Source organism: Saccharomonospora sp. CUA-673 (genome assembly GCF_001942305.1).
Classification (GTDB): domain Bacteria; phylum Actinomycetota; class Actinomycetes; order Mycobacteriales; family Pseudonocardiaceae; genus Prauserella.
Map to the genome: position 1 here is coordinate 1 of NZ_MKKE01000010.1, position 99,824 is coordinate 99,824.

At 70.4% G+C, this 99,824-nt stretch carries 86 protein-coding genes, 1 rRNA gene and 10 pseudogenes; 65 read left to right on the forward strand and 32 right to left on the reverse strand.

The window, feature by feature from the left end; all coding sequences use genetic code 11:
• From rrf to BJF85_RS05655, 9 genes and pseudogenes are all read left to right on the forward strand, one after another.
• A 5S ribosomal RNA gene (gene rrf / locus BJF85_RS05615) occupies window positions 1–92 on the forward strand; the annotation flags it as partial.
• A 106-nt stretch (window positions 93–198) separates the two neighbouring features.
• Window positions 199–1,866 (forward strand): hypothetical protein, encoded by a 1,668-nt coding sequence (locus BJF85_RS29670; protein ID WP_187346868.1) that lies wholly within the window; start codon window positions 199–201, stop codon window positions 1,864–1,866.
• A 4-nt stretch (window positions 1,867–1,870) separates the two neighbouring features.
• On the forward strand, window positions 1,871–2,884 hold the full coding sequence (locus tag BJF85_RS05625) for an HAD-IIA family hydrolase (RefSeq protein WP_075846056.1): 1,014 nt from the start codon (window positions 1,871–1,873) through the stop codon (window positions 2,882–2,884).
• 51 nt (window positions 2,885–2,935) lie between these two features.
• Window positions 2,936–3,139, forward strand: coding sequence for a hypothetical protein (locus BJF85_RS05630; RefSeq protein WP_075846057.1), 204 nt, complete (start codon window positions 2,936–2,938; stop codon window positions 3,137–3,139).
• A gap of 3 nt (window positions 3,140–3,142) precedes the next feature.
• A complete protein-coding gene (locus tag BJF85_RS05635) occupies window positions 3,143–3,964 on the forward strand; it encodes a TlyA family RNA methyltransferase (protein ID WP_075846058.1) in 822 nt (273 codons plus the stop codon).
• Window positions 3,961–4,899: an NAD kinase gene (locus tag BJF85_RS05640; RefSeq protein ID WP_075846059.1), complete on the forward strand. Its 939-nt coding sequence runs from the start codon at window positions 3,961–3,963 to the stop codon at window positions 4,897–4,899. Before BJF85_RS05635 ends, BJF85_RS05640 begins: the two co-directional genes overlap by 4 nt.
• Before the next feature lie 114 nt (window positions 4,900–5,013).
• Window positions 5,014–6,800, forward strand: a pseudogene (gene recN / locus BJF85_RS05645) (DNA repair protein RecN); the annotation flags it as partial.
• 218 nt (window positions 6,801–7,018) lie between these two features.
• Window positions 7,019–8,200 (forward strand): putative cytokinetic ring protein SteA, encoded by a 1,182-nt coding sequence (steA, locus tag BJF85_RS05650; protein ID WP_075846060.1) that lies wholly within the window; start codon window positions 7,019–7,021, stop codon window positions 8,198–8,200.
• Window positions 8,201–9,150 (forward strand): annotated as a pseudogene (locus BJF85_RS05655) (copper transporter).
• On the opposite strand, the gene aroA reads toward BJF85_RS05655, so the two are convergent.
• Window positions 9,128–10,417, reverse strand: coding sequence for a 3-phosphoshikimate 1-carboxyvinyltransferase (gene aroA / locus BJF85_RS05660; RefSeq protein ID WP_075846104.1), 1,290 nt, complete (start codon window positions 10,415–10,417; stop codon window positions 9,128–9,130). The pseudogene BJF85_RS05655 and the gene aroA sit on opposite strands and share 23 nt — an antisense overlap.
• A gap of 96 nt (window positions 10,418–10,513) precedes the next feature.
• Here aroA and BJF85_RS05665 point away from each other — a divergent pair.
• Together BJF85_RS05665 and BJF85_RS05670 are read left to right on the forward strand one after the other, a co-directional pair.
• Window positions 10,514–12,210 (forward strand): annotated as a pseudogene (locus BJF85_RS05665) (CTP synthase).
• Window positions 12,207–12,866, forward strand: a complete 660-nt coding sequence (locus BJF85_RS05670) for an NUDIX hydrolase (protein ID WP_075846061.1) — start codon at window positions 12,207–12,209, stop codon at window positions 12,864–12,866. Before BJF85_RS05665 ends, BJF85_RS05670 begins: the two are co-directional and overlap by 4 nt.
• A gap of 38 nt (window positions 12,867–12,904) precedes the next feature.
• On the opposite strand, the gene BJF85_RS05675 is transcribed toward BJF85_RS05670, so the two are convergent.
• Window positions 12,905–13,399 (reverse strand): DUF1707 domain-containing protein, encoded by a 495-nt coding sequence (locus BJF85_RS05675; protein WP_083665996.1) that lies wholly within the window; start codon window positions 13,397–13,399, stop codon window positions 12,905–12,907.
• A 107-nt stretch (window positions 13,400–13,506) separates the two neighbouring features.
• Here BJF85_RS05675 and xerD point away from each other — a divergent pair, with 107 nt between their 5' ends.
• The 6 genes from xerD to BJF85_RS05705 all read left to right on the forward strand — a co-directional run bounded on the left by xerD (window position 13,507) and on the right by BJF85_RS05705 (window position 18,418).
• Entirely contained in the window at window positions 13,507–14,439 is a 933-nt protein-coding gene (gene xerD / locus BJF85_RS05680; protein WP_075846106.1) for a site-specific tyrosine recombinase XerD, read from the forward strand.
• 126 nt (window positions 14,440–14,565) lie between these two features.
• Complete coding sequence (locus tag BJF85_RS05685; RefSeq protein WP_255375410.1) at window positions 14,566–15,474, forward strand: ParA family protein; 909 nt, start codon at window positions 14,566–14,568, stop codon at window positions 15,472–15,474.
• Entirely contained in the window at window positions 15,471–16,004 is a 534-nt protein-coding gene (locus BJF85_RS05690; RefSeq protein WP_075846062.1) for a hypothetical protein, read from the forward strand. Before BJF85_RS05685 ends, BJF85_RS05690 begins: the two co-directional genes overlap by 4 nt.
• A complete protein-coding gene (locus tag BJF85_RS05695; RefSeq protein ID WP_075846063.1) occupies window positions 16,004–16,912 on the forward strand; it encodes a ScpA family protein in 909 nt (302 codons plus the stop codon). Before BJF85_RS05690 ends, BJF85_RS05695 begins: the two co-directional genes overlap by 1 nt.
• Before the next feature lie 53 nt (window positions 16,913–16,965).
• Complete coding sequence (gene scpB, locus BJF85_RS05700) at window positions 16,966–17,688, forward strand: SMC-Scp complex subunit ScpB (RefSeq protein WP_075846107.1); 723 nt, start codon at window positions 16,966–16,968, stop codon at window positions 17,686–17,688.
• Window positions 17,678–18,418 (forward strand): pseudouridine synthase, encoded by a 741-nt coding sequence (locus BJF85_RS05705; protein WP_075846064.1) that lies wholly within the window; start codon window positions 17,678–17,680, stop codon window positions 18,416–18,418. The genes scpB and BJF85_RS05705 overlap by 11 nt, the downstream gene beginning before the upstream one ends.
• A gap of 39 nt (window positions 18,419–18,457) precedes the next feature.
• Here the strand turns inward: BJF85_RS05705 and BJF85_RS05710 are convergent, their stop codons facing one another.
• Both BJF85_RS05710 and BJF85_RS05715 read right to left on the reverse strand, forming a co-directional pair.
• Window positions 18,458–19,639: a cation:proton antiporter gene (locus BJF85_RS05710; protein WP_075846065.1), complete on the reverse strand. Its 1,182-nt coding sequence runs from the start codon at window positions 19,637–19,639 to the stop codon at window positions 18,458–18,460.
• 3 nt (window positions 19,640–19,642) lie between these two features.
• Complete coding sequence (locus BJF85_RS05715) at window positions 19,643–20,125, reverse strand: cation:proton antiporter regulatory subunit (RefSeq protein ID WP_075846108.1); 483 nt, start codon at window positions 20,123–20,125, stop codon at window positions 19,643–19,645.
• Between the two features lie 148 nt (window positions 20,126–20,273).
• On the opposite strand from BJF85_RS05715, the gene mbhE reads away from it, so the two are divergent.
• The 11 genes and pseudogenes from mbhE (at window position 20,274) to BJF85_RS05770 (ending at window position 30,456) form a co-directional block, all read left to right on the forward strand.
• Entirely contained in the window at window positions 20,274–22,673 is a 2,400-nt protein-coding gene (mbhE, locus tag BJF85_RS05720; RefSeq protein ID WP_075846066.1) for a hydrogen gas-evolving membrane-bound hydrogenase subunit E, read from the forward strand.
• Window positions 22,670–23,242, forward strand: coding sequence for an MnhB domain-containing protein (locus BJF85_RS05725; RefSeq protein ID WP_075846067.1), 573 nt, complete (start codon window positions 22,670–22,672; stop codon window positions 23,240–23,242). Before mbhE ends, BJF85_RS05725 begins: the two co-directional genes overlap by 4 nt.
• Window positions 23,243–23,249: 7 nt before the next feature.
• Window positions 23,250–23,722, forward strand: a pseudogene (locus BJF85_RS05730) (Na(+)/H(+) antiporter subunit C).
• Window positions 23,719–25,251, forward strand: coding sequence for a Na+/H+ antiporter subunit D (locus tag BJF85_RS05735; protein ID WP_075846068.1), 1,533 nt, complete (start codon window positions 23,719–23,721; stop codon window positions 25,249–25,251). The pseudogene BJF85_RS05730 and the gene BJF85_RS05735 overlap by 4 nt, the downstream one beginning before the upstream one ends.
• Window positions 25,251–26,012 carry a Na+/H+ antiporter subunit E gene (locus BJF85_RS05740; RefSeq protein ID WP_075846069.1) on the forward strand — a complete coding sequence of 254 codons (762 nt, stop codon included), beginning with the start codon at window positions 25,251–25,253 and terminating at the stop codon, window positions 26,010–26,012. Before BJF85_RS05735 ends, BJF85_RS05740 begins: the two co-directional genes overlap by 1 nt.
• 5 nt (window positions 26,013–26,017) lie before the next feature.
• Window positions 26,018–26,284 (forward strand): monovalent cation/H+ antiporter complex subunit F, encoded by a 267-nt coding sequence (locus BJF85_RS05745; RefSeq protein ID WP_075846070.1) that lies wholly within the window; start codon window positions 26,018–26,020, stop codon window positions 26,282–26,284.
• Window positions 26,281–26,622 (forward strand): monovalent cation/H(+) antiporter subunit G, encoded by a 342-nt coding sequence (mnhG, locus tag BJF85_RS05750; protein ID WP_075846071.1) that lies wholly within the window; start codon window positions 26,281–26,283, stop codon window positions 26,620–26,622. The genes BJF85_RS05745 and mnhG overlap by 4 nt, the downstream gene beginning before the upstream one ends.
• Before the next feature lie 91 nt (window positions 26,623–26,713).
• Window positions 26,714–27,414 (forward strand): annotated as a pseudogene (gene cmk / locus BJF85_RS05755) ((d)CMP kinase).
• Window positions 27,411–28,091, forward strand: coding sequence for a 1-acyl-sn-glycerol-3-phosphate acyltransferase (locus tag BJF85_RS05760; protein WP_075846072.1), 681 nt, complete (start codon window positions 27,411–27,413; stop codon window positions 28,089–28,091). The pseudogene cmk and the gene BJF85_RS05760 overlap by 4 nt, the downstream one beginning before the upstream one ends.
• A gap of 3 nt (window positions 28,092–28,094) precedes the next feature.
• Window positions 28,095–29,516 carry a ribosome biogenesis GTPase Der gene (gene der, locus BJF85_RS05765; protein ID WP_075846073.1) on the forward strand — a complete coding sequence of 474 codons (1,422 nt, stop codon included), beginning with the start codon at window positions 28,095–28,097 and terminating at the stop codon, window positions 29,514–29,516.
• Between the two features lie 37 nt (window positions 29,517–29,553).
• A complete protein-coding gene (locus BJF85_RS05770) occupies window positions 29,554–30,456 on the forward strand; it encodes a proteasome assembly chaperone family protein (RefSeq protein WP_075846074.1) in 903 nt (300 codons plus the stop codon).
• Between the two features lie 9 nt (window positions 30,457–30,465).
• Here BJF85_RS05770 and BJF85_RS05775 read toward each other — a convergent pair whose 3' ends face one another.
• A complete protein-coding gene (locus BJF85_RS05775) occupies window positions 30,466–31,797 on the reverse strand; it encodes a benzoate/H(+) symporter BenE family transporter (RefSeq protein WP_255375412.1) in 1,332 nt (443 codons plus the stop codon).
• Between the two features lie 649 nt (window positions 31,798–32,446).
• On the opposite strand from BJF85_RS05775, the gene BJF85_RS05780 reads away from it, so the two are divergent.
• Window positions 32,447–33,676 (forward strand): HNH endonuclease signature motif containing protein, encoded by a 1,230-nt coding sequence (locus tag BJF85_RS05780; RefSeq protein ID WP_075846110.1) that lies wholly within the window; start codon window positions 32,447–32,449, stop codon window positions 33,674–33,676.
• Here BJF85_RS05780 and aztA read toward each other — a convergent pair.
• The gene (gene aztA, locus BJF85_RS05785; RefSeq protein WP_369822093.1) at window positions 33,558–34,421 is read right to left on the reverse strand and encodes a zinc ABC transporter ATP-binding protein AztA; all 864 of its coding nucleotides are present in this window, start codon (window positions 34,419–34,421) and stop codon (window positions 33,558–33,560) included. The two genes, BJF85_RS05780 and aztA, sit on opposite strands and share 119 nt — an antisense overlap.
• Before the next feature lie 36 nt (window positions 34,422–34,457).
• Here aztA and aztB point away from each other — a divergent pair, with 36 nt between their 5' ends.
• The 13 genes from aztB to BJF85_RS05855 all read left to right on the forward strand — a co-directional run bounded on the left by aztB (window position 34,458) and on the right by BJF85_RS05855 (window position 47,018).
• Window positions 34,458–35,315: a zinc ABC transporter permease AztB gene (gene aztB / locus BJF85_RS05790; RefSeq protein ID WP_075846111.1), complete on the forward strand. Its 858-nt coding sequence runs from the start codon at window positions 34,458–34,460 to the stop codon at window positions 35,313–35,315.
• A gap of 802 nt (window positions 35,316–36,117) precedes the next feature.
• Window positions 36,118–36,501 (forward strand): hypothetical protein, encoded by a 384-nt coding sequence (locus BJF85_RS29675; protein WP_255375413.1) that lies wholly within the window; start codon window positions 36,118–36,120, stop codon window positions 36,499–36,501.
• Between the two features lie 80 nt (window positions 36,502–36,581).
• Window positions 36,582–37,484 carry a zinc ABC transporter substrate-binding protein AztC gene (aztC, locus tag BJF85_RS05800; protein WP_075846112.1) on the forward strand — a complete coding sequence of 301 codons (903 nt, stop codon included), beginning with the start codon at window positions 36,582–36,584 and terminating at the stop codon, window positions 37,482–37,484.
• A gap of 37 nt (window positions 37,485–37,521) precedes the next feature.
• Entirely contained in the window at window positions 37,522–38,706 is a 1,185-nt protein-coding gene (gene aztD / locus BJF85_RS05805; RefSeq protein WP_075846075.1) for a zinc metallochaperone AztD, read from the forward strand.
• 118 nt (window positions 38,707–38,824) lie between these two features.
• Window positions 38,825–40,771: a molecular chaperone HtpG gene (gene htpG / locus BJF85_RS05810; RefSeq protein WP_075846076.1), complete on the forward strand. Its 1,947-nt coding sequence runs from the start codon at window positions 38,825–38,827 to the stop codon at window positions 40,769–40,771.
• A gap of 226 nt (window positions 40,772–40,997) precedes the next feature.
• Window positions 40,998–41,345 carry a hypothetical protein gene (locus tag BJF85_RS05815; RefSeq protein ID WP_255375415.1) on the forward strand — a complete coding sequence of 116 codons (348 nt, stop codon included), beginning with the start codon at window positions 40,998–41,000 and terminating at the stop codon, window positions 41,343–41,345.
• Window positions 41,345–41,860 carry a putative T7SS-secreted protein gene (locus tag BJF85_RS31155; RefSeq protein ID WP_369822094.1) on the forward strand — a complete coding sequence of 172 codons (516 nt, stop codon included), beginning with the start codon at window positions 41,345–41,347 and terminating at the stop codon, window positions 41,858–41,860. Before BJF85_RS05815 ends, BJF85_RS31155 begins: the two co-directional genes overlap by 1 nt.
• Window positions 41,861–42,425: 565 nt before the next feature.
• Complete coding sequence (locus tag BJF85_RS05830; protein WP_075846079.1) at window positions 42,426–42,914, forward strand: hypothetical protein; 489 nt, start codon at window positions 42,426–42,428, stop codon at window positions 42,912–42,914.
• 60 nt (window positions 42,915–42,974) lie between these two features.
• Window positions 42,975–43,475, forward strand: a complete 501-nt coding sequence (locus BJF85_RS05835) for a hypothetical protein (RefSeq protein WP_075846114.1) — start codon at window positions 42,975–42,977, stop codon at window positions 43,473–43,475.
• Window positions 43,472–43,981 (forward strand): YbaB/EbfC family nucleoid-associated protein, encoded by a 510-nt coding sequence (locus BJF85_RS05840; RefSeq protein WP_075846080.1) that lies wholly within the window; start codon window positions 43,472–43,474, stop codon window positions 43,979–43,981. Before BJF85_RS05835 ends, BJF85_RS05840 begins: the two co-directional genes overlap by 4 nt.
• Before the next feature lie 12 nt (window positions 43,982–43,993).
• Complete coding sequence (locus BJF85_RS05845) at window positions 43,994–44,704, forward strand: hypothetical protein (protein ID WP_075846081.1); 711 nt, start codon at window positions 43,994–43,996, stop codon at window positions 44,702–44,704.
• Window positions 44,705–44,888: 184 nt separating this feature from the next.
• Complete coding sequence (locus tag BJF85_RS05850) at window positions 44,889–45,941, forward strand: permease (protein WP_222844444.1); 1,053 nt, start codon at window positions 44,889–44,891, stop codon at window positions 45,939–45,941.
• Between the two features lie 120 nt (window positions 45,942–46,061).
• Complete coding sequence (locus tag BJF85_RS05855; RefSeq protein WP_075846082.1) at window positions 46,062–47,018, forward strand: YncE family protein; 957 nt, start codon at window positions 46,062–46,064, stop codon at window positions 47,016–47,018.
• A 31-nt stretch (window positions 47,019–47,049) separates the two neighbouring features.
• Here the strand turns inward: BJF85_RS05855 and BJF85_RS05860 are convergent, their stop codons facing one another.
• The 10 genes from BJF85_RS05860 to amiA form a co-directional block, all read right to left on the reverse strand.
• Window positions 47,050–47,370, reverse strand: a complete 321-nt coding sequence (locus BJF85_RS05860) for a metal-sensitive transcriptional regulator (protein WP_075846083.1) — start codon at window positions 47,368–47,370, stop codon at window positions 47,050–47,052.
• A 33-nt stretch (window positions 47,371–47,403) separates the two neighbouring features.
• Entirely contained in the window at window positions 47,404–48,339 is a 936-nt protein-coding gene (locus tag BJF85_RS05865; RefSeq protein WP_255375427.1) for an ABC transporter ATP-binding protein, read from the reverse strand.
• Between the two features lie 53 nt (window positions 48,340–48,392).
• A complete protein-coding gene (locus BJF85_RS29680; protein ID WP_255375416.1) occupies window positions 48,393–49,130 on the reverse strand; it encodes a hypothetical protein in 738 nt (245 codons plus the stop codon).
• Entirely contained in the window at window positions 49,127–50,266 is a 1,140-nt protein-coding gene (locus BJF85_RS05870) for an ATP-binding cassette domain-containing protein (protein ID WP_369822096.1), read from the reverse strand. Before BJF85_RS05870 ends, BJF85_RS29680 begins: the two co-directional genes overlap by 4 nt.
• Window positions 50,263–50,796, reverse strand: a complete 534-nt coding sequence (locus BJF85_RS29685) for a hypothetical protein (protein ID WP_255375417.1) — start codon at window positions 50,794–50,796, stop codon at window positions 50,263–50,265. Before BJF85_RS29685 ends, BJF85_RS05870 begins: the two co-directional genes overlap by 4 nt.
• A complete protein-coding gene (locus BJF85_RS05875; protein ID WP_075846084.1) occupies window positions 50,793–51,878 on the reverse strand; it encodes a hypothetical protein in 1,086 nt (361 codons plus the stop codon). The genes BJF85_RS29685 and BJF85_RS05875 overlap by 4 nt, the downstream gene beginning before the upstream one ends.
• A gap of 6 nt (window positions 51,879–51,884) precedes the next feature.
• On the reverse strand, window positions 51,885–53,345 hold the full coding sequence (locus BJF85_RS05880) for a YcaO-like family protein (protein WP_075846085.1): 1,461 nt from the start codon (window positions 53,343–53,345) through the stop codon (window positions 51,885–51,887).
• Entirely contained in the window at window positions 53,342–54,283 is a 942-nt protein-coding gene (locus BJF85_RS05885; RefSeq protein ID WP_075846086.1) for a CocE/NonD family hydrolase, read from the reverse strand. Before BJF85_RS05885 ends, BJF85_RS05880 begins: the two co-directional genes overlap by 4 nt.
• 50 nt (window positions 54,284–54,333) lie before the next feature.
• Window positions 54,334–55,263 carry a hypothetical protein gene (locus tag BJF85_RS05890; RefSeq protein WP_222844447.1) on the reverse strand — a complete coding sequence of 310 codons (930 nt, stop codon included), beginning with the start codon at window positions 55,261–55,263 and terminating at the stop codon, window positions 54,334–54,336.
• 76 nt (window positions 55,264–55,339) lie between these two features.
• Complete coding sequence (amiA, locus tag BJF85_RS29690; protein ID WP_255375418.1) at window positions 55,340–55,456, reverse strand: streptamidine family RiPP; 117 nt, start codon at window positions 55,454–55,456, stop codon at window positions 55,340–55,342.
• A gap of 115 nt (window positions 55,457–55,571) precedes the next feature.
• Between amiA and BJF85_RS05895 the strand changes: the two genes are divergently transcribed.
• From BJF85_RS05895 to BJF85_RS05915, 6 genes and pseudogenes are all read left to right on the forward strand, one after another.
• Window positions 55,572–56,807: a hypothetical protein gene (locus BJF85_RS05895; protein WP_222844448.1), complete on the forward strand. Its 1,236-nt coding sequence runs from the start codon at window positions 55,572–55,574 to the stop codon at window positions 56,805–56,807.
• Between the two features lie 905 nt (window positions 56,808–57,712).
• Window positions 57,713–58,354: pseudogene (locus BJF85_RS31160) on the forward strand (prolyl oligopeptidase family serine peptidase); the annotation flags it as partial.
• A gap of 119 nt (window positions 58,355–58,473) precedes the next feature.
• Complete coding sequence (locus BJF85_RS28700; protein ID WP_222844449.1) at window positions 58,474–58,611, forward strand: hypothetical protein; 138 nt, start codon at window positions 58,474–58,476, stop codon at window positions 58,609–58,611.
• Between the two features lie 137 nt (window positions 58,612–58,748).
• The gene (locus tag BJF85_RS05905) at window positions 58,749–59,825 is read left to right on the forward strand and encodes an iron ABC transporter permease (protein WP_255375420.1); all 1,077 of its coding nucleotides are present in this window, start codon (window positions 58,749–58,751) and stop codon (window positions 59,823–59,825) included.
• Window positions 59,822–60,693, forward strand: a pseudogene (locus BJF85_RS05910) (ABC transporter ATP-binding protein). Before BJF85_RS05905 ends, BJF85_RS05910 begins: the two are co-directional and overlap by 4 nt.
• Window positions 60,690–61,724, forward strand: a complete 1,035-nt coding sequence (locus BJF85_RS05915; protein ID WP_083665978.1) for an ABC transporter substrate-binding protein — start codon at window positions 60,690–60,692, stop codon at window positions 61,722–61,724. The pseudogene BJF85_RS05910 and the gene BJF85_RS05915 overlap by 4 nt, the downstream one beginning before the upstream one ends.
• 69 nt (window positions 61,725–61,793) lie before the next feature.
• Here the strand turns inward: BJF85_RS05915 and BJF85_RS05920 are convergent.
• From BJF85_RS05920 to BJF85_RS05930, 3 genes and pseudogenes are all read right to left on the reverse strand, one after another.
• Window positions 61,794–64,180: pseudogene (locus tag BJF85_RS05920) on the reverse strand (heavy metal translocating P-type ATPase).
• 44 nt (window positions 64,181–64,224) lie between these two features.
• Window positions 64,225–65,175, reverse strand: a complete 951-nt coding sequence (locus tag BJF85_RS05925) for a hypothetical protein (protein ID WP_075846088.1) — start codon at window positions 65,173–65,175, stop codon at window positions 64,225–64,227.
• A gap of 242 nt (window positions 65,176–65,417) precedes the next feature.
• The gene (locus BJF85_RS05930; protein ID WP_075846089.1) at window positions 65,418–66,290 is read right to left on the reverse strand and encodes a MurR/RpiR family transcriptional regulator; all 873 of its coding nucleotides are present in this window, start codon (window positions 66,288–66,290) and stop codon (window positions 65,418–65,420) included.
• 492 nt (window positions 66,291–66,782) lie between these two features.
• Here BJF85_RS05930 and BJF85_RS05935 point away from each other — a divergent pair, with 492 nt between their 5' ends.
• Genes BJF85_RS05935 through BJF85_RS05945 form a run of 3 tightly spaced genes read left to right on the forward strand, consistent with a single transcriptional unit; the run spans window position 66,783 to window position 71,551 of the window.
• Entirely contained in the window at window positions 66,783–67,592 is an 810-nt protein-coding gene (locus BJF85_RS05935) for an epoxyalkane--coenzyme M transferase (protein ID WP_222844451.1), read from the forward strand.
• Window positions 67,589–68,416, forward strand: a complete 828-nt coding sequence (locus BJF85_RS05940) for a YmdB family metallophosphoesterase (RefSeq protein WP_083665982.1) — start codon at window positions 67,589–67,591, stop codon at window positions 68,414–68,416. Before BJF85_RS05935 ends, BJF85_RS05940 begins: the two co-directional genes overlap by 4 nt.
• A 24-nt stretch (window positions 68,417–68,440) precedes the next feature.
• Window positions 68,441–71,551: a BTAD domain-containing putative transcriptional regulator gene (locus tag BJF85_RS05945; protein ID WP_075846091.1), complete on the forward strand. Its 3,111-nt coding sequence runs from the start codon at window positions 68,441–68,443 to the stop codon at window positions 71,549–71,551.
• Here the strand turns inward: BJF85_RS05945 and BJF85_RS05950 are convergent.
• The 6 genes from BJF85_RS05950 to wecB all read right to left on the reverse strand — a co-directional run bounded on the left by BJF85_RS05950 (window position 71,548) and on the right by wecB (window position 78,458).
• A complete protein-coding gene (locus tag BJF85_RS05950; RefSeq protein WP_083665984.1) occupies window positions 71,548–72,627 on the reverse strand; it encodes an HNH endonuclease signature motif containing protein in 1,080 nt (359 codons plus the stop codon). The genes BJF85_RS05945 and BJF85_RS05950 overlap by 4 nt on opposite strands.
• Before the next feature lie 653 nt (window positions 72,628–73,280).
• Window positions 73,281–74,798, reverse strand: a complete 1,518-nt coding sequence (locus BJF85_RS05955; RefSeq protein ID WP_075846092.1) for an MFS transporter — start codon at window positions 74,796–74,798, stop codon at window positions 73,281–73,283.
• Entirely contained in the window at window positions 74,795–75,409 is a 615-nt protein-coding gene (locus BJF85_RS05960; protein WP_075846093.1) for an NADPH-dependent FMN reductase, read from the reverse strand. Before BJF85_RS05960 ends, BJF85_RS05955 begins: the two co-directional genes overlap by 4 nt.
• A 136-nt stretch (window positions 75,410–75,545) precedes the next feature.
• Window positions 75,546–76,868 carry a DUF2334 domain-containing protein gene (locus BJF85_RS05965; protein WP_255375421.1) on the reverse strand — a complete coding sequence of 441 codons (1,323 nt, stop codon included), beginning with the start codon at window positions 76,866–76,868 and terminating at the stop codon, window positions 75,546–75,548.
• Window positions 76,865–77,254 carry a hypothetical protein gene (locus BJF85_RS29705; protein WP_255375422.1) on the reverse strand — a complete coding sequence of 130 codons (390 nt, stop codon included), beginning with the start codon at window positions 77,252–77,254 and terminating at the stop codon, window positions 76,865–76,867. The genes BJF85_RS05965 and BJF85_RS29705 overlap by 4 nt, the downstream gene beginning before the upstream one ends.
• A 43-nt stretch (window positions 77,255–77,297) precedes the next feature.
• Window positions 77,298–78,458, reverse strand: coding sequence for a non-hydrolyzing UDP-N-acetylglucosamine 2-epimerase (wecB, locus tag BJF85_RS05970; RefSeq protein ID WP_255375423.1), 1,161 nt, complete (start codon window positions 78,456–78,458; stop codon window positions 77,298–77,300).
• 287 nt (window positions 78,459–78,745) lie between these two features.
• Between wecB and BJF85_RS05975 the strand changes: the two genes are divergently transcribed.
• The 6 genes and pseudogenes from BJF85_RS05975 to BJF85_RS06000 all read left to right on the forward strand — a co-directional run bounded on the left by BJF85_RS05975 (window position 78,746) and on the right by BJF85_RS06000 (window position 84,500).
• Window positions 78,746–78,961, forward strand: coding sequence for a hypothetical protein (locus BJF85_RS05975; protein WP_075846094.1), 216 nt, complete (start codon window positions 78,746–78,748; stop codon window positions 78,959–78,961).
• A gap of 137 nt (window positions 78,962–79,098) precedes the next feature.
• Window positions 79,099–80,267 (forward strand): annotated as a pseudogene (locus tag BJF85_RS05980) (glycosyltransferase).
• Window positions 80,268–80,598: 331 nt separating this feature from the next.
• Window positions 80,599–81,528 (forward strand): ABC transporter substrate-binding protein, encoded by a 930-nt coding sequence (locus tag BJF85_RS05985; protein ID WP_158056791.1) that lies wholly within the window; start codon window positions 80,599–80,601, stop codon window positions 81,526–81,528.
• 76 nt (window positions 81,529–81,604) lie between these two features.
• Window positions 81,605–82,567 carry a FecCD family ABC transporter permease gene (locus BJF85_RS05990; protein WP_369822097.1) on the forward strand — a complete coding sequence of 321 codons (963 nt, stop codon included), beginning with the start codon at window positions 81,605–81,607 and terminating at the stop codon, window positions 82,565–82,567.
• 1 nt (window position 82,568) lies between these two features.
• Window positions 82,569–83,636, forward strand: a complete 1,068-nt coding sequence (locus BJF85_RS05995; RefSeq protein WP_083665986.1) for an iron chelate uptake ABC transporter family permease subunit — start codon at window positions 82,569–82,571, stop codon at window positions 83,634–83,636.
• Window positions 83,637–83,679: 43 nt separating this feature from the next.
• Window positions 83,680–84,500, forward strand: a pseudogene (locus tag BJF85_RS06000) (ABC transporter ATP-binding protein).
• 48 nt (window positions 84,501–84,548) lie between these two features.
• Here BJF85_RS06000 and BJF85_RS06005 read toward each other — a convergent pair.
• Window positions 84,549–84,992, reverse strand: coding sequence for a hypothetical protein (locus tag BJF85_RS06005; RefSeq protein ID WP_222844453.1), 444 nt, complete (start codon window positions 84,990–84,992; stop codon window positions 84,549–84,551).
• A 637-nt stretch (window positions 84,993–85,629) separates the two neighbouring features.
• Here BJF85_RS06005 and BJF85_RS29710 point away from each other — a divergent pair.
• Window positions 85,630–85,863 carry a hypothetical protein gene (locus BJF85_RS29710; RefSeq protein WP_255375431.1) on the forward strand — a complete coding sequence of 78 codons (234 nt, stop codon included), beginning with the start codon at window positions 85,630–85,632 and terminating at the stop codon, window positions 85,861–85,863.
• Window positions 85,809–86,462 carry a 1-aminocyclopropane-1-carboxylate deaminase/D-cysteine desulfhydrase gene (locus BJF85_RS06010; RefSeq protein WP_255375430.1) on the forward strand — a complete coding sequence of 218 codons (654 nt, stop codon included), beginning with the start codon at window positions 85,809–85,811 and terminating at the stop codon, window positions 86,460–86,462. Before BJF85_RS29710 ends, BJF85_RS06010 begins: the two co-directional genes overlap by 55 nt.
• A 14-nt stretch (window positions 86,463–86,476) precedes the next feature.
• Here BJF85_RS06010 and BJF85_RS28380 read toward each other — a convergent pair whose 3' ends face one another.
• Both BJF85_RS28380 and BJF85_RS27130 read right to left on the reverse strand, forming a co-directional pair.
• Complete coding sequence (locus tag BJF85_RS28380) at window positions 86,477–87,508, reverse strand: helix-turn-helix transcriptional regulator (protein ID WP_083665988.1); 1,032 nt, start codon at window positions 87,506–87,508, stop codon at window positions 86,477–86,479.
• Between the two features lie 474 nt (window positions 87,509–87,982).
• The gene (locus tag BJF85_RS27130) at window positions 87,983–88,312 is read right to left on the reverse strand and encodes a hypothetical protein (RefSeq protein WP_139320482.1); all 330 of its coding nucleotides are present in this window, start codon (window positions 88,310–88,312) and stop codon (window positions 87,983–87,985) included.
• 181 nt (window positions 88,313–88,493) lie between these two features.
• Here BJF85_RS27130 and BJF85_RS06025 point away from each other — a divergent pair, with 181 nt between their 5' ends.
• The 6 genes from BJF85_RS06025 to mftM all read left to right on the forward strand — a co-directional run bounded on the left by BJF85_RS06025 (window position 88,494) and on the right by mftM (window position 95,189).
• Window positions 88,494–89,108: a class I SAM-dependent methyltransferase gene (locus tag BJF85_RS06025; protein ID WP_158056793.1), complete on the forward strand. Its 615-nt coding sequence runs from the start codon at window positions 88,494–88,496 to the stop codon at window positions 89,106–89,108.
• A gap of 1,100 nt (window positions 89,109–90,208) precedes the next feature.
• Entirely contained in the window at window positions 90,209–91,501 is a 1,293-nt protein-coding gene (mdo, locus tag BJF85_RS06030) for an NDMA-dependent methanol dehydrogenase (RefSeq protein WP_075846099.1), read from the forward strand.
• Between the two features lie 128 nt (window positions 91,502–91,629).
• On the forward strand, window positions 91,630–92,478 hold the full coding sequence (locus BJF85_RS06035) for a MoxR family ATPase (RefSeq protein ID WP_255375424.1): 849 nt from the start codon (window positions 91,630–91,632) through the stop codon (window positions 92,476–92,478).
• The gene (locus tag BJF85_RS29715) at window positions 92,414–92,779 is read left to right on the forward strand and encodes a hypothetical protein (RefSeq protein WP_255375425.1); all 366 of its coding nucleotides are present in this window, start codon (window positions 92,414–92,416) and stop codon (window positions 92,777–92,779) included. Before BJF85_RS06035 ends, BJF85_RS29715 begins: the two co-directional genes overlap by 65 nt.
• Window positions 92,780–92,787: 8 nt before the next feature.
• Entirely contained in the window at window positions 92,788–94,284 is a 1,497-nt protein-coding gene (locus BJF85_RS06040) for a VWA domain-containing protein (RefSeq protein ID WP_075846100.1), read from the forward strand.
• Entirely contained in the window at window positions 94,281–95,189 is a 909-nt protein-coding gene (gene mftM / locus BJF85_RS06045) for a mycofactocin oligosaccharide methyltransferase MftM (protein WP_075846101.1), read from the forward strand. Before BJF85_RS06040 ends, mftM begins: the two co-directional genes overlap by 4 nt.
• Before the next feature lie 7 nt (window positions 95,190–95,196).
• Here mftM and BJF85_RS06050 read toward each other — a convergent pair whose 3' ends face one another.
• From BJF85_RS06050 to BJF85_RS06065, 4 genes are all read right to left on the reverse strand, one after another.
• Entirely contained in the window at window positions 95,197–95,841 is a 645-nt protein-coding gene (locus BJF85_RS06050; protein ID WP_187346870.1) for a response regulator transcription factor, read from the reverse strand.
• Between the two features lie 62 nt (window positions 95,842–95,903).
• Complete coding sequence (locus tag BJF85_RS06055; protein WP_075846102.1) at window positions 95,904–97,259, reverse strand: sensor histidine kinase; 1,356 nt, start codon at window positions 97,257–97,259, stop codon at window positions 95,904–95,906.
• 75 nt (window positions 97,260–97,334) lie between these two features.
• Window positions 97,335–98,300, reverse strand: coding sequence for an iron-containing alcohol dehydrogenase (locus BJF85_RS06060; RefSeq protein WP_369822095.1), 966 nt, complete (start codon window positions 98,298–98,300; stop codon window positions 97,335–97,337).
• An 841-nt stretch (window positions 98,301–99,141) separates the two neighbouring features.
• Window positions 99,142–99,504 (reverse strand): hypothetical protein, encoded by a 363-nt coding sequence (locus tag BJF85_RS06065; protein WP_075846103.1) that lies wholly within the window; start codon window positions 99,502–99,504, stop codon window positions 99,142–99,144.
• Window positions 99,505–99,824 lie beyond the last annotated feature (320 nt).

Sequence of the window (99,824 nt, forward strand, 5' to 3'; positions counted from 1 at the left end):
CGCCCGGTCCCATTCCGAACCCGGAAGCTAAGCCTGCCAGCGCCGATGGTACTGCACTCGTAGGGGTGTGGGAGAGTAGGACACCGCCGAACTCAACATGATGTGTAGGGCCCGTCGGAGGCGACTATCTCGAGCGAGATGGGCGCCCGGCGGGCCCTACACGTATGCTCAGGAAGAACTTCAACAGTGGGAGGACTCGTGTCCGACACGAGCGGGCGCGACCGTTCGAACCGTGACGATCGCGGACGTGGTGACCGACAAGGTCACGGCAGGCCAGGACGCCCCGGCAGCGGGAAGAGCGGCGATCGCACACCTGGACAGCGTGGTGGTGGATACCGCGGCCAACAGTCGGGCGGCGGCGGTGGCGCGCGCGGTTCCGGCGGGTACGGCCGCAAGCGCGACGACCGCGACGACCGCGACGGGCGGGACGATCGCCGCGGCGGATCGGGCAACTCGGGTGGCTACGGCCGGCGCGACGACTCCCGCGGTGGACGCCCCGGGGGGCGCGACGACTTCCGAGGCGGACGGCCAGGCTCCCGCGACGACCGTGGCCGAGACAGTCGCGACAACCGGGGCGGTGACAACCGCGACAACCGCGACCGGCGCGACAACAACCCACGTGGCGGCTCCCGGGGCGGCGAATCCCGTGGTGGTTACCGCGGAGGCGACACACGCGGCGGTTACCGCGGCGGTGACGACCGGCGACGCGACGGTGGACCGCGCGGAGACCGCAACCGCGACGGTGGGAAGCGCGACGACCGCAGGTTCGACAACCGCGACTCGCGCGGTGACCACGACCGCCGGGACAACCGTGACAACCGTGACAGCCGGGACAATCGCGACCGGCGCGACGCTCGCGACGGTGGACGCAACCGCGACGGCTGGAAGCGCGACGACCGCACGGCCGACAACCGCGGCTCCCGCGACGACCGCGACCGCCGGGACAACCGCGACAACCGCGACAACCGGGGCCGGGACCGGCGGGACGATCGCGGCCCGGCCCGCAGCGGTGGCGGCGGCTACCGCGGCGGTTCCGGCGGCAAGTACGGCGACAAGCCGACCGGCAAACAGGGCTACGGTTCCAGATCGGGCTCCAGCCATGGCTCGAAGCCCGGCTTCAAGTCGGGCCCCAAACCCGGTGGCAGGTACGGCAACCCGAGGGACGAGAGCGACGACCGGTCCATGGGCCGGGCACTGCTCGACGCGCCGGAGCTGCCGGACGAGGCCGAGTACTCGATGCTCGACAGCGAGGCCAGGCGCGACCTGCGCTCGCTGCCGAAGGACTTCGCCGAGACGATCGGCCGGCACCTCGTCGCCGCCGGCATGCTGCTCGATACCGACCCCGATGCGGCTCTCGCCCACGCGCGGTACGCCAAGAAGCGCGCCTCGCGCATCCCCGTGGTGCGGGAAGCGGCCGGTCTCGCGGCCTACCACACCGGTAACTGGTCGGAGGCGCTGACGGAACTGCGTGCGGTGCGGCGGATGACCCACTCCGACGCCCACATTGCCGTGATCGCCGACTCCGAACGCGCGATGGGCAGGCCCGAGCGGGCCCTCGACATCGCCAAGGAGACCAACACGTCCGCGCTGCCGAAGGACGTCGCGATCGAGCTGAAGATCGTCGAGGCCGGCGCGCGCCGCGACCTGGACCAGCTCGACGCCGCCGTCGTGACCCTGCAGGGCGACGACCTGGACCCCGACCGGATCCAGCCGTGGAGCGTGCGCCTGTTCTACGCCTATGCCGACAACCTCGCCGCCGCCGGCCGCACCGACGAGGCCGTCCGGTGGTTCCTGCACGCGGCCGAGGCCGACGGCGACATGGAAACCGACGCCGCCGACCGGGCGGCCGAACTCGCCGGGGAGTGACGTCGTGGGCGACACGCTGCTCGACCGCCACGACGCACTGCTGCTCGACCTCGACGGGACCGTCTACCGCGGCGCCCACCCCGTGCCGGGCGCGGCCGAGGCGATCACCCGCGCCCGTGAGCACGGCGTGGCCGTGCGGTTCGTGACGAACAACGCCTCGAAGGCGCCGGCGTCGGTGGTCACCCACCTCGAGGACGTCGGGGTGCCGGCGACCGGCGACGAGGTCAGCACCAGCGCCCAGGCCGGCGTGCAGCTGCTCGCCGAGCGCCTCCGGGCGGGGCAGAAGGCCCTCGTCGTCGGTACCGATGCGCTCGCCGCGCAGGTCGCCGACGCCGGGCTCGAACCGGTACGCACCGCGGATCCGGACGTCGCCGGCGTCATCCAGGGCCACTCGCCGGACACGGCATGGCCCGTCCTCGCCGAGGCCTGCCTCGCCGTCCGCGCCGAGGCGGTGTGGGTCGCCTGCAACGAGGACGCCACCCTGCCCACCGAACGCGGCCAGCTGCCCGGCAACGGGGCGATGGTCGCGGCGCTGCGTGCCGCCACCGGCCGGGCACCCGTCGTCGCGGGCAAACCGCAGACACCGCTGCTGCGGCTCGCGGCCGATTCGGCGGCGGCCTCGCGCCCACTCGTCGTCGGCGACCGGCTCGACACCGACATCGAAGGCGCCGTCGCCGCCGACATGGCCTCGCTGGCCGTGCTGACCGGCGTCGTCACCCCCGCGGCGCTGCTGCAGGCGCCGCCGCACCAGCGTCCCGGATACATCGCCGCCGACATGGCCGCCCTCGACGCGCCTGCGGACGACTCCGTCGTCGGACCGGACGAGTCCTGGCACGTCACCGTCGACGGCCCGGCCCTCGTCGCCACGCACACGCGCACCGACACGGCCACGGACGGTTCGGCGATCGGCCTGCTCCGCGCCCTGTGCGGCGTCGCGTGGCGCTCCGGTGTCACCGACGTCCGCGCGGGCGACGAGCGCGCCGAGGCGGCACTGGCCGAGCTCGACCCCACGCCCTGACACGGCCCGACTCGTCGCCGCTGTCGCGGGGAGATCGGATAACGTTGAGCCGTGCAGGAACACACCGACCAGCCGGCCGACCCGGCAGGCGAGCCCCACCCGGAACCGCAGGACACCGACCCGCGCGGCGGCATCGACGACGCGGTGGCCGCGCTGGACGAGCTCGACCGGCTGCCCGTGGCCGAGCACGTCGAACGTTTCGACGCCGTGCACACGGAGTTGACGGTCGCGCTGTCCAGCATCGACAAGGTGTGAGACATGGCGCGTAGGGCGCGTCTCGACGCGGAACTGGTACGCCGTGGCCTGGCGCGATCCCGGGAACACGCCAGCACCCTCATCGGCGAGGGCCGGGTGACCGTCCGCGGGATGGTCGCAGGCAAGGCCGCCACCGGCGTCGAGGCCGACGCCGCCATCGTCGTCCGCACCGACGACGACCCCGGCTGGGCCTCCCGCGGGGCACACAAACTGCTCGGCGCCCTCGAGGCGTTCACCCCGGACGGACTGACCGTCGCCGGCAAACGCTGCCTCGACGCGGGCGCGTCGACCGGCGGATTCACCGACGTCCTGCTCCGCGAGGGCGCGCGCGAGGTGGTCGCCGCCGACGTCGGCCGAGGACTGCTCGACTGGCGCCTGCGCACCGACGAACGCGTCGTCGTGCTCGACAAGACCAACGTCCGCAACCTCACGCCCGACGACATCGGCGGTCGGGTGGACCTGGTCGTGGCGGACCTGTCGTTCATCTCCCTCGGCCTCGTGCTGCCCGCGCTCGCGGCGTGTGCCGCCGACGGGGCCGACCTGCTACCGATGGTCAAACCGCAGTTCGAGGTCGGCAAGGAGCGACTCGGCAGCGGCGGTGTCGTGCGCGACCCGGCCCTGCGCACCGAGGCCGTGCTCGGCGTGCTGCACGTGGCCGCCGAGCACGGGCTGACCACGAAGGCCGTCACCGCGAGCCCGCTGCCGGGCCCGTCAGGCAACGTCGAGTTCTTCGCATGGCTGCGCAAGGCACAGGGCGAGGCCGGCGAGCCCGACACCGACCCGGCCGAGCTGGTGCGGACCGCCGTCGCGGAGGGCCCGCAGTGACGCCGCCGGAGAAGGGGCGGCCGGGCCGCGAGGTGCTGCTCGTCGCGCACCCCGACCGCGAGTCGACCCGGGATGCCGCCCGCGCCGTGGCTGCGCGACTGGCCGGGGCCGGGATCGGCCTGCGGGTCGTCGACGAGGAGGTGCGGCTGCTCATCGGGCCGCCGGACGCCGCGCCGTGCGTGGTGGCCGACCTCAGCGGCGATCCGGCCGCCGGTGCCGAACTGGTGCTCGTACTCGGCGGCGACGGCACGCTGCTGCGCGCGGCCGAACTGGCCCGTTCCGCGGGCGTGCCCGTGCTGGGCGTCAACCTCGGCCGTGTCGGCTTCCTCACCGAGGCCGATTCGGACGCGCTGGCCGACACCGTGGAACGCGTCGTCGACGAGCGCTACCGCATCGAGGAGCGCATGACGATCGACGTCACCGTGACCCAGGGCGACGAGGTCGTGGCCAGGACGTGGGCGCTCAACGAGGCCAGTGTCGAGAAGTCCACGCGCGAACGCATCCTCGACGCGCTGATCGAGGTCGATGGCAGGCCGGTGTCGGCGTTCGGCTGCGACGGTGTGCTCTGCTCGACCCCGACCGGGTCGACCGCCTACGCGTTCTCCGCGGGCGGACCCGTCGTGTGGCCCGACGTCGAGGCGCTGCTGGTGGTGCCCAGCAACGCGCACGCCATGTTCTCGCGACCGCTCGTCGTCTCGCGCGAGTCGGTGATCACCGTCCGCGTCGACCCCGACGGCTCGCCCGCGGTCCTGACCTGTGACGGCCTGCGGCACGTCGACCTCGAGCCGGGCATGCGGGTGCGCGTCACCGCGGGCCGGGTGCCCGTCCGGTTGGCGCACCTGTGGGACGGGCCGTTCACCGACCGGCTGGTGCACAAGTTCTCCCTGCCGGTCAAGAGCTGGCGCGAGCGGCACGACCGCGACCTGCCCGGGTGAGCCTGCCCACCCCGCTCGTCGAGCGGGCCCCGCCCACCCGGCCGAACCGCGGCGCGGGCGAACGGGCCCGCCGTCGGCGGTGGAATTGTCGGCGACTGCCGATACGGTGGGACCGTGCTGGCCGAGATGCGAATCCAGGGCCTCGGAGTGATCGAGGACGCCCTGCTCGAACTGCACCCGGGATTCACCGTCGTCACCGGTGAGACCGGGGCGGGCAAAACCATGGTGGTCACCGGGCTGCACCTGCTCTCCGGTGGTCGGTCCGAGGCGTCGAAGGTGCGCGCGGGCGCCACGAAGGCGTCCGTCGAGGGGCGTTTCGAGGGGGTGGCCACCGCGGGCGAGCGTGCCGCGGGGATCGTCGCCGACTCCGGCGCCGACGTCGACGAGGACGGCAGCGTCATCGCGATGCGGTCGGTCAGCGCCGACGGCAGGTCCCGGGCACACCTCGGCGGTCGGTCGGTGCCCGTCGGCGTGCTCGGCGACCTCGCCGAGCAGCTCATCGCCGTGCACGGCCAGAACGACCAGCTGAACCTGCTGCGCGCGGCCCAGCAGCGCGAGGTGCTCGACCGGTTCGCCGGCGACGCGGTGGCCGCGCCGCTGGCCGAGTACCAGCGGGTGCGAGGGGAGTGGCTCGAGGTCATCACCGAGCTCGAGGAACGCACGTCGCGCTCCCGTGAACTCGCCCAGCAGGCCGATCTGCTGCGACACGGGCTGGCCGAGATCGAGGCCGTCGCACCCGAATCGGGCGAGGACGTCGAGCTGACCGAACAGGTCAAACGACTCGCCGCGGTCGACGAACTCCGCGAGGCCGCCTCCGGCGCCTCGATCGCCGTGTCCGGGGCGGCCGACGGCGATCCGGACGTGCCCGGGGCGCTGGGCCTGCTCGCCGACGCGCGCCGCAGGCTGTCGGGCGTCGGCGACGAGGCGTTGCGCGAGCTCGAACCGCGGATCGCCGAGGCGGCGACGCTGCTGTCGGACATCGGGGCCGAGCTCACGACCTACCTCGACGGGCTCGAGGCCGACCCCGAACGACTCGAACAGATCCTCGCCAGGCAGTCCGAGCTCAAGAAGCTCACGCGCAAGTACGCCGCGGACGTCGACGGCGTACTGACCTGGGCCGACGACGCCCGCACGCGGCTCGAGAGCCTGGACACCTCCGACGAGGCGCTCACCGCGTTGGCCGCCCGCCGCGACGAGCTGGCGGCCGAGCTCGCCGGGCACGCCGCGGCCGTCAGCAAGGCGCGCGGCGCCGCGGCCGCGACCTGGCCGGCCGGGTCACCGACGAACTCGCCGGCCTCGCCATGGGGCAGGCCGAGATCGAACTCCCGGTGCGGCAGAAGGAGGCCGACGCCGGCGACGCCCACGCGTTGACCGTCGACGGCCGGCGGCTGCACGCCGGCCCCGAGGGCGTCGACGAGGTCGAACTCGTGCTCAAGGCGCACTCGGGTGCGCAGCCGCTGCCGGTGCACAAGGCCGCCTCCGGTGGTGAGCTCTCGCGCGTCATGCTGGCCATCGAGGTCGTGCTCGCCCACGCCGACCCGGTGCAGACACTCGTGTTCGACGAGGTCGACGCCGGGGTGGGCGGCCGGGCCGCCGTGGAGATCGGCAAGCGGCTCGCCGCGCTGGCCCGCACACACCAGGTGCTCGTCGTGACGCACCTGCCGCAGGTCGCCGCGTTCGCGGATCAGCACCTCGTGGTCGACAAGGGCACCTCCGGTGGGGTCACCCGCAGTGGGGTGACCGTGCTCGACCCCGCGCACCGCGTCGACGAACTCGCCCGCATGCTCGCCGGACTCGACGGCAGCGACGCGGGCCGGGCGCACGCGGAGGAACTCATCGGCGCCGCCGAGATGTACAAGGCCTACAAGGAGAAATCGGCGGGCTCGACCCGGAAGTCGGGAGGCTCGGCAGCGAAGTCCGCATCGTCCAAGGCGTCCACACCGGCCAAGTCGTCCAACTCGCCGAAGTCGCAGAAGTCCTCGACGGAGGCGAAAACGACGAAGAAGGCCGATACCGGCACGTAATCACGGTGCCGATCCTGCGACCCCACCGGTGATCCTGTGGGGTTCCCCGGCGCGTCGCGACGCTTTTCCGGCAAGACTTTTGTCAGTATCGAGCCATGAAACTCTCCGGCATGCTCACCCGGGCCAAGGAACCGTTGCCCGGTATCAGCGGAGTGGCACGCGTCGACCGGCGTACCCGGGAGTTGTTGCGGCGGGTGGGTTCCGGGGACATCGTCGTGCTCGACGAGGTCGACATCGACCGGGCGACCGCCGACACGCTCGTCCAGGCCGAGGTTGCGGCCGTGGTGAACGCCGCACCGTCCATTTCGGGCAGGTTCCCCAACCTGGGCCCGGAGATCCTCGTCGAGGCGGGTATCCCGCTGGTCGACAACGTCGGCGCCGACGTCGTGCACCGCGTCAAGGACGGGGCCAAGGTCCGCCTGGACGGCGGCACCCTGTACTCGGGTGACAAGCAGCTCGCGTCCGGGACGGTGCAGACGGCCGAGAGCATCGCCGACTCGATGATCGAGGCCAAGGCGGGCATGTCCACGCAGCTGGAAGCCTTCTCGGCCAACACGATCGAGTTCCTGCGCCGCGAGCGGGCCCTGATCCTCGACGGCGTCGGCGTGCCCGACCTGCGGATCTCGCTGAAGGACCGCAACGTGCTGGTGGTCGCGCCCGGCAACGAGCACGCCGAGGACCTCAAGACGCTCAAGAAGTTCATCAACGAGCACCGGCCCGCCCTGATCGGTGTCGACTCGGCCGCCGACACGCTGCGGTCGATGGGCTACACGCCCGACATCGTCGTGGGCGACCCGAACAGCATCGAGGCGCAGACGCTCAAGGAATGCCACGAGGTGGTCGTGCCCGCCCAGCCCGACGGGTACGCGCCGGGCGTCGAGCGGATCCAGGACCTGGGCATCGGCGCGGTGACGTTCCCGGCCTCGGGCAACGCCGAGGACCTGGCGTTGCTGCTGGCCGACACGCATGAGGCGAGCCTCGTGGTGACCGTCGGATTCCAGGCGACGCTGCGGGAGTTCCTCGACCACGGACGGTCCGGGTCGAACCCGTCGACCTTCCTCACGCGACTCAAGCTCGGCACGAAGCTCGTCGACGGCAAGGCCGTCGCGACGCTGCACCGCAACCGGGTGTCGATGGCCGCGGTGGTGCTGCTCGTGCTGGCGGCCCTCGTGGTCGTCGCGGCCGCGCTGCTTGTCTCGGACGTCGGAACCGTCTACGTCGACTGGCTGCGCGACACCTGGAATTCGTTCGTCACATGGCTGAGGGGACTGTTCTAGGTGATCACCCTGCGCTACCACATCATCTCGATCACCGCGGTGTTCCTGGCGCTGGCGATCGGGGTCGTGCTCGGTTCGACGGCGCTCAACGGGACGTTGCTGTCGGGCCTGTCCGACGAGCGCGGTGATCTCGCGCGCAGGTCAGCAACCTGGAGAGCGAACGCAACGCGCTGCAGGGGCAGCTGGCCGACTCCGACGCGTTCGCCGGTTCGGTCGGCGGCAACGTCGTCGACGGCCTCCTCGACGAGCGGTCCGTCGTGTTCGTGACGACGCCGGATGCCAGCTCGGCCGACCGGGACGCGCTCACCGAACGCGTCGAGCAGTCCGGTGCCGAGGTGACGGGCGAACTGCAGCTCACCGAGGCGTTCACCGACCCCGGCCAGTCCGACCAGTTGCGTGAGGTCGTCACCCGCCTGCAGCCGTCCGGGGCCGAGTTCCCGACCGCGGGCGACCCGGGCACCCTGGCCGGCGCGCTCGTCGGCTCGACGTTGCTGCTCGACGGGGAGAACGCGCGTCCGCAGGCCTCCCGCGCGGAGCGTGCGGCGGCGCTGTCCGGACTCGCCGACAGCGGATTCGTGAACCAGAGCGAGAACGTGCAGCCTGCGCAGCTGGCGATCGTGTTGACCGGCGGCAAGGAGGCCGGCGACGGCGCGGGCAACAAGGCCGCGACGATCAGCCGGTTCGCCGCGCAGCTCGACCGCACCGGTGCGGGCACCGTCCTCGCCGGACAGTCGTCGTCGGCCGAGGGCAGCGGAGCCGTCGGGGTGGCGCGGGCCGACACGGCGACCTCGTCGATTCTGTCCACCGTGGACAACGTCGACACCCACTCCGGCCGGGTCGCCGCCGTGCTGGCGTTGCGCGAGCAGCTCGAGGGCGACGCGGGGCGCTACGGCACGGCGGGCAACGCCGAGGGGCCCGCGCCGGGCGTCAATCCGGAGGAAGGCCGCTGAGCATCCCCGTCCACGCGTCGACGAACCCGGGGAAGGTCTTGCCGACCGTCTCCGGGTTCTCCACGGCGATGCCGGGGACCCGCAGGCCGAGCACCGCGCCCGCCATGACCAGCCGGTGGTCGTCGTAGGTGTGAAAGGTGCCGGCGTGCAGCGCGGCCGGGCGGATCGTCAGTCCGTCCGCGGTCTCGGACACGTCGCCGCCCAGTGCCGTCAACTCCGTCGCCAACGCCGCCAGCCGGTCGGTCTCGTGGCCGCGCAGATGCGCGACGCCGGAGATCGTCGACGGGCCGTCCGCGAAGCACAGGAGCGCGGCGACGACCGGGGTCAGCTCGCCCACCTCGTGCAGGTCGAGGTCCATGCCGGGTAGACCGCCGCCGCCCGTCACGGTCAGTCCGTCGCCGGTGAACACGGCCTTGCCGCCGAGTTCGGCGATCAGGCTTCGCAGCCAGTCGCCCGGCTGGGTGGTCTGCCGCGGCCAGTCCGGAATGTGCACCGAACCGCCGGTGAGCAACGGGGCGACGACGAACGGCGCCGCCGTCGACAGGTCCGGTTCCACCGTGTACTCCGGCAGCTCCAACCGTCCGGCCGGGACGTGGAACTCGCTGCCGGCGCGCTGGGGCGCCGCGCCGAACCGGCGCAGCATGTCGATCGTCATCGCGATGTGCGGTTCGCTCGGCACCTCGCCGACCAGACGCACCGTGACGCCGTGCTCGAACGCCGGTGCCGCGAGCAGCAGGGCGGACAGGAACTGGCTGCTCGCCGAGGAGTCCAGTTCGACCTCGCCACCGGCCAGGCCGCCGCGCCCGCGCACCGTCAGCGGGGGAGCGCCCGGCGTGCCGCCCTCGTCCACGATGTCGGCCCCGAGGTCGCGCAGCGCGCCGATCAGCGGCGACAGCGGCCGCCTGCGGATCGCCGCGTCCCCGTCGAACCGCACCGCACGGGTGCCCAGCGCGGCCAACGGCGGGGTGAACCGCGCCACCGTGCCCGCATTACCTAGGTCGACCCGGGCCGCATCGGAGGCGCGGGAGAGCGGCCCGACGCGGACACCGTCGTCGACGTGCTCGATGCGGCAGCCCATTGCCGTCAACGCGCCCTCCATGAGGCGCGCGTCGCGGGAGTCGAGCGGACGGCGCACCCAGGTGCGGCCGCTCGAGAGCGCGGCGAGCACATAAGCCCGGTTGGTGATCGACTTCGAGCCCGGAACGCGGACCGTGGCATCGACCTCGGCCTCGGCGAGTGGGGCTGTCCAGGAGGGTTCCGTCGGCACGTCGACACTGTACTCCCGGGCCCCGACCGGGCCCGCCACGCGAGGGGGACCGGCCTTGCGGTGCGATCTCGCGGGCGTGAGTTAAGGTGGAAGCCCGTGGGACTTCAGCCGCGGACAACCAAGTACGTCTTCGTCACCGGAGGCGTCGCCTCCTCACTGGGCAAGGGGCTCACCGCCTCCAGCCTGGGCCAGCTCCTCACCGCTCGTGGGCTCCGCGTCACGATGCAGAAGCTGGACCCGTATCTCAACGTCGACCCGGGCACCATGAACCCGTTCCAGCACGGTGAGGTGTTCGTCACCGAGGACGGCGCCGAGACCGATCTGGACATCGGGCACTACGAGCGGTTCCTCGACCGCGATCTGTCCGGTTCGGCCAACGTCACCACCGGGCAGGTCTACTCGACCGTCATCGCCAAGGAACGGCGCGGCGAGTACCTCGGCGACACCGTGCAGGTCATCCCGCACATCACCGACGAGATCAAGGACCGCATCATGGCCGTCGCCGACGGCGACGGCAGCGGCCAGCGTCCCGACGTGGTGATCACCGAGGTCGGCGGCACGGTCGGCGACATCGAGTCGCTGCCGTTCCTCGAGGCGTGCCGCCAGGTGCGGCACGACGTGGGCCGGGACAACTGCTTCTTCCTGCACGTCTCGCTCGTGCCCTACCTCGCCCCGTCCGGCGAGCTCAAGACGAAGCCGACCCAGCACTCGGTCGCCGCGCTGCGCAACATCGGTATCCAGCCCGACGCGCTCGTGTGCCGCGCCGACCGGCCGCTGCCGCACGACGTGAAGAACAAGATCGGCCTGATGTCCGATGTGGACAGCGAGGCCGTGATCGCGTGCCCGGACGCGCCGTCGATCTACGACATCCCGAAGGTGCTGCACTCCGAGGCGCTCGACGCCTACGTCGTGCGCAGGCTCGGCCTGCCGTTCCGGGACGTCGACTGGACCGTGTGGGGCGACCTGCTCGAGCGGGTCCACAATCCGAACGAGACCGTGCGGATCGCGCTCGTCGGCAAGTACATCGACCTGCCGACGCGTATCTGTCGGTCACCGAGGCGCTCCGCGCGGGCGGCTTCGCCCACCGTGCCAAGGTGAAGGTCGTCTGGGTGCCTTCCGACGACCTGCTCACCGAGTCCGGGGCGGCCGCTGCATTGTCCGATGTGGACGGCATTCTCATTCCGGGCGGGTTCGGCATCCGCGGCATCGAGGGCAAGATCGGCGCGATCACGTTCGCCCGCGAACGCAAGATCCCGCTGCTCGGACTGTGCCTGGGCCTGCAGTGCGTGGTCGTCGAGGCCGCGCGGAACCTGGCGGGCATCACCGGGGCCGACTCCGCCGAGTTCGACCCGGACACCGCCCACCCCGTGATCTCCACCATGGCCGACCAGAAGCAGGTGGTCGCCGGCCAGAAGGACATGGGCGGCACGATGCGCCTCGGCGCCTATCCGGCGCAGCTGCAGCCGGGTTCGCAGGTCGCCAAGGCCTACGGCGAGACCGAGATCTCCGAACGGCACCGGCACCGCTACGAGGTCAACAACTCCTACCGGGCGCAGCTGTCCGAGGCCGGCCTGGTGTTCTCCGGAACCTCGCCCGACGACCGGCTCGTCGAGTTCGTCGAACTGCCCTCGGACCAGCACCCGTTCTTCGTGGCCACCCAGGCGCACCCGGAGCTCAAGAGCCGGCCGACCCGACCGCATCCGCTGTTCGGGGCGTTCATCCGGGCGGCGGTGGATTACCACACCGCCGAGCGGCTGCCCGTCGAGTTGCCCGAGTCCGCGGGCCCTCGATGAGCGAGCCGGGAACCCACGAGTTCGACGTCCGGTCCAGCAAGGACGTCCACATCGGACGCGTCGTCGGCCTGCGGGTCGACGAGGTGGCCATGCCGGGCGGGAGCACCGCCCGGCGGGAGGTCGTCGAGCATCTCGGTGCCGTCGCCGTGTGCGCCGTGGACGACGACGGCGCGGTGACCCTCATCCACCAGTACCGACATCCGGTGCGGGACCGGCTGTGGGAACTGCCCGCAGGGCTGCTCGACGTCCACGGCGAGGAGCCCGTCGACACCGCGGCCAGGGAGCTCGCCGAGGAGGCGGGCCTGGCCGCGGGGCGCTGGGACACCCTCGTCGAGGTCGCGGCCTCACCGGGCTTCACCGACGAGGTGGTGCGCGTGTTCCTCGCACGCGACCTGCGTCCGGTGGAGCGCGAACTGCACGGCGACGAGGAAGCCGACCTGACCATCACGACCGTGCCCCTGACCGAGGCCGTGCGCATGGTGCTGGCCGGCGAGATCGTCAACGGCGCCAGCGTCGGCGGGATCCTCGCGGCGCACACCGTGCTCGCCGGGGGAGGGCTCGCCGGGGGAGGGGAGCCGGCCGGTCTCCCGCGCGCGGCGGGCGCACCGTGGCGGCACCGGCCGACCACGTTCGCCGAGCGCATTCTCGAACCCTGAGCAGATCCGGCGGCCGGGCCGGCGTCACTCGGCTCCGGTCACTCGCGGAGTCGGCGGCCCTTGCCGTCGACCCCGCCGCTGGCGAGCAGGATGATGCCGTCGATGAACGACCACACCGCACCCATGCCCAGCGTGACGATCGTGACGAACAGCTGGGCGACCGCGACCCCGGTGTGGCCGGTGTAGAACCGGCCGACCCCGAACGGCAGCAACAGCTGCAGCAGGCCCGCGACCAGCTTGGACTTCTCCGAGTAGGTCACCATTTCCGCGCCGGGGCGCGGATCGCGTTCGGGATGCCGCGACATCGGCGGCATCGTCGGCAGTGGTGGTGCCAGGAACGCCGGATGCGGTGCGGGCAGATCCTCGAACTGCGTGCGCACCTCCGCCCGCGTCTGGGCGGCGACCAGGGCGCCGACCCGTTCGTCGTACTCCGCGATGGTCAATCTGCCCGCGCTGAAGTGCTCGGAGAGGACCTGCGTGGCCTCCTCCCGCTCGGCGGTGCCGATTCGCAGCTGTTCCGGATCCTGCGCCATGCCCCGACGGTACCGGGCCCGGCGTCCGGCGGTGGGCATCGGCGACATGTCGGCGCACCGCGGCGAAACCACGCCCGCCGGCGAGCGTTGCCTCTACAGTGTCCGGCGTGACGCGCACGCGAGGATCCGTCCATCAGGTCGTGGCGACCTACCTGGACCACCTCGCGGTCGAACGCGGCACCTCACGCAACACGCTCGACAGCTACGCCCGGGACCTGCGGCGCTACGGGGCGTTCCTCGCCGGCGCCGGTGTCGAGGAGCTCGCCGAGGTCCGCCCGGCGCACGTCACCGAGTTCGGCGCCGCACTGCGCGAGGGCAGCGAGGACCACCCGCCGCTCGCGGCGTCCTCGGCGGCCCGAGCCCTCGTCGCGGTGCGCGGCCTGCACCGGTTCGCCTGCGCCGACGGGATCACCGAGCACGACCCCGCCCGCGACGTCCACCCGCCGGCCCCGCCCCGCCGGCTGCCGAAGGCGCTGCCCGTGGACGACGTGCTGCGCCTGCTCGCGACCCCCGGCGAGGAGGGCGAACGTCCGCTGCGGGACCGGGCCCTGCTCGAACTGCTGTACTCCACCGGCGCGCGGATCTCCGAGGCCGTGGGGCTCGACGTCGACGACATCGACACCACCGAACGGACCGTGATCCTCGACGGCAAGGGCGGCCGGCAACGCCTCGTGCCCGTGGGCAGACCCGCGCTCGAGGCGCTGGATGCCTACCTGGTGCGGGCCCGGCCGGTGCTCGCGCGATCCGGCCGGGGTACCGCGGCGGTGTTCCTCAACAACCGTGGCGGCCGGCTGTCCCGGCAGAGCGCCTGGCACGTGCTCAAGACCGCGGCCGAACGCGCCGGCATCAGCGCGACCGTCTCCCCGCACACCCTGCGCCACTCGTTCGCCACGCACCTCATCGAGGGCGGCGCCGACGTGCGCGTCGTGCAGGAGCTGCTCGGCCACGCCTCGGTGACCACGACCCAGGTCTACACGCTCGTCACCGTCAACACGCTGCGCGAGGTGTACGCCACCGCGCACCCGAGGGCCCTGCAGTAGCAGCGACGACGGGCGTTGCCGACGAAGGTGTCAACTCGCGGACCTGCCCGGCGAGCCTCTTTGCCGCTATGTCTACTCGGCGCTTAGGCTGACGCCGTTCTTGCTCGAAGGAGGAGCTTCCGCCCTATGTCGACCTCCCAGCACCCGGCGCGATCCGACGCGCACGGCACCGACGCGCCCGCCGGCGCGACGAAGGACGGCGACGTCCCGCTCGGGCCGACGGGCCGACCGCTTCGGGAGATCCCGGAACCCCCGGAGTTGCAGTCGCACGGACCGGCCACGGTCCTGGCGATGTGTAACCAGAAGGGCGGCGTGGGCAAGACCACCTCGACGATCAACCTCGGCGCGGCGCTCGCCGAGTACGGCAGGCGCGTGTTGCTGGTCGACTTCGATCCGCAGGGCGCGTTGTCGGTCGGTCTCGGCGTGCAGCCGCACGAGCTCGACCAGAGCGTCTACAACGTGATCATGGAGCGGTCGCTGCCGGTGGACGGCGTCATCCGGAACACGAAGCTCGAGGGCGTCGACCTGTTGCCGAGCAACATCGACCTGTCGGCGGCCGAGGTTCAGCTGGTCGCCGAGGTCGGACGTGAGCACACGCTACTGAGGGTGCTGCACCCCGTGATGAAGCAGTACGACTATGTTCTTGTCGACTGCCAGCCGTCGCTGGGGCTGCTCACCGTCAACGCGCTCACCGCGTCCGACGGCGTGATCATCCCGCTGGAGTGCGAGTTCTTCAGTCTGCGGGGCGTGGCGTTGCTGATCGACACCATCGATAAGGTGCGCGAACGGCTCAACCCCAAACTGGACATCACCGGCATTCTTGCCACGATGTTCGACCCGAGGACTCTGCATTCGAAGGAGGTCATGGCGCGCGTGGTGGAGGCATTCGGCGACACCGTGTTCGACACGGTCATCAACCGCACCGTGCGGTTCCCGGAGACCACTGTGGCCGGAGAACCGATCACCCGCTGGGCCCCGCGCTCGGCCGGCGCCGCCGCGTACCGGCAGCTGGCGCGTGAGGTGATCGGTCGGTGAGCAAACGAGCATCCCTCCCGGGTGCGTCCGAGTTGTTCCGCCGTACCAGCAACCCCGTGTTCGGGGACGGCGCCGTGACGCCGGCGGTTCCGCCTGCGCCCGCTCCGGCGCCGGAGGCCGAATCGGTGGATCCCGCACCGTCCGACACCGGCGGTGCCGCGTCCGGATCGGACAGCGCCGGCTCCGGCCGTGGCGGCTCGGACGGTGCCGCTCCGGACGGCCGTGCCGGCAAGCCCGCGGACACGAGGTCCGCGCGCGGTCTGGCGACGACCAACGCGGGCAGGCGCGGATCCGGGCGGCAGAAGCACGACACGAAGATCACCGTGTACCTGTCCGGCGACGAGCTCGTGGCGATCGAGCAGACCCGGCTCGCGCTGCGCGCCTCGCACGACCTCGCGGTCGACCGCGGCCGCATCGTGCGCGAGGCCGTGGCCGTGCTGCTCGCCGACTTCGAGGAGCACGGCGACGACTCGGTGCTCGTCAACCGGCTCCGCGACGGTGATCTCGACGGGCAGGAAGCCGCGAACTGATGGACCAGGGGGCACCGCCCCAGCCGGACGCCGGCGACGACGAGGTACCCGAGACGGCGCAGACGTCGACGGGTACCGACGACGACGCCGACGAATCGAGCGGGGCGTCGAAGTTCCAGGTGCGCCTGGCCAACTTCGAGGGCCCGTTCGACCTGCTGTTGCAGCTGATCTCGCAGCACCAGCTGGACGTCACCGAGGTCGCCCTGCACCAGGTCACCGACGACTTCATCGCGCACACCCGCTCGCTCGGCCAGGAATGGGACCTCGACGAGACCACCGAGTTCCTCGTCGTCGCGGCGACCCTGCTGGATCTGAAGGCCGCCCGGCTGCTGCCCGCCGGCGACGTGGAGGACGAGGACGACCTCGCCCTGCTCGAGGCGCGGGACCTGCTGTTCGCCCGGGTGCTGCAGTACCGCGCGTACAAGCAGGTCGCGGCGCTGTTCGGCGAGCTCGAGGCCGGGGCGCTGCGGCGGTATCCGCGATCGGTGTCGCTCGAGGAGCGCTACCTCGGCCTGCTGCCGGAGGTGATGCTCGGCGTCACCCCGGAGCGCTTCGCCGACCTCGCCGTCGGCGTGTTCCGCCCCAAGCCGGTGCCCGAGGTCTCGCTGGGCCATCTGCACATGGGTGCCGTGTCGGTGCGCGAGCACGCCGCCCTCCTGCGGCTGCGCCTGGCCGAACGCGGCGGCGGGACGTTCAGCGACCTCGTCTCGGACTGCGAGCACACGATCGAGGTCGTTGCCCGGTTCCTGGCCCTGCTCGATCTGTACCGCGAGAAGACGGTCACCTTCGAGCAGGAGGAAGCGCTGTCCGAACTGCATGTGCGCTGGACCGGCGGGTCGGTCGAGGAGGCGGCCGCGCAGGCCGAGGCCGACCGCGCCGCGATGACGGAGGACGAGGAGTACGGGTGAGCGAGCCACACGACATCGAGGGCGCCGACACGCCGACCGAGACCGAACCGGCCGTGCCCGTCGACACCGACCCTGCCGAGGCCGGCGACACGACGCCTGCCGACGCCGAGGCACCCGGGCCGGTCGACACCGACCCCGCCGAGGCCGAGGCCGGCGAGGCCGAAGCACCCGAGGCCGGTGGCGAGGAGGACACGAGTCTCGTCGCGGTGGCGCAGGACCGGGCGCTGCCGGACGTCGAGGAGCACGACACGCTCGTCTCGGCGCTCGAGGCGATGCTGCTGGTGGTCGACACGCCCGTCGACGAGGAGACCCTCGCCGGGGCGTTGGAGCAGCCGGTCGACCGGGTCACCGAGGTCCTGCGGACGATGGCCGAGGACTACACCGACGCCGGCCGTGGTATCGACCTGCGCCGTTCGGGCGAGGGCTGGCGACTGTACACGCGCGACACCTACGCCCCGTTCGTCGAGAAACTGCTGCTCGACGGCCAGCGGTCGAAGTTGACCAGGGCGGCGTTGGAGACCCTCGCCGTGATCGCCTACCGCCAGCCGGTCACGCGGTCGCGGGTCGCGGCGGTACGCGGTGTGAACGTCGACGGGGTCATCCGTACGCTCGTACAACGCGGTCTGATCGAGGAGACCGGGACCGACGGCGAAACCGGCGGCACCCTGTACGTGACGACCGAGCTGTTCCTCGAGCGGTTGGGCCTGGAGTCGTTGAACGACCTGCCGCCCATCGCGCCCTTGCTACCCGAAGTGGATTCGATCGATGACATCTAGCAACCCCGAAGGGGTTCGCCTGCAGAAGGTGCTCGCGCAGGCGGGCGTGGCCTCGCGCCGCGCGTCGGAGGAGCTGATCTCGCAGGGGCGGGTCAGCGTCGACGGCGAGACCGTCCGCGAGCTCGGCAGGCGGGTCGACCCCGACACCGCGGTGATTCACGTGGACGGTATGCGGGTGATCGTCGACGACGAGCACGTGTACCTCGCGATGAACAAGCCGAAGGGCGTGCACAGCACGATGTCCGACGAGGAGGGCAGGCTGTGCGTCGGCGACTACGTCCGCGACCGCAAGGAGCGCCTGTTCCACGTCGGCAGGCTCGACGCCGAGACAGAGGGTCTGCTGCTGCTGACCAACGACGGTGATCTGGCGAACAAGCTGATGCACCCGTCGTACAAGGTGGCGAAGACGTACCTGGCCGAGGTCGACGGCACCGTGCCGCGCGGTCTGGGCAAGCGGCTGCGCGCCGGGATCGAGCTCGACGACGGTCCGGTCCGGGTGGACGAGTTCCGCGTCAAGGACGTGCAGGCGGGTCGCACGCTCATCGAGGTCGTGCTGCACGAGGGACGCAAGCACATCGTGCGCCGCCTGCTGCGCGAGGTCGGCCACCCGGTGCGCAAGCTGGTCCGGACGCAGGTCGGCGAGGTGCTGCTCGGGCAGACCAAGCCCGGTGCGATCCGCAGGCTGAACCGCAAGGAGATCGGTTCGCTCTACAAGATCGTCGAGTCCTGACCCGGCCGAATCCTGACCATCGCCGGACGGATCGGCGCCTCATGCGGGGGTCTGCGGTGCGGTGCGGTTGGTGACCCGCCGGGCCACCGGTTCGACGACACGGGCGGCGATCGGCCCGATGAACGCCATCAGCAGGACGTAGGTGGTCGCGAGCGCCGCGAGTTCGCCCTCGACGGCGCCCGCGGCCACGGCGAGTCCGGCGATGACGATCGAGAACTCGCCGCGCGGCACCAGTGCCGCGCCCGCCCTGGCCCGGCCTAGCCGGCCGACGCCGGACCGGCCGGCGGCCCACCAGCCGGTGGCGACCTTGGTCGCCGTCGTCACGACCGCGAGCACGACGGCCCACAGCAGCACCGGCGGGATCGACGCCGGGTCGGTGTTGAGGCCGAACACCACGAAGAACAGGGCGGCGAACAGGTCGCGCAGCGGTTCGAGGAGTTTCGTGGCGTTCTCGGCCGTCGACCCCGAGATCGCGATGCCCAGCAGGAACGCCCCGACCGCGGCCGACACCTGCAGCGCCGACGCCACGCCTGCCACGAGCAGGGCCGCGCCGAGCACGCGCAGCAGGAAGACCTCGCGGTCGTCGCTGTCGACGATCGCGGAGACGAACCGGCCGTACTTGATGGCCACGACCAGCACGACCGAGATGACCAACAGCGAGATGCCGACCGCCGTGAACCCGCCGAGCAGGCTCACCCCGCCCAGGACCGCGGTGAGGATCGGCAGGTAGAGCGCCATCGCCAGGTCCTCGAACACGAGGATCGACAGCACGACGGGCGTCTCCCGGTTACCGAGCCGGCCCAGGTCGCTGAGCACCTTCGCGACGATGCCCGACGAGGAGATGTAGGTGACGCCGGCGAGCACGAGCGCGCCGATCGGGCCCCAGCCGAGCATCAGCGCCACGATCGCGCCCGGGGCCGCGTTCAACACGAGGTCCACGACGCCCGCCAGCCACGACCGGCGCATCCCGGTGACCAATTCGGTCGCCGAGTACTCCAGACCCAGCAGCAACAGCAGCAGGACGACGCCGATCTCGCTCGCCAGATGCGTGAACTGGCTGATGTCGCCGAGCTGGATCAGACCACCCTCGCCGAAGCACAGCCCGCCCACGAGATAGAGCGGGAACGGCGACATGCCGATGCGCTGCGCCACCCTGCCCAGCACGCCGAGCAGGAAGAAGACCGCGCCGAGCTCGATCAGGGCGAGCGCCGTGTGGTCCACGCGCTATCCGTGCTGGAGGATCTTCGCCGCCGCGTCCAGCCCCTCGGCCGTGCCGACCGCGACGATCAGGTCGCCCGCCGTGAACGTGAAGTCCGGTGCGGGGGAGGCCTGGACCTGGCCGGCACGCATCACCGCGACCACCGACACCCCGGTGCGGGTGCGGATCTGCGCCTCGGCGAGCGCGCGCCCGTCGTACGGGGATCCGGCTTTGACGGCGAGTTGGCGGGTGTTGATGCCCGGCAGCTCCCGGTGCTCCTCGGTCAGCTGCGCGACCAGTTGCGGGGCGCCGAGCAGGTTCGCCAATGCGCCGGCCTCGTCGGTCGTCAGCGGCAGCGAGGCGAGGCAGGCGTCCGGATCGTCCGACTTCGACACGATCAGCTCGATCGCGCCGTCGCGGTGGTTGATGACACCTACCCGGCGGCCGTTCTCGGCCGCGAATTCCTTCCGGACGCCGATGCCCGGAAGTGGAGTCACTTCGACGTTCACGTGTTCCACGGTAACCCTCGAACGCACTGGTGGCACCGCGGTCGGGCCGGTCGCGGGTGGACCGTCCATTCTGGCCGGTCGCGCGGGGTGATCAGCCACTTTGTAAGATGTCCGTATTACAGGGCCGACCGAGGGATGGTGAAGCCGAGTGCTGGTGGCGATCGTGGCGCACTTCGTGCTCGCTGCGGTCCTTCCTTCGCTCGCAAATCGGTTCGGCCGGGTCGTCTTCCTCATCGGCGCGATCGCCCCCGCCGCGACCCTGGCGTACGCGCTGAGCAGGGCGGGCGAGGCGATCGGCGGCAACCCTCCGCTCGAGACGCTCGCGTGGGCTCCCGTCATCGGCCTCGAGTTCACGGCCCGGTTCGACGAGCTCGCCCTGTTGATGATCCTGCTGGTCAGCGGGGTCGGCACGGTCGTGCTCTGCTACTACTCCCGGTACGCCAAGCCCGACGACCACCGCACGGCCGCCCGCGACTCGGCACTGCTGGTCACGTTCGCCGGCGCGATGCTGGGCCTCGTCCTGGCCGACGACGTCATCTCCCTGTACCTGTTCTGGGAGATCACCACGATCGCCTCGTTCCTGCTCGTCGGCGGGGACGGCATCGCGAAACGTCTGCGGAACTCCGCGACCCAGGCGCTGCTGGTGACGGTGCTGGGCGGGCTGTCGCTGTTGCTGGGCCTGATCTTCCTGGGCACCGCGGCGGGCACGTTCCGCATCTCGGAGATCCTCGCCGACCCGCCCTCGGGCGCGATGGTCACCGCCGCGCTGGTGCTGATCATCGTCGGCGCGCTGACCAAGTCGGCGCAGGTGCCGTTCCACCCGTGGCTGCCCACCGCGATGGTCGCGCCGACCCCGGTCAGCGCCTACCTGCACGCCGCCGCGATGGTGAAGGCCGGCGTCTACCTCGTCGCGCGGTTCGCGCCCGGATTCGCCGATCATCCCGCGTGGTGGATCCCGATCGTCGTCTGCGGTCTGTGGACGATGCTGCTCGGCGGGTTCCGCGCGCTGCGTCAGTACGACCTCAAGACGCTGCTGGCCTACGGCACGGTCAGCCAGCTCGGCCTGCTGATGGTGCTGGTCGGGACGGGCACGTGGCTGTCGGCACTCGCGGCGGGCACGCTGATCCTCGCGCACGGATTGTTCAAGTCGGCGCTGTTCCTGACCGTCGGCATCATCGACAAGCGCGCGGGCACCCGCGACGTCCGCGAGCTGTCCGGCCTCGGCCGGCAGTGGCGGTTCCTGGCGGCCATGGCCACGCTGTCGCTGATGTCGATGGCGGGCCTGCCGCCGCTGCTGGGCTTCGTCGGCAAGGAGGCCGCACTCGAGGCGACCTTCCACGGCGACCCCGTCGACCTCCTGGTGGGCATCGGCGTCGCGATCGGCTCCGTGCTGACCGTCGTCTACAGCCTGCGCTTCCTGCGCGGGGCGTTCGGCACCAAACCCGACATGGAGCCGGCTCCGGCCGTGCGGTGCGGGCGCTTCATGACCGGCCTGGTCGCGATCCCGTCGCTGGCCGGGTTGGTGCTCGCGGTCACGCCGGGGCTCATCGAGCCGATCGTGGCCGGGTACGCCGGCGGCTTCGGCCCGGCCCCCGACTACCACCTCGCCCTCTGGCACGGCTTCACCCCGCCGCTGTTCATCAGCGCCGCCGTCATCGTCGCCGGTCTCCTCGTGCACCGCTTCGCCGGCGTGCAGCGCCTGGGCGGACACGTGCCGAAGGCCCTGCACGCCCAGACCTGGTACACCAAGGCGGTCGAGGGCATCGAGTCCGTGGCGCAGGGCGTGACCGGCCGCATCCAGGTCGGCTCGCTGCCGGTCTACCTGGGCATCACGCTCGTCACCCTCGTCGTCGTGCCCGGCGCGGGCCTGCTGTCCGGGGATGTCGAGTTCGGGCCGCTGCGCCTCTACGACAACTGGCTGCAGATCCCGGTCACGCTGCTGATCATGATCGCCGCCGTCACCGCCGTGATCGCCCGGCGCAGGCTCACCGCCGTGCTGCTCGCCGGCGTCGTCGGCTACGGCATCGGCGCCTGGTTCGTCCTCGACGGGGGCGCCGACCTCGCGTTGGTGCAGTTCCTCGTCGAGACCGTCACCATCGTCGTGTTCGTCTTCGTGATCCGCCGGTTCCCGCCGCGCTTCACCGAGGACAAGGCGTACGTGCACGGCCGGTGGGCCAAGGGCGTGATCGCCGGCGTCGCGGGCGTGTTCGTGGCCGTGCTCGCCGTGCTGTACTCCGGCTACACCTCGGGCATGCCCGCGGCGAGCCGCGAGTACATCGAGCGCGCCGAGGACTCGGCGGGCGCGACGAACGTCGTCAACGCGATCATCGTCGAGTTCCGGGCACTGGACACGATCGGCGAGATCGTCGTCCTCGTCATCGCGGCCACCGGCGCGGCCAGCCTCATCCTGGCGCGCTCGCGCAAGCGCGACGCCGACGACGGGACCGACGCCGACAGCGAGGACGGGACCGCCATGGTCGCCGGCGGTACCGGCGGTCCCGACGGTCCCGACAGTCCTGCAGTCGACACGCCGGAGGTGAGGTCGTGACCGACCGCCGCTCCGACGAGGCCCGCGACCCGGTGCCGTGGACCGAATGGGACAAGCCCCGCGAACGCTGGCTGATGACCGAGCAGGACACCTACTCCTGGCCGCGGTCGATGCTGCTCGAGGTGCTGGCCCGCGTGCTGTTCCCGACGGTGCTGGTGTTCTCGGTGTATCTGCTGATCGCGGGACACAACGACGCAGGCGGCGGGTTCAGCGGCGGCGTGGTCGGCGGTCTGGCGTTCGTGCTGCGCTACATCGCCGGCGGCAGCGCCGAACTGGCGATGGCCGTACGCGTGCGCCCACCCGTGGTCATCGGCGTCGGCCTGGCGATCGCCGTGCTCACCGCGCTCGTGCCGGTGCTGTTCGGCGAGAGCGTGCTCGCCTCCGGCATCTGGATCTACGAGGTGCCGGTGCTCGGTGAGGTCAAGTTGGCCTCGAACCTGCTGCTCGACCTCGGCGTCTACCTGCTGATCGTCGGCACCGTGGTGGACCTGCTGCGCACGATGGGCGGGGGCACCGAGGTCGGCGGACCCGGCGTGGACGGCGAAGAACTCGACGAAGAGAGAGGGTGAGGCCGCCGTGACCATCAACATCACCATGGCCATCACCCTCGCGGTGCTGTACGCGGCCGGCTTCTACCTGTTGATGCAGCGTTCGCTCATGCGCGTGATCCTCGGGATCGTGCTCCTCGGCCACGGGGCGAACCTGTTTCTGCAGGTGGCAGGCGGCCGCCGGGGGAGCCGACCTTCGTGGGCACCGGTCCGATCGACGACATGGTCGACCCGCTGCCGCAGGCGCTGGCGCTCACGGCCATCGTCATCACGTTCGCGCTGATCACCTTCCTGCTCGCCCTGGCCTACCGCTCGTGGGCGCTGCTCGGGCACGACGAGGTCCAGGACGACGTCGAGGACCGGCGCATCGCCGAGGCCGAACGGGCCGCGCAGGAGAGCGAGGACGAAGCCGCCGACGGTGAACGGGTCGCCGGTTTCGAGGCACCCGAGGCACCGGAGAGCCGGCCCGGTGAGGACGACGAGGAGGCGAGGCTGCGATGACCTTCCTCGTCGGACTTCCCGTCCTGCTGCCGCTGCTCGCGGCGGCCGTGTCGCTCATCGCCGGCCGTTCGCCGCTCGTGCAGCGCCTGCTGGGCGTCACGGTGCTCACGGCGATCGCCGGGGCCGCGGCGGTGCTGCTCGTGCAGGCCGACAGCAACGGCCCGGTCGTGCTGCGCCTCGGCGACTACGGCCCGCCGTTCGGCATCACGCTCGTGGCCGACCGGCTGGCGGCGCTGTTGCTGCTGGTGTCGGCGATCGTCACGCTCGCGGTGCTGATCTTCTCGATCGGCCAGCGCATCACCGACTACGGGCGCAAGACCGCCTCGACGGCGTTCCACCCGATGTACCTCGTGCTGTGCTCGGGTGTGTCGCTGGCGTACCTGACGAGCGACCTGTTCAACCTGTTCGTCGCGTTCGAGATCATGCTCGGCGCCTCGTACGTGCTCATCACGCGACGCGTGACGGCGCAGCGGGTGAAGCCGAGCGTGACGTACGTGATCGTCAGCCTCACCTCGTCGCTGCTGTTCATCACGATGATCGCCCTGGTCTACACGGCCACGGGCACGGTCAACCTGGCCGCGCTGCCCGAGCACATCGCGCAGCTGCCCGCCGGTGTGCAGTCCAGCCTGGCGCTGTTCATCGTGATCGTGTTCGGCATCAAGGCGGCCCTCGTGCCGCTGCACTTCTGGCTGCCCGACAGCTATCCGACGGCGCCGGCCCCGATCACGGCCGTGTTCGCCGCGCTGCTGACCAAGGTCGGCATCTACGCGCTGATCCGCACCCAGACGCTCGTGTTCGTCCACGACGACAGCTGGTCCGTGCTGCTCGGCCTCGCGCTCGTGACGATGATCGTCGGCGCGCTCGGCGCGATCGCGCAGAACGACCTCAACCGGATGCTGTCGTTCCTGCTGGTCAGCCACATCGGCTACATGATCTTCGGCCTCGCGCTGTTCAACGTGATCGGCATGGCCGGCGTGATCCTCTACGTCGTCCACCACATCACCGTGCAGGGCGCGCTGTTCCTGGTGAGCGGTCTGGTGACCCGACATACCGGCACGGTGTCGTTGAAGACGATGTCCGGCGTCGCCAAGGCCTATCCGCTGGTGGCCGTGCTGTTCGCGATCCCCGCGATGAGCCTGGGCGGCATCCCGCCGTTCTCCGGCTTCGTCGCCAAGATCGCGTTGCTGCAGGGCGGCGCCGAGGCCGGCACCCCGATGGCCATCGCCGCGACCGTCGGCGTCATCGTGGCGAGCCTGCTGACCCTCTACGCCGTCACCAAGATCTGGGTCGGGGCGTTCTGGGGACCGCGGGTCGAACCGTCGCCCGATCCCGACCCGAACGACGACGTGACCGTGGGCACCGGTTCGACCTCGCCGGCGATGCTCGGCGCGACGGGCGGGCTGGTGCTGGCGAGCGTGCTGATCGCCGTGTTCGCGGGACCGCTGGCCGACATGAGTGACCGCGCCGCCCACGATCTGCTGCACGACGAGGGCTACCGCGCGGCGGTGCTCGGAGAGGGGAACGGCTGATGCCCAGGCGCAGCATGCCCGGCACCCGCGTCGCGCCGTCGCTGGTGATCTGGCTCGTGATCGTGTGGATGCTGCTGTGGGGCTCGTTCGACGTGGCCACCGCGCTGTACGGGCTGATCGTGGCGCTGATCGTGCTCGTGCTGTTCCCGCTGCCGTCGCACCGGTGGAACATCTTCCGCAGGCCGTTGCGGCTGGCCGCGCTCACGGGCTACGTCCTGGTCGACCTGTTTGTCTCGGCCTACCGGTTCCTCGCCGAGACGGTGCGGGAACGGGGTCACGTGTCGGCGGCCATCATCGCCGTGCCCGTGCTGTCCGACGTCGACCATGTGATCGCCTCCGCCGCGAACGTCGTGTCGTTCGCGCCCGGCAAGTTCGTCCTGCAGATCGACCGGCCCGGCGGCATCTGGTACATCTACGCGACCGGCGTGCGCACCGCCGAGGACACGCACAAGGTCTACGACGACGTCATCGACCTGCAGCGCGTGGTCGTGTGGGCCTTCGGCGACGACGAGGAGGCGCCCGCCGCGAAGGCGCGTGCCGAGGAGGCGAAGCGCCAGCGGGACCGGTCCGCCGAGTGCAAGCCCCAGCGGCCCGCGCCGCTCGAGGCGGTCGCCGCGTCGGAGGCGGCGTACCGCGAGGCCGAACCCACCTCCGACACCACCTCCGGCGCCGAGCCCGAGGCTGCCGAGACCGACGGATCCGCGGGAGCCGGGACCGAGGGCGGGTCCGAGTCGGCCGAGAGCCGGGAGGGGGACCGATGAGCGGGATGACCATCGTCTACGCGATCACGTTCGGGATGCTCAGCCTGGCGGCGCTGCTGACCCTCGTGCGCATCGTCCGCGGCCCGCGGACACTGGACCGCATCCTGGCCATGGACGTGCTGGTGGTGCTGATCGTCGCCGGCACGTCGGTGGGCATGGCGATGTCGCTGCGCGGCATCTACATCGCCCTGCTCGTGGTGGTGGCGCTGCTCGGGTTCATCGGGACGGCCGCGGTGGTCCGGCTCGTCGAGCGGAGGGAGGAGTACCGATGACCGTGGTGGACTGGATCAGCGCGGTGCTGCTCATCTCCGGCGCGCTGTTCTGCGTGGTCGGGGCGTGGGGCATGCTGCGCCTGCCCGACATCCTCAGCCGGCTGCAGGCCGCGACGAAACCGCAGACGTTGGGTCTGCTGCTGATTCTCGCGGGCACCGCCGTGCGGCTCGAACCGCAGTACGCCGTGGGCCTGCTGGTTGCGGCGATGTTCCAGGTGATCACCACGCCGGTGCTGTCGCAGCTGGTCGGCCGCGCCACCTACCGGACGGGTGCGGTCGACCGTTCGACGCTCGTCGTCGACGAGCTGTCCGAACGCCTGCGTGCCGGCCGGAAGTGACCGGAAGGCAGAATGGGACGACGGTAGCCGTTCGGCGGCACACGCAGGCGAGTAGCGAGGAGAGACGTCGGTGACGGGAGCCCTACGCGGTGTGGTTGCGCTCGACGGGCCGTCGGGCACCGGCAAGACCACCGTGGCGCGCAAGTTGGCGGCCGCCCTCGGCGCCGGATTCCTCGACACGGGGGCGATGTACCGCCTCGTGACGTTGGCCGTGCTCGACGCCGGCGTCGACACCGAGGACGCGGACGCGGTCGCCGCCCTGGCCGAGGGGCTGACGCTGGACGTCGCGACGGATCCCGAGGCCCCGGCCGCGCGGCTCGACGGCACCGACGTCGGCGAGGCGATCCGCACCGCGCGGGTCGACGCCGCGGTGTCGGCGGTCTCGGCCGTGCCCGCCGTGCGGGAGCTGTTGGTGCGCAGGCAGCGGGCGCTCATCGCCGAGACGGTGGAGCGGGTCGGCGGCGTGGTCGTCGACGGCCGCGACATCGGCACCGTGGTCGCCCCCGACGCCCCGTTGAAGGTGTTCCTCACCGCCTCGGCGGAGGTGCGGGCCGCGCGCCGCGGCGCGCAGGACACCGCAGCCGGCCGGCCCGCCGACGAGGCGGCGGTGCTGGCGTCGGTGCAGCGCCGCGACCAGCTCGACTCCAGCAGGGCCGCATCGCCGCTGCGCGCCGCCGACGACGCGACGTGCTCGACACGTCGGAACTGTCGATCGAGCAGGTGCTGGCGGAGCTGACGGAGCTCGCGCGCGGGCGGGGGCTGCTCGAGCAGACGGCGGAGGCACGCCGGTGACCGCTGCCGACGGCGGCCGGGGAACCGGACTGCCGGACGGGTCCGTGCCGTGGCTGCACGACCTCGGACGAGGGATCGCGCGGCAGTTGTACCGGCCCGCGTACCGGTTGCGGGTCGAAGGTATGGATCGCGTGCCGCGCACCGGACCGGTGGTGCTGATCGCGAATCACAGCACGATGATCGAACCGCAGCTGATCTTCGGATTATTGCCGCGCCGTTCGGTGTTCCTGGTGAAGGACGAGATGTTCGAGGGCGCCGCGGGCCCGTGGCTGCGCAGGATCGGCCAGGTGCCCGTCAACCGGGGAGCGCCGGACCGCACCGCACTGACGACGGCGACCGGGGTGCTGCGCGACGGCGGGCTCGTGGGAGTGTTTCCCGAGGGCACGCGCGGTGCGGGGGACGTGAGTTCGGCGCATCATGGTGCGGCGTGGCTCGTGCGGATGTCCGGCGCCGTGGTGCAGCCGCTCGCGGTGCGCGGCACGTTGCGTCCCCCGGAGGACACCCGCAGGCGGCTGCGTCCGGTGGTGGACGTGGTGGCCGGAGAACCGTTCGCACTCGACGTCGAACGTGGGCGCAGCGGCCTGGCCGAGGCCACCGAGCGCCTGCGCACAGCGCTCGCCGATCTGGTCGCATCGGTGGATGCGACCAGAACCAGCGACAGGGAAGAGAAGCAGTAAGACATGACCGAAGCAGACGGCACGTGGTCCGACGAGGCCGAGTTCGCCACGCTCGACGAGCTGGGTGAGCAGGCGGGGACCGACGACGAGGGAGCCGTCGCGGCGCAGCCGGTGCTGGCCGTGGTCGGCAGGCCCAACGTGGGCAAGTCGACCCTGGTCAACCGCATCCTGGGACGCCGTGAGGCCGTCGTGCAGGACGTGCCGGGCGTGACCCGCGACCGCGTGGCCTACGACGCGCTGTGGGGCGGCAGGCGGTTCACGCTCGTCGACACCGGCGGGTGGGAACCCGACGCCGACGGCCTGCAGGGGTCGGTGGCCGCGCAGGCCGAGATGGCGATGTCCACGGCGGACGCCGTGCTGCTGGTGGTCGACGCGACCGTGGGCGCCACGGCGACCGACGAGGCCGTCGCGAAGGTGCTGCGCCGGTCGAAGCGGCCCGTGATCCTCGCGGCGAACAAGGTCGACGACCAGCGGCTGATCGCCGAGACGGCGTCGCTGTGGTCGCTCGGACTGGGCGAGCCGCTCCCGGTCAGTGCCTTGCACGGCCGCAGTTCCGGCGACCTGCTCGACGCGATCATGGCGGCCCTGCCGGAGGCGCCGCGGGAGAGGTTCGGCGGGGCGACCGGGCCGCGCCGGGTCGCCCTCGTCGGCAAGCCCAACGTGGGCAAATCGAGCCTGCTCAACAAACTCACCGGCGAAGAGCGGTCTGTTGTGGACGATGTCGCCGGCACCACCGTCGACCCCGTCGACTCGCTCGTCGAACTCGACGGGCAGCCGTGGCGGTTCGTCGACACCGCGGGTCTGCGCAAGCGCGTGCAGACGGCCAGCGGCATGGAGTACTACGCGTCGCTGCGCACGAAGACGGCGATCGACTCCGCCGAGGTCGTGATCGTCCTGCTGGATTCCAGCGAACCACTGTCCGAACAGGACCTGCGGATCATCACGATGGTCGCAGAGTCGGGCCGCGCGCTCGTGTTGGCGTTCAACAAGTGGGACCTCGTCGACGAGGACCGCAGGTATCAGCTCGAACGTGAGCTGGACCGCGGCCTGGTGCGGGTGCCGTGGGCCGAGCGGGTCAACGTGTCGGCCCTGACGGGCCGTGCGGTGCGCAAGCTCGCACCGGCGCTGCGCACGGCGCTCGAGTCCTGGGACCAGCGGGTGCCCACCGGTCAGCTCAACAGCTGGCTGTCCGACCTGGTGGCCGCGACGCCGCCGCCCGTGCGCGGCGGGAAGCAGCCGAAGGTGCTGTTCGCCACGCAGGCGGGAATCCGACCGCCCACGTTGGTGTTGTTCACAACGGGCTTCCTCGAGGCCGGGTACCGCCGGTTCGTCGAGCGCAAGTTCCGGGAGCGCTTCGGCTTTCCCGGTTCGCCCGTGCGGATCAACGTGCGGGTGCGCGAGAAGAAGCCGAGGAAGCAGCGGTAGGTCGAACACGCCCGCGGCGATCGGAAGAGGTGTCGAGATGGCGGATGCGGACGAGTTGTACTGGGTCGATTCCGATGTGCCTGTGCTCGACGGTGCGGTCCTGCTCTACCACCTGGACGGTTACGTCGACGCCGGTAGCGCCGGCGAGTTGTTGAGCGAGCACCTGACCGAGGCGTTCGACGGCCCGGTGGTGGCGCGGTTCGACGTCGACCGGCTGATCGACTACCGCTCGCGCAGGCCGACGATGACGTGGGACGGCGACACGTGGGTCGACTACGACGCGCCGGAGTTGACCGTGCGGTTGTTGCACGACGTCGACGGGACGCCGATGTTGCTGCTCAGCGGCCCGGAACCGGACCGCGAGTGGGAGGCGTTCGCCGAGGCGGTGCGCCGGCTCATCGAGCGGTGGCGGGTGCGGCTGGCCGTGCAGTTCCAGGGCATTCCGATGGCGGTGCCGCACACGCGCACGCTGGGCGTCACCGCGCACGGGACGCGCACGGATCTGGTGCGCCAGTTCAGCCCGACGTTCAACCGCGCGCAGGTGCCGGGCAACGCGGAGGCGCTCGTCGAGTTCCGCCTGGGCCAGGCCGGTCTGGACGCGGTGGGGTTCGCCGCGCACGTGCCGCACTACCTGGCGCAGTCGCGGTATCCGCAGGCCGCGTTGACGTTGATCGACGCGGTGCAGAAGGCGTCGGGCCTGACGTTGCCGGACGACGCGTTGCGCGAATCGGCGCGGCGCGCGGAGGTCGAGATCAACCGCCAGGTGTCGGACTCCGACGAGGCCGCCGACGTGGTGCGCAACCTCGAGCAGCAGTACGACGCGTTCGCCTCGTCGGAGAACAACCTGCTGGTGGGCGGCGAGGAGATCCCGACCGGCGACGATCTGGCCGATGAGTTCGAACGGTTCCTGGCGGGCGAGTCGGGCCCCGAGAACCCCTAGCCGGCGCCGTCACGACTGCGTGGCCGACCGTGCGTCGGCGAAGTCCGTGCGCTCCAACAGGGCGGACACGGCGATGCCGGCGACCAGTCCCCAGAACGCGGCGCCGATGTTCAGCAGGGTCACGTCCGACACGGTGACCAGGAACGCGACGAGCGCACCGAGGGTGAACCGGCCGCTGAAGGCGCTCACGAACGCGCCCTGCAGCGCGCGCAGCATCGCCAGTCCGCCGAGCACGGCGACGAAGGCCTCCGGCGTGGCCAGCATCAGCCGCACGAACGCGGGCGCGACGAGCCCGACGAGCATCGCCAGCACGCCGCACGCGATACCGGCGATGTAGTGCCGGTGCCGTTCGCCCGAGGCGGTCAGCAGGGCGTTCGTGGGGCCGGTCAGGCAGGTCGACACGGCACCGACCGCCGCCGCGGGCAGCGACCACAGGCCGCATGCCACCGTGGCGACGTTGATGGGCGGCCGGTGGCCCGCCTGGGACAACACGGCGATGCCCTGCCCGTTCTGCACGACCAGCACCGTGATGACCAGCGGGATGACGAGCTCGGCGATCGCGGCCCACGACCACTGCGGCGCCTGCAACATCGGCTGCGCCAACCAGCCCGCATCGCCCTCGACCGGGTCGAACCGGCCGGCCAGCGCCACCGTCGCGACGCCGGCCAGCAGCGCCCCCAGGATGGGCGGCAGCCGCCGCCCCAGCGCCGACACGACGCTCAGCAGCAGGAACACGCCCACCATCGGCACGGCCACGACGGCGTCCACGCCGAACGCGCCCACCAGGTCGAGGCCGAACTGCAGGAACACCCCGGCCACCATCGCCATCACGATCGGCATCGGCAGCGCCGCCATGACCGGGCGCACCCAACCGGTCAGGCCGATCGCCAGGATCACCAGCGCCGCCACGACGAATGCGCTCAGCACCTCCGGCCACGTCAGATGCGTGAGCGAACCGCCGACGACGACCGTGCCGGGGATCGTCCAGAAGAATGCGAGCGGTTGCCGGTAGAGCCACGAGGCCAGCGCCGTCAACAGGCCGTTGAGGAAGAAGATCCCGAAGATCCACGACGACAACTCCGCCGTCGACAACCCGCCCTGCACCCCGACCGTCATGATCACCGCGATCGGCCCCGTCGCCGCGAAGATCATGCCGATCAGGCCGTTCGACAGGTACGGCAGCGCCGTGTCTCGCCGCAATGTCCGCAGGTTCGGCAGCGGCGACGGTGGCCGCTCGAAGCGGGTCTGCGGCTCCGTGGGTTCGTCGGGCTCGGGCTCGGGTTCGGGTTTTTCGGGTGGCTCGGGGGACGTGGGGGAGGCGGTGGGGTTGTTCGTCGTCAACGTCTCGCCTCCTCGCCCGTTGAGGTGTACGGATTGTGAACTCTCGGGCGGAAAGCGTACGTGAGATGTGGTGGGGAAGGGAAGGGGTCGCATTGACCTCGCATTGATAAGCGGTAGGCGTGGATTGATTGACGTGGACTTGTAGTTCCATCGCCGTGTCAGCAATTCACGACACCGTGTTGGTGTTCTGTGTGCGAGATCTGCGGTTGGTGCCGCGAGATCTGCGTTCTCACGTGCGAGGTCTGCGTTCTTGACCGCGAGGTTTGCCTTTGGGGTTGGGATTGGGGCTTCGGGTGGGGCGCCTCGCCGGCTGGGCAGGTCTCCGGGATGTTCGGCGGCGTTGCCGCCCGGGTGAAGTGTCATCCCTCGACCTCGACTTGGGGTATCACACTGCAGTCAGGCGGAAGGTTTTCGTGGCTGCGGTGTTGGGGTTGGTTGGCGCCCTGACTGCAGTGTGATGGTTGCGGTTTAGGTCGACGGGATGACACTTCGCTGGGCAGTTCTGTGGGGTGGTGGGTGGCGGGTTTGGCCTTGCTTCGCTTCGGCGGTTGGCGATTTTGCGGGGCGGGGTTTGGTTACTTTGGGTTAGGTGTTGGTGTTGCCCGAATGGTCGATTTCGAGCGATCATATGTTCGGTATAGTTGGCTACATGAGAGATGTTGAGGGGATTGTTGAGACGGCTCGGTCGGTGCTTGCTGTGCGGGCTCGGGCTGATGCTGCCGAGGTGTCGTTTCTTGCTTCGCTCGACTCCGGGGCGTCGTCGGATTCGTGGGAGCGGCGGTCGCTTGCTGAGGCGTTGGCGCCTGAGCTTCGACTATCTCCTCAGGGGGTGTTGGATCGGATTCACACCGCGCTGGCGTTGACTCATCGGATGCCACGACTGCTTTCCGCTATGCGGGAGGGGCAGGTGGATCGGTATGGCGCTGAGCGGGTGTTGAACGTGGTCGCGCCGGTTTCCGATTCCGATGCACTCGAGGTCGACCGGCTACTGGAGGAGAAGCTTTCCCGTCTGTCTCTGACGGCGTGGCAGCCTCGGAATATGGCTTGGCATGCTTCGCAGATCGTCAAGCAGGTCGACCCCGGTGCCGAGACTGCCGCCGCACGCATGGCCCACGAAGGTCGGAAGGTCACCCTCGATCACGGCGTATACGCGCAGTCGCGCCTGTCTGCCGATCTGCCGTCCAACCTGGCGTCGGCGGCCTACGCGCGCGTCGATGCGATGGCTCGCAAGCTTCGGCTGGGTGACTCGTCGCGCAATCTCGACCAGCTACGAGCGGACGTCTTCGCGGACCTGCTTCTGGGCAACGATCCCGGCGTCCAGGTTCCCCAGTCGGCGGCGATGGTCTATCTCCACATGCCGATCGACACAGCGCTGTCGATGTCGGAGACCGGCGCCTCGATTGACGGGATCGGACCAATCCCGGCCGCTTATGCCCGGGAGATCATGACCAACCCCAAGTCGATCTGGCGGAAGGTCCTCTGCGACCCCGCCACCGGCAACCCGGTCGACCTCGGCCGATCCTCGTATCGTCCGAATTCGACGATCCGCAAGGTCGTCGAGGTCCGCGACCGGATGTGCGTCGTCCCGTGGTGCCGCAGGCCCGCTCGGCACTGCGACTTCGACCACCAACAACAGTGGGCCAAAGACCGCGGCTCAACATCGACCAGCAACGCCGCACCGCGCTGCCGCCGACATCACCGACTCAAGAACGCACCCGGCTGGACCCACCACTACAACCCGGCCCACGGCACGTCCTCCATCACCACACCGCTCGGCGTGACCTACACCGACAAGCGTGAAACCGTCCTCGAACCCCGATTGCCCGACACCGACGACACGCACGACGACGCGCCTGACAACGAACCGCCGCCCTTCTAACGGCCGCGCCGGCGCAAACCCCACGCCTCGTCGACCGCCGCGTCCGTGAGCACCTCGGCCGGAGGGCCTTCGCCCAACAGGCGACCCGCCGAGAGCAACCAACAATGGTCGGCGTCCTCGGCGCGGCCAGGTCGTGCGTCACGTGCACCGTCGTCGTGCCGCGCGCGGCCGCCTCGCGGAGCGCGTCCGCAATGACCTCCTGGGCGGCGACGTCCAGGCCGGCGGCCGGCTCGTCCAACAACAGCAGCGGCGAATCCTGCACCAAACCCTGCGCCACCAGGGTGCGCTGACGCTGGCCGCCCGACAACGAACTCAACCGGCGATCCGCCAGATCGGCGATACCCAACCGCTCCAACGCCTCCGCCACACGGTCGTGATCCTCGCGGCGCAGCCGACGCCACGGGCCACGATGAGGCCACCGGCCCATGCGCACCGTCTCGAGCACCGTGATGGGCAACCGCTCCGGGACCGCCGACTGTTGCACCACCAACGCCGGACGCCCACCCGACGGCAACTCCACACTCCCGGCCGTGGTCCGAACCACGCCTGCGACGGCGCCGAGCAACGTCGACTTGCCCGCACCGTTGGGGCCGACGATCGCCGTGACCGCCGCCCGCGGCAACCGAGCCGACACCTCCGTGACAACCGGTTTTCCGTCGTAACCGGCACACACGCCACGAAGCGTCGCCGCAGTCTCGTTCGTCGTCTGTGTCATGCCTCTCCCGAGTCGTCCCGCTTCACTCATTGTAATGAAAGTCGTTTTCACCTTATGGTGGCCCTCGTGGAGTGGTTGATCGAGCCGTTCGAGGTGTCGTTCGTGCAGCGCGCCCTGTGGGGCGGCGTGCTGGTGTCGATGATCTGCGCCCTTGCCGGCACCTGGGTCGTCATTCGCGGCATGGCGTTCCTCAGCGAGGCGATGGCACACGGCATGCTGCCCGGCGTCGCCGTCGCGTCCCTGACGGGATGGAACCTCATGCTCGGCGGCGCCGCCAGCGCGGCCGTCATGGCAGCAGGTGTGACCGTCCTCGGCCGAACCCGGCGGTTCGCCCAGGACACCGCCATCGGCCTGCTGTTCGTCGGCATGCTCGCGCTCGGCGTGATCATCGTGTCGTACTCACGCTCGTTCGCCGTCGACCTCACCGGCATCCTGTTCGGCGACGTACTGGCCGTACGCAGCACCGACCTCGTGCAACTCGGCATCGCACTCGGCGTCGCCGCCGTGGTGTGCGCCGCCGGCCACCGCGCATTCGTGGCACTCAGCTTCGACCCGCGCACCGCGACGACCCTGGGCCTGCGCCCCCGACTCGCGCACGGCGCACTGCTCGTGCTGCTGAGCCTGGCCATCATCTCCTCGCTGCACGTCGTCGGCACCCTGCTCGTCGTCGGCCTGCTCGTCGCACCGCCCGCGGCGGCCATGTTCTGGGCCGACCGCATTCCGATGATCATGCTCCTGTCCGCCGTCCTCGGCAGCGTCGCGACCGTCACCGGACTGCTGATCTCCTGGCACGCCGGCACGGCCGCGGGCCCCACGATCGCGCTCAGCGCCGTCGCCCTGTTCGCCGTCTCCGTGACGACCTCCCGCGCGCGTCGTCGCATCGCGCGCACCGCAACCCCGAGAGCACTCGAAAGGACAACGTGAGTCAGCGTCCGACCCCATCGCGGAACACGGCCGCGGCGGCCATCGTCCTGTGTGGACTGATGGTGGCCGCGTGCGGCAGTGACGGCCGATCGGCCGAACCCGCCGAATCCTCGCCCACACCCCACGGATACGTCGAAGGCGCCGAGGAAGCGGCCGAACCGCAACACCGCCTCGTCCTGACCGACGGCGACGGCGCCGGTGCCGCGTTCGACCTGCTGTCCGAGGAGACCACCGAACTCGAGGGCGGCGAGCCCGTCGACGGTGCCGTCACCGACGGCCGATTCGCCTACCTGGCGACCGGCAACGCGACCCGCGTCGTCGACAGTGGCGTGTGGACGGTCGACCACGGCGACCACAAGCACTACTACCGCGCACCCGTCCAGGAAGCGGGCTCGGTCGAGGGAACCGTCACCGACGCCTGGTCCGACACGGCGATCACCACCCTCGTCCGCGACGACGGCACCACGGTGCTGCTCGACCGGGAGCGACTCGAGGACGGAGAGGTCCAGGAGACCGACACCGTCGACGGGATCGCCGTGCCCTACGAACAGCACGTCGTCATCGCCGGGCCCGACGGCATCACCGTGCGAGACCGCGAGGGTGGTGACGTCGCCGACGTCCGCACGCCGTGCGAGGAGCCCCGGCACGCGGCGCTGACGACACGCGGTGTCGTGTTCGGCTGCGCCGACGGTGCCGTGCTCGTCGACGAGGACGACGGATCGTTCGCCGGCGAGACGATCGGCTACCAGGCGACCGGCCGGAGGGCGAGCTCGGCCCGTTCCAGCAACGTCCCGGCAGCGGCGTGCTCGCCGCGGAGGCGCAGGACGGCGTGTGGGCGCTCGACGTCGGCGACGGCGCATGGCAACACCTCGACGTGGCCGCCGACACCGGCGCCGACGTGGTCGCCGTGTCGGCCGCGGGGGAGGACGCCCCGGTCCTGGTGCTCACCGACGACGGCGCGCTGCACGCCTACGACGCCGCCACCGGAGAGCGGACGGCGTCCCAGCAGCTCATCGACGGCGACGTCGCCGACACCGCGTCGATCGCGGTCGACACCAGCCGCGCCTACGTCAACGACGCCGCGGCCTCCACGGTGCACGAGATCGACTACAACGACGACCTGCGGGTGGCGCGGACGTTCGACCTCGACGTCACCCCCGAGCACATGGTGGAGACCGGCCAGTGACCCTCCCGAACTCCCGGACCAATCCGGCACGACCGAGCAGGCGACCGACCCGGCGGCCGGCGTCCCGGCCGGCGGCCCGGCTGGCGGCACTCGGTGCCGCACTCGCACTCACCCTGACCGGCTGCTCCGCGGCCGGATCGAGCGGCGACAGCATCGTCGTGACCACGAACATCCTGGGTGACATCACCGCCGAGATCGTCGGCGACCAGGCGGACGTCACGGTGCTGATGCAGCCCAACGCCGATCCGCACTCGTTCGCGATCTCCGCGCAGCAGGCCGCGGATCTGGAACGGGCCGGACTGGTCGTCCACAACGGACTCGGCCTCGAGGAGGGCGTGCAGCGCAACGTCGACGCCGCCGTCGCCGAGGGCACGCCGACGATCGCCGTCGGCGAGGAGGTCGACCCGATGACCTACGCCGACGGTGGTTCCCAGGGCGAGCAGGACCCGCACTTCTGGACCGACCCGCAGCGGGTCCGTACGGCCGTCGAGGCCATCACCGACCGGGTGGTGCAGGACGTCGAGGGGGTCGACGAATCGGCGGTGCGGGCCAACGCGGAGCGGTACCTGGGCGAGATCGACGAGCTCGACACGTGGATGCAGGAGCAGTTCGACGAGATCCCGGACAGCGATCGCACGCTCGTGACCAACCACCACGTGTTCGGTTACCTCGCCGAGCGCTACGACTTCGACGTGCTGGGTGCGGTCATCCCGAGCGGTACGACCCTGGCCTCGCCGAGCCCCGCCGACCTGGAGGACCTCGCCGGAACCATCCGCGAGGCGGGTGTGCCCGCGATCTTCGCGGACTCGCCGGAGACCGACCGGCTGGCCCAGGTGCTCGCCGAGCAGGCCGGAGTGGACGTCCGCGTCGAGGCGCTGTTCTCCGAGTCGCTCACCGAAGCCGATGGTGAGGCACCGACCTATGTGGACATGATGCGCGCCAACACCGAGACGATCGCCGACAGTCTCGCCGGCCGCCCATAACGACGTCGCAAACACGGGAAACAACCGAAGGAGAACCATGCAACTCAATGTCCGAAAAGGACGCGTCGTGGCGGTGTCCGCGAGCGCGGCGCTGCTTGCGGTCGTCGGGGCCTGCGGCACCGACGACCAGGCCGCCGAGGGTGGCGGCGGTCAGCAGGGCGGCGGGAACATCGCCGATCCGGTGATGGTCACCTACGACGGCGGCATGTACGTGCTGGACGGCAACACTCTCGAGGTGCAGGCCGACGTCCCGATCGAGGGTTTCAACCGGCTCAACCCCGCCGGTGACGACCGGCACGTGTTCGTGTCCACCTCGGAGGGTTTCGAGCTCTTCGACGCGGTCGCGGGCGAGATGACGGACGTGTCGTTCCCGGGAGCCGAGCCCGGGCACGTCGTGCGCCACGCCGACCGCACTGTGCTGTTCACCGACGGCACCGGGCAGGTGCGCAGCTTCGACCCGCACGACCTCGGTGAGGGCATGCCGGAGGTCGAGGAGTACACCGCCGAGGAGCCGCACCACGGGGTCGCCGTGGAGCTGGAGAACGGCGGCATGGTCGTCACGCTCGGCAACGAGGAGGAGGCCAACGGCATCGCGGTGCTCGACGAGAACCGCGAGGAGGTCCTGCGCGAGGAGGACTGCCCGGGCGTGCACGGTGAGTCCGCCGCCCAGGGCGAGGCGATCGCGGTGGGCTGCGAGGACGGCGTGCTGATCTATAAGGACGGCGAGATCACCAAGGTCGACAGCCCGACCGAGTACGGCCGGATCGGCAACCAGGCGGGTTCGCCCGAGTCGCCGATCGTCCTCGGCGACTACAAGAAGGACGAGGACGCCGAGCTCGAGCGGCCGACCGAGATCGCACTGGTCGACACCGAGAACGCCGAACTGCAGCGGGTCGACCTGCCGGCCAGCTACACGTTCCGGTCGCTGGCGCGCGGCCCCGAGGGCGAGGCCCTCGTGCTCGGCACCGACGGCAAGATCCACGTCATCGACGAGCGTTCCGGTGAGCTGACCGACTCGATCGACGTGATCGGCGAGTGGAGCGAGCCGATGGAGTGGCAGGAGCCGCGTCCGGCGATCTTCGTCCGCGGGGAGACCGCGTACGTGTCGGACCCCGAGCAGCAGCAGCTGCACGCCGTGGACCTGGGCTCCGGCGAGGTCACGCAGACCGCTGACCTGGAGAACGCGCCGAACGAGCTGAGCGGCGTCGTGCACGAGCACTGAGCCAACCCCTGACTCGTGGCCGGTACCCCTGTTCTGCGGCGGTGCCGGCCACGAGTGCTGTGTGGGCGGCGTATCTTTGCCGGTGCACGAACGTCAGTACAAGGGGGTTCCATCGCAGATGACCGAACAGGTGATGCACGAGTCGGAGACACGCGAGTTCCAGGCCGAGGCGAAGCAGCTGCTGCGCCTCATGGTGCACTCGATCTACTCCGACAAGGACGTGTTCCTGCGCGAGCTGCTGTCGAACGCGTCCGACGCGTTGGACAAGCTCCGCCTCGAGTCGATGGTCGACAAGGAGCTCGACGTCGACACCTCGGATCTGCACATCGAGCTCGAGCGTGACCCGGTGGCGCGGACGTTGACGGTGCGGGACAACGGCATCGGCATGTCGCGCGACGACGTCGTCGGACTGATCGGCACGATCGCCCGCTCCGGCACCGCGGAACTGCTCGACAAGCTCACGCGGGCCAAGGAGACCCAGGGCAGCGAGCTCATCGGCCAGTTCGGCGTCGGTTTCTACTCGGCGTTCATGGTGGCCGACAAGGTGACCGTCGTGACCCGCAGAGCGGGGGAGTCGACGGGCACGCGGTGGGAGTCGGAGGGCGAGTCGACCTACACGGTCGCCGACGTCGACGACGCCCCGCAGGGCACGGCCGTGACGTTGCACCTGAAGCCGGTCGACACCGACGACGGCATGCACGACTACACCGACACGGGCGTGCTGCGCAGCATCGTCACCCGCTACTCGGACTTCCTGGCGTGGCCGATCCGCATGGAGGTCGAGCGGGTCAAGCCCGCCGAGACCGAGGATGGCGAGAGCGAGACGGTCCGCGAGTCCGAGACGCTGAACTCGATGAAGGCGCTGTGGGCGCGTCCGCGCAGCGAGGTCACCGACGCCGAGTACGCCGAGTTCTACAAGCACATCAGCCACGACTGGGCCGATCCGCTCGAGACGATGCGGCTGCAGGCCGAGGGCACGTTCGAGTACCAGGCGCTGCTGTTCCTGCCGTCCCGCGCGCCGATGGACCTGTTCACCCGCGACGCCAAGCGCGGGGTGCAGCTGTACGTCAAGCGCGTGTTCATCATGGACGACTGCGAAGAGCTGATGCCGGAGTACCTGCGGTTCGTCAAGGGTGTCGTCGACGCGCAGGACCTGTCGCTGAACGTCTCGCGGGAGATCCTGCAGCAGGACCGGCAGATCCGCGCGATGCAGCGCAGGCTCGCCAAGAAGGTGCTGTCCACCGTCTCCGGCCTCGTCCGTTCCGAGGAGCAGGCCGACCGCGACAAGTACCGCACGTTCTGGAACCAGTTCGGCACGTGCGTCAAGGAAGGCCTGGTCACCGACCCGGACAACCACGCGGACATCCTGGCGATCGCCTCCTTCGACTCGACCCGCTCGGCCGACGAGCAGACCACGCTCGCCGAGTACGTCGAGCGCATGCCCGAGGACCAGGAGCACATCTACTACCTGACCGGACGGTCCCGGGAGATGGTGGAGAAGTCGCCGCACATGGAGGCCTTCACCAGCAAGGGCGTCGAGGTGCTCATCCTGACCGATCAGATCGACGAGATGTGGGTCGAGGCGGGCGCCGAGTTCCAGGGCAAGCCGTTCCGCTCGATCGCGAAGGGTGAGGTCGACCTCGACTCCGGCTCGGCGGACGACGCGGCCGACGAGACCGCCAAGGAGGAGTTCGCCGGACTGCTGGAGTGGCTGCGCACCACCCTGTCCGACCACGTCAAGGACGTGCGGCTGTCGTCGCGGTTGACCACGTCGCCGGCCTGCCTCGTCGGCGACGAGGGCGATCTGAGCCCGGAGCTGCTGCGCATCTACAAGCAGATGGGTCAGCCGCTGCCGGACATCAAGCGCATCCTCGAGATCAACCCCGAGCACGCGCTGGTCACCGGGTTGCGGGAGTCCCACGCGAAGAACGCCGACGACCCGGCCCTCGGCGATGTCGCGCAGCTGCTGTACGGCACGACGTTGCTGGCCGAGGGTGAGGAACTGCCCGATCCGCACCGGTTCGCGCAGCTGCTCGCCGGCAGGCTCGCGGACGGTCTGGGCTGAACCACCTGGCCTGCACCACCGGCACCGCGTAGGGCGGATCGGGACGTTGTCCCGGTCCGCCCTTTTTCGTCCCACGAGCGGGCATTGTGCCGATTTTCTTCCCCGAAGGGGGAACCGCCGGGTTCGGGGGTGCGTCTGCGTAGTTGTACGCATCGGGGGCACCGAGACAGGGGTTGCGCTGGGCGGAAGGCCCGCGCACCGGGGCACAAGGCTGGGGATGATGACGATGTTCGACGCGGTATTCGACGAGCTGCGCGGGACCTCGGGACGGATCTTGGACACGGCGGGCGTTGCGACCGGCATCCGGTTGCCGAAGGTCAGCGGGAACTACGGGCACGAGGGTGTGATGTCGGCCTGGCGGCAGTTCGCCGCGTCGATGGAGGACCACGTCGGCACCCTCAAGAGCTCGGCCGACCGGTTGGGCACCGACCTGAACTCGGCCGCCGGCCGCTACGTCGAGGTCGAGTCCGACACGCAGGCGACCATCGGCGGCCTCGGAGGCAAGGTCGGCGGTGCCGCGGGCGCCATCGGCGGCGTGCTGGGCGGCGGCGCGGGTGTCGGAGGGCAGCGGTGATGGTGGCTCAGCTGGGGCAGACGTTCGACCCGAAGGCGCTCATTCCGGGGGAGCCCGAGGTGATCTCCTCGGATCTGAGTGAGCTCGTCGACCCGATCAACGTGGCCGACCAGATCGGTTCGACGCTCGGCACGATCGACCCGGTCGGGTGGATCGGCGATGCCGCGTCGTCGTTCCGTTCGGTGTTCTCCGAGGAACCGCCGAAGTGGGGGCGTGCGGTCGAGGCGATCGGCAAGGGCGGGGAGCACCTCGCCGACTACGCGGACGTGTTGACCTGTGGGCAGGGGGAGGCGCAGCGCGCGATCGAGCTGTACCACCAGGCGCAGGCCGCGACCCGGGCGCGAAGGCCCAGTACGACGCGATGCGCCTGCTGGGCCCCGCCATCGGCCTGGGGCCCCTCGGCCCGTTCCAGGACCCGGGTGCCGCCGGCAGGCTCGAGGCCGAGCAGATCCTCGAGGCGGCGCGCAACGCCGTGTCGGTGGGGGGCGGCGCGGTGGCGCTGGCCCTGGGCATGAAGCACGACGAGGACGGCCGGTTCAAGCACGAGGTGCACGAGAGCAAGTTCGGCGCCGAGAACCGGCAGACGGAGCGGCGGTACAACCCGGAGACCGGGCAGTGGGAGAACGTCGACCCGGGCGGTTGGCAGACCGACGAGAACGGCAACCGCAGCTACAGCAGCGTGCACGGGGACAAGCCGGCCGACACGCTCATGCACGACGCGGCCCGCGACGTGCTCTCGGACCTGGGCATCATGCCGGGGCCGGGGCTGCTGGGTCTGGACCCGACGCGCAGCGAGGTCGGTACCAGCACGGATGTGCTGGGCGGTGCGTTCGAGACGGACAACGCGTCCGGTTCGGGTTCGCTGTTGGGTGCCGGTTCGGGTGCCTACGCGGAGATCAACGAGACGGGTTTCGCCGCAGGTGCGAACGCCGAGGCGTATCTGGCCAAGGGCGAGGTGGCCGGCGAGTTCGAGCACGGTGTCCTGTCGGGCAGCGGCAGTGCCGGCGGCTTCGTCGGTGCCGACGCACGGCGACGGCGAGTGTCGATGCACTGGGTGCGCGCGCCAACGCCGAGGCGTTCGTGGGTGCCAGGGCCGAGGCGGAGGGCGAGCTGAACCTCACCGATCACGCGAGCGTGTCGGCCAGCGGTGAGGCGATGGCCGGTGCGGAGGCGTCGGCCAACGCCAGCGTGGGCCTGACCGGTGTGGACGTCGGGGCCGAGGCGTTCGCCGGGGCGAAGGTCAGCGGTGACGTCGGCGCGGAGGTCGGCGGTATCGGTGCGGGTGTGAGCGGCGAGGCCTGGGCGGGGGCCGGGATCGCCGCGGACGCGCAGGTCGGCATGGGCGACGACGGCAAGTTCCGGGTCGGCGCGGAGTTCGGCATCGGACTCGGCGTGGGCGGCAAGGTCGGGGTCGACTTCACGGTCGACCCGGGTGCGGTGGTCGACGCGGCCTCCAGCGCGGGCCAGGCGATCCAGGACACGGGTCAGGCCGTGAGCGATGCGGCGAACAACGTGAAGGACAAGGCGGGCGACGCGCTGAGTGGGATCGGCAGTGCGCTCGGCTTCTGAGTACCGTGACGGCGAGTGGCCGAGCCGTTCGACAGCGACGATGGGGAAGTAGGCGTGACCATGGCAACGACGATTCCGGTGCCGATCGAGTTCTCCCTGCCGGAGGGTTGGCTGTCGGTGTCGCCCGACGAGGTCGGGGCCCCGAACGCGGCGTTCGTGGCCTTGCGGCCGGACACCGGTGGGGACGGGTTCACCTCGAACATCACGATCAGCGGCGAGGTGCGCGAGGCGAGCGTCGGCGTGGAGGATGTCGCGGCCGAGGCGGTGGAGCGGCTGCGCGGCGGTGCGCACGAGGTGAAGGTGGGCACGACGAAGTCCACCGGTACCGAGGACAGTCCGGTGTTCATGCAGCCGGTGCGGCTGGATGTGGATGTGGCGGGCCGGCGCCGGTATTTGGTGCAGTACCAGGTGTTCATGGGGTTCTCGGACGTGTCGAAACCGTCGCAGCGTGCGGTGGTGCAGATCGTGTTGAGTTCGACCCCGGAGGCGTTCGAGTCGGTGTTCGCCGATTTCGAGACGTTCGTGGGCACCATCCAGCCCGATCAGGGAGGTGCGGCGTGAACGAGACGGCGAAGCACTTGGTGCAGCGTATTCAGGCGGTCGACGATGCGGCGGCGGCGAATCGCAACCGTGCGGAGACGTACCGGGCCATGACGGAGAAGTTGGGCGAGGTCGTCGGTTCGGCGAGTTCCCCGGACGGCATGGTGACGGTGGAGGCCGGCGCGGACGGCACGGTCGAGAAGGTGACGTTCGGCGACGACCTGCGGCGCGGGGTGGATCCGGCCGAGTTGTCGGCGAAGGTGTTGCACACGATCGCGTTGGCGCGGGTGTCGGCGACTCGCCAGCAGGCGGAGGTCGTGCAGAGCGGGTTGGGTCGCAGCGATCTGTTGGACAAGGTCCTCGCCGAGGACCGGACGTTGTTCGGTGACCAGGCGCAGGCCGACCCGGGTCCGGCTCCGGCTCCGGGTTCGGGTGCCGCGCCGGCTTCGGGGCAGCAGTCGGGTGGCCGCCCGCGTGGTCGTAGTGCCGAGGACGAGGCGTTCGAGAATTTCCGCGTGTTGCGGTGAGGGGTTGACCCGATGAGCACCGGTGTTGTGGTGGCGATCGTGCTCGGCGGTGTGGTGTTGCTCGCCGCCGGTGTGACAGTGTTGATCGTCGCGATTCTGCGTGGGCGCCGGAAGCATGCCGCGATGTCGGCGCCGGCTGCCCGCGCGGCGCTGACGGGTCGCGGTTGGACGTTCGCCGAGCGGGACGATGCCTGGATTCCGGTGTACGACCGGCAGCACGATCGCCGAGGCTGGGCGGAGCCGTTGCGCCGGCCGCCGCGCGCCACCGCCGCCAGGAACGTCGTGACCGGTGTTCATCGGGGTCGCCAGTTCGTGGCGGCGACGTTCGACACGGTTCATGCGGGCAAGCATCAGCCGGAGCGCGCGATCTGGGTGGCTGCGCCGGCTGCGCATCCGATGTTGAGTGCGAAGCGGATCGTCGGCCCGCAGAACGCGGTGAACCGGTCGATCGGCCGGGGCGGCGTGCAGCTGGGCGACGAGGCGTTCGACCGTGGTTTCGAGATCCACTGCGACGACGAGGCCTTTGCCCAGGCGGTGTTCGGTCCGGAGTTGAAGGCGTTGTTGTTGCAGGATCCGCGCAACATCCAGGGCCTGGTGCTCCGGGGCGAATACCTGGACGTGTTCGACCCGGTCGGCGACCATCGCAACCCGGACGAGTTGACGGCGGCGTTGGATGTGCGCTGCGACATCCTGGACCGCATCCCGGTCTGGTCGCGTGCCTGACGCCCGGATGCGGCCGGCCCCGGCGGCGCACGGGGATTGAGCATTGAGCTCGTATCGGGCACGACAGGCTGCGCCGTACGGACCGGCCGAGGCCGTGTCGAAGTCGGGCAACGGTGGCGGAGAGGACGGGTGCGACGTGACCGGCGTGGTGGGTGGCCGCAGGATCTCGCGGTCTGCGATACGCGTGACCCTGGGTGTGGGGGCGGCTCTCGCGGTGGTCGCGGTGGCGCTGCTGTGGGCGAAATGGCTGCCGTACAGCGAGAAGGTCGTCGGGCTGCTGGGTGGGGCCGCGTGGAGCGGTGAGTCGATCCTGTCCACGGTGGCGGAGCCGGGCTCGGGCCCGTCGCTGACCGCGGGGTGGGAGTTCACGGTCGCCTACAGCGCGGCCGTGTGGAAGGCGCTCGTCGCAGCGCTGATCTTCGCCGCGCTGATCGAGGCGTTGCTGCCGAAGGCGTGGTTGCCGCGTCTGCTCGCCGGGCGTGGTCCGACGACGTCGTCGTTACGCGGCGGACTCGCGGCGATGCCGTTCATGATGTGCACCTGCTGCACAGCGCCGGTTGCGGCGAGTCTGCGCCGCAACCACGTCCCGCTGCCTGCGGTCCTGGCGTACTGGATCGGCAACCCGCTGCTGAACCCGGCGGTGCTCGTATTCCTGGTGATCGTGGCGCCGTGGGAGTGGACCGCCGTACGGGTTCTGGGGGGACTGGTCCTCACGGTCGGCGCGGCCGCGCTGATCGGCTACCTGTTCGGCGGGCGCGAGCAACGGGACCGGACGGCGCCGCCGCCGGGGACGGCGGAGGAACCGAGCGCCACCGGCGAGCTCCGGCGGCGTCGTCCGGCGGTACGATTCCTGGCCGCTCTCTCGCGTATGTCGATCATGCTCGTTCCGGAGTACCTGCTCGTGGTGTTCGCAGTCGGGGCATTCAGCGGCTGGCTGGTCCCGTTCGACGGCTCGACGGCCCACTGGGGAGTGTGGGCGGTGCTCGCAGCAGCCGTGTTGGGAACGTTGGTCGTGATCCCGACCGCCGGCGAGATTCCCATCCTGTTCGGACTGGTCGCGGCCGGTGCCGGATCCGGTGTGCTCGGGGTGTTGCTGATCGTGTTGCCCGCGATCAGTCTGCCCTCGATCGTGATGGTCGGGCGCGCGCTGTCGTGGCGGGTGACGGCGGCCACGGCCGGAGCGGTCGCGGCGGTCGGTCTCGCCGCGGGCGGGGTCCTCACCATGCTCGGGAGCTAGAGTGGCCGAACGTCTCGTCCGCAGGCGGCGGTGGCCGCCGCGCACGCCGTTGATCGTGTTCCGCCGCTGCCATAGTGTGGCTCCCGCGTACTGGGGCAGCCGACGGGGAAGGCGATCGACGTGGCGGGACACGAGCAGGACGGTGGCGAGCTCGAGGGCACGCTCGTCGTCGTGGAGAAGAGCGGCCATGCCGTGGCCTTCCACGACGTCGACGACGGAACGCTGCTGAAGCGGATCGAGCTGGGCGAGTACCCGCACGAGATGGTCGTCGACCGCGCACGCGGGCTGGCCTACATCGGGCACTACGGGGTGCGGATGTCGGGTGACGTGGGCGCGGGCGGTACGCGCGTGTTCGTCGTCGACGTGCGCGCCCGCGAGTTGGTCCGGACCATCGACCTCGACCCGTTCAACCGGCTGCACGGGATCGCCCTCGACGAACAGAATCGGCTGTACGTGCTCAGCGAGGAGAAGGCCGTCCTGGTGCGCATCGACGATCCGGCGGCGGAGGACGCGGCCCCGTCGGCCGCGGTGCACACGGGTGGCATCAAGACGCACATGGTCGTGACGAACCGCGAGGGTTCGCGGGCCTACGTGACGGGTCTGTTGTCGCACACGGTCAGCCGGGTCGACCCGCACGACGGTGCCGCGGCGCCGGTGGTCGTGTCGCCGGGCCGCCTTCCGGAGAGCTGCGCGCTGAGTGGCGACGAGCAGGACCTGTACGTGGGGGCGCGGCAGGACAAGCAGCTGGTCCGGTTCGACGCGCGCACGTTGAAGGAGAAGCAGCGGGCGGACGTGCCGGGCGACCCGCTGCGCGTGTACGTCGTGCCGGGTGAGGACAAGCTGCTGACCACCGACATCGAGAACCGCACGGTCACCCGCTACGACGCCGACCTCGTGGAGGAGCGGTCGATCGCGTTCGACGGCACCCCGGCGGGCATCTCGTTCCACCCGGCCGCGCCGACCGCGTTCGTCACCCTGCTCGACGTCGACACGGTCGCGATCCTCGACCTCAAGACCTTCGAGATCACCGGCACCATCGCCACCGGCTCGGAACCCGACGTCACGGCCCTGATCTGATCGGCGGCCCGCGGCGGCCGCCGCGGGCCGCTTACGAACGGACGAGGCGGGCGATGGCGTCGTTGGCTTCCTTGATCTTCGCCTCGGCCTCGGCGCCGCCCTCGGCGGCGGCGCGCATGAGGCAGTGCCGCATGTGCTCGTCGAGCAGGCCCAGCGAGACCGAGTGCAGCGCCTTCGTGACGGCCGAGACCTGCTGGAGGATGTCGATGCAGTACTGCTCCTCCTCGACCATCCGTTGCAGGCCGCGGGTCTGGCCCTCGATCCGGCGCAGCCGCTTGAGGTAGTCGTCCTTGCGGTGGATGTAGCCGTGCTCGGAGGCGTTCTCGGTGTTGCCAGTGTTCTCGGCGTCCATCGGAGTTCCTTCGGTCGAGGCCGGTCGCGAACTTCATAGTCTACCCGGGTGTAGTGGTCGCGGTGTCCGTCCCGAGGTCGATCCGCCGGTCGAGTCGGCCGAGGGTCTGCGGGCGGTGGGAGGCGACCAGGGCGGTACCGGGGAAGTCGGCGATGACCTCGGAGACGGCGCGTTCGGTGTCGGGGTCGAGGTTGGCGGTGACCTCGTCGACGAGCAGGATGCGGGGCCGTCGTACGAGGCCCGGGCCAGGCAGAGGCGTGCCTGCTGTCCGCCGGAGAGTCGCAGTCCGTTCTGGCCGAGTTCGTCGTCGAGGCCGATCCAGTGGGCGGCGCCCACCCGGTGCAGGGTCGTCGACAGCTCCTCGTCGGTCGGTCCGTCGGCCGTCCCCTCTGTGCCGAGCAGCAGGTTGTCGCGGACGGTTCCGTGGAACAGGGTCGCGTCCTGGTCGACGACGGCGACCGCCTGCCGGAGCTCGGCATCGTCGATCCGGTGGAGCGCCGCGGCGACCCCGTCGCGGCTGACGAGTTCGATGGTGCCCGACGACGGATCCCACAGGCGCGCCGCGAGGGCGACCACGGTGCTCTTCCCGGAGCCGGAGGGGCCGGCCATACCGACGTGCTCGCCGGCGGCGATCTCGGCCGACCAGCGCGACACCGTCGGCGGCCGGTCCTCGTAGGAGAAGGACACGTCGCGGAATCGCAGGCCGAGCGGCCCGTCGGGAATCGGCTGGGGAGCGTCCGGTGCGGTGACCACCGGTGGTCGGTCGACGCCGTCGACGACCCGCTGGGCACTGGCGACCAGCGGATGCAGCTGGGTGACGGTGGCGGTCGCGTCCGTCACGGCCGAGATGCCCGCGAGCGCCAGTGCGACGAGCGCCGGCAGGAGTGCCGGGGACAGGCGCGGTTCGGCGGCCTCGGACGTCGCGCCGTGGGACAGCAGGCCGAGGGCGAACGCGCTGGTGGTGATCATGCCGATGACCACCGCCGTGACGATGACCTCCCGCACGGCGGTGACCAGTTGGGTCAGCAGCTCACGGCGCCGCGCGACGGACGTGATCCGGGCCGTGGCCTCGACGGTGTCGGCGACGACGCGTGCCGCGAGACCGTAGGCCAGGACCTCCCGCAGCGCACCGAGCGCGTCGACGATGCGCACCGACAGCCAGGAGCGCCGCCGTTGCTCGGCGCGCCCAGCCTGCGGGTGGCCCGGGCCCCGAGGAGCGCGCTCGCCGCGACCAGCACGCTGCCCGCGAGCAGCACGGCGCCGGCTTCGGGAAGGACGGCGAACGCGGTGACCAGGCAGGTCACCAGCACTGTGAGGGAGGCGCCGAGCTGGGCGAGGGTGTGGGCGTAGAAGAACTCGAGTTTCTCGATGTCGTCCATCGCCACGCCGGCGGCGTGGCCGGAATGCTCCCGTCGCTTGCCGGGGACGCTGCGGGCGTAGGAGTCGAACAGCGCCATCCGCATGCGGGCCAGCACCCGGTAGGCCAGGGAGTGCGAGACGTCCATCTCCTGCCACGTCAGTACCGTCCGCAGTACCACGAGACCGGCCACGGCGAACCACCACGGCGGCCCGGGCAGGGCGCGCTCCACGACGGCGTGACCGACGGCCCAGGCGGTGAGGACCGACAACGCCGCCAGGGCCAGCGCGCTGACGGTCCCGACGAGGTAGCTGCCGACCATGCCCCGCCATTCGGGACGCAGCACCGGCAGCAGGGCGCGGAACGCGCGCGGGGACGGGGCCGGGGCATCGGTGGTGGTCACCGCACACCCCCGTCGGGGCTGCGCGTGTCGGCGGCTCCGGAGCCCAGGCGCACGACGTCCCCCACAGCGGCGAGGGTCTCGGGTCGATGGCTGATCATGAGCACGATGCGTTCGGCGGCGACGCGGTGGAGCGTGGCGACCACGTCGGCGGCGCGGTCGGGATCGAGCGCGCTCGTCGGTTCGTCCACGAGCAGCACGGGTCTGCGGGCCAACAGCGCGCGAGCCAACGCGAGTCGTTGCCGTTGACCGCCGGACAGGCTCGCGCCGGCCTCGGTGACCTCCGTGTCGAAGCCGTGGGGGAACGCGCGGATCTCGTCGAGGACGCCGGCCGCGTGGGTGGCGGCGGTGAGGTCGGACTCGGTCACCGGTCCGGCGACCGTGAGGTTGTCGCGAACGGTTCCGGCGAACAGCACCGGCCGTTGGGACACCACCGCGACGTCCTCCCTGCGCAGGGGGCGACCGTCCAGCTCGATCGTGCCGGCATCCGGGGTGAGGAATCCGAGCAGGAGGTCGAACAGGGTCGACTTGCCCGCCCCGGAGGGGCCGACGACCGCGGTCAGCGCGCCTCGGCGGGCCGTGAGGTGGAAGTCGTCGAGCACCGGTTCCGCGGCGTCCGGGTACCGGAAGCACAGGTCGGTCACGTGCAGCCGGTCCGCCTGCACCGCTGTCGGCGCGGGGTGTACGTCGGCCACCGGTGCGGACGGTTGCCGGTCGGGCCGCCCGGCGAAGGCTCCGAGTCGCGTCAGACCGGGGATCGCGGTGAGCCCGAGGAATCCCGCATGCCAGTGCCGGGACAGTTCCCGGATCGGCCGGAACGCCTCGGACGCGAGCAGCAGGATGAGATACACCTCCATGGCAGGCGGTTGACCGGTGACGGCGTGGGTGAGTGCGGTCATGGCCGCGGCGACGATTCCGGCCTGGATGGCGAGGTCCGTCACGCCCGTCTCGGCCAACGAGACCCGCATGATCCGCTCGGTCGCGCGCCGCAGGCCCTCGGAGCGGGCGTGCAGTCGTCTGCGGGTGGCGGGGACGGCGCCGAGCGTGCGCAGGGTGGACATGCCGCGGAGGGATTCGAGCAGGTCGGCGCTGAGCGCCTCGTAGCTGTCCCAGTGGTCGAGTCCGCGGCGGGCCATCATCCGCTTCCACGCCAATGGGCCGGCCAGGGCACCTGCGACCCCGAGCCCCACGAACAGGCCCGCCCAGGGCGACAACACCGTCGCCGCGAGGACCACCGGTGGGCAGCCGAGCGCGACCTGGGCGACGACGGGAATGTACTTCGACACGTAGCGTCGGTGCCGTCGATGCCGTCGCCGAGCGTCGCCCGCATCGATCCGTCCCGCACGGTGGTGTCGTGCAGGCGCTCGGGGACCAGCGCGGCGTGCATCGCCCTGCGGCGAACGGCCTCGCGTACGCGTCCGCCCAGGCGGGTCGCCGCGGACGTGTGCGCCAGCGACAGGACCAACCGTGCCAGCGCGATGCCGATGATGACCCCGAGTGCCGTGAGGACGTCCGCCGATTGTCCACTCAGGACCGCGGACACGGCCCACGCGATCGCGACGGCCTGGGCCACGTAGGTGGCGAACACGAGCACGGCCAGGACGACACTCCACGCCAGGGCGGTGGGAAATCGGGATGCTTCGCGCCACAGCGCGCGCACGATCATCATGGGGCGTCCGTCTCCTCCCCGGCTGCGTTGCCGGGCAGCATCGCGAGCGCATGGGTGATCCACCGGCTGTTGCGGGCGGGGATCCCCGAGACCGGCCGGCTCCGCCAGCGGCCCGACGCCGCACCCCGGTAGCACAGTGCCGCCGCCTGGCGATGCGCCTGCCACAGGCTCTCGGCGAGTTCGTGCGCCGGAGCCTGGGTGGACACCGACCACGTCTCGACGCGCGCCGCCCCGCGGACCCACGTCTGTCCGGACAGTCGGGCCACCTCGGCGGCGCGCGGATCCGCCGGTCGGTGGCCCGCCGCGGCGAACTCGGCGAGCGCCGGGGAGCGCCGTGCGGCCAGGGCCCGAGCGCGGTGGGCGTCGACCGTCCACTGCGGAGGGAGGTCGACGGCCGCCAGCGGTATCTCGGGGGCGAGCCCGCTGCCGAGCCACTCGTCGGCGGCGGCCGCTCGCGGAACGTCGAGCAGGGCGCGCAGCCACGCCGCGGGACCGGTGGACACGGCAGGCCGTTCGGGGAGCAGGAACTCCAACGCCGTGACCGCATACGCGACGTCGGCGATCCACAGTGGCCACGCGCGGTGGCGGTAGCGACCGACACTGCGTCCGGGTTGGACGGTCAGCACCATCGTGAGGGCGGCGGGCCCGGCGGCTTCCCACGCAGTGGGCGGGTCGGGGGACCGGCGCCGCAGCAGCTGCCCGTGCTCGTGGTCGAAGACGTACCGGCCAGGCCCGAGCTCGCCGAGCTCCCCGTGTTCGGCGAGGCCTGCGGGTCCGACGACGAGATGGGTGTGCACGGGGTAGGTCGCCCCGGCCGACGGCACCGGTCGTTGCCGGATGCGGGTGGCGGTTCCGTCGGGGAGCCGGTGGTAGCCGGGGCTGCGCCAGAGTCCGTCGAGCAGGTGCCGCAGACGCTCGGGGACGGCGTCGCCGGCGACCGGCACGGCACCGGCCCGGTGCCAGGGATTGACGCGGGGCCCGGGCGGCACGGGCGGTCCGGGGACCTCCGGGGTCAGTGCGCGCGCGAGGGCAGCGGGCAGGGTCGTCGCGGGTGTCGTCGTGGGTGTTGTCGTGTCGGTCACGGTGGCCTACATGTGCGGGGGAGGGACGAGGGTGACCGAGTCCGGTCCGCCGTCCCAGGCGGTGCGCCAGCCGCGGTCGTGGGCGGCGCGTGTGAAGCGGTCCATGCCGAGGTAGGCGAAGGCCGCCGGGGCGTTGGGGACGAGGCCGGGCACGATGGTCCGGACCACGCGGAGTGGCGTGCGGCGGATGTCGTCGGTCGTCAGGTCACGGGTGATGACGCGATGTCCGTGGGTGTGCAGCCGGCGGTACACCTCGTCCATCGTCACCGGGGCCAGGTCGGTGATCGGCCGGATTCCCTGCGCGGGCGCGGTGAAACGGCGCGCCTCGGCGTGGACGCGGGGATCGAGCCAGACCTGGACGTGGGCACCGAGGTCCACGACGTGCTCGCAGTGGCGGCCCGCGGCGTCGAGATACCGGGCGTCCTCGCGGAAGTCGAGGTACAGCCCCTTCGCCATCAGACCCTGGTCGACGGCGCGGAACACCCACCCGTCGGAGCTCGTGCAGCCCTGGGTGTAGATCCAGGTGTGCACGGCCTCCAGTACCGCCTTGCGGGCGGCGCGGACCGGGTCCAGTGCCGCGGAGAAACCCGCCGCGTACAGGTCGCGGTCCCGGTCGTGGAGGAGGGCCGCCACCGCGGGAGCGAACTCCGACGGCATGACCACCAACGACACGGTCAGGCCGCTGCCGGCGAGGTCGTCGGCCAGTCCGGGAACGCTCGCGGGGTCGATGCCGACGGTGGGCCCGTCGAGGTGCCACCAGACCTCGAGTGCGTCCCGTTCGACGACCTCGAGGACCCCGCGGTCGCGGGCGTCGTCGATACCTTGCCCGGTGGCGATTCCCGCGTAGTTGAGGTGATGGATGCGTGGCAGTGCCCGGAAGCGGGACTGCCGCCAGTTCAGGTACACCAGCGAGGCCGGAACCCACACATCGCGACCGGACGTGTCCTCCGCGCTCGGCGTGCCCAGAATCTCGTGCGGGTGCTGGTCGCGGCAACGGGCCCAGAGCGTGCGTGTGTCCTCGGTGAACCGTTCGTACGGGAAGGATTCCCGGCCGTACTGCCACGGCGCGAACACCGGCAGCGCGTCGAGCGCGATGGGGGAGAGTCCGTCGTCGACCAGCTGGGTCCTCGTGGCGATGCGCAACTCCTCGGCGGGCAGCTGCGCGGGCAGCCAGTTGCCGCAGTACCGTTCCACGCCTTCGGCGATCGCCGCGATCCGCGCCTGGGCGGCATCGCCGAATGACGTGCCGAGCGACACCCTGTCTGCGGGCCACTCGCCCAGCTGCCGGGTGTCCGAGACGGCGGCGGTCATGGCGAGGTAACCCGCGGGTGCGCCGGCCGGGTGCGGAACCCGCCGGACGGACCGGATGACGCCGCATTCGGGATCCACCAAGGTCTCCACAGGCAGGTCCGGACGCTCGTGGCCGGAACCCGGCGTGTGGCCGTCGGTGGTGTCGGTGACGGTCATGGTGCGGTCCCTTCGTGACGCCACGTCCCGGTTGCGGGATCGAACGCCGAGCGAGTGCGGTGCGTGTGGCTGAGGATCTCCGTCCATGGGGCGGCCGTTCCCGGCAGGCCGTGCGCCGCCAGCCAGGCCTCGATGACGCCGCCCACCCCGCCCGCCGTGCGCAGCAGCTGCCGCAGTCGCGGATCGGTGATGTCCCCGGCGAGGTGGTGACCCCAGGGGCCGGTGGCGACGTGACTCGCGCCGGGCCAGGTGCGTGCGAGCCGCCGGGCGTGGCCGTCGAAGAAGTCGTGCTGGCCACTGATCACCAGCAACGGGACATCGATGTCGTACCGCGCGGCGACGTCGATCGGCGGCGCGGCCCACAGTCGTCGCCATTGCGTCAGCACGCGCGGGCTCCAGCCCCACCGGGTCGCGGCCTCGACGACGCCGGAGGTCTCGGCCTCGGCGGTGCGCCGGGCGAGCTCGGCGTCCGGCAACGGGTGCTGGGCCAGTCGCGTGCGGCCGTGCTCGTGCCACCAGCCGATGCGATTGCGGAGCTGGGCACGCCCTTCGTGGTCGTATGCGGTCTCCGCGAGGCCGAGGGCCGGTACCGCGACGACGAGCGCCGTGACCGACTCGGGTTCGGCGCGTGCGGCCTCCAGGGCGGTGTGAGCCGCGTAGGACGCGCCGTACAGGACGATCGGCACGCCCGGATGTGCCTGGTGCAGGTGCCGGAGGACCGCGCCGCCGTCGTCCTCCTCGTGTTCGTAGGGGACCCATGCCCCGTCCGAGGCGTAACGTCCGCGGACGTCCTGAACCAGACAGTGGTACCCGCGCAACGTCCAGGATCGGGCGGTCGCGGCGTGCTGCCGTGCGTCGTAGGGGGTCCGGATGACGACCAGGCCCGCCGGCGCTGCGGATTCCCAGAACAGTCCCCGAAGTTCGGTGCCGTCGGGCATCCGGCAGGCGTGTTCTCGTCGCTGCCGTGGTGCGGTCCCGGTGGCCGCCGTCACGGCCGGTCCACCGGTTCGTCGGGGACGTGCGGCGGCGCGTAGCCGAGGACCGGGTGTTCACTGACCACGCCCGTGGCAGGCACGAATTTCCACAACGTGCGCCGGTATACGTCCACCGTTGCGGTGTCGCCTGCGGTGGCTTCCCGGTCCTGGGCCCAGGCGAGGGCCACGGTGAGGATGCGTCCGACGGTGAGCATGCGTGCGCCGGACGACATGGGTCGGGTCTCGACGGTCGCGTGCTGCCACGTGCGCAACGGTCCCGGGACGAGTGCGGCTGCCAGGCGCCGCCGCCGGACCTGCTCGCTGCCGGGGTCGGCGGGCGTGACGCAGAGCGGGTCGACGAAGCAGTTCTCCCCGTCGCGATAGGCCCGCAGCCACGCGATGCCCGCGTTCGGAAGGGTGTCCAGGCGGGGCCAGTCGGCTCGTTCGGCGGGTGAGTCGCCGTAGGCGATCACCAGGTGCGCTGCGTGCGTACCGGGCTCGGCCCCCTCCTGAAGTACGGAGTCGGTGGTGCGGCGTCGCGGGTGCACGTCCCACTCGTCCAGCGCCTCGGCGACGTCGTCGAGGACTCGGCCGGATCCCACGAGGGTCACCGTCCGCCGGGCGGCGGGCCACCGGCGCCGGGCATCCGCGGCCTCGCGGGAGGACATCTCCGCGCGCAGTGCGGCCACGTATTCCTCGTCGGGCGCAGCGGGTGCCGCAGGGCGGGTGCTCTCGCCGGTCAGGATCCGCGTCAGGTCCGGCGGAGGTGACTGCAGGCGCAGGAATCGGCCCGCGGCCGTGCGGACGACCGCGGTGCCGTCGGCGTCGGTCACCACGTGCGCGCCCGTGCCGGGCACCGGGGCGACGAGCGGTTCGGACCACGTGGCGTCGGCAGATGCGGAGGGTTCCGGTTGCGGCCGGCTGGTGGCGGATTCCGGGAGCATGCAGGACCTTTCGGACAGGGCCCGGCCGGGCGGCCCGCAGGCCGCCCGACCGGAGATGTTCTGCCTGACGACGTGGTCAGTCGAACGGGTTCTCGACGAGCGCGTTCGAGTGCGAGGCCGACAGGTGGGCCAGCTGCTCCGGCTCCTCGATCTCGGCGACGATCTGGTTGTCCTGCACTTCCCGAATGTCCATTATGGACTCCTCTCGATGAGTGACCCGCGCCGACGGGGATGTCGACACGTGTTCGCCGGGCGAACGATCAAGACCATAGTTGAGAATGGTTTTCAATTCTAATAGTGTTCGGAGCATGGATACGCCGCGGCTCGTGGTCGCCGACTACCGGGCAGGGCGCGTGTATGGCTGTGCCGCTCGGGGTGCCGAGGGTGGAACCGGTGCGCGTCCGCTCGGTTGCGCCGTGCTTGCCGAGCACGCCGGCGTGCTCGCCTTGCCGCCGCGGTCCGGCGTTTCGGAAGGGTGGGCGTTCGCCGACGACCGTGGTGGCGCGCTCGTCGTGCACAGGGGCACCGTGGGCGTGGCCCCGCAGCGGATCCCGGTCGCGATCCCTGCGGAGCACCTCGCCTGCGACCCCACCGGCCGCTACGTCGTGGTCACGACCGGGCTCGGCGCGAACGCCGACGTGTGGAGCGACGTCGTCACCGTCGCCGATCTCGATACGGGCGACTCCGTGCGTTTCCGCAGCAGGGTCGGCGAACCCGGGGTCGCTCTCGTGCCCGACCAGGGCGACGGCGAACCGGTGATCGTGCTCCGGCACCGCGAACCCGGTGGCATCGAGGCGATCCCGCTCGGTGATGCCCGTGCCGTGGGGTCCCATGTTCCGGAGCTGCGTGGCCGGGTGTTGACCGACCTCGCCGCGGACGGACACGGCGACGTCGTCTGCCACCGGACCGGGATCGCGGCCACGGCCACGAGTCGGGGGCTGGAACGTTTCGTGGTCGAGCACGGTGTGCCGCGCGGCATCGGCATCAGCCCGTGGCCGGTGCCCGGCCGGGCGTTCTACCTGCGCTTCGACCCGGCCACCGGTCGCGCCGTCGGTGTCGTACGCGGCGGTCCGACGTCGCCGACCGCGTGGACCTCCTGGACGAACCATCTCGTGGACATCGACCTGGCCACCGGTGACACGCGATCCGTGGACCTTCCCGGGGGCCTGGCGTTCCGCTTCGCGCTCGGGGGCACGCGGGCCGCGGTCGCCACGATCCACCCGGACGGCGACGAGGTGACGATCATCGAGCGTTCCGGCGCCGAGCTGCGCCACGTCCATGCAGTCAGCCTGCCGGGGATGTCGCATCCGCCGCGCCCGGGCACCTGCCGTGGGACCCGGTCGGCGATGCGCCGGCCCAGCGGCGGGCGATCGCCGTCGACCCCACCGGGGAGTTCGTGGCCGTCACGCGGGGCGGGGACGGCGAACTGCACGTGCTCGGCGACGACGGGTTCCGGACCGTCACCCTGCCCACGGCACTCGACGAGGGCGGTCATCTGTACTGGCCCGGCGGTGCCCTCGACCCGGTCGGCCGGTGAACCGTGACGACAGCACCCGTGCCGGTCGATCCGGCCCTCGACGACGCCCTGTCCAGGTGGGAACACCACGGCAGGCCCGGCCTGCCCGACCGGGGGTTCACGCTCGGCAGGCTGCCCGGGCGCTCACGGCGTGGCATCTATCGGGCCGGCAGCGGCGAGGTCGTCCTCGAACCGGACGGGCACATCCTGCGCATGGCGGTCGCCCCGAACCGCAGGCACATCGCGATCCAGCTGGCCGATCGCGCGGACGAGAGCGCGGTCCTCGCGATCGTCGACGCGGACGCTCCCGCGACGAGTCCCATCGGCCGCATCCGGTCCTATTCGGACATCCGGTGCCGGTACGACCCGATGGCATGGGACGCGCGTTCGCACGTCGTGGAACTCATCACCGGTGAGCCGCGGCGGATCGTCACCCTCGACATCCACAGTGGACAGATCATGGCCACCGAACCGCCCGGTGACGCGGACGCCACGCGGTTGCGGCTGTTCCCGGCCGGACCGCACGGGCTCGTGGCCGAGACGCGTCCCGTGGCCGACCGGACAGGGGCGGTGACCCGGCTCGTCGACCGCGTCACCGGTTCCCGCATCGCCGCGTTCCGGGCCGTCGTCAGGGTCCTCGACCTCGGCGCCGACGTGCTCGTCGACGACGGCGCCGCACTCCACGTCGTCGACCCGCGCAGCGGTGTCAACAGGTGGTCCTGGCAGGACCCCGACGTGACGATCACGTCCCTCACCGTCGCCGACGGACACGTCCACGCCGCCGCCGTGCGTGAGGGCCGCAGCGTGCTCCTGCGGATCGCCGACGGTCACGTGCTCGACGAACGTCCCGTCGCCGACGGGGGAACGCCGGCGGTGGCGGCCGAGGTGGGTACCGACGGCGGCCGGGTCCACGTGCTCGTCGAGGCGCCGGCGATGCCGCCGCGGGTCGCGCCCGCCCACGACCTCGGGACCGATCACACCGGCGTTGACGAGAGTGGCGTCGACAACGGCGGGGCGGCGGTGACCCGGTGGCACACGGTCACCGCCGACGACGGGGCCGGTATCGACGTCGCGATCACCTCCCCGCACGACATCGCCGGGCCGGCGCCGCTGATCCTGACCTGCTACGGCGGATTCGGCGTGCCGAACCTGCCGGTGTTCGAACCGACCGTGCCTGCCTGGGCCGAACACGGCGGGCACTACGCCATCGCCCAGGTGCGCGGCGGCGGTGAGCGCGGCAGGGCGTGGCGGGACGCCGGGCGCGGCAGGAACAAGCGGCGCGGCATCGACGACCTGGCGTGCGTCGCCCGGGGCCTCGTCGACGCCGGCTACACGCGGCCGGATCAACTCGTGCTGGCCGGTGCGTCCCACGGCGGTGTGCTGGCGGCCAGTTGCGCCTTCGGTGCACCCGAGCTGTGTGCCGGCGTCGTCAGCACCGCGGCACCGCTCGACCTGCTCAACCTCGACGCACATCCGCTCGGACGGCGGTGGGTCACCGAGTTCGGCGAGCCGGACGACCCGCGCGGACTCGACGAACTGCGCCGCATCTCGCCGCTGCACCGGGCACGTGCCCTGCCCGAGGGCGTCGGTCCACCGCGGTTCCTCGGCATCGTGCTGGCCGACGACGCCCGGGTGAGTGCCGAGGCACCCACGCCGTCGCCGGCGCTCTGCGGGCCAAGGGCGGCGTCGCCGCCGTGTGGCGCGCCGAGCGCACGGGCCACGGCAGCAACCACCTCGACAGCCTGCACCGCCTCGGGGCGACGGTGCTCGGCTTTGCCGCCGACGTCACCGCCCCGGCCCGACCCCGCCCTGCACCCCGACCCGCCGTGTAACCCCCACCCACGGCGTCACCCCACCCGCCGTGTCACCGACCCAGAAAGCGCCGACACCGATGCCCCCGGTCCATCACCGACCTCCCGAGCCGGCCCCCACCCGGCAAGTCCCTCCGTCAGCGGTTCCTCCGACAGCGGTGCCCGTACCTCCCGCTCGGCACCGTCGCCGCGGCGCGCTCGCCGCGGCGATCCTGGTGCCCACGTTGAGCGTGGCGCTGGTGGTCGTCCTCGTGGTGTCGGCGAGCGTCGGGACGATCGGCGTCGCGCCGTTGGACAGTTTCAAGATCATCCTCGGGCACCTCGTCCCCGGGATGCCGTGGATGTCCGACGGTTCCCTCAGCGTCGTGCAGGACAACGCGGTCTGGCAGTTCCGCCTGCCGCGCAGCCTGCTCGCCGCGCTGACCGGGGCCGCCCTCGCACTGGCCGGTGCCCTGATGCAGGCCGTGGTCCACAACTCGCTGGCCGAGCCCTACATCCTCGGCGTCTCGGCCGGTGCGGGCGTGGGCGCCGTGTCGTTCATCGTGCTCGGCATCGGTGTGAGCTCTCTCGGGATCGGGGCGTCGGCGTTCGTCGGCGCGGTGTTCGCCACCGCCGCGGTCTACCTCCTGGCCCGCAAGGGCGGCCGGATCGCACCGCAACGGTTGATCCTCGTCGGTGTCGCGTTGGGATCGCTGTTCAGCGCGATCACCAGCTACCTCACCATCTCGACCGACGCGCAGAACGTGTACAGCATCATGTTCTTCCTGCTGGGCTCGGTGTCGGCGGCGACGATGGACCACCTGCTGCTGCCCACCGTGGCGCTGTGCGTCGTCGGGCTGCTCGCCGCCCTGCGCGCCAGGGCGCTCAACGCGCTCCTGATCGGCGACGAGGCGGCGGGTTCGCTCGGCGTCAACGTCAACCGGCTGCGCAGCAGTCTGCTGGTCGCGGCCGCCCTGTTGACCGGGTCCGTCGTCGCCGTGTCCGGTGGAATCGGCTTCGTCGGCCTGATCGTGCCGCACGTGGCGCGCATCATCGTCGGTTCCGATCACCGCAGGATGCTGCCGGTCGCCGTGCTGGCCGGCGCGGTGTTCCTGGCGACCTGCGATCTGCTGGCACGCACGCTGGCGGCTCCCGCCGAGATCCCGCTGGGCGTGCTCACCGCCCTCATCGGGGCGCCGTTCTTCCTGTGGTTGCTGCGTCGTGACCGCGCCGACGGCGTGGGGGTGGGCCGATGAGGGTCGTCGTCGAGAACCTCGAGGCCCGCCGCGGGGGACGCCGCGTCGTGACCGACGTCAGCATCACGGTGCCGTCCGGCACCGTCCTCGGCCTCCTCGGCCCCAACGGCAGCGGCAAGTCGACGTTGCTGCGGGCCGTCGCAGGTCTCGGGCCGCTGTCGGCGGGCGCGTCCACTATGACGGGACGTCCGCGGCCGACCTCACCCGCAGGCAGCTCGCGCAACGCGTCGCGGTGATGGCCCAGGAACACAGCGAGGAGTTCGAGATCCCCGTCCTCGATCTCGTGCTGCTCGGGCGCATCCCGCACGGCCGCGGATTCGGCCGGGACTCCGATGCGGACATCGCACTGGCCTGCGACGCCCTCGTGAGGGTCGGCGCGGGCCATCTGATCGACCGGGCGTTCTCCGCGCTGTCGGGCGGAGAGCGTCAGCGCGTGCTCTTCGCACGGGCATTGGTCCAGGAGACGCCGGTGCTCGTCCTCGACGAACCGACCAACCATCTCGACATCGCCCATCAGCTCGAACTGCTCGACCTGATCCGCACCACGGGCAAGACGGTGCTGATCGCGCTGCACGACCTGAATCTCGCGGCACATTCCTGCGACGCCGTCGGCGTGCTCGACGACGGACGTCTGGTCGCGCACGGCGCACCCGAGCGGGTCCTCGACTCCGATCTCATCCGCTCGGTCTTCCGGGTCCGGACCACCGTCGTCGAGCACCCGGACACCCGCCGGTCGCACTTCCTCTTCGACGCTCGCGCGGACGCCGAGCCCGGTCCGGACGCGCACGCCGGCACAGGGACCGCAGCCGCGCGCAACGCAGATGTCCACGTACCCGAGTCCATCCAGGAAGGGACCACCAACCGATGACCACCCGAGACCGAGTGTCCGCGCCACGTTCCCACCGCCGCTGGCGGACGGCATGCGCGCTGTTCGCCGTCGCACCGCTGGTTCTGACGGCCTGCGGGACCGGCGTGACGAACGACCCCGCCACCGAGGAGGCAGGGGACACCGTGACGATCACCAACTGCGGCCGGGACCTGTCGTTCGAGGCCGAACCGGAGCGCATCGTCGGCATGATGCCGTCGCAGACCGAACTGCTCCTGCGTCTGGGCGCCGGCGACGCGTTGGCCGGGCAGGCGCAGACCGACACCTCACCGCTGCCCGACGACATCGCGCAGCAGGCCGCGGACGTGCCGGTGCTCAGCACCGACGCGCCGCCGGCCCGTGAGGATCTGCTCGCCGCCGAACCGGACCTCGTCGTGTCGCCGACGACCTACGAGTTCACCGCCGAGCAGGGTTTCGCCAGCATCGACCAACTGGCCCAGAACGGGGCCGAGGCGTACGTCGCCACCGGTGGTTGCGCCGAGCGGCGCAACAACGCCGAGGTGGACGACGTGTTCACCGACATCGCCAATCTCGGCGAGATCCTGCGGGTCCCCGATGCCGCGGCCGACCTCGAACGCCAGGCGCGGGACCGGCTCGAGGCGGTCGAGGCCGGCATCGCCGACCGGCCGCGCCTGTCGGTGGCCCAGGTGTATGTGGAGGGCAACACGCTCGGTGCCATCGGCGCCGGGGTCGAGGCCGACATCATCGAGAAGGCCGGCGGGGAGAACGTCTTCGACCCCGACGCCCCCGAGTTCGCCGACTTCTTCGCCGCTGAGGTCAATCCGGAGGAGATCATCAGCCGCAATCCGGATGCCATCGTCTTCGGCACGACCGGGCCCGGGCAGGAGGAGCAGACCCGCAACTACCTGCGCAACACGTTCCCCGACGTCCCGGCGGTCCAGGAGGACCGGCTGATCGCAGTGCCGCAGAGCGATCTGTACCCGGGAACGCTCGGCAACATCGACGCGGTCGAGACCATCGCCAACCGCCTGTACCCGGGGTCCGTCGAGTAATCCGGGGGAGAGCCGCCGACGACGCGGCCCCGTCCGGACGGACCGGGCGGGGCCGCGTCGTCGGTCGGCTCAGGCTGCCACGCGGGGGCCGGTGGCCCTGCCCGTGGCGCCGGCAGCGTCCCTGGTGGCGTCGCCGGCGGCGTCGTTGGCGGCGCGGAATCGGCGGAGCCGCTGGCTGTTGGACACGACGAACACCGAGGAGAACGCCATCGCGGCGCCGGCGAGCATCGGGTTGAGCAGGCCGGCGGCGGCCAGGGGGAGTGCCGCGACGTTGTAGGCGAACGCCCAGAACAGGTTCGTCTTGATGGTGCCGAGTGTCTTGCGGGACAACCGGATCGCGTCGGCCGCGGCGCGCAGGTCGCCGCGCACCAGGGTCAGGTCCGAGGCCTCGATGGCCACGTCGGTGCCCGTGCCCATCGCCAGTCCGAGGTCGGCCTGGGCGAGCGCCGCGGCGTCGTTGACGCCGTCGCCGACCATCGCCACCGACTTGCCCTCGGCCTGCAGCCGCTTGACGACCTCGACCTTGTCGGCGGGCAGGACCTCCGCGATCACCGTGTCCGGGCCGGGGTCGATGCCGACCTGTTCGGCGACCGACGCCGCGACGGCGGCGTTGTCCCCGGTCAGCAGCACCGGCGTCAGGCCGAGCTCGCGCAGTTGGCCGATCGCGTCGGCCGAGGTCGGCTTGATGGCGTCGGCGACGACGAGCACGCCGCGTGCTTGCCGTCCCAGCCCACGGCCACGGCCGTCTGGCCCTGCGCCGACACCGCGGTCATCGCGGCCTCGAGTTCGGCGGGCAGCGGCTGCGACCAGTCGGCCAGCAGCTGCGGCCTGCCCACGAGCACGGCCGGGTTCTCGCCGGTCCCGTTCTCGCCGGCTGCGTTCTCGGACACGATGCCCTGCACGCCGAGGCCCTCGACGTTGGTGAAGTCCTCGACGGCGGGCAGGTCGCCGACCCGTTCGGCCGCGCCCTTCGCGATGGCCTGCGCGATCGGGTGCTCGGAGGCGTTCTCGAGCGCACCGGCCAGGCGCAGCACGCGGTCGGGGTCCTCGCCGTCGGCGGCGACGACGTCGACGAGCGTCATCTGCCCGATCGTGACGGTGCCGGTCTTGTCGAGCACGACCGTGTCGACTCGCCGGGTCGTCTCCAGGACCTCCGGTCCCTTGATGAGGATGCCGAGCTGCGCCCCGCGGCCGGTGCCGATCATCAACGCCATCGGCGTCGCCAGGCCGAGCGCGCACGGGCAGGCGATGATCAGCACGGCCACCGCCGCGGTGAACGCCATCGCCAGTTCGGCGCCGGTGCCGGCCCAGAACCCGAACGACGCGAACGCCAGCACGATCACCAGCGGCACGAACACCCCGGAGATGCGGTCGGCGAGCCGCTGCGCGGCGGCCTTGCCGTTCTGCGCCTCCTCGACCATCGTCGCCATCTGCGCGAGCTGCGTGTCGGAGCCGACGCGCGTCGCCTCGACCACGAGCCGGCCGCCGGCGTTGACGGTGGCCCCGACGACCGTGTCGCCGGGGCCGACCTCGACCGGAACCGATTCGCCGGTGACCATCGAGGCGTCCACAGCGGACGATCCCTCGACGATGCGGCCGTCGGTGGCGATCTTCTCGCCGGGGCGGACGACGAACCGGTCGCCCACGGCGAGCTGGTCGATGCCGATGCGCTCCTCGCGCCCGCCGCGCAGGACCGAGACCTCCTTGGCACCCAGTTCCAGCAGTGCGCGCAGGGCGGCGCCCGCGCGGCGCTTCGACCGTGCCTCGAAGTAGCGGCCGAGCAGGATGAACGTGATGACGCCCGCGCCGACCTCGAGGTAGATGTTGGCGGTGCCGTCGCCGCGGGCGATGGTGAACTCGAAGGGGTGCACCATGCCCGGGTGGCCGGCGGTGCCGAAGAACAGCGCGTACAGCGACCAGGCGAGCGCGGCGCTGGTGCCCATCGAGATGAGCGTGTCCATCGTCGCCGTGGCGTGCTTGAGGTTGGTCCACGCGGCCTTGTGGAACGGCAGGCCCGCCCACACGATCACCGGCGCGGCGAGGGTGAGCGACAGCCACTGCCAGTACGTGAACTGCAGTGCCGGGATCATCGCCATCGCGATCACCGGCACGCTCAGCAGCGCCGAGATGATCACCCGGTTGCGCAGCGCGCGCACGGGCGCGTCCTCGCCGTCGTCATCGTCGGTCCCCGTGGAGTCCGGGGGCGCCGTGGCGGGCGCCTTCGCGGTGTAGCCGGCCTGTTCGACGGCCTCGATCAGCTCCGCGGGCTGCACGCTGTCGGCGTAGGTGACCTTCGCCTTCTCGGTCGCGTAGTTGACCGTGGCCGTCACACCGTCGAGTTTGTTGAGCTTGCGCTCGACGCGGTTGGCGCACGAGGCGCACGTCATCCCGCCGATCGCGAGTTCGACCTCGTGGCCGGTGCCGGCGGCTGTCGTCATGTCGTGCGGCGCACTCATCGCTCGTCCTCCCTTGCTGGTGAAACGCTACGCCCGCCCGGTTGTCATCCGTGGCCGTGGTCGTGGTTTCCGGTGTGGTCGTCGGTGCTCCGGCCGGGCGCGTCGTCGGCGCCGGTGTGGACGGTGAATGCGGCCGTACGCACGGTGTTCTCGTGCCGGAAGTCGAGGAACAACCGGTACGCGCCCGCCGAGGGGGCGGTGGCTGCGAAGGTGATGTCGGGTCCGGGTTCGGTCGTCCCGTCGCCGGGTTCACCCTCCGGGTGGACATGGAGGTAGCCCAGGTCGCCGGCGCGCAGCGCGACGAGGTGGCCGTAAGCCCCGAGGTACGGCTGCAGATCGGTGACCGGCTCGCCGTCGCGGTGCACGCTGAGGCTGAGTTCGCCGGTCTCGCCCGGGACGAGGTCGCCGTCGAGTCGCACGGTGTAGTCACCGACGCGGGCCGTTCGGTCCGGGTCGGGGAGGGGCTGCGGGTCGTGGTTCCCGCGGACGGCCGCGTCCACGCCCAGCGTCATCGGCCCGCTGCCGTTGTGGCCGCTCGGGTGGAAGTCGGCGAACAGCCGCCAGCTGCCGGGCGTCAGGTCGAGGTCGGCGCGCCAGGTTCCGGAGTCGTCGAGCTGCGGGTGCACGTGCTGGAAGCCGCTGGTGTCGCGGTTGACCGCGACGAGGTGCAGCTTCTTCTCGTGCGTGGGCTCGAAGTCGGTCACCGGCCGCCCGTCGGGGCCGGTGATGCGGAACTCGACGGTCCTGGTGCCGGGGTCGAACGTCGTGGTCTCGAGCTGCAGCGTGTAGCCGTGCTCGGAGACCTGCAGCCCGCCGGGATCGCTGTCCTGCCCCTCGGTGTGCGTGCCGTGCTCGGCGGCTGCGTCCTGGTCCTCTCCGTGATGGGTGCCGGTCTCCTGGGCGACGGGGCCGACGGCGCTGCCCACGCCGAACGCGAGCGCTGCCGCGGCGGCCACGGCGACGACGTACGTACCGAGCTTCACCGGTGTCTTCATGGCGTGCCTTCTGTCGGTGTCGTGAAGTCCCTGGGTGCGAGGGCCGGATCTGACCGCCCCGTAAGCCATACCCCTGTAGGGTACGCCGATCGTGTTCGAAAATACTATACCCCCCTAGGGTGTTGTTGAAGCGAGGTTTCGCCGTTGTTGACGTTGCGCACCCGCGGTCGCACGGAGTCACCGACACCCTGACGGCACCCGTGCCGGGTGGGTCCACATCCCGCGGTGTGGACCCACCCGGCTCAGAGCCGATGTTCGGCGACGATTCGCGCGGCCAGGTCGGCGGCGGGGCCCGTGACGGTGGGTTGTTGATGGGCGACTGCGGTGTGCAGTGCGTCGAGCACGGCACTGTGGACCAACCGGCTCGCGCGTGCCTCGATCTGGTGGCGCGTCTCGGGTGATCCGGCGACGAGGGCGTGATCACACAGCTCGGTCAGCGGTGACCGGTGGAAGCTGGTGACAGCGATCGTGGCCGCGCTGGCTTCGCGTGCCGCCGAGGCGGCGGTGAGCGTTTCACGGGTCTGGCCGGTGTGGCTGATCGCCAGCAACGCGGTGTCCGAACTCAGGAATGCGGCGCTGACGTGTTGGACATGGACGTCCGCGGGGGCCTCGGCGAGCAGGCCGATGGAACGGAGTCGGTAGGCGCAGTCCTGGGCCAGTGGTGCCGATGTTCCGACACCGACCACCAGAATGTGCCGAGCGCTCGCGAGGATGTCGATGGCCGCGGTGAAGGCGTTCGTGTCGACCGTCGATGCGGCGGTGTTGAGGGCGTCGGCGCTGGAGCGCAGAACCTCGGCGAGCATGCCGGCCGGAGACTCGGGCGGTGGCGCGGGGCTGTCCTGGACGCTCGCGGTCTCGGCGGCGAGGCGCAGTTTGAGGTCGCCGAAGCCGCCGAGGTCGAGGTCCTTGCAGAACCGCACGACGCTGGCGAGCGAGGTTCCGCTCTCCACGGCCAGGTCGGTCACCGTCAGTTGCACGATCCGGCCCGGGTCGCGCATCACGACATCGGCGATGCGTCTGCCGGTGGGCGACAGGCTCGGGGTCAGACCGCGGATTCGCTCCCGGATCGAACCGTCGGCGCCTGGGGTCGTGTCGTTCGTCGTCGAGGTGCTCACGACCTGGACACTAGCGATCGTGGAAATATTTTCCATCAGGCACCATCGGAATGGATGGTTATTCCATCCGATGTTCACGTTCCGTGCGGATCGAGTTTCCATCGGCTGGCTAGCGTTCCGACCCATGAGGACGAGCACCAGCAGCGGCATTCTGACCACGCACACGGGCAGCCTGCCTCGGCCGCCGGCTCTGGCCGAGGCGATGGTGGCCAGGGAGAACGGCGAGGCCGATGGGGCGACGCTGGCTGCACTGCCCGAGATGGCGCGCCGGGCCACCGTCGACGTGCTGCGTCGGCAGAGCGAGACCGGTATCGACGTCGGCAGCGACGGCGAACAGGGCAAGATCGGCTACAGCACCTACGTCAAGGAGCGGATGAGCGGTTTCGACGGCGAAGCCGGCGCTCTGGCTCTCGCCGATCTCGAGGACTATCCGGAACTGACAGGGCAGGCGCTCGCGGGCTTGGTCACGGCGACGCGTCGTGCACCGGGCCGGTGCGCTACACCGGCACCGATGCGCTCGCCGCCGAACTGGCCGACCTGCGGTCGGCGGTCGACACCGTCGGCGCGGACGGCCCGGCAGAGGTGGTCGTCCCCGCGGCCTCGCCCGGGGTCATCTCGATCTTCCTTGCCAACCGGCATTACGCGTCCCACGAGGAGTACCTGGGTGCGCTCGCGGAGGCTATGCGGAGCGAGTACGAGGCCATCGTCGACGCGGGTTTCATCCTGCAGGTCGACTGCCCGGACCTGGCGATGGGCCGCCACGCCCAGCACGCCGCCGCGTCGATCGAGGAGTTTCGCACTGCCATCGCCGGCCACGTCGAGGCGCTCAACGCAGCCACCGCGAACATCGACCCCGACCGCATGCGCATGCACCTGTGCTGGGGCAACTATGCGGGACCGCACCACCGCGATGTCGACCTCGCCGACATCGTCGACATCGTGCTGGGCGCGCGGCCGCGGGGCGTGCTGCTGGAGGCGGCCAATCCGCGGCACGCTCACGAGTGGGCGGTGTTCGAGGACCATCCGCTGCCCGAGGACAAGCTCCTCGTCCCCGGGGTGATCGACACCTGCACGAACTATGTCGAGCACCCGCAGCTCGTGGCCGAGCGCCTGGCCCGGTACGCGCGCGTCGTCGGGGTCGAGCGCGTGCTGGCGGGCACCGACTGCGGATTCGCCACGTTCGCGTCCTTCACGCCCGTCCATCCGCGCGTTGCGTGGGCCAAACTCGGGTCCTTGGTCGAGGGTGCTCGGCTGGCCACCGAGTCGTTGCGGCGATCCGCGGTCATCGGTGCCCACGCATGACGGGACCCGGTGCGCCCATGACCGTGTTGGCCGTGGGGGACGTCGTCGGCGCGGACTCGGCCGAGTGGCTGGCCGGGCGTCTGCCGGCATTGCGGGAGGAACTCGGTGCCCATTTCGTGGTGGTGAACGGCGAGAACTGCGTTGTCACCGGGCCCAACCCGATGGACGGATTCGGGATGACCGTCGAGGTCGTCGACCGGCTGCTCGACGCCGGGGTCGATGTCATCACCGGTGGAAACCATTCCTGGGACGGCCCGGAGGTCGAGGGGGTGCTGGCCCATCCGAAGGTTGTCCGCCCGTGGAATCTGGAGGAGGCGCGAGGCCGAGGCGTGTTGACTCTCCAGAACGGAGATCGGGTGCTCACGGTGGTGAACTTGCTCTCTCCGACCGCCGCGCTTCCGGGGATGGCGGCCCCTCAGCCCCGACCGTTGTGGACCTCGTGGACCGAGCTTGCCGAGACGGAGGAGCTTCCCGGCGCGGTGCTGATTGATCTGCACGGCGAATCGCCGTGGGAGAAGGCGTCCGTCGCCACGGCGCTGGACGGGCAGATCAGCGCGCTCGTCGGCACGCACACGCATGATCCGACACTGCGCGGCCACCTGCTTCCCGCGGGGACGGCGTACATCGCCGAACTGGGAATGACGGGCCACCTGGGTTTCACCGGCGGCGGGTTCGACCCGATGCACTTCGCGGCGCGCCTTCGCGGGGAGGACCACATGCGACTGCCTGCGTACGAACTGGCAGACGGGCCGTTGACGCTGGGTGCCGTGCGGATCGAGATCGCGAGCGACGGTACAGCCACGGCCATCGAGAGGATTGCCTGACCACGAAACCCCTACGATGGGGGTATGCGCATCGAGGTGCTGGGCGCGGTCCGGCTCGCGGACGGCACCGGCGCGCCGGTTGACGTGCCCGAGCGGAAGGTGCGCGCGTTGTTGGCGGCGCTCACGCTCAGCCGCGGCGAGACCGTGCCGGCCGACGTTCTGGTCGAACGCATGTGGGGCGCGCAGCTGCCGGCGAATCCGCAGCGGGTGCTGCAGGCGAAGTTGTCGCAGCTGCGGTCGCTGTTCGACGCCGCCGTCGACGGTGGGCGGGACCTCGTGGCTCGCGAACCGGGCGGCTATCGGCTCATCGGCGGTGGATCGGGTGTCACGGCCGACGTCGACGCCGACGAACTGCACCGCCGCGTCGCGCAGGCACAGGACGTCGCCGGCGCCGACGAACGGCTCGCCGCGCTCGACGGCGTCGACCGGCTGTGGCGCGGCCGGCCCTACGGCGAGTTCGCCGACGAACTCTGGGCCGCCGCCGAGGTAGCCGCGCTCGAGGAGCTGCACCTCGAGGCGGTCGAACTGCGCGCATCGGCGCTGCTGGAGGCCGGACGGCCCGGCGACGCCTACGTGGCCGTGCAACCGCTGCTCGCCGCCCACCCGACGCGCGAGGGCCTGGTGGCCACGGCCATGCATGCCGCGTACCTCACGCGCCGGCAGCCCGAGTCGTTCAGCTTGTACGAACGTCTGCGCACCCACCTCGCCGACACCCTCGGTATCGACCCGGACCCGCGCACCCGGGAGCTGTATCAGCAGATTCTTCGGCAGAGCCCGGACCTGAACCGCCGCGGACCGGACCGGCCCCGAGCGTCACAGGCCGACACCGGCGACAACACCGATCGGGGGGCGTCATCCGACGACCTGCCGCGCGACAACAACCTGCCGCGGCATCGTTCGGTGTTGCTCGGCAGGGACGAGGAGACCGCGGAGGCGTTGGGGCTGCTCGACGACCGGCGTCTGGTGACGGTGCTCGGGCTGGGCGGCGTCGGCAAGACCCGGTTCGCCACCGCTGTCACGTCGCGTGCGTTGCGGGAACGGTCCGATGTGGACTCGGCGTGGTTCGTCGACCTGACCGTGTTGTCGGCCGCCGATCCGGGTTCGGCGACGTCCGACGCCATCGTGGCAGCCCTGTCGGCCACGATGGGCTTGGCGCGTGTCCGGGGTGGACGGACGGATCCGATCGAGCGGGTGGCCGCCGCGTTGGACGAACGCCGGGCGTTGGTGGTCTTGGACAACTGCGAGCACGTGGTCGACGCGGTGGCGGCGTTCACGGCCGACGTTCTTGCCGGAACCGACCACGTGCGGGTGCTCGCGACGAGTCGGGAACCCCTCAATCTGCCCGAGGAGCAACGACTTCCGTTGCATCCGCTGGCCGTCGACGACGGGCCGGACGGGTACGGTCCCGCGGTCGCGCTGTTCCTCGACCGCACGCGCACGGTCGCGCCGCACCTCGAGCTCGGTGAGGCCGATGTGGACGCGGCGACCGAGTTGTGCCGTCGTCTCGACGGGCTGCCGTTGGCGATCGAGCTCGCGGCGGGGCGGATGAATCTGTTGTCGGCCGGTGACCTGCTGACGCGCATCACGGACCGGCTGGACCTGTTCGCGCGTCCGGGCCGCGGCGCCCCGCGCCGCCAGCAGACGTTGCGCGGAATGCTCGACTGGAGCTGGGAGTTGCTCGACGACGCCGAGCGCGCACTGTTGCGCCGGTTGGCCGTGCACCCGGCGAGCTGGACGCTGGATGCGATCGAGGAGACCTGCGCCGACCCGGCCGGCGAGGACGTGCCGCTGCGCCGTGTCGACGTGCTGCCCGTGTTGGCCCGGTTGGTGGATCGCAGTCTCGTGGCCACGACGCACACGGCGGGCGCCGAGGGCGCGGCGGTGCGCTACCGGCTGCTCGAAACCGTGGCGACCTACGCGGACGAGCAGCTCGAGACGTCGGGGGAACGCCGCGATGTCGCTGCTCGGCATGTCGAGTATTTCCGTGCGATGGCCGAGTGCGCCGGTGAGCATCTTTTCGGACCGCATGCGCGGGATTGGGTGGCGTGGTTGCACCGCGAGCATGCGCATCTGGATCATGCGTTGCGTGAGGCGTTGCGCGCCGAGAACGGGGCCGAGGCGGTGCGGTTGGCGTTGGCGTCGTTCTGGTTCCGGTGGATGACGGGGCGCACCGACGACCTCGTGGCCGAGCTGGTTGCCGTGGCGGCGTGCCCGGGGCCGCGGGATGCGGCGTATGCGCAGGTCGCGGTGTTGGCGGCGACGTCGTTCGACGGGGATGGTGATGTGCCGCGGCATCCCAGTGAGCTGTTGGAGGCGCACACGTCGTGGCCGTTGGTCATCGACCCTGGTGGTGGCGCCGACGCCGGCGCGCGAGATGCGGTTCCGGTGCGTCCGTCGGCGGAGCGGACGCGGCGTTGGTGTGAGCGGGTGTTGGAGGCGTTGGGGCGGTTTGCCGATGATGCGGCGGGCGTTGCGGCGCGGGTGCGGGTGCAGTGGTTCGCGGCGACGCCGTTGGTGTGTTCGGCCGAGTTCCGTGAGCGGGGTGAGCGGTTGTTCGACGAGGCGGTCGAGTATCTGATCGCCGATGGTGACGTGCGTGCTGCGGCGTTTGCGGTGACGCAGCGGGATTGGTTTCTGGTGGAGCATTGGGGTGTCCGCCCGCGTGGCCTGCCCGACGGTTACGACGCGGAGGCGATCCTGCGTGCGCATGGTGATGATTACGGACTGACGCAGTTGTTGGCCGTGGCGCACTTGGTTGCTGAGTCCGATGGGGATGTTGAGCGTGCGGCGGCGGTGGCGGCCGAGGCGCACGCGTTGTCGGAGGATCTGGATCTGCCTGGTGAGTCGGCGTACTGGGAGGTTGTGCTGGCGTTGCAGGCGTTGCGCGCCGACGATCTGGATTTGTGCGCGCGGCGCCTCGACCGTGCCACGACGTTGGCCAGGCAGATCGGTTTCGGCTTCCCGACGGTGTTGGCTCATGGCGGCCATGCGGCGCTCGCGTTGCGGCGAGGGGACCGGGCGCGTAGCGAGGCGCTGCTCGAGGAGCTCGGTCTGCCCGACCGGGTGGTGGCGCGTCGTGGCGTTACGAGGGTGCTCGGCGACGACGCGCTGCCCGCTCCGGATCGGGTGCGCTAGAAGGGTGGGGCGTCCGGGTCGGATGGTTCCGGTTTCGGGGTGAGGATGGCGTCGCGGGTGTGGGTGTAGGTGCGCCCGAGGGGTGTGGTGATCGACAGCCGTGCGCGCGCCACGTCGTAGCGGCTAGTCCAGCCGGGTGCGTGTTTCATGCGGTGGTGTCGGCGGCAGCGTGCGGTGAGGTTGGTCAGTGAGGTGGGGCCGTTGTCTCGGGCCCATTCGCGTTCGTGGTCGGTGTCGCAGTGTCGGGCGGGGCGGTGGCACCAGGGGATGACGCACTCGCGGTCGCGGACGCGCATTGCTTCGCGGAGTGTGGCGGTGGGTCGGTAGCGGGACCGGCCCAGGTCGACCGGGTCGCCGGTGGCGGGGTCGCAGAGGACCTTCCGCCAGATCGACTTGGGGTTGGCCGCGATCTCGCGGCCGATCGCTCCGGGGATGGGTCCGTAGCCGTCGAGTTCGGCTCCGGATTCGGAGATCGACAGGGCGGTGTCCACCGGCATGTGCACGTAGACCACCGCGGAAGCCTCGGGAGTTGTGGCGCCAGGGTCGTTGCCCAGCAACAGGTCGGCGACCACATCGGCGCGCAGTTGGTCGTAGGTGCGCTTGTGCCCATCACGCTTGCGCTGCCGGGCCAGCGAGTCCACCCGGGCGTAGCAAGCGGCGGCGACTTCGGAGCGCATGGTGGTCACGAGGCGGGACTGGCAGTTCTCCCCGTGCTCAAGCGTGACTTTCCGATCGTTGTTGGCTTTCGCGGCCCGCTCGACCCGCCCGGTGGGATCGACCTTGTCGACGAGCCGCCGCACCGCCCGGACAAGGTTGTGCGGCAACCACATGGTCTCGGCGGCCGCAGCAAGCTTGTCGGCCAACAACGAGTCGACCTCGCGAGCGTGTTCATCGGAGAGCACGCCGGTCACGTCAACAACCCGGGAGGCGGCGTAGTACTCGACTTTCCCGTCGTCCATCAGCGACAACAGTCGAGGCATCCGCGACACCAGCGAAACAGCGGTGTGAATCCGTCCGAGAACAAACTCCCGCGAGGCCCGATACTCCGGAACGAGTGACTCGGCAAACCAGGCCATCTCCCTCTCGTCCGACGGCGCAGCGAGGCCAACAGTCTCATCTCTTCAGCATCAATCCGTGCCCGCCGCAAATGAAGCGACTGCACAGACTGAGCAAGAACATCACCGCTGGTCACAGCTCCATGATACCAAACACCAGTTCGACCAACAACCAACAGTCAACCTGAAACGACCCTGAGGTCGAGCGAAGCAAAGACCTCCCACCAAGGCCCGAAACGCAACCACCGACCCAAGCCGAACAAGCCGCGCCCTCGGAGTGTCATCCCGTCGACCTAAACCGAAACCATCGCGCTCCAGGTAGGGCGCAACCACCAACACAACCGCCGCACAGCACCGAAAACCTTGCGCCCTGCCTGGAGCGTGATAAACGAAACGAGAGGTCGACGGATGACACGGAGCAGCGGCAACGCCGCCCGCCATCCCGGAGACCTGCCCGCCGGCGAGGCACTGCTCACCCCAAGTGCAGATCGCGCCCCCCCCAGAACGCCAACACAACGACGTGAACTGCCAACACGGCAACGCGAAATGCTGACACGACGACGTGGAATGCTGACACGGCGTCCACAGAATGCTGACACGGCGCCGCGAAGTGCCAACACGGCGCCGCGGGGTGCTGACACGGCGCCGCGGGGTGCCAACACCACGGAACCCACCTACCGCAGCAGTCTGCGCAAGGCGACGACAACGGCGGCCAACCCCGCGGTCAACAGCCCGAACACACCCCACCCGGTCTGGGTGGCAACGGTGAACGCCTCCTCGACGGCACGAGTCAGCCGTGCGGCCTGCCAGGCGGACAGCTCAGCAACCACGCCCACCGACGCTCCGAAGCTCTCCGACGCGGCGTCGAGCGCGCCGGCCGGGACGTCGTCGCCTGCTCGGTCGGCGACGATGTGGCGGTAGATGCCGAGGACGCCGCTGCCGAGGAACGCGAGTGACGAGGCCATGCCGAGGCTGCCGATGACGTCCTGCACGGCGGTCGCCGAGCCGGTCTTCTCCTCGGGTGCCGCACCGATGATCAGCTGCGAGAGCAGTGTCATGACCGGGGCGACGGTCAGGCTCGTCATGCTGAGCACCACGACGAGTCCGACGAGGCCGGCGCCCGGCACCAGGATCGCCACGAGCGAGGCGAACACGCCGGTCGCGGCCAGGACGGACGCGACCGCCCGCGCCGGGGTCAACACGCGGATGAGCACCGGCGTCAGCATGGTGCCGACGGTCGCGGCGATCGCCGGGGCCAGCAGCGTCAGCCCGGTCTCCCACGGGCTCAGGCCGCGGATGACCTGCAGGTATTGCGGCACCAGCATGTCGGCCACCGCCATGGCGAACCCGGTGACGAACAGGACGGCCAGGATGAAGCTGAACTGCCTGCTGCGGAACAGCGTCAGGTCCAGTAACGGCGAGTCCGTGCGGCGTTGCCTGCGTAGGAAGAGCGCCAGCAATCCCGCGCCCACCGCCGTCGACAGCGCCGGGAGCGTGGACACCCCCGCGGCGGCCGTCTCCTGCAGGCCGAACACGAGCGCCCCCATGGCCGTGGTGGACAGCACCACCGACGCCGGGTCGATGCGTGCAGTCGGATCGCCGTGGTTGCGTTCCAACAGCAGCGGCCCGCCGAGCACCAGCACGGCCGCGATCGGCACGTTGATCAGGAAGACCGCACCCCACCAGAAGTGCTCGAGCATGAACCCGCCCAGCACGGGCCCGGCCGCCGCGCCGCCGGCGAACGCGGCCAGGTAGGTCGCGAAGGCGACGTTGTACTGCTGCGGGTCCCGGAAGGTGCGGCGCACCAGGATCATGCCGGCGGGTGTGATCGCCGCGGTGGCCACGCCGAGCAGGGCGCGGCCACCGATCAGCATCTCGGCGCTCGTCGCGTACGCGGCGACGAGCGAGGCACTGCCGTAGACGGTCACCGCGCCCAGCAACAGCTTCCGGGCTCCGATCCGCCGCGCCACCAGCCCGAAGGTGATCATGGTCGCCGCGCTGAGGAACTCTCCGATGTGGAGGATCCACAACTGTTGCGATCCGACGGGAACCAGATCGGCGGTGATCGCGGGCAGCGCGAGGAACAGCACCGTGATGTCGGTGGACAGCATGAACAACGGCACGACCAGAACGGCCAGGCCGAGCCACTGCCGCGGGGTGGCCCGCGGCGGCGGGGAGTCGACGGTGGTCACGCCGATGCCCCGGCGAGGTCGAAGTCGAGCGCCGGGTAGCGCCGGGTCTGCCGCGCCTCGCGCAGCATCGGAGCCCACCAGGCGAGCTCGTCCAGAACGGCGACGGCCGGTACACGCAGTCCCTCCGAGTCGACGGGCCTGCCGTCGTGGTCGAACACCGTCCAGTAGTTCGCCAGCGCGATGAAGTTCTTGACCGTCACCGCGGGGAACTCCGGGAAGACGCCGCGCAGGTGCTCGATGGCGGTCAGCCCACCGGTGATGCCCCCGTAGGAGACGAACGAGACCGGCCGAAGGGTCCACTCGCCGTAGAACCAGTCGATCGCGGTCTTCAACGCCGCCGAGTAGCTCCGGTTGTAGACGGGCGTGACCAGCACGAACGCATCGGCCGCCGCGAGGCGGGCGCCGAGCCGGGCGACCTCGGCCGGCGGTTCGGCGTTCGGGTCGTTGCCCGCGAGTTCCATGGGCAGGTCGTATTCGGCGAGGTCGACGAGTTCGACGTCGAAGTCGCCGTGCCGCCGGGCCTCCGCGGCGAACCACGTCGCCACGGTGGGGCCGAAACGTTCCGGGCGGATGCTGCCGATGACGACGGCGAGCCGGGGTCGAGCGGTCATGAGGTGCCTCCCAAACGGTCTGTCCGATGTGACAGCGCGAGCATGGGCGGCAGGCACTCCGGAACAGCTCCGGAATTGTTCCGACACGGCTCCGACACGCTCCGGCGCCGCGTCGTAGGACGCAGCAGCAGCGGCCTCAGCGGGGCGTGCGGTCGTCGAGGATGTCGTCGGGGGAGGCGAAGGTGTAGCCGAGCGACTGCAGCGAGCTGACGAGGTCGCGCAGTCCCGCGGTGCCCAGGAACGGGTGGTAGAAGAAGCTGGCCACGTTGTCGCGCACCACGAGGGAGCGTTGCGCGTCGGCGAGCATGTCGACGACGGTGCGGGCGGAGTACTGGTTGAACTTCGAGGGGGCGAGGTTGCCGATGTTCTCCGGGACGACGTTCGTGCCGTAGACGTCCCGCACCGGGTACGGGAAGTGCTGGCCGTAGACCTCGTCGTACGACACGTCCTCCGCGGCGCCGCACCGCCCGCCCGGGCAGTAGCCCGCGTAGTAGCTGCCGCGGTCGTAGCGGCCCGCGAAGATGCCGTTCGTCTCGTGGTAGTTCACCGCGGATCCGCCGTAGTGCGGGAACTCCCACAGCGTCGGCGTCGGCAGTCCGACCCGGCGGAACTCGGCCAGCCCCGTCGCGACGCGGTCCCGGAACCACTCGGCCGAATCGGCCGGGACCGGGCCGTGCAACGCGACGTGACCGTCGTCGTCCACGGTGGACCGGTAGAACTCGTAGTCGTCGCCGCTGACCGCGCTGCGTGGATTGGACGCCTTTTCGTACTGGTGCGTGTAGCCGTGCATGACGAGCGTGCCGCCGTGCTCGGTGGCGTACCGCAGCAGGTCCACCAGCTCCGGCTCGTCGACCAGGCGCGCCGACTGCGGTTCGCCGTCGGCCGTGACGCCGCGGGGATCGGTGAAGTACGGGTACACGGCCACCGAGAACGGCACGTCCTCCTCGACGAGCAGCTCGACGATCGGACGCAGGTCGTCGACGTCGGTGTCCGGTCCGACGTCCTCGATGCGCACCAGCGCGCGGTGCCGCGTGGGCGCCTCGGGCTCGAGCGTGCCCAGCAGGACGTCCGCCGCGGCGAGGTATCGGCCGCCCGAGTCCAGATAGGCGTACGGGACCTCGGCCACATAGGTGAACGCGTCGGTGCGCACAGCCCACGGGCTCTGCGGTTCGCGGCCGCTCGTGTGCGCCAGGACCTGCGTCCGGTTCTCGTCCTCGACGGTCACCGCGTGCACCGGCGTGGTGTCGGCGGGATCGCGCGAGAGCGCCATTCCCTTGTACGTCACGGTGGTCGGCCGGTCGGCACGCAGGCCCGTCGTTCGCCAGCCGAACTCGCCCGCGACCCGCTCGTAGCGCTCGATGTTGTTGCCCAGCCACAGCACGGGAAGGTCGGTGGCCGCCAGGTCCCGAGGCATCGCGTCGGGCAGCCGTGCATTCTGCAGCGAACCCACGTAGATCACGGCCTGGTACCCGGCGAGGTCTCCCGTGCGGTAGGTGTGCGCCGGACGCAGGTCCCAGCGCCCGCGCGCGAGGCGAGGTTGGCCGTGAACATCGCGTACGCCTCGGCGCTCGCGGCGTTCTCGTCCCCGGCGGTGGCCTCGTCGTACAGGATCAGCGTGCGGTGGTCGGGATTCCCGCCCGGCCCGGGATCGCCCGCCACGCCCGCCTGCGCCGGAGTCGTGTCCAGCGGCAGGGGCCGGGCCGCGGGGGAGGCGGTCCGCGGGCCGCCGGTCAGGATCACCACGGTGGCGACGCCGACGACGGCGACCAGGACGAACGCGATCGCCAGGCGGACCCACGCCGGCCAGCGGTGCCGCTCGGCGGGCGAGGCCTGTTCGGCCGTCACGACGGCACACCCGCGGGGCGGAACTCCGTCGGGCGCACCGCCGTCAGTCCCAGCAGATGCGCCAGGGCCTGAGCGGTGCGTTCGGCGGCGATGCCGTCGCCGAACGGGTTGTCGGTCGCCGCCATCGCGGCGTAGGCATCCGGGTGGGTGAGCAGTTCCACGGCGGTCTTGGTGATGAGCTCCCGGTCGTGCCGACCAGCCGGGCGCACCCCGCGTCGACCGCCTCGGTCCGTTCGGTGACCGTGCGCAGCACCAGCACCGGAACACCGAACGTGGGCGCTTCCTCCTGGATGCCACCGGAATCCGAGAGCACCAGCGTGCTCATCGACAGCAGCGTCGCCAGGTCGCCATAGCTCAGTGGCTCGGTCACGAGGACCCGGTCGACGTGGCCGAGCTCCTCGTGCACGACGGCCCGCACATCGGGGTTGGGGTGGGCCGGCACGACGACGTCCAGGTCGCGCACCGCGCGGGCGAGGTCGGCCACCGCGCGGGCGACCCGGCGCAGCGGCTCACCCCACGACTCGCGGCGGTGCGCGGTGACGAGCAGCAGCCGGCGGTGACCGGAGCGCACCCGTGCGGCGACGGCGTCGAGCGCGGGCTCGGTGAGGGCCGCGCTCGTGCCGGCGACGGATCGCAGTGCGTCGACCGCCGTGTTGCCGGCCACGACGATGCGGTCGTCCGGCACGGCCTCGGCACGCAGGTTGCGGGCGGCGGCGGGCGTCGGTGCCAGGTGCAGCGCCGCCATCGCCGTCACGAGCCTGCGGTTGAGTTCCTCCGGGAACGGCGCTGCCAGATCGCCCGAGCGCAGACCCGCCTCGACGTGCACCACCGGGATCGAGCGCCAGAATGCGGCGAGCGCACCGGCCAATGTGGACGTCGTGTCGCCCTGGACGATCACCGCGGCCGGCCCCACCCGCGTTATCACCTGGTCGAGACCGGTCAACACGGCCGACATCAACTCGGCCTGCCCGCCGCCGCGGCGGGCGACGGCGAGACGTTCGTCCGGTGCCAGGCCGAACGTCGCGAGCGCCTGGTCGACCAGGTCGGTGTGCTGTCCCGTCGCGAGCAGCACCGGGCGGAACCAGGGGGAGTCGGCGAGCGCCGACACGACCGGTGCCAGCTTCACGGCTTCCGGTCTGGTGCCGACCACGACGAGGACGAACGTTCGGGGAGCGGCACCCCCGGCTCCGAGGTTGGTCGACATGGGGACCTTAACGTTTCTTCGGGTGAACACGTGTGCGGCTCTGTGCTACTCAGAGTTGTCCGATCGGAATCGTGAGAAGGCGTGCACAGTCTTCCGGAAAACGGCGGACCGGACAGGTCTAACATGATCGACACGTATTTCACTCAGCAGTGGAGAAGTAATCACCCGTAGGGGTGAGCCACATGATCAGACCAATGGTCAAGGTGCAGATTGCAGCTTCCCGGTGCGCACATGGACACACGAACGTGTGGATTCCGTGACATTCTGGCCCTACTGTTGGTCGTCTCGTGTGGCCCGGTGTCAACGGGTCGACCCGATGGAACGGGGGTTGGACCATTTCGCACACGCCATCAGGTCCGGTAGGGATCGCCGCCGCGGGAATCGGTATTTCGACCGGCGGTGTCGTCGCCGACATCGTCCTCGGCGCGGTGCTGTTGATCGTGCTGCTGCTCGTCGTTCGCTCGCTGCGGAACCGACTGCATCGGCGGGCCGGCAACGGCTGATGCTCACGACGTCCGCGGCCATGCTGCTGCTGTTGGTGCTCTGGCCGCTGTACAACTTCGTGGTGGCCCTGCTGGGATCGCGCCGCACCGGAGTGCGGGACCGGTGGCAGCGGCTGCCGCCCCGGAGGTCCTGGATCATGATCCCGGCGCTCAACGAGGAGGCCGTCGTCGCCAACACGGTCCGGCGCGCACTGGAACTCGGGGCCGGCCGGCACCTCGTGCGGGTGCTGGTCGTCGACGACGGCTCCGACGACCGGACCCCCGAGATCCTGGCCGGCATCGACGATCCCCGCCTGTATGTGCTGCGCCGTGAACCGCCTGCGGCGCGCAGCGGCAAGGGCGCAGCGCTGAACGCGGGCTATCGGCGAATCCTGGAGATCTGCCGCGCCGAGGACACCGTCGACTCGACGGTCGTGGGCATCATCGACGGCGACGGCCGGGGGAGTCGCGGGCTGCTGGACGCGGTGTCGGTGTTGCTGGCCGATCCCGGCGTCGGCGCGTGCAGTGCCGCGTGCGGATCCACAACCTGAACCGGCCGTTGGCGATGCTGCAGGACCTCGAGTTCGGTGCCGTGGCCGACGCGGCGCAGGGGGTGCGCGACCGGGTCGGCAGCGTGGGTATGGGTGGGAACGGGCAGTTCACGCGGTTGACGGTGCTGGAACGGTTCCACCCGGCGCCGTGGTCGGACTGTCTGGTCGAGGATCTGGAACTCGGACTGCGACTGCACCTGGCCGGTGTCCGCATCCGCTACGCGAACACGGGGTGGGTCACGCAGCAGGGTCTGGTCGACGTGCGCCGGCTGCTGCGGCAGCGGACGCGGTGGGCGCAGGGGAATCTGCAGTGCGTGCGGCATCTGCGGTCGTTGGCGGCCTCGCGGCACATCGGGAGCATGGGACTGGTCGACTTCCTGCTGTATCTGGTGACGCCGTGGTTGGCGGTGCCGTTGTCGGTGCTCGTCGCCGGCCTCGTGGCGGTGACGGTCGTGGGCGTGGTGACCGGCGGCGGCGCAGGCGGGATGGCCGCGTCCGGGGACGACCTGGCGTGGGCGGGCGCGCTGTGGGCCGTCGTGCTGCTGGCGCCCGGTCTGCTGTGGGCCGCCGGGCATCGCATCCGGCTCGGCAACCTGCCGTGGTGGCGATGCCTGCTGGCGGGTCTGTTGTATCCGGGACTGCTGCTGCTCGGCGTCGTCGCCACCTGGCGCGCGGTGTACCGCGTCATCCGCCGCCGCAACACGTGGACGAAAACCGAACGCCTCGCCGACTCCGACCATGCCGACTCCGATCGGCGACCTGTGCGGCGGCGGTAGTTCCCGACGCCGTGTGTTGTCGCTGGGGTTGCCGGAGGGCGTTGCGAAGCAATTCTAACCGCGGTTAGAGTCCCATCTATAACCAAGGAAGAGGTGCCCTGGGTCGGGGGCATCCGGCCCGATCGCCGCTCGTTCTTCCTTGCGGCCCGGTGGTCACGCATCCACCCCTTCTCGTCCTCGAATCATTGCTCCTCGCAGGTACCTCGATCAGAGTTTCCGCAGCAGATCGGGTCGGGGCACAAGGTTGTGTCCAGAATGGAGGATGCTCGACATGGGTTGTCGCGAGAGGCAATGGTGGAAACGCGGCGTCCGAGCGAGTTTCGGGCTGCTGTTGAGCATCGTTCTCCTCACCTCGTGTGGCACGGCCGGCGGCGGATCGGGTGAGGATGCCGCGTCCGGGCCCACCCGTACGGTCGAACACGACATGGGTGAGGCGGAGGTTCCGGCGCAGCCACAGCGAATCGTCGCGCTCGAGCTCCCCTACATCGACATGCTTTCCGCTCTCCGGGTGAGTCCGGTCGGGCTGGTCGACGACGGAGACCCGGAGACGCTGATCCCCGAGGTGCGGGAGCGGATCGGTGAGTGGGAGTCGGTCGGCAGCCGGTCCGAGCCCAACCTGGAGCAGATCGCCAAGCTCGAACCCGACCTGATCATCGCCGACAACGAACGGCACGCGGCGATCTACGAAGAACTGAATGAGATTGCCCCGACGGTCGTGTTCACCGCCCGATATGCCGGCTACGAGAAAACGTTGGACGTGGCCCGCGAGGTCGGCAATGCCATCAACAAGTCCGACGAAATGAACGCCGAGATCGGACGTCTCGAAGGCCGGCTCGACGAGTTGTCGCGAACCAACTCCGACGGCGACAACTCCGAGAACGGCGACAGGGACTCCCTCGCGGTCATTCCCCGCGAGCGCGGAACGGCGCAGGTTCTGGGGGAGGGGTCGTACGTGGCCGACATCCTCGATCGGGTTCGGGTGCCGTATGCACCGGAGGCTGCGGCGTATCCCGCGGAGGCGGACTCCGCGTCGACCGGGTTGGAAGGGCTGGCGGAGATCGACCCCGCCGTGCTGTTCGTCATGACCGACGCCGAGACCACGATGGACCACTGGCAGTCGTCGGAGGTGTGGCAGAAGCTCACCGCGGTGGAGAACGAGGACGTGCACGCGGTGAGCCGTGCCCAGTGGACCCGGTCGCGGGGGCTCGTGGCGATGGAACTGATCGCGGAGGAAGCGGTCGAGTTGTTCGACGAACGGTAGTCAGGCGGACTGATCGATCTCGGGTGGACGGGTCGGCGCAATGTTGCGGTCCAGGAGCGCGCTCCTTTCCGGACTAATGGTGTGTGCGGCGCTCCTGGCCGCGAGCCTCGTCGTCAGTGTCAACTTCGGCGTGGCCGGCCTCGGCGTGACGGACGTGGTGCGGGCATTCGGGAACTTCGACGGATCCCGCGACGACCTGATCATCCGCACGATCCGGGTTCCACGGGCACTCGCCGCGGCTCTGGTCGGAGCCTGCCTGGCGGTGGCGGGTGCCATCATGCAGGGAATCACGCGGAACCCGTTGGCCGACCCGGGAATCCTCGGCATCAACGCCGGGGCGGCCTTCGCCGTGGTGACGACGGTGTTCGTGTTCGGCGGAACGGCGTCGGCGACGTTCGCACCGTTCGCGTTCGTCGGGGCGGCCGTCGCCGCGGCGATCGTGTACGGGATCGGCTCGATGGGCCGCGGGCGGATGAAGCCGATGCGGCTGGCCATCGCCGGGGCGGCGGTGGCGGCGCTCCTGTCCTCGTTCACCACGGCGACCCTGGTGCTCAGCGAGCAGACCATGGACACGATCCGGTTCTGGCTCGCCGGCTCGGTCCTGGGGCGCGACCTGGAACTGCTGAAACAGATATCGCCGTACGTCCTCGTGGGGTTCGTCCTGGCGGTGGCCCTGAGCCGCCAGGTCACCGCGCTCATGCTCGGCGAGGACGTGGCCACCGGTCTGGGACAGCGGACCGCGCTCACGAAATCCCTTGCCGTCCTCGCGGTGATCCTCCTGGCGGGCAGCGCGGTCGCCGTGGCGGGGCCGGTGGGCTTCATCGGGCTCGTGGTGCCCCACGCGGTGCGTTTCTTCGTCGGTCTGGACTACCGCTGGATCCTGCCGTACTCAGCGATCATCGGAGGGATAGTGCTCCTCGGTGCCGACATCATCTCGCGGGCGGTCCTGCCGGTGCACGAAATCCCGGTCGGGGTGACCACCGCCGTCGTGGGTGCTCCGTTCTTCATCTACCTGGCCCGCTACAAGGTGTCCCAGTGATATGGCACGCCTGACTCCTGTCGCCGCCCGCCGGAATGCCCGTGAGGCAACGCTGCGCATCGGACCGGCCTCGTTGCGGCTGAATCTGCGTTCCGTCGTGATGATCGGCGTGCTCTGGGTGGCCGCGTTCGCCGGGCTGGTGGCCAATGTGGCGTACGGCGAATATCCGGTGCCACCGCTCGAGGTCGTCCGCACGATTCTCGGGCTGGGAGAGGATGGTGGCCAGGCGTTCGTGGTCAACACCCTCCGCCTGCCCCGGGCCCTCGTGGCCGTGGCCGTGGGCGCTGCGTTGGGCGTGAGCGGGGTGATATTGCAGGGAATAACGCGCAACGACCTCGCGGCGCCGGACATCGTCGGGATCAACGCCGGGGCGTCGTTGGCGGCGGTGAGCCTGATCGTGATTGCGCCGGCGGCGTCCGTCGTCTATCTGCAACCGGCGGCGCTGGCCGGTGCCTTCGTGGCGGCCGGGTTGCTGTACCTGTTGGCCTGGCGGAGGAACGGCTCACCGTTGAGGCTGGTGCTCGTCGGTATCGGGTTGAGCGCCATCGCCGGCGCCGGCGCCACGCTCCTGGTCACCATCGGTGAGATCGAGCAGGCGTCGAGCGCGCTGGTCTGGCTTGCCGGCAGCGTCTACGGCCGGGGGTGGGACGACCTGTACTCGTTCCTGCCGTGGCTGCTGGTGCTGTTTCCGTTGGCGCTGTTGCTGTCCCGTCATCTCGCCGCGCTGAATCTGGGCGACAACGTGGCACGGGTTCTCGGTGTCCACGTCGAAAGGGTGCGCGGGTTGCTGTTGCTGACGAGCGTGGGCCTGGCCGGTACGGCGGTGGCCACGGCCGGAACGGTCGGTTTCGTCGCGTTGATGGCCCCGCACATCGCCCGCCACCTGGTCGGCCCGTCCTACGGGGGACTCATGCCCGCGGCGGCTGCCACGGGAGCCACGATCGTCGTGGGCGCGGATTTCGTCGGACGATTCCTGTTCGCGCCGGTGGAACTTCCTGCCGGCATCGTCACCGCGGTCCTCGGCGCACCCTTCTTCTTGTATCTGCTCTATCGCAGCAGGAACGGATAGCTCGCGAGTACCCGGACCCGGAGAGGAAGCTGGAGGATCGATGATGATCCCGTCGCCAGAGGCAGGAGCGGTGAGCAAGCTCAGTACGGAGCGCATCACGTTCGCGTACGACGACTCGACCGTGTTGGACGATCTGTCCGTGGCCATGCCGGAGGGCCGGATCACGTCGATCATCGGCCCGAACGGGTGTGGGAAGTCCACATTGCTGGGCTCCATGGCACGGCTGCTGAAGCCGCGCGCCGGCAGCGTCTACCTCGACGGGGAGGTCATCGCCCGCCTTCCGACACGGGACGTTGCCAAGAGGTTGGGCGTGCTGCCCCAGGGCCCCCACGTTCCGGAGGGGTTGACCACCCGCGAACTCGTGTCGCAGGGCCGGTACCCGCATCAGAGTTTCCTCCGGCAGTGGTCCAGATCCGACGAGGCGGCTGTCGAACGCGCCCTGGAGATCACCGGCGTGGACGCTTCGCCGACCGGGCACTGGACACATTGTCCGGTGGGCAGCGCCAGCGTGCGTGGATCGCCATGGCTCTGGCGCAGCAGACCGACACGCTGTTGTTGGACGAGCCCACGACCTACCTCGACATGGCCCATCAGCTCGAGGTGCTCGAACTGCTGGCCCGCCTGAACCGGGAGGAGGGCCAGACCGCCGTCATGGTGCTGCACGACCTCAACAGTGCCGCGCGCTACTCGCATCAGATGATCGCGCTCTGCGAGGGCCGGGTCTATGCAGCCGGAACACCGCAGGAGGTCATGACCTCGCACATGCTCGGCGACGTCTTCGGCGTCAAGGCCGATATCTTCCACGACCCCCGCAACGGCTGTCCCCAATGCCTGCCCTACGAGCTGCTGGGCCGCACCTCCTAGTTGTTGCGGGCGGAGCTGTTGTGGGCCGAGCTGTTGTGGGCCGCGACGTCAGCGCCACGCGGGCGCGTCCGGATATGCGGCCAGGTGCGTCCAGTCCTGAACGGACGTTGTCAGGATGGCCGCGACGCGCTCCCGGGTCTCGGACTTGGCGAGCTGCACGAAACAGTGGCACGTCGTCAGCTCGCGTTCGGCCACGACGCACAGCGCCACGCCCGTGAGCTGCAGACGTCGCGCAGTCGCGATCATGGTCTCGTCCCAGGGGAGCGGGATCGATCTCGCGATCTCGCGTGCCGCCGATTGGACGATCCGGGGACCCCCGAACATGGTGGCGGCGAACCCGGCGGTGTTTCCGACGATGTCGTGCGCGTACTTCCGGCCGGCCAGCAGGGCGTCGGCGAGCTTGGCGAGTTGTTTGCAGTGGCGGCGGTCGTTCTCGCGGACGAGTCGCCGCCACGTTGCCGTGGTGAGGTGTTCGGCGGCCTTGTCGGCCACGGTTCGCTCCCAGCCGTCGACGAGGGCCGAACGGCAGGACCCGACGAGGGCATCGAGTTGTTGCTGTTCCCGTGCCGCCGCCGACACGGAACTGCCGGAGGCGGACCTCTGCGGTGGCGCGGGTCTCGGTGGTGGCCCCGGGTGTCGTGGACGCGGCACCCGGGGCGTCGTGTCGGCCGGGGTCGCCCGGCGTCGCCGGGACCCCGTGACAGGGTTCGCGGCGACCGCGCCGTGGAGGTGGCAGTGCTGGTCCGTCTCCTTGACGAGCCTCCGGCATGGTCGCCCTGTCGTCGTCCCGGTCGAACCACATGTCGGCATCTGCCGAGTGTGCGCAGTCCGCGCCGGCGGGAGCGACCACCGGGGAGCTGATTTCCCCCGCCGTTCCGGCCGCCGACCGGCAACGGAGTGTGACAGCCGAGACCATCGGATGGCCCCCGCTGTGGGTGGCACGAGAAAACAGCCCCCAACCGAGTGGAATGCGGACCGGCCGAATCGCCTTGGCAACCGGGTCGGACGACTCGCTGATGGACGACGCGGCCACAGCAGGTGCCGGCCGGCGCCGGGGTAATACTCTTGGGACGTGGACAGGAACGGGTCGGACGCACGTGGCCTCGTCCCCGTGCTGCCTTCGCCTCTCATGGAGTTGCGCGACGGCGTTCTGGACGACCATGGGGTGCGGGTCCTGCTCAAGCGGGACGATCTGATCCATCCCGAGGTTCCTGGCAACAAATGGCGGAAGTTGAAGTACAACCTGGCCGAGGCGAAAGCCAGGGTCATGCTCGTCTTCTCACCTTCGGTGGTGCGTACTCGAATCATGTGCGGGCGACGGCAGCTGCCGGCCACTTCTTCAGGTTCGACACTGTTGGGGTGATTCGGGGCGAGGAGCATGTGCCGTTGAACGAGTCGTTGGCGTACGCGGTCGGCCGCGGGATGGCGCTGACGTATTTGGACCGGGCGACCTATCGGCGCAAGAGCGAGCCCGCCGTGCTGGCGGAACTGGTCGAGGAGTTCGGCCCCTGTTACGTGGTGCCGGAGGGCGGCAGCAATGGGCTCGGGGTTCGGGGTTGCGCCGAGCTACCCGCCGAGATCGACGTCGACTTCGATGTCGTTTGCTGCGCTACCGGCAGCGGCGGCACCTTGGCCGGGATCGCAGCCGGACTCACCGACGGCCGCCGAGCGCTCGGTTTCGCCGTACTGAAGGGTGGCCAGTTCCTCGATGACGAGGTGCGGCGACTTCAACATGAGGGTTTCGGCGCGGCGACGGAGAACTGGGCGCTGGACTACGAGTTCCATTTCGGTGGCTACGCGAAGCGCAAGCCCGCGCTGGACACTTTCATCGCGGACTTCGGCACGCGACACGGCGTCCCGCTGGACTGGGTGTACGAGGCCAAGATGATGTACGGCCTGTTCGACCGCATCTCATCAGGTCACTTCGCGCGGGGCACGACGATCGTCGCGGTGCTGAGTTGAACTGACGTGAGCGGTTATGCCTTGTCGTGGTAGGCGCGTTGGACGGATTTCGAGGTCGCGGTCTCGCAAAGGGTGAGTTCCCACTGGCCGCTGTTGATGGTGAAGTCGCGACCGAATCCGAGCCACATGCCCCTCATCCGGCGGCCGGACGGGTCGACAACCATCTGGAGCGTGCCGTGGAACGCGGCGCCTTTGTAGTAGCCGGTCGGTGAGGTGTTCTCCCGCCAGGTTCCGGTGGCGACCGCTTTCTCGACGGCGAGTTCGAGTCGTAGCCGCGATCCGATCGTGTGCGGAAGGCTTTGACCAACGAGCCGAGCGCCCTGTTGGCGTAGGACGACGTAGTGCTCGCCGGTGAAGTTCTTGGCGCGTCCGGTGCTGGGGTAGACGTAGTGGCTGTGCCAGATACCGGAGAGATCCTCGCTCGGCGTGGTCATCGGCACTGTGTCGGCGTCGTCCGAGTCGGCGAGCGCGGGGCTGGTCGACGCCAGGGACAGCGCGGCGCTGACTTTGAGGAGAAGCGACCGGCGGTCGACGCCGTTGCCGTTGCTCTGTGCCCAGGTGGTGGCCATCTGCGCCAGTTCGTGGACATCGACCTGGTCGAGGTGGGTGACGAAATCACGCATCGGCGCGGCGGTGTCGGGGCCGTCGAGAGCACCGAGAGAGGCGAGCTGTTCGCTGTGCCGGTGGGCGTCGTCGGCGCCGCGGTGGTCGGCCACGTCCCTGACCAGATCGGCCAGGCGACAGGCGTAGAGCTCGGCGAGTCGGCTCAACACGTCCAGTGAAGGCGCGTGGCCTGTCTCGGCGGGCCACTGTTCCCAATACGAGAAGTTCTTGAACGTCTTGGGGTCGGCGGGCCAGCGCTCGTTCCACGCGTCCGCGGCTTCTCGCTGACTCCAGCCGTGCGCCAGACGGAACGCCGCGCGCATGTTGACGTGGTAGCGCTCGGCGAACACGATGGCGACCTCGGCCCACGTCTTGGATTGCGCTCGCAGCTCAGCCGCGAGGTTCCGTTGGTCCTGACGCACGCTGCGGATTGCGGCCGGCATGTGTGTCCCCTTCCGCCGTGGCTGGCGTGGACGGTACGTGGTTCCCAGCATCGCGCATCTTTTCCCCGTTCAGCAGGGAACTCGTGCGAGTCAAGATCACCGCAGAGCAGGGTGGAATGCGCTTCTCACCTGGGGTTCTCTGGTGTTCAGATACCTGCTGGGAACACCTGAAGGAGTTGTCTCGATGCCGCCGCCGACAGCGCGCTTGTTCATCACGTGGTTCACCAGCGCGGCGGACGGCTGTGCTCATGCGGTCACCGACGAGCAAGCCGGGCACGCTTTCCGCACGGGGACCGATCCCACGGCTGTGTGCGGCCGTCTGGTCCTCCCGGTACCGCTCGTCAACCCGTCGGGGCCGCGGTGCCGGCGGTGCATGACCGACATCGGCGTCGATCGCGACTCATCGGGAGCAGGACCGTCATATCCGCCGCGCCCCGGGAAGCACACGCCGTCCCGTTTCCGGCGGTTGTTCCGTCACAGATCCCCTCGTCGACCGGGCAGCACGGCCGTGTCGTTGACCGAGAACGCCGGCCGGGTTGCCACCAGCTCGTCGGGAGCTCCACGGTGACGGCGCCGCGACGGGACGAAGCGCCGCACCTCGAGGCCATCAAGCGCAGCGCCGAGGCCGGTTTCCGGTTTCTCCACGTGCGGGAGGCCGCTGGCGGGGCTGTGACAGCGATCCATGCCGAGCGCAAACACCGTGGCGTGGTCGAGACCTTCCTGCTCCAGGACGTGAGCGACGCCGTGGCTGCACGATTCCGCAGTGAGGACTACCCCAGCGGTGACCCGGTGTGGCAGGAACACGGGACGGTCGCCGATGTCATCGCGGCGCTGTTGAGCCTGCCACCGCCCGGCGCACCAGGGGCGCCGACCAGGAAGCGGCGGGTGTCACGTTCATTGTGGATGCCCGATGGATCACGCTGACCCCACCGGCGGCGGTCACGTGTGGACAATGGTGGTCATGCCGAGGTGGTGGAGTGACTGGATGTCGAGACTGGATCGCGATGGCGCGGCGACAGCGCGCCGCCGGCGGGAGGGGAGGCCCTTCGCCGGTGAGTTCTTCCGCCACCCGATACGTGTCGGCGCCGTCGCGGAGACGACCACGGACTGTGTGGGCGGGTTCCTCGACGAGGTCCGCCTGGAGGGCGCCCGCACGGTGGTCGAGCTCGGCGCGGGGTCCGGTGCGATCACCGCGGAACTCGCGAGGCGTCTGCCCGATTCGTCCCGATTGTTGGCCGTCGAGGTCAGCCCGGTGTTGACGGATCGGCTGCGGGCCCGCTGTCCCGACGTGGACGTGGCGTGCGCGTCGGCGTTCGACCTGCCCGACCTGCTGCGTGAGCGTGACCTGCCGGCGGTCGATCTGGTCGTGTGCTCGGTGCCCTGGACGGTCATGGGGGAGGAGCGCGACCGCTTCCTGAGTACCGTGCGTGCGACGTTGAGTGACGGCGGAGCGTTCAGCACGCTGCTGGTGGCGCATCGCGCCAGGGAAGGCGGTGCGGCGGCGACCTGGGTCGGCCGGCACTTCGCGGACGTGCGGTCGGGCCGCGTCCAGTGGACGAACCTTCCGCCGCTGTGCGGACTGCACGCCGACGCCGCCTGACCCGGCGGCGTCAGACACTCGAGAGACACCCAGCAATGACAAAACCCCCATCGGTTTCCCGGGATGGGGGTTGAGTTGGTGCGCGATACTGGGATCGAACCAGTGACCTCTACCGTGTCAAGGTAGCCACCGGCAGTCCTGTGACCTGGCAGAATGGAGATTCTGCAGGTAGGGGCGTTGTCGTTCAATGTGACTGGTTGCCGTTCGGTGCGGTTCAACGAAGGTCGGTCCTCCCAGATTCCTCCCGAGCTTGGTCTCCCAGCTGGCACCATAGGTGTATGGCGCTTGTTTTCCTTCTCGCGGGCTAGCGCGTCGCATGGTTGTGTTTACGATCGTGAAGATTGGCTCTGCATCGCTTATCTCATGTTCGCTTACGATTTCTGGTCGGGGCTCCTGTCCATGTAACGGTGATACGTGATCTATGGCTCGCCGCATACGGTCAAGCTGCCATTTGCGACCGAGTTCGCGCTACGCTGACCGCTCGGCGGCGCGGCCGTCGACGCTGCCAGTTCGGTCGCTACGCGCTCGACGGACTCGGAAATGTACACCTAAGTATCGTGCCGCTCGATGTCGCTTGCCGCTGCCGCGTGGCTTCTGGATCTTCGACGAAAATGTGCACGCCGAGACGCTGAACAGGACGCGTCCGCCAGCATGCCGGGATCACGACACCCTGTCGGGCACGGGTTGTAGCGTTGACGGTACGGGGGCTCGGCCTCGTGTTGCCCGCGAGTCACGGAGTAGTGAGGCCGAGGATCGTAAGCCCGACGGAGGGTCGCGCGTCCCCGACACGTATGTCGTGGGCTGGGTCGAACACGGCCCGTCGGGCGAAATCGGTGCGAACAAGACTTGTGCGTAGGAAACGGTCGGGGCGTTGTTGCACGACGTCCGTGGTGGTGTGGTCCGCATGCGCAAGCGGCCGGGCTCTGGTCTGCCGGTTCTGACCAGACTGGGGATACTGCCCGAACGGAGGGGTTGGGCTGCTCTCCCTCCGGCGCATTCCGCCCCCGCTGCTGAGCGGTATCCCTGCGTGACCCCTTGGGCCGGAGTGATCACGGCCATAGCTTCGGCGTGGTACGTGTCACGACGGAAAGGGTCAGCCAATGCAGGTCGACGAACTTCTCAAGCCGTTTCCCCTCAAGGAATTCCACCCGATTCCGCGAGCGTTGCTTGGCCCCGGCTCGCACGAGATGATCGGCCCCGAAGCTCTGAAGATTGGGATGCGCAGGCCGCTGGTGATGACCTCGGGACTGCGCGGTACCGAGATTGTGAACAAGCTTGTCGAGTCGCTGAAGTACCACGGGCTCGAACCGTCGGTCTACGATAAGGTCGAGTCCAATCCCAAGGACTATAATGTGATGGATTCCGTCGCGATGTATCAGCAGGACGGCTGCGACGGTTTCATCTCGATCGGTGGCGGCTCCTCCCACGACGCTTGCAAGGGTGCGCGTATCTCGGTTGCGCACGATGGGCGCAACGTCAACGAGTTCGAGGGCTTCAACAAGTCGGAGAACCCGAAGAATCCGCCACACATCGCGGTATCGACGACAGCGGGTACAGGGTCGGAGACGTCGTGGGCGTATGTCATTACCGACACTACGACCGACCCGGCCAATCCGCACAAGTACGTCGCCTTCGACGACCACTCGGTCGTCACGCTCGCGGTCGATGACCCGGTGCTGTACTACGAGTGCCCTTCGCATTTCACGGCGCAGTGCGGATTCGACGTTCTGGCGCACGCGTCCGAGCCGTACGTGTCCAGGCTGGACTTCACGCCGTCGCTCGGCAGTGCGCTCTTCTCTGCGGAACTGGTCGGTGAGCACCTGCGCACCGCGACGTGGCACGCCGACAACCTGCCCGCCCGTGAAGGCATGATGTATGCCCAGTACACCGCGGCGCAGGCGTTCAACTCGGGCGGCCTCGGCGTGATCCACTCGATCTCGCACGCGGTGAGCGCGTTCTACGACACCCACCACGGACTCAACAACGCTATCGCGCTGCCGCGCGTGTGGGCGTGGAATCTGCCCGTGGCGTACAAGCGCTACGCCCGGCTGGCCGAGGCGTTGGGCGTGGACACCACGGGAATGAACGACGTGAAGGCGGCCGACGCGGCCGTAGCGGCGGCGATCCGGCTGTTGCGTGACGTCGGCATTGCGGAGCGGTTCACCGACATCACCCAGGACACTCACCCGAAGAACCGGCTCGGTGCCGGGCCCACCGAGTACTACACGAAGGCCTCGACTATCAGGGGCGATAAGGCCGATGTGGACCGGGTGTCCAACCACATTCTCGGCGATGCCTGCACTCCGGGGAACCCGAAGGAGACGACGTTCGAGACCGTGCGGCCGGTTGTCGAGCACTGCTTCAACGGCGACCTCGACGACCTCGTTTCCTGAGCCGTTTGTAGTTCAACCCTGGGTGTTCCGCGGTCGCTCGCCACATTGCGGAACACCCAGGGCCAGGCCGAAAGGTGTTTGCCCGCGTGAGTTCACGAAACGGTCACCGACCCCACTCGTTCACCTCCGTGGACGAGGTCACCTCGCTCCTGTCGGACGTCGGCTACCTCGCCGACCGTCCACTCGCGACCACTGTCTATCTGCAGGATCAACTGGGTAAACCGCTGCTGCTGGAAGGTCCAGCGGGTGTGGGCAAGACCGAACTCGCGAAGTCCCTGGCCGCTGCGACCGGCAGGCGCCTACTGCGCCTGCAGTGCTACGAGGGTCAGGACGAGACCAAGGCTCTCTATGAGTGGGACTACGGCAAACAGATGCTGTACACCCAGATCCTGCGGGAGAAGATCGGGCAGGTGGTCGCCGACGCCGAGGACCTGCCGTCGGCCGTCGAGGCGATCGGCCGGCACGACAACGTGTTCTTCTCCGAGCGCTTCCTCGCGGAGCGGCCGCTGCTGCGCGCCGTCCGGTCTCTTGACCCCGTCGTGCTGCTGATCGACGAGGTCGACCGCGCCGATGAAGCACTCGAAGCGGTCCTACTGGAGCTGCTGGCAGAGTACCAGGTGTCGGTTCCGAGCTCGGGACGTTCACTGCGGAGCACCTGCCTACGTGGTGCTGACCTCCAACAATACGCGCGACCTGTCGGCGGCATTGAAACGACGCTGTCTTCACCTGTCACTGGACTACCCGTCGGCCAAACGGGAGCTGGACATCATCCGGTCGAAGAACACCGGTCTGCCAGAGGCGGTCGCGACCCATCTGGTGGACGTGGTGCGGGAGCTGCGACAGCAGGGGATGCGCAAACCGCCCGGCATCTCCGAGGCGCTGGACTGGGCACGGACGCTCGCGGTGCTCGGCGTGTCCGAACCGGACACCGAACTGCTGATGGACACAATCTCGGTGGTGGCCAAGTACGACCGTGACGTCGAACGGGCCGTGCGGGTCCTGCGTGATTGGAGTGAACTGCGGGAGCAGGATGATCCGGGGCGGACCGGCAACGATCGTAAGATCCCGGTCGAGGGGGAGCGGCGCGCGCCCGTTCCCGATGTCGAGCCCGACGACGAGGGGACGGGCGCCGCGTTGCGCGCCGCGCGGGACACCCCGGGCAGGCACGGAGCGGGCTACTTCGGGGAGAACACCGACACCCGAGCGCCCCGGAGGCCGGTCAGCAGCAGTCAGGGTGAACGTTCGTTCGCGGCCAACCACGGCCGCGGCAAGCGGTAGGTCCGGCCGTGCTGACAGGACTGCACCGGTTCGCCGCGCTGTTGCGCAGCGCGGGTCTGCGGATCTCGACGGTCGAGGTCGTCGATGCTGCGCGCTGCGTGGCGGACCCTGTGATGATCCGCGACCGCGAGCTGTTCCGCGAGGGGCTGCGGTGCGCCGTGGTCAAGGACCACCGCGACAACGCGACGTTCGACGAGCTCTTCGACGCCTTCTTCGCCTACGTCCGCTTCGGCGACGAATCCGGAGACGGTCGGAACGACCCCGGCACGGTCTCGTTGCTCGAGGACTTCACGATCGCCGAGGAGGCGGGACAGCGGCCCCCGCGGGCCGACATGGAAAGCCCCGACGCCGATCTCGGCGACCTGTTCGACGAGGACGACCTCGTCGAGCGCTACAGCCCGCACCCCGAGCTCAACCCGATCGTGCTCGACAACGAGACCGACGACGAACTGGTGTTCTCGCAGCAGGACGTGTCCAGCATGGACGGATCGAACGAGGTGCTGCTGGAGATCGACCGAAGCCACGGCGTCGCACCCGGCGAACTCGGCAAGGCCCAGGGAACACCGGTGGAGGCCACGCTCAGCCTGGCCGAACAGGACGCGCTGCTCAACTGGTTGGAGGGCGGCGGATCCGGAGAAGACGACGAGGGTGACGAGACCGATGCGGTGGCCCTGCGGTCCGGCATGGGTGAGCAGGCCCTCGCCCGGCTGCCGGAGGCGCTGCGCCGTCACCTCGAACACCTGATGCGGCTGGAACAGTCGGTCGCGGAGGATTCCCGGTCCGACCGCGGATCCGATCGGGGCCACGACGAGTTGGAGGACGCGCTGCGCACGATCGTGGCCTCGTTGCGTGGCGCCGTGACGCACCGCAAACGGCCCGCGTGGCGTGGCCGGGTCGATCCGGCCCGCACGATGCGCCGGAACCTGCGTTACGACGGCGTGCCGTTCCGGCCGGTCACCGTCGACCAGCGGGACGACAAGCCGCGGCTCGTCGTGCTCGCCGACGTGAGCCTGTCCGTGCGCGCCACCGCCGGCTTCACACTGCAGATGCTGTACGGGCTGCACGACCTGTTCTCCTCGGTGCGCTCCTACGCGTTCGTCGCCGAGATCGCGGAGATCAGCGGCCTGTTTGCCGAGCAGCGGATCGATCAGGCCCTGGAGACGCTGTTCCGGGGCGATGTCATCGATGTCGACGCTAACTCCGACTACGGCTCGGTGTTCGGCGCGTTCCTCGACGAGCACGGCACCGCGGTGAACCGCAGGACCACCGTGCTGGTGCTGGGTGACGGGCGGGGCAACGGGAACGATCCGAACCTCGGCGCGTTCGAGGAGATCGCGCGCAAGGCACGGGACGTGCTGTGGCTGACGCCCGAACCGCGCCATTCGTGGGGCCTGGGCGCGTGCGATCTGCCGGACTATGCCGAGCACTGCAGCCGGGTGCGCGTCGTGCGTGACGTCTCCGGGTTGGAGAACGCCGCCCGCGACCTGCCGGTGGCGGTCCGATGACCGGTTCGTTGCAGGATCGTGCTCATCCGGCACCGCTCGACCCGATGGCGCCGTGTCCGGCGGGCGAGTACCGCGACGAGCGGGTCCGGGTGGTGCACCGCGACGGGCGCCCGGAGAACCCGCTCGGGCCGGTCGTGGCGCGGACCCGGCACTTTGGAGTGCATGGCGGCGAGGCGCGGCTGGTAGTGAGTCACCGGCTCGGCCGCGGCGAGGTCGAGGACGGGCTCACGGAGCTGCTGGTTGAGGAGCTGTTCCGGTCGGGGCTCGTGGCCGGGCAGGAGCTGTTCGAGCGGGTATTCGTCGGGCTCGTCCGTTCGGCCGTGCCCGGTGGGCTCGCGGCATGGCGGAACTTTTACCGCAACACGCTTGCGCGCTTGCACCGACCTACGCACGGCCCCGCCGGTGGGCTCGCGCCGGTGTACGAGTACGCGCGCGGGCTCGTGCCGCCGGGCCGGGTACTCGACCTCGGCTCGTGCTTCGGCTTCTTCCCGCTGCTGCTCGCGGCCGAGCCGGGGTATGCGGTGACCGCGTCCGATGTCGTGCCGGGCAGCATGCGGCTGCTGTCGCGGATCGCCGCCGCCGACGGAGTCCCGTTGTCGACGCTAGCCTGCGACGCGACCTCGGTGCCGTTACCGGACTGCTCGGCGGACACCGTGACCGTGCTGCACCTGCTGGAGCATCTCGACGCCGACGCCGGTGCGGACGTGCTGGCCGAAGCGATGCGGCTCGCGGCTCACCGGGTGGTCGTCGCCGTTCCGTTCGAGGACGAACCTGACACCTGTTTCGGTCATGTTCGCCGGTTCGACAGTGCCGAACTCACCCGGCTGGGAAACCGCACGGGTCTACCGTTCACGGTGACGGAACATCACGGCGGGTGGCTCATCGTCGAGACCGCGTCCATGTAGCAACGGCTCAGATGACGCCCATCTTGCTGGCCTCGTAGACCGCCTCGGCGCGGGTCGACGCCCCGAGCTTGCGCATGATGTTGCGGACATGGAACTTGACCGTGGTCTCCGAAATGAACAGCGTCGTGCCGACGGTGCGATTGCTCAGCCCTGACGCGAGCAGTTCCAGCACGCGCTGTTCCCGTTCGGTGAGCGCCGGTGCGTTCGGAGTGGTGCGGATCGAGCGGGCCATCACCGACGCCGACCGGGAGTCGAACGCGTTCCCGTCGCAGGCGACGGTGCGGATCGACGAGACAAGCTCGCTGGTGTCGACGTCCTTGAGTACGTAGCCCTTCGCACCGCGGTGGACGGCCTCGAGTACGTAGGCGTCGTCGAGGAACGTGGTCAGCACTAGCACCCCGACCTCCGGATATCCGGAGGTGATCTCCGAGCACAGGTCAAGGCCCTCGGTGTCGGAGCCGGTGCCGAGCTTGAGGTCCAGCAACACGATACGCGGGCGCAGCCGTTCGAGCGCCGTTCTCGCCTCGGCGGTGGTCGCCGCCTCGCCGACCACATGCATGTCCTCTTCGCGGTCCAGAATGGAGCGCAAACCCTGTCGGACGATGGCGTGGTCGTCGACGAGCACGATGCTCAGCCGGTCCTGCGGTGACACGCCGTCTCCCCGTGGCTCGCCAGGCGCGGGGCCAGAGCGGGTCAACGGTGACCGGGATGCGTTCATGACGCCGCCTTTCCGTTCCTCCGCAACGGGAGGGGGATGTCGAGCACGAGCATGATCCCGCCGAGCTCGGATCGGCGGATCGACATGGTGCCGCCCAGCTCGTGGGTCCGGTCCTGCATATTGGCCAGTCCGCGATGCACGCCGGCCAGGTCCGTCGCCGCGGTGAGTTGGAGTGTCCTCCGCAGCTGGGCGGGGTCGCCGTCGCCGTTATCGGCGATCGAGAGCACGATCCGCTCCGGCAGGTACTGCAGGCGCACCAGAGCCTCGTCGGCCGTGGCGTGCATGACCGTGTTGAACAGGGCTTCGCCCGCGAGCCGCAACAGTGAATGCTCGACCTCGCCGGGAAGCGGCACCGGCTTGCCTCCGATACGGACCTGCACTGTCAGATCGCTGGGCAGATGCACCGACGACAGCCGTTCCAGCAGCACGGGCAGCGACCCGGGGGGCTCCTCGGTACCGTTGTGGAGTGCGTAGATGGCGGCGCGTAGGCGCTCAACGGCGTGGCCGGTAAGGTCCTTGGCTGCGCTGAGCTGGTCGACCAACTCAGCGTGCTCGCCGCCTGCGGCCAGCTCCGCCCGGCACAGCTCCACGGTCATCCCCGCCGACAACACGTCCTGGGTGACGCTGTCGTGCAGTTCGCGGGCGATGCGGTGCCGTTCGTCGTCGAGCGCCTGCCGCTGCATGGACTCGATGAGGCGTTGCTGCGTCTCGGCGAGCTCCTTCGCCTGCCGCTCGGCGGCCTCTGAGAGCCGCTCCGTCTTGCCGCGCAAGGCCGTCGCCGCATGCAATAGGAACGAGTTATGCAGCGCCACGGCCGCCTGGTTGGCCAGCACCCGCAGGATCGCGAGGTCGGTGTCGGCCACGTCGACGCCCGAGCCGGGCAACCCCGCGATACCGCCGATCGGCTCACCGTCGAGGGTCATCGACACCCGCACGATGTCGGCGCCGGGATCGTCCTCCTCCGCCTCCCATGGCCTCGCCCGCAGCACGTGCAGGTGGGGCAGGGCATCAGCGGGCAGCGATCGTTCGTCGTCGATCAGCGTGTCGCCCCAGAGCACGAGGAATCGGGGCTGCGCCGCCTGCAGCGCGCCGTCGGCGACCGCGACGAGCAGCCACTCGGCGTGCAGGTGCTCGGCCGCCGCGTGGGCAACAGCCTCAACGAGCTCCCGTGGTCCCTCGGCCGTGCGGACCAGCGCGCGGGAGATGCTGTCGAGGGCACGCACGGCATTCTCCAGGCGTTCGGCCGAGCGCACGTACTCCGGGTAGAACGAGCGTTTGCCCGACCGCACTCCGGTGAGTGCGCCGAGATCGGCCTCGTCGCGGCTGAAGCCGGTACGGGCGGACGAGGTCATGGGCTCCTCACCACGCTCGCGGTGATCGTGGGGCTGATGCCAGTCGTCGGTGGCGCGTCGTGTGCGGTCATGGGTCTACAGAGCCTGGCGGAACAGGGCGTAGACGTCGGCGGCGTCGACCTCACGCGGATTCGTGGCCAGGCAGGCGTCATCGAGCGTCGTGCGGGCGAGAGTCGGCAGGTCGCCCTCTTTGACGCCCAGATCGGACAGGCCTTTCGGCACGCCCACGTCGTCGGCGAGGGTGCGGATGAACAAGGCGAGTTCGTCGGCCACCTCGTCGGCGGGCCTGCCCTCGACGCCGATGCCGACGGCCGCCGCGAGCGGCACGTACCGATCCGGGTCGTCGGCGGCGTTGAAGCGGATGGCGTGCGGCAACAACACGCCGTTGAGCACGCCGTGCGGAGCATCGAGGAGTCCGCCTACTTGGTGACTCATCGCGTGGGTGATGCCGAGGATCGCGTTGGTGAACGCCATACCGGCTTCGAGGGCGCCCTGCGCCATCCCGATCCGCGGTGTGGCCCGTCGCGGTTCGAGTGTCGTGTCGCGCAGGTTGCCGGTGATCAGGCGGGCGGCGTGCAGCGCGTGGTGATCGGTGAGCCGGTTGTGTGCGCGGGAGACGTAGGCCTCGATGGCGTGGGTCAGCGCGTCGAGCCCGGTCGCGGCGTTGAGCTCCTCCGGCATGGTCGTGAGGAGCCGCGGGTCGATGACGGAGATGTCGGGCACCAACGTCCGGCTGATGATCGTGATTTTGGTGTGCCGCTCGGTGTCGGTCACAACGGCGAACTGGGACACATCGGCACCGGTGCCCGACGTCGACGGCGCCATGACCAGCGGCGGGATCGGATGTATGACCTTGTCAACGCCTGCGTAGTCGAGGATTGTGCCCCCGTTGGAGGCCAGGATCGCCACGCCCTTGGCCGCGTCGATGCAGGAGCCGCCGCCAACCGCGAGGATGACGTCGGCACCGCTGTCGAGGTAGCGCTCGTGTGCGGCGGCGATCTCGTGGTCCTTCGGATTGGGCGTCGGTTCGGACCACACCACGGGCTGTAGCCCGGCTGCGCGCAAGTGTTCGACAGCTCCGTAGCCCAGCCGGCTGTCACGATGCCGGCGTCGGTGACCAGAAACGGCCTGCGCGCGCCGACACGTAATGCGCAGTGGCCGAGTTCGGCCAGCGCATGTGGGCCGAACACGATCTCGGGCACATGGAACTTCGCCAGACCCAGGGAGGAGTCCGGCCGCATCGGTTTCGTGCAGGGGCCCTCCAGGCCACCGCCTGTGCCGTCCGGCGCGGTGGACAGGACAGCAGGCTGCCGCGGAAACCGTGCCCGGGGTTCGAGGTCGTCGCACAGTTCCGGCGCGGCTCGGGTCGGATGCAGCACGCGAACGCCTCCTCACCGCCAGCCACGTCGCTGGACGGCTTCCAGGGTAGTGCCGGTCAGACGGTCGGAGCACCCTCCGTTCGCGGTAGCGCCCCCTGCCCGATCGGACAGGTACCCGGAAATCCCGGAGAATCCGTGGGGCAGGCCGAGCTGGCGATGCTCACGCTTTGTCGCTGGCCACCGGTTCAGCGGGTCATGGCCCAGTCGTGGACGATACGCCATGTCACCATCGACGACCCGGCCGTCGACGCTGCGGCACCAATTGGTCATGCCGGATGGGTCTGCGGCGTCTTGTTGTGGGCCTCGTCGTGCCGCCGGGGGTAGCCGGCTCGACCTCGGGCCGGACCGCCACAGTGCGCAGGCCGTGCTGGCCATGGTCACCCGGGTGTCGACGACGTCGTGCACCTGATATTCGGCCACCGTGACGAAGCTGCCGCCGTGGCCCAGCGCGGTCCCCGGTCCGCAGGTAATGGAAAGGTTCGGGAAGTTGGGAACGGCGATGCCTAGATAGGCGTGGGCGTTCTCTGGGCCCAGGTCTCGGCCAGCGTCGCACCGGAACGGCCGGCGATTCGCACGGGGTCGAGGAAGTGGTGCGTGTGGAAACCAGTGACGAGGAGGACGACCTCGACGTCTGTTTGGGCGTTCTCAACAGAGAGTGCTTCCACGACGGGTTCCTCGGAACGCCTCCACGCGCGTGGAAAGTAGCGCCTGCCGGTCGTTCGCTGCGGGTGTTCTTCCGGAAACCCGATCGGCTTGCGTTCCAAGGCGTCCCGGTCGTGTCCGACATACGCGCAGCCCGGTAGGGGCACCACGACACCGGTATCCACCTCAGAGCCGGTGTAGGCACCGGCCAACTTCTGAACCACGTGAGCAGGCAGAGTCGCGGACTCACTCAGCCTGATCGAGATCCTCGCGAAGGTGGATAAGCACTACCGACCGCGAGGATGGATGGCTGATCCCGCGTGCACGTGGCGAACCACGATCGGCAACAGGCCACGCTGGTCACGATCGGCTGATCCCCGCGGGTGCGGGGTGGACCACATCTCCACCAGTTGCGGTACGACCTCTTCGGGTTGATCCCCGCGGGTGCGGGGCGGACTTGCCGTTGGGCCGCCTCACAGTCTGGAACAGCGGTTGATCCCCGCGGGTGCGGGGCGGACGTCACGGAGTTCACCGTCGCCCAGAA

Excerpts from the sequence above, each read along its gene's own strand:
- BJF85_RS05860 (WP_075846083.1), bottom strand. The coding sequence starts at position 47,370 with ATGGACGCCGAGAACACTGGCAACACCGAGAACGCCTCCGAGCACGGC.
- BJF85_RS05870 (WP_369822096.1), bottom strand. The coding sequence starts at position 50,266 with ATGATGGCCCGCCGCGGACTCGACCACTGGGACAGCTACGAGGCGCTC.
- BJF85_RS06055 (WP_075846102.1), bottom strand. The coding sequence starts at position 97,259 with ATGACCTCGTCCGCCCGTACCGGCTTCAGCCGCGACGAGGCCGATCTC.
- BJF85_RS05735 (WP_075846068.1), top strand. The coding sequence starts at position 23,719 with ATGACCTTCCTCGTCGGACTTCCCGTCCTGCTGCCGCTGCTCGCGGCG.
- htpG (WP_075846076.1), top strand. The coding sequence starts at position 38,825 with ATGACCGAACAGGTGATGCACGAGTCGGAGACACGCGAGTTCCAGGCC.
- BJF85_RS05950 (WP_083665984.1), bottom strand. The coding sequence starts at position 72,627 with ATGGCCTGGTTTGCCGAGTCACTCGTTCCGGAGTATCGGGCCTCGCGG.
- BJF85_RS05940 (WP_083665982.1), top strand. The coding sequence starts at position 67,589 with ATGACGGGACCCGGTGCGCCCATGACCGTGTTGGCCGTGGGGGACGTC.
- BJF85_RS05925 (WP_075846088.1), bottom strand. The coding sequence starts at position 65,175 with ATGAAGACACCGGTGAAGCTCGGTACGTACGTCGTCGCCGTGGCCGCC.
- BJF85_RS05995 (WP_083665986.1), top strand. The coding sequence starts at position 82,569 with ATGGCACGCCTGACTCCTGTCGCCGCCCGCCGGAATGCCCGTGAGGCA.
- BJF85_RS05635 (WP_075846058.1), top strand. The coding sequence starts at position 3,143 with ATGGCGCGTAGGGCGCGTCTCGACGCGGAACTGGTACGCCGTGGCCTG.
- aztA (WP_369822093.1), bottom strand. The coding sequence starts at position 34,421 with ATGAGTGAAGCGGGACGACTCGGGAGAGGCATGACACAGACGACGAAC.
- BJF85_RS05675 (WP_083665996.1), bottom strand. The coding sequence starts at position 13,399 with ATGGCGCAGGATCCGGAACAGCTGCGAATCGGCACCGCCGAGCGGGAG.
- BJF85_RS31155 (WP_369822094.1), top strand. The coding sequence starts at position 41,345 with ATGGTGGCTCAGCTGGGGCAGACGTTCGACCCGAAGGCGCTCATTCCG.
- BJF85_RS05890 (WP_222844447.1), bottom strand. The coding sequence starts at position 55,263 with ATGCTCCCGGAATCCGCCACCAGCCGGCCGCAACCGGAACCCTCCGCA.
- BJF85_RS05945 (WP_075846091.1), top strand. The coding sequence starts at position 68,441 with ATGCGCATCGAGGTGCTGGGCGCGGTCCGGCTCGCGGACGGCACCGGC.
- aztD (WP_075846075.1), top strand. The coding sequence starts at position 37,522 with ATGCAACTCAATGTCCGAAAAGGACGCGTCGTGGCGGTGTCCGCGAGC.
- BJF85_RS29685 (WP_255375417.1), bottom strand. The coding sequence starts at position 50,796 with ATGATGATCGTGCGCGCGCTGTGGCGCGAAGCATCCCGATTTCCCACC.
- wecB (WP_255375423.1), bottom strand. The coding sequence starts at position 78,458 with ATGTCGACCAACCTCGGAGCCGGGGGTGCCGCTCCCCGAACGTTCGTC.
- BJF85_RS05670 (WP_075846061.1), top strand. The coding sequence starts at position 12,207 with ATGAGCGAGCCGGGAACCCACGAGTTCGACGTCCGGTCCAGCAAGGAC.
- mnhG (WP_075846071.1), top strand. The coding sequence starts at position 26,281 with ATGACCGTGGTGGACTGGATCAGCGCGGTGCTGCTCATCTCCGGCGCG.
- BJF85_RS05990 (WP_369822097.1), top strand. The coding sequence starts at position 81,605 with ATGGTGTGTGCGGCGCTCCTGGCCGCGAGCCTCGTCGTCAGTGTCAAC.
- BJF85_RS05745 (WP_075846070.1), top strand. The coding sequence starts at position 26,018 with ATGACCATCGTCTACGCGATCACGTTCGGGATGCTCAGCCTGGCGGCG.
- mdo (WP_075846099.1), top strand. The coding sequence starts at position 90,209 with ATGCAGGTCGACGAACTTCTCAAGCCGTTTCCCCTCAAGGAATTCCAC.
- BJF85_RS05685 (WP_255375410.1), top strand. The coding sequence starts at position 14,566 with ATGTCGACCTCCCAGCACCCGGCGCGATCCGACGCGCACGGCACCGAC.
- BJF85_RS28380 (WP_083665988.1), bottom strand. The coding sequence starts at position 87,508 with ATGCCGGCCGCAATCCGCAGCGTGCGTCAGGACCAACGGAACCTCGCG.
- BJF85_RS05780 (WP_075846110.1), top strand. The coding sequence starts at position 32,447 with ATGAGAGATGTTGAGGGGATTGTTGAGACGGCTCGGTCGGTGCTTGCT.
- amiA (WP_255375418.1), bottom strand. The coding sequence starts at position 55,456 with ATGGACATTCGGGAAGTGCAGGACAACCAGATCGTCGCCGAGATCGAG.
- BJF85_RS06025 (WP_158056793.1), top strand. The coding sequence starts at position 88,494 with ATGTCGAGACTGGATCGCGATGGCGCGGCGACAGCGCGCCGCCGGCGG.
- BJF85_RS05770 (WP_075846074.1), top strand. The coding sequence starts at position 29,554 with ATGGCGGATGCGGACGAGTTGTACTGGGTCGATTCCGATGTGCCTGTG.
- steA (WP_075846060.1), top strand. The coding sequence starts at position 7,019 with ATGAAACTCTCCGGCATGCTCACCCGGGCCAAGGAACCGTTGCCCGGT.
- BJF85_RS05835 (WP_075846114.1), top strand. The coding sequence starts at position 42,975 with ATGGCAACGACGATTCCGGTGCCGATCGAGTTCTCCCTGCCGGAGGGT.
- BJF85_RS05960 (WP_075846093.1), bottom strand. The coding sequence starts at position 75,409 with ATGACCGCTCGACCCCGGCTCGCCGTCGTCATCGGCAGCATCCGCCCG.
- BJF85_RS05815 (WP_255375415.1), top strand. The coding sequence starts at position 40,998 with ATGTTCGACGCGGTATTCGACGAGCTGCGCGGGACCTCGGGACGGATC.
- BJF85_RS05895 (WP_222844448.1), top strand. The coding sequence starts at position 55,572 with ATGGATACGCCGCGGCTCGTGGTCGCCGACTACCGGGCAGGGCGCGTG.
- BJF85_RS05880 (WP_075846085.1), bottom strand. The coding sequence starts at position 53,345 with ATGACCGTCACCGACACCACCGACGGCCACACGCCGGGTTCCGGCCAC.
- BJF85_RS05740 (WP_075846069.1), top strand. The coding sequence starts at position 25,251 with ATGCCCAGGCGCAGCATGCCCGGCACCCGCGTCGCGCCGTCGCTGGTG.
- BJF85_RS05885 (WP_075846086.1), bottom strand. The coding sequence starts at position 54,283 with ATGCCCGACGGCACCGAACTTCGGGGACTGTTCTGGGAATCCGCAGCG.
- BJF85_RS29710 (WP_255375431.1), top strand. The coding sequence starts at position 85,630 with ATGGAGTTGCGCGACGGCGTTCTGGACGACCATGGGGTGCGGGTCCTG.
- mftM (WP_075846101.1), top strand. The coding sequence starts at position 94,281 with ATGACCGGTTCGTTGCAGGATCGTGCTCATCCGGCACCGCTCGACCCG.
- BJF85_RS05705 (WP_075846064.1), top strand. The coding sequence starts at position 17,678 with ATGACATCTAGCAACCCCGAAGGGGTTCGCCTGCAGAAGGTGCTCGCG.
- BJF85_RS05915 (WP_083665978.1), top strand. The coding sequence starts at position 60,690 with ATGACCACCCGAGACCGAGTGTCCGCGCCACGTTCCCACCGCCGCTGG.
- BJF85_RS05845 (WP_075846081.1), top strand. The coding sequence starts at position 43,994 with ATGAGCACCGGTGTTGTGGTGGCGATCGTGCTCGGCGGTGTGGTGTTG.
- BJF85_RS05865 (WP_255375427.1), bottom strand. The coding sequence starts at position 48,339 with ATGATCACCACCAGCGCGTTCGCCCTCGGCCTGCTGTCCCACGGCGCG.
- der (WP_075846073.1), top strand. The coding sequence starts at position 28,095 with ATGACCGAAGCAGACGGCACGTGGTCCGACGAGGCCGAGTTCGCCACG.
- BJF85_RS05695 (WP_075846063.1), top strand. The coding sequence starts at position 16,004 with ATGGACCAGGGGGCACCGCCCCAGCCGGACGCCGGCGACGACGAGGTA.